Genomic DNA, 111675 nt, shown 5'->3' with positions numbered 1-111675 from the left:
CCGGCAGGCCGAGGCGGACGCCGAGATCTATCAGGACTTCCTGGAACGGCCGCACGTCCCGGTCCGGTGCCACGACAGGTTGGCGGATAGAGTCCGCCGCACCGTCCGCATCGCAGATCGGCCGGTCCAGCAGGGAGATGCAGTCCCAGCGCTCCAGGTAGGTGGTGTCCGGCAGGATCAGATCGGCGTAGGCCACCATCTCGGAGGCATAGGCGTCGGAATAGATGATCTTCGGAATACGGTATGCGTCGGTTTCCGGATCCTTGTCCGTCAGCTTCTCCATCGTGCCCTTGGAATTCATCGTCGAATTCCAGCTCATGTTCGCCATGTACATGAACAGGGTGTCGATCGGGTACGGGTCCTGCGCCCAGGCATTGTGGATGACCATGTGCATCATGCCGTGCACGGCCATCGGCGCATCCCAGGAGAAGGCCTTGTCGATCCGGGCCGGGTTGCCGGCATCGTCCACGAGGAGGTCTTCCGGACCCATCGGGAAGCCGAGCGGTGGGCCTGCCATGGGCGTGCCGGGCTTGATCTGTTCAGCGCGGCCCACAGGCTTCAGCGGTGGCGGGGCCGGGCGCGGGAAGGGCGGCTTGTAGCGGAAGCCACCCGGGCAATCGATGCTGCCCAGCAACATCTGCAGCATGTGCAGGGCGCGGCAGGTATGGAATCCGTTGGAATGGGCGGAAATCCCGCGCATGGCATGCATGGCGACGGGACGGCCGATCATCTTCTCGTGCCGGCGCCCGGCCCAGTCGGTCCAGGGCACGTCGAGGGTGATTTCCTGCTCGAAGGCGGCATGGGCGATCTCGGCGGCGAGCCGCTTGATCGTCGCTGCGTCGAGACCGGTCTGTGCGGCAACGGCGTCCGGTGCATAGGACGGATCGAGATAGCGCTCTGCCAGCAGCTTGAAGGACGGCACGGCTTTCCGCCCGTCCGGCAGGACATGCTCTCCGGCGAGATCCGGGGCAATGTCGGCTTCCAGTGCGGAGACCACCTTGCCGCAGCTCTTGTCGAAGGCGAGCGGGCGGCCCTCGGCGTCGCGGGCGAACAGGCCGTGATCGGCCGCGCCCGGATCCTGGATCACCAGCCAGGGCGCGTTCGTGTAGCGTACCAGGTATTGCAGATCGACCTTACCGGCGCGCAGCAGCTCATGCACCAGCGCCAGAATGAACAGTCCGTCCGTGCCGGGCCGGATACCGACCCACTCATCCGCGATGGCGGAATAGCCGGTCTTCACCGGATTGACGGAGACGAACTTGGCGCCACGGGTCTTGATCTGCCCGAGGCCCATCTTGATCGGGTTCGAATCATGATCCTCGGCGACGCCGAACATCATGAAATATTTGGTGTGCTCCCAGTCCGGCTCGCCGAACTCCCAGAAGGAGCCGCCGATGGAATATAGCCCTGCCGCCGCCATGTTGACGGAACAGAACCCGCCATGCGCCGCGTGGTTCGGCGTGCCGAACTGGCTCGCCCACCAGCCGGTCAGCGACTGGGACTGGTCGCGGCCGGTGAAGAAAGCGAGCTTCTTGGGATCGCTCTTGCGGATGTCGCCGAGCCATTCGGCGGCAGTCGCAAGGGCTTCTTCCCACTCGATTTCCTTGAACTCGCCACTGCCGCGCTCTCCGACCCGTTTCATCGGCTTGGTCAGCCGCGCCGGGGAGTAATGCTGCATGATCCCGGCGGAACCCTTGGCACACAGCACACCCTTGTTCACCGGGTGATTCTTGTTGCCCTCGATGTAACGGATAGTGCCGTCTCGCAAGTGCACTTTGATGCCGCAGCGGCAGGCACACATGTAACAGGTCGTGAACTTGGTCTCGTCGGAAATGGTTGGCGACGTATCGACTGTTTCAACCACCGTCTCGAACGGGTTGATGTTCATTATCTCTCCGGGGCGGGCAGGCCTGAACGGCTCAAAGGCTTATTAATTGCCGAGACAATAGCAGGGCCTGTCCGAAAAAGTCAGGATCGTAACAAGACTTTTTCTTCGATCCGGAATTAGTGGTCGATTTAACTCTGTCCGGGCGAACTCAGGTGACGGCGTCGATCTGCTCGTCGGAGAGGTTGCCGGGGACAATGGTGATCGGAACGCGCATCCGTCCGGCACCCTTGCCGGCCATGTATGTGACCAGCGGTCCCGGGCTCTCTCCCTGGGTATTCGCGCCCAGAACCAGCACGGAAATGCTCGGCTCCTCGTCGATCAGGTTGAGCAGCTCATCCCTGGTCGAGCCTTCCCGGACATAGATGATCGGGATCTGGCCGGAGATTTCGACCACTTGCTCGGAGAGTGTGCCGAGAAGGGCTTCCGCATCCTCCCGGGCTTCCTCGCGCATGATTTCACCGACACCCATCCAGTGCTGGAATTCCTGCGGTTCTATCGCGCGGAACAGGGCCACATGACCGCCGCTGTGGCGGGCACGGCGACAGGCAAAGCGCAAGGCGATCTGCATCTCCTCGCTGTCATCGACAACGACAAGGAAAACCCGGGGCTTCGATCCGTCCGTCAATTGGCTCATGCGCGTTCTGTCCGTTCTGCCAACACTGGTTCAGACTTTACGGAAAACCGCGGCGGCAAGCCAGCCCGCGGCGACAGCGATCAGGATTGCCGCCAATCCGTAAGTCGCCGAACTCTTGTGGGCGAAGTCATAGACCTCGGCACCGATACCGACTTTTTCGACCAGCAACGGTGTTGTCTGGGCATGTACGACACGGCCGTCTCGGATCAGATAGACGACGGCTGTATAGGTGCCGGTGGCAAGATTGGCCGGGAAATGCACCTGTGTCCGAAACAGCTTGCCGGCGATCACGGTAACGCGGCCCGGCTCGCTGGCATAAAGGCCCTGCACCTGTTTGCGCCGGATCAGAGCTTTCCGGAAGGTGGCCTCGTCTTCGGGCGGCACGCTTTGCTCGCCTCTCGCAGCGAGCAGTCTGAGATTGTCCGCGCCGATCTGTTGCCGTGCCAGAACTTCCGGCGCGGCTATTTTCTCCAGCGGCCGGTTGGAGGCGACGGTGTAGAAATTCGGAGCGCTTTTGAATTCCACGCTGCGGGTATTCATCCAGATCCCGGCAACGCGCTGCTTGCGCCGTACAGTGATCGACTCGCGCGGGCCGGAAACCGTGATGACAATGTCGCCATCATCGTCGACGGAGCCGAACAGAAGCAGATCGGCGCCTGTGAAGCCGGTGGTGATATCGACCCGGTGGCTGGATAGATCCGCGATCAGGTCCTGCGCATTTACCTTTTCTCCCGCGAGAAAGAGCAGGGCGATGATAACCGGCGCCAGCAGGCGGTGGGATGGGAAGAGCTGCATCGGACTAACCATTGTGCGACACGACAATGGAGTAGATGTCGTCCGGTGTTATGACCAGATCGAACGCAAGTTTCAGGCAAACAGCGACAACCATCAGGGCAAGCAGCCCCCGGAGTTGCTCGCCCTTGAGCTTGACCGCGAACTGGCTGCCGAACTGGGCACCGACAACAGCACCGATCAGCAGCAGGATGGCGAGCACGACATCGACGGTTTGCGTCGAGATGGATTGCAGGAACGTCACGTTGGCGGTCACGAAGATGATCTGCAGCAGCGATGTGCCGACCACCATGGAGGTTCGCATCCCCAGCATGTAGATCATCGCCGGCACCATGATGAAGCCGCCGCCGACACCCATGATGGCGGAGAGCACGCCGACAAAGAACCCGATCCCGAGCGGCAGCAGGGCACTGATATAGAGCTTCGATTTGCGAAACCGCATCTTCAGCGGCAGGCCATGCATCCAGGTATGCTGGTGCAATTTCCGGCGGCGTGCGCCGCTCTGCCGGACCTGCAGGATCGTGCGGACGCTTTCCAGCAGCATCAGGCTGCCGATCACACCAAGGAAAACGACATAGCAGAGCTTAATAACCAGATCGATCTGGCCGAGGCTTTCCAGAAACTTGAACAGCAGAACGCCGAGGCTGGAGCCAATAATGCCGCCACCGAGCAGGACGAGGCCCATCGTGAAGTCGAGATTTCCGCGCCGCCAGTGGGCGATGACCCCGGAAACCGAGCTGGCGACGATCTGATTGGCGCCGGTGCTGACGGCAACAGGGGCCGGAACACCGATGAAAATCAGGATGGGAGTCATAAGGAACCCGCCGCCGACACCAAAGAGGCCGGACAGGAAGCCGACGGCACCGCCCATCGCCAGAATGGTCAGGACGTTTACCGACATCTCTGCAATGGGCAGGTAGATGTACATGGGCCCCGCAGGGAGGATCAGGAATGAACCAGGTACCGGACAGCCACAATAGCAGCCAACCGAACGATTCCCTCTTTGATAACAGAAAAGTATGTAACGGGGCCACGACTTGTTTGTAGCGGTTCTAACTATCCTGCCGGCGGGGCCCTGTGATCGTTAAATCTTCCGTCAGGTCCCGAGGATTGCCCCGATCTCGGCTTTCAGGGCAACAAACCCGGGAGCGGTTCTGATACCGGCTGCGCGCGGCCGGGGGAGGTCAATGTCGATTTCCCGGAGAATGCGGCCCGGGCGGCCGCTCATCACCAGAACCCGGTCGGAAAGAAACACCGCTTCCTCGATGTCGTGCGTTACCAGAAGCGCCGAGATGCCGCGCTCGGCCAGAAGTCCGGCCAGCCAGACTTGCATCTTTGCCCTGGTCTGCTGGTCGAGAGCCCCAAAGGGTTCGTCCAGCAGCAACAGGTCCGGCCCGCCGGCAAGCGTGCGGGCCAAAGCGGCCCGCTGCTGCATGCCGCCGGAGAGAGCTGAAGGATAGAAGCTCTCAAAGTCTTCCAATCCGACCGCGCTGATCAATTCCGCCGTAAGCGTCGCGGTCTGCTTGCGGGAAAGGGCGCGGAAACGGGCTCCGAATGCGATGTTCCGTTCCACCGTCAGCCAGGGAAACAGCGCGGGTTGCTGGAACACCATGCCGCGCCGGGGGCTGGGGCCGGTCACCGGCTCACCGTCGAATGCAATATGCCCGTCGCGGAGCGGGACAAGCCCGGCGACCAGCCGCAGCAGGGTCGATTTCCCGCAGCCGGAAGGACCGACGATCGCCAGGAAGTCACCATCCGACAAAGAGAACCCGGCCGACCCAACCGCATGAACCGCCGTTGCCTCCGCCGCGCCAAAATGATGCTGGACGTTTTCCAGGTTTAGTTTCGCCACGATACGCAGTCCGTCCTTTTGGATTGGTGCTCGGCGCAAGAATGCTTTATTCGAAGCCTATAGTTAATGGGGCGCTGGAATATATTGTCTCTTGTGTCTGTTCTCGCACAGAGCACGTTTCAAATATGTCATTGAGTGCGTATCATAGGTTGAAGTTTCGGCGATTGTGCCGAAGGAGTCCTGAGCCATGTTAAGCGCTATCCTGCGGGCCATCGGCCTGTTCTCGAAAGACGAAAGACGTCAGTACGAACGCTATCCGGTCACCTCGCCCCTGGAGGTGACGGTGGAAGGCGTGGCGCATAGCTGCATCGTCGATAATGTTTCGGTCGGTGGTCTCCGGCTGGAGCCGCCAGTGGATGCGGTGCCCGGTGCTGAATTGACGATCCGGCATTCGGAATCGGGGCTCAATCTCACCGGACGGCTGATCGGCAACGATGCCACGGGCTCGCGTATCAGCTTCAATTCGGAGGAAGCCGGGGCGGTGGTCTCCGTCTGGGTGCGAATGATGCACGAGCAGCAAAGCGAGGCTCAGGCGCGCGCGGAGTGAACGGTTTGCGCTCCCTGGCGCGGAACAGCTAGTCCGCGGCGAGGTTTGAAAAGACCCTGCCAGCAACCTGATCGGGGCTTATTTCCACCATCCTTTCACTGCCGTACCGTAGTTCTCCGTAGGGAGTGATCGCGTCGATCCTGCTGTCCTCCATCATGGGAGGGGAGCCGCCGAACAGGCCGACTGACTGGACGCCAGTTGCAGCAGCCAGATTGAGAAACCCTGTATCATTGCCGACGGCCAGATCCGTCGCGGCGATGACAGCACCAGTTTCGAAAATCGGCAGGGTCAGAACGGGAACGATCCAGTCCGGCCGCCCGAAGCGTGTCTGCAAGCGGTCCGCAATATCGGATTCTCCGGGGCCGCCGATCAGGAAGATCGTCCCGCCGGTCTCCCGCCGCACCCGGTCGGCAAGCGCGCCGAAATTATCGGCACCCCATTGTTTGAAAGCCTCACTGGCGCCGATGATAAAGCTGAACCATGGCCGGGGCAGGGATGCGTATTGTTGCCGCGTTTCCTCCAGCATTGGTGCGGGAACCTGGATCTGCGGCATGCTCTCAAGCTTTGGTACGGAGTGGTTCAGCAGAAGCTGATTTGCCTTTTCAATCGCGGTAAAATTCTTGGCGTTCCGCGAGAGACTGTGCTGCGAGGTCAGGAAGGCGTCCTGCCAGCCGATGCCATATCCAGCCCTCTCCTTGATTCCCGCACGCCAGGTGGCGAGCCCGTATCGAGGGGAGGTGTGCAGGATCCAGACACTTGTGAAATCGTAGGGCCGGAGCGCGGCACCCAAGAGGAAGCCGCCGAGTGGCCCGCGATCCCGCTTCTCGTCCAGCCACAGCACATCCCGCACGCAATCCATATGCTGGAAGAGCGAGTCCGCCCGCGAGCGTTTCTTGGTCAGCAGTGTGACCGTCTTTTCCTTGGTCTGCGCGGCAATGCTTTTCAGGTGCGGGAGATGCCAGATCGCGTCGCCGATGCCGGGCAGCGGCTGGATGACGAGCGTACCGCCAATGGGGCGTGGGTTGGCTCCGGCGGTTTCAGCTTCCACGTCTCACGGCTCCCGAACTGGCTGCGCTTGCGGTCAGGTCCCGGCTACACCACAATGCGCCTCGTTGTCACAAGCTTTTCCGATATTTGGATGATCAGACTTTATCAAACCATGGCAGGCGCGCGCCACGGCGGCGCCGAAGTGTTTTTCGAACGGCTGACATCCGCCATGGCAAAGCCTGAGCGCGGCACGGCCGTGACACAGCGCGTGGCAATCCGCCGGGATGAGCGCCGGGCGGATATTATGCGCGCGGCGGGAGTCGATTTCACCGAGTACGGTTTTGGCGGGGCGCTTGATTTCCTGACGCCGTGGCGGCTGAAAAAGGATATCCGCTCCTTCGCACCGGATGTCGTGCTGGCCTGGATGAACCGGGCCGCCTCGAAAACCCCTCCGGGCGACTATATCCGGGCGGGCCGGATCGGTGGTTATTACGACATCAAATATTATCGCGGCTTCGATCATCTGATCTGCAACGCGCCGGGTCTGATCGATCATGTGACGGGGCAGGGCTGGCCGGCAGAGCGGGCGCATTACCTGCCGAATTTTGTCGATGCGGCGCCGGGCAAGGTTCTTGACCGCACCGCGCTTGGAACTCCGAAGGACGCGCCTCTGCTTCTCGCTCTCGGCCGGTTGCATAGAAACAAGGCGTTTGATGTCCTGATCCGGGCTCTTTCCAGGGTGCCTGATGCGCATCTCTGGATCGCCGGAACGGGTCCGGAAGAGGCGGCGCTGAAGGCGCTTGCAGCAGAGCTTGGTGTCGGCGCGCGCGTTGTCTTTCTTGGCTGGCGGGACGATACGGCGGACCTCTTGGCCACCGCCGACATTCTGGTCTGTTCCAGTCGGGTCGAAGGACTTGGAAATGTCGTCATCGAAGCCTGGGCGCGGGACCGCCCGGTGGTGGCCGCGCGGAGCGAGGGGCCGGTGCATTTGATCCGCCATGGCGAGACCGGTCTGCTGGCCGATCTTGAAGATGCGGACGGGTTGGCCGCTCAGTTGAGAACGGTGATTGCCGACACGACGCTGGCCGCCTCACTCGTTGCCGCGGGACGCGCCGAATATGAAGCTAAATTCAGCGAAGACACGGTGGTGCGCCAGTATCTGGAATTGCTCTCGTCATTCCGGCGCTAGTACGACTCATTTCAGGTGAATTTGCGGAACAGTTTCGTTCTGTCGAAGAGCTGCTCGAGCGTCTTCATCCGGTCCCGGGTCTCCTCCCAGCGCTCTGTCTGCACGGCGGCGATCAGAGCTTCCAGAATGAACATAATGACGACCGAGCTGTCCCAGGCCGACGGCGCCTCGATCCTGGCGCGGAAGCCGTGGCTGGCATGTTTCGCGGCGGGTGAGCCCCACTGATCCGTGAACAGCACGAGCTGTGCCCCCTGTTCGGTCGCCATTTCGGCGAGCCGGTGGGTGTCGTGCTCGTAGCGCCGGATGTCGAACGCCACCAGCACGTCTCCTTCCGTCATGTTCAGCACATAGTGCGGCCAGGTGTTTGAATTTGGCGGGATCAGCGTCACCCGGTCGCGAATAACCTGCATGTGGGTAAAGAGATAATCCGCCATGGAACGGCTGATGCGGCCGCCGACGACATAGATGTTGCGGGCCGGGTCGGCGAGCAGATCGACGACCGCATCGAAATCCTCGAGATCCAGTTGCTGCAGCGTCTGGCGCAGATTGTCCGTCACCGCGTCGGCAAAGCGGTTCAGGATATGGGTGTCCGGCGCGTTCGCGGCCCAGCTGTCGTGCTTGGTTATGGGGCTGGAGAGCGTTGCTTCCAGTTCGGTCCGGAGGGCGGTCTGCAATTCCGGAAAGCCGCCATATCCCAACTTCCGGGCCATCCGGGCGACGGTGGGAGCGGATACTTCCGCCGTTTCAGCCAGTGCGGTGATCGTGCCGAGGCCGGAGACAGGGTAGTTATCGAGGATCACATTACTCAGTTTGCGCTCCGCATGCGTGAGCGTTTCAAACAGGCGGCTGATGCGCTCCGCGACAGTCCCTGCTGAGATTTCCGACATTTGATCCTCCCGGCTGGCGCTTTGACGCCATTCTTTGCTCTGAAAATAATGCTACATTCTGAATTTCAGAGAAGAAGAATTTTCAGAATTATTCTTGACTGCCTGATCAAAGCTGAAAAGATGCCTGCAAGAGGCAGGGAGAATACGAGTGGCGACGATGGCTCAGCCAATGTCCGGTGCATCCGCTTGGGGTGATCCGGTACGGGTAACCAATGAGAGCGGGCGCGGGCCGGCGATCATTGTCTGCGAGCACGCCTCGAATTTTATTCCCCCCGAATTGAACGATCTCGGTCTTGGCGCGGATGTCTGCGAAAGCCACGTGGCCTGGGATCCCGGCGCTCTGGCGGTGGCATCGATTATTGCGACAACGCTGGATTGCCCGATGGTGGCCGCTTCTATCTCTCGGCTTGTTTATGACTGCAATCGTCCGCCGAGCGCCGCAAGCGCGATGCCGCCGGTCAGCGAAATCTTCCCGATTCCCGGTAATCAGAACCTTTCGGACGATGCACGGTCGGAGCGTGTGGAACGGGTCTATAATCCCTTTCATGCTGCGGTCGGCTCGGTGATCGAGAAACGTGTCGCGGCTGGTGTATCGCCCGCCATCGTCACCATTCATTCCTTTACACCGACCTATCACGGCGCCGGGCGGCCATTCGAAATCGGTATTCTGCACGACGAAGACACCCGGCTTGCCGATGCCATGCTCGACAGAGCCGGGGCTTTCGAAGGCCTGGATGTGCGGCGGAACGAGCCATACGGTCCGGAGGATGGGGTAACCCACACATTGCAGAAGCACGCGCTGCCGCGCGGCCTGCTCAATGTGATGATTGAAATCCGGAACGATGTGATCCGCCAGCCGTCGGAGCAGACGGCGATGGCACGAGTCTTCTCGGACGTGATCCGGGATGCGATCGGCTGCTGTACCGCTCCGGTCTCTCACAAGGCGCAAGAGGTCGGGGATGCCTAAAGCGATACGGCTTTATGTCAGGTATGTGGAGAAGGTGAACCGGGCTATCGGCCGGTGCGCGATGTATCTGATCTTCGCGATGCTGGGCGTGTTGCTCTATTCGTCCTTCTCGAAGACCGTCTTCCTGCCTGCGCACTGGACCCTTGAGACCGCCCAGTTCCTGATGGTGGCCTACTACCTTCTCGGCGGCAGCTATTCCATGCAGCTCGGTGATCATGTCCGGATGGATCTGCTGTACACCACCTGGAAGCCGCGCACCCGGTCCCTGGTCGACTCGGTTACCGTGCTGTTCCTGATCTTCTATCTCTGCCTGCTGCTTTATGGAGGCTATTCCTCGACCTCCTACGCGATTGAATATGGCGAGCAGAGCTATTCCGCCTGGGCGCCCTACATGGCGCCGGTGAAAGTCGTCATGACCTTCGGCGTCTTCATGATGCTGTTGCAGGCAGTGGCGACACTCTTCAAGGATATTGCCGCCGCACGCGGGGAGGAGCTCTGATGAGCTACGAGCTGATCGCCCTCCTGATGTTCTCCTCGATGATGCTGTTGCTCCTGACGGGGCAGCGGGTTTTCGGGGCCATCGGTTTCGTTGCTTCCGCCGCCGCCCTCCTGATGTGGGGCGATGGCGGCTCGGAAATGGCCTTCAGCGCGGCCATGAAGCTGATGAAATGGTATCCGCTGCTGACCCTGCCGCTGTTCGTCTATATGGGCTACATGCTGTCGGAATCGCGGATCGCCGACGATCTCTACCGGATGTTCCATGTCTGGATGGGGCCTTTGAATGGCGGTCTCGCCATCGGCACTATCCTGCTGATGGTCGCGGTCTCCGCCATGAACGGCCTCTCCGTCGCGGGCATGGCCATCGGCGCCAGCATCGCGCTGCCGGAACTGCTCCGGCGCGGCTATGACAAGATCATGGTGACGGGGGTGATCCAGGCGGGGAGTTCGCTTGGTATTCTGGTGCCTCCGAGTGTTGTGCTCGTGCTCTATGGCATGATCGCCCGCCAGCCGGTCAGCCAGCTCTGGCTCGCCGGTGCCCTTCCGGGTCTGATGATGGCCGGCATGTTCATCGCCTATATCGTCATTCGCTGCTGGTTTCAGCCCAACCTCGGTCCGTCCCTCAGCAAGGAAGAGCGCGAGGAGATCACCTGGGCGGAGAAGTTCCGGCTGTTGCAGGCGGGTATCCTGCCGCTGTTCATCTTCTTCTCCATGACCGGCCTGTTCCTGCTGGGCGTGACATCCCTGGTCGAGAGCGCTGCCGTTGGCGCCACCGCTGCCACGCTGGCCGCTTTGGTGAAGCGCCGTCTGACTGCACATGTCATGGAAGAAACCCTGCGCAAGACGCTCGGCATCAGCTGCATGTTCATGTGGATCATCCTGGCCGCACTCTGCTTCGGCTCGGTGTTCGACGGTCTGGGCGCGGTGAAAGCCATCGAGGGCTTCTTTATCGGCAAGCTCGGGCTTACCCCGTGGGAAGTCCTTATCCTGATGCAGCTCTCCTTCATCCTGATGGGTATGTTCCTGGACGACACCGCGATGCTGGTCATCGTCGCGCCGCTCTATGTGCCGCTGGTGAAGGTGCTGGGTTTCGATCTGGTCTGGTACGGCGTGCTCTACACGATCACCTGCCAGATCGCCTATATGACGCCGCCTTTTGGCTACAATCTCTTCCTGATGCGCGCCATGGCGCCGCCGGAGGTCACGCTGTCGGACATCTACCGGTCCATCGGCCCCTTCGTGCTGGTCATGACATTGGCGCTTATCTTGGTCATGATCTTCCCTGAGATCGCGCTTTGGTTGCCGAAGACCTTTTATGGTCGCTAGCAGCCGGGTGGCGATGCAAAAGAAAATAAAGTGGGGAAGGAAGGCGCGACGCGCCACAACAGGGAGATGCGACGGTTGGTTTCAGCCGATGCATCGGGGCAACGGGTTCAAATGAACCCCATCAAAGAGGGAAATTGGTGAGATGAAGAACAGACGCGATTTTCTGAAGACGGCTGCCGTCGCGACGGCGGGGGCCGGCGCCACGACACTGAGTGCGCCTTACGTTCAGGCCGCCACCAACAAGACCATCAAGTGGCGCCTGCAGACCTATGCAGGCCCGGCCCTTGCCGAGCATGTGATCAAGCCGTCCATCGACGCTTTCAACAAGGTCGCCAACGGCGAGATGGAAATCGAACTCTATTTCGCCGACCAGCTGGTCCCGACGGGCGAGCTGTTCCGGGCCATGCAGCGCGGCACCATCGACGCGGTGCAGAGCGATGACGATTCCATCGCGGCTCCGGTCGATATCTCGGTGTTCGGCGGCTATTTCCCGTTCGCCACCCGCTACAGCCTCGACGTGCCGGTGCTGTTCGAGCAGTACGGCCTGAAGGAGATCTGGGAAGAAGCCTATGGTGAGGTCGATGGCGTGACCTGGCTCAGCGCCGGCGCCTGGGACCCCTGCCACTTCAACACGGTCGATCCGATCAACAAGCTGGATGACCTTAAAGGCAAGCGGATCTTCACCTTCCCGACCGCTGGCAAGTTCCTGTCCCGCTTCGGCGTGGTGCCGGTCACCCTGCCGTGGGAAGACATCGAGGTCGCGGTGCAGACCGGTGAGCTCGACGGTATTGCCTGGTCCGGCATTACCGAGGATTACACCGTCGGCTGGGCGGATGTGACCAACTACTTCCTGACCAACAACATCTCTGGCGCCTGGTGTGGTTCCTACTTCGCCAATTCCGAACGCTGGGACGAACTGCCGGAGCATCTGAAAACCCTGTTCCGGCTCTGCATGGACAGCTCGCACTATTATCGCCAGCACTGGTACTGGGGCGGTGAAGCCAAGCTGCGTGTCAACGGCACCAAGCTGAAGCTGACCTCCATCGACGATGCCGAATGGAAGACGGTCGAGGATGAGGCCGAGAAGTTCTGGGAGGAAATCGCCGACCGGACTCCGCGCACGAAGAAGGTGGTCGAGATCTTCAAGCAATATGCGGCGGATATGAAAAAGGCCGGCAAGCCGTATCGCTATAGCTAAGACCTGACTCCCTTTTTGAGGGAGTTATGAATGCCGGCCGCCTGGCACCCTGAAACGGGGATCTGGCGGCCGGATTTCGTCCGGGCCGTTCAGGGCCGGACGCTGATAGATGACAGGCACCGGGATCATCCCCGAACACAGGAATGATGGGTTATCGGCATGGCAGGCAAACTCACCCTTGAGGAGCTGCGCGCGGCGGTCGCGAGCGGCGAAATTGACACAGTGCTCGCGGCGCAGATCGACATGCAGGGCCGGCTGATGGGCAAACGCTTCCATGCCGAGTTCTTCTGCGAAAGCGCCTACAAGGAGACCCACAGCTGCAACTATCTCCAGGCGACCGATATGGAGATGAACACGGTCGAGGGCTTCAAGGCGACGAGCTGGCAGGCGGGTTACGGCGACTACACGATGAAACCGGACCTTTCCACGCTGCGCCGCATTCCCTGGTTGGAAGGCACGGCGCTGGTGCTCTGCGACATGCTCGACCATCACACCCACGAGGAAGTGCCGCATTCCCCGCGCGCGATCCTGAAGAAGCAGGTGGCCCGGCTGGAAGCGATGGGCATGAAAGCCTTCATGGCGACCGAGCTGGAATTCTTCCTGTTCAAGCAGAGCTACGAGGAAGCGCACGCCCAGGGCTACCGCAATCTCGATGTCATCAGCCCCTATAACGAGGATTACCACATCTTCCAGACCACCAAGGAAGAGGGGGTGATGCGGGCCATCCGCAACGGTCTGAACGGCGCAGACATCCCGGTGGAAAATTCCAAGGGTGAGGCCGACGCGGGCCAGGAAGAGATCAATGTCCGTTATGCCGAGGCGCTCACCATGGCGGACCGGCATGTGCTGATCAAAAACGGTTGCAAGGAAATCGCCTGGGCCAAGGGGCATGCGATCAGCTTCCTCGCCAAGTGGCATTACGACTATGCGGGCAATTCCTCGCACGTTCACCAGTCGCTCTGGTCGCTCGACGGCACGCCGCTGTTCTTCGATCCGGATGCCAAATACGGCATGTCGGAGCTGATGCAGAACTATGTCGCCGGGCTGCTTGCCCATGCCGACGAGATCACCGGTTTCCTCGCGCCCTACATCAATTCCTACAAGCGCTTCGTGGCCGGCACCTTCGCGCCGACCAAGTCTGTCTGGTCCATGGATAACCGCACGGCCGGCTTCCGGGTCTGCGGTGATGGCACCAAGGCGGTGCGTGTCGAGTGCCGGATTGGCGGCGCCGATCTCAACCCCTATCTCGCCATGGCGGCCCTGCTTGCGGCGGGCATTGACGGGATCGAGAAGAAGATGGCACTGGAGCCGGAATTCAAGGGCGATGCCTATGGCGGAACGGATGTCCGCGAGATCCCGGCAACGCTGCGGGAAGCAACCACGGCGCTCGATGGATCCACAATGTTGCGGTCGGCCTTCGGCGACGAGGTGATCGACCATTATGTGCATGCTGCCCGGTGGGAGCAGATTGAATATGACCGCCGCGTCACTGACTGGGAAGTCAATCGCGGGTTTGAAAGGGCCTGACACTTCAATGACCAAGATGCTTCAGTGTATTTCGCCGATCGACGGATCCGTTTTCGCGGAACGTCCGGTGATCGAGCCGGCGGCGGCGCGCGAGATCCTCGCGGCGGCGCGGGACGCCCAGCGCGCATGGGCGGCACGGCCGCTGGCCGACCGGGTTGCGGTGGTCCGCGCCGGTGTTGCCCGGCTTGGCGAGATGCAGGCCGAGATGGTGCCGGAACTGGCCCACATGATGGGCCGCCCGGTGCGCTATGGCGGCGAATTCGGCGGCACAAACGAGCGTGCCTCCTATATGGCCGATATTGCCGAGACGGCGCTGGCGCCGATCGTGGTGGAGAACTCCGACAAGTTCGAGCGCCGCATCATGCGGGAGCCGCATGGCCTGGTCTTCGTCATCGCGCCCTGGAATTACCCCTACATGACGGCCATCAACACCGTTGCTCCGGCGCTGATCGCCGGTAACGCGGTGGCGCTGAAGCACGCGACGCAGACCCTGCTGGTCGGTGAGCGCATGGTCCGCGCTTTCGAGGAGGCGGGGTTGCCGAAGGGATTGTTCGTCAATCTCTTCCTCGATCACGGCACGACCGAGGCGCTGATCGGCACCCGCGAGTTCGATTTTATCAATTTCACCGGCTCCGTCGGGGGTGGCCGTGCCATCGAACGGGCGGCGGCGGGGACCTTTACCGGGCTCGGTCTGGAGCTTGGCGGCAAGGATCCGGGTTATGTGATGGAAGACGCCGATCTCGACGCGGCGGCGGATACGCTGATCGACGGCGCCATGTTCAATTCCGGCCAGTGCTGTTGCGGTATTGAGCGGATCTATGTGCATGAGAGCCTCTATGACGCTTTCATCGAGAAGGCCGTTGCCATTGTTTCCGGCTACAAGCTCGGCAACCCGATGGAAGAGGCAACGACGCTTGGACCGATGGCGCACAAGCGCTTCGCTGCTCTGGTGCGTGAGCAGACCAAGGAGGCTGTTGCCCTCGGTGCGACGCCGCTGATTGACCCGAAGCTGTTCCCGGAAGATGACGGCGGCGCCTATCTGATGCCGCAGATCCTGACAGGGGTTAGCCACGAGATGAGGGTGATGCGGGAAGAGAGCTTCGGGCCTGTTGTCGGCATCATGAAGGTCAAGGACGACGCGGAAGCGATCCGCCTGATGAACGACAGCGACTTCGGCCTGACCGCTTCGCTCTGGACGAAAGACACCGACCGGGCGGCGGCCATTGGCGCGCAGCTCGAGACCGGAAGCGTCTTCATGAACCGCGCCGACTATCTCGATCCCGGCCTGTGCTGGACCGGCTGCAAGGATACCGGCCGTGGCGGTGCGCTCTCCGTCATCGGTTTCCAGAACCTGACACGCCCGAAATCATACCATCTTAAGAAAGCCTGAATGCCATGAGCATCAAAGCCAACTGGAGCTACCCGACCGCGATCCGCTTCGGTGTCGGACGTATTGCCGAAATCGGCGAGGCCTGTGCCGCCGCCGGTATCAAGCGCCCGCTGCTGGTCACGGACAAGGGGCTGGCCAGCCTGCCGATCACCACGAAGACGCTCGATCTGATGGAGGCGGCCGGGCTTGGCCGCGCCATGTTCTCGGAAGTCGACCCGAACCCCAATGAGAAAAATCTCGAGGCCGGGATCAAGGTCTTCAAGGACGGCGATCATGACGGCGTCATCGCCTTTGGTGGCGGCTCCGGTCTCGATCTCGGCAAAATGGTCGCCTTCATGGCGGACCAGAAGGGCTCTGTCTGGGACTACGAGGATATCGGCGACTGGTGGACGCGTGCGGACGCCAGCAAGATCTATCCGAACGTCGCCGTGCCGACCACGGCGGGCACCGGCTCCGAAGTTGGCCGCGCCAGCGTGCTGACCAATTCGGAAACCCATGTGAAGAAGATCATCTTCCATCCGAAGGTGCTCCCCAGCGTGGTGATCTGCGATCCGGAACTGACCGTCGGTATGCCGAAACCGATCACGGCCGGCACCGGCATGGATGCTTTTGCCCACTGCCTCGAAGCCTTCTGCAGCCCGCACTATCACCCGATGAGCCAGGGCATCGCGCTCGAGGGCCTGCGGCTGGTGAAGGAGTATCTGCCGCGCGCCTATGCGGACGGCAGCGACCTTGAAGCCCGGGCCCATATGATGAGTGCGGCGGCCATGGGCGCGACCGCTTTCCAGAAGGGCCTCGGCGCCATCCACGCGCTGTCCCACCCGCTGGGCGCCGTCTACAATACCCATCACGGCACCACCAACGCCGTGGTCATGCCTCCGGTGCTGCGCTTCAATCGTCCGGCCATCGAGGACAGGCTGACCCAGGCATCGGCCTATCTTGGTATCTCCGGTGGCTTCGACGGTTTCTTCGACTACGTGCTGAAGCTGCGCGAGGACCTGGCGATCCCCGACAAGATGTCCGCCCTCGGCGTCGGCACCGACCGGATCGACGAGCTGGCAGCCATGGCCATCGATGACCCGAGCTGCGGCGGCAACCCGGTGGAGCTGACGGTCAAGAACCTGACGGAGCTGTTCAAGCAGTCGATCTGACGAATTGAACAAACATCCTTGAGCGTGAAGGCGGGTTTTGACCCGCCTTTTTCGTTTCCGGCGGCTCGTCTGCGAGGGGTTGTCTTTGGAAAATTGCGCGGATATGTAGAGTTCTCTCGATCATTCAGCGGGTAGAGCCAGTTTGCCGAGTTAACTGCCGGTCTCACCAGAACCACAATTTCCAGCGCGGCCCGTACTTGCGGTGCCGCTTATTTCGTCATGGAAGTTTCGTGTGATGGCGGTCGAGACCGGTTTGGCACGGCTGACCCGCGCCGGATTTTCCGGCCACCGCACCATCTTGTCCTAAAACCCGTTCTGTCACCGCGCCTGATCGGCACCTGTCGATACCGCTGCCCGGCGAGCTTCCCAGTGGGAAGAGCGAACCGGCATGTCCACTATTCTCAGGGCCATTTGGACCGTCACCCCGACGGTGGCCCCGCAGCCGCAGCTACATTGCAGGCGCTGCGGCGCGGTCTCGAATTTTGTTAGCAGCGGCAAAATCAGAGTGAACAGTAACGGCAAGAAACTCGATGCCTGGCTGATCTATAAGTGCGCAACGTGCGAGAGCACATGGAATCGGCCACTGCTTGAGCGCCGCCCGGTGAGCCTTCTGGAGCCGGCATATCTTCGGGCTCTGCAAGGCAACGACCAGGAACTGGCAGACAACATTGCGCTCGATATCGCCGATCTGAAACGCTGGGCCCCATGTGTCGCGGTGTTCGGTGGCACTCAGGTCAAAAAGCAAGTTGAAGAGGGTGGAAGTGGAGGCGAGGCGTTCGAGATCAGGCTCGTCGTGCGAAACCCCGTCGCAATGCGGCTCGACAGGTTTCTGGCCGAGGAATTCGGGATTGGACGTGCTCGGATACAGGCTCTCTACGATGCAGGAAAGCTCGTGATCGATCCAGGTGGGCCAAGAGTGCTGCGCCGTCCACTCCGGAATGGCACGCGGATCAGCGGGAGCAATATTCATCCCGGCCGGATAGCGGGCCGGCCGGATAGCGGGTAAGGATCCGAACGCACGACAAGGCCGGATATCAAGAGGAGATGTTGTCAGTAATCCTCGGTCAGCACCGTCAGAGGAACGGCAAGCGCTTTGGCTATCGCCTTGATCGTGCTGAGTGTTCCTTCGCGGGCGCCGCGCTCGATTTCGGAAAGATAGCTTTGGGAAATACCGGCGGCCTCCGCCAGTTCCTTCTGGGTCATGGAGCGGAATTCCCGCAGCACGCGAACGGGGCTTTCACGCGCTTCCAGCCGATCCCAGACCGCTTCCGGCAAGGCAATATCCTCGCCGCGTTCGATGGCGGCCATGGATTCCCGATAGATGCGCAAGGTTTCCGCATCCTCATCGAATTGGTTGGCGGCCATCAGGTCGAATTCTTCCTTGGAGAGGACGACCATTTGCTCGCCGGACGGTGAGGTGATGATTTGAACTTTGCTCATATCGACTAGCCCTACCGATAAATTTCGCGTCGATGCCCGGCACGCAGAATGGAAATTCCGGTGGCGCCATTGCTGAAGACGACACGATAATCACCAACCCTGAGTCGGAATACGGGCTCGCCCTGCATTGCAGTCACGTCGCCTTTTCCTGTCTCGGCATATTCGGAAATCTTGGACCGGAGCCGCTCTCGGATTTCCGGCGCCAGTTTCCTCATCTGCTTCAGCGCGGTGGCAGTGTACTGGACTTTGCTCATAACCGATATCGTTAAATGCGATTGGCGTTGTTGCCTGTATCGCTATTCGGGATATGAGAGGTTTTGAGGTGTTATTGGGAAGCCGGTCCCTGATTCACTTCCGGTGATGCAATATCCGACCGATGAAATTCAGCAGCAATTGCGCGGCCAGTGTCGTAGTGCTGCCGGAATGATCGTAATCCGGGGCGACCTCGACCAGATCCACGCCGACCACTGATCCGCGCCTGGTCAGTCCATCCAGCAGCTCCAACCCTTCGTAATAGGTGAAGCCGCCGTGGCTCGGGGTGCCGGTGCCGGGGGCGATGGAGGGATCGAAGCCGTCGATATCGATGGTGACGTAATAGCGTTTACCGGCCGGGATGCGCTCCAGCACACCCTCAATGCCAATGTTGCGGAGCTGGCGGACCGAAAGGATGTCCGAGCCCATGGCACGGGCATCTTCATAGCCCTCGCGCGCGGTCGAGGAGACGTTTCGGATGCCGATCTGGCTGAGGCCGGTGACGTAGGGGTTCTCTGCCGCCCGCCGCATCGGGTTGCCGTGGCCGCTTCGCACGCCGTGCCGCTCGTCAACGAAATCGAGATGGGCGTCGATCTGCACCAGATGGACTGGTTCCTCCTCGGAGAAGGCGTTGATGCAGGGAATGTTCACCGAGTGATCGCCGCCGAGAACGACCGGGATGGCTCCGGCCTTCAGGATCTTGCGCACGCCGAATTCGATATTGGCGTGGCTCTGTTCCGTATCAGTATGGATGATGTCCGCATCGCCCAGATCGACAATCCGCGTCGTCTCCGCGGGCAGGTAGGTGATGTCGTCCTCATGGTCGTAGGCGCCGCCATGGCCGAAGGAGAACAGGGTGGAAGCCTCCCGGATACCGCGCGGGCCGAAGCGGGCGCCGGGACGGAACTGGGTGCCGAAATCGAACGGTGCGCCGAGCACCGCGACATCCGCCTCGATGGTGTCCCAGTCCGGCTGGTAGGGATATTTGCCGAAGGTTGCGATGCCGACAAAAGGCAGGTTGAGGCGGCCCGTTTCGTATCCGTGCGATGACATGAGAGTATCCCGGCTGGTTGGAGGCGATGAGACGTGACGGTATTGCAGGCGATATTGCCGGGCGGTGCAATGATTACCCGGGGATTACCCGGGCACTGCGGCGTTTCGGGCGCCGTCGCCAAGTGTCTTGCTCATATAGAGTATCGTGCCGCCCATAAACGGCTCCCGCACCGTGGTGACATATCCAATCTTCTCGTAGAGCGTGACGTTTGTTTTGAAATCCGCATTTGTCAGCAGGGAGATTTTCGTCAGACCAGATCGTTCTGCTGTCTCTTCGGCATGCGCGAGAAGCCGGCGGCCCAGCCCCATTCCCTGACGTGCCGGAGAGACGGCGACATTTTCGATCCACAGATGATCGTCTCGCGTCATCGTCTCGATCAGCCCGGCGATCTCCCCAGCGATGCAAAGCAGGGCAAAATCATGCTCCCGTAAGGCTTGCTCATAGTCGACGCTCATCGGTTTTGGCTCGCGGCCTATAATCGGGACCCATTTCGCATAGGCGGCATGGACCAGCGCATAGATTGCCGGTACGTCTTCTGGCCGGGCCTTCCGGAAACTTGTTAAAATGTCTTCGGGCATCAGGTTCTCACAGACACGAAAATCCCGCCGACCGGGTGGCGGGCAGGGTGCAATGGTTTCTGGATAATGAATTGGTGGGGAGTGCCCAATTACCTTCGTCGTCGCGGATTCCACACGGCACACTGCTGGTTTGTGCAGCGTCGGCGTCGGGAGATGTGTGCGGCGAGGGCTGTTCTCATGACCTCATGATTATTGAGGCATTTGGCAATGTCAATTCCGGCACCTGTATTTGAGCGGAAGCGGTTTGGTTTTATGGCGCTATGGTCAGTACCGTCCCCAAGAGAGGACTCTGACCATGGCAAATATTCGGCCGGGCGGAGATGCGGCACATCTTCACCCATTCCGCTTTTCAATTGCCAAGTACGGGTAAAAAAGTCACATTCAGAATGACTTGACTAATATATGGGGACTTTGGTGGCAGCTCGAGCGCTGATACTACTGGTTTGTTTCCTTGTTTCGGCATGTGCCAACCTGCCGTTGGAAACCAGTGCGCGCGCCCAGTCGGAGCCGGCACCTCCGCCTGAACCCCGCTACTGCTACAAGACTATCGGTAAGGTTAATTGCTACAGTCAGCCTTTGGACGGCTCGGAAGCGAACCGTCTTGTCGGGTATGAAGGGCCGGCGCCGCGCCCGAATGCCGGTACCGGACCTCTTTCGCCGTAACGGCGTTCGTATCCCCAGATTAACGGAAAATTCCTTGAAACGGGTACTCCCGCCACTCCTCGCAGCATGCGCGTTCCTCAGTCTGTGTTCCGCTCCCTCTCTTGCAGCGGACAGCAAGCGTCAGACCTATGGCGAAGCCATGGACTGGTATCGCGCGCAGGCGGAAGCAGGCGATGCCAAGGCGCAGTTTTATTACGGACTGGCGCTGGAGCGCGGTGCGCAAGGCACGAAGGGCGAAGCGGACAAGGCACAGGCTGTCGAGCTGTACAAGAAGGCGGCCGAGGGAGGTTTCGCGCTCGCCCAGTATCGCCTCGGCGTGCTTTACCAGATCGGGCAGGGCGTCGACAGATCCCTTCCGCTGGCGCGCAAATGGTTCGGTGCGGCTGCCGAGGCAGGGCTGCGCGAAGCCGAGTTCAATTATGCGGTCATGCTGGAAACCGGCTCGGGCGGCAAGCGCGACCCGAAGGAAGCGGCGCGGCTTTATGAAATTTCCGCGGGCAAGGGCGTGCGTCAGGCTTTCCTGCCGCTCGGCATTCTTTATGCCCGGGGCGAAGGGGTGGATCAGGACCTCGTAGAGGCTCTGAAATGGCTCATTCTGGCCGAGCGCGCGGATGCCGAAGGTGTTGCGCCGGCCATGCGCGCGGTCCGTGGCGCGCTTGATGACAAGGGGCAGGCCGAAGCCCTGAAAGGTGCCGAAGCCTGGCGGATGACACTGCCGGAATAGGCCGCCACTTTCCAGGTTTTGACTTGTTGGCGCGCCCCGTTACGCTGTGGGCTGAATTTGCAGCATCGGGGTCAATTCCAATGATGAAATCCATTGCCGCCGCCTGTGTCGCCGCTGCTCTCGGTTGGGGCGCCGCACTCATCCCGCTGTCTGCGCATGCCGCCGACGAATCCCCTCCGGACAGGTTGACCGTACTGGACATGGTTCTGGGCACGGGCGCGATTGCGGCTGAGAACACTGCCGTAACGGTGCATTACACCGGCTGGCTGCTGGACGGAACCAAGTTCGATTCCAGCCATGACCGGAACCAGCCCTTTACCTTCACGCTCGGAGCCGGTCAGGTGATTCCCGGCTGGGACCAGGGCGTCATCGGCATGAAGGTCGGGGGCAAGCGCGAACTCACCATCCCGCCGCAACTGGCATATGGCACGCGCGGCGCAGGTAATGTGATTCCGCCGAATGCCGCCCTGCGGTTCGAAGTGGAACTGCTCTCGGTCGAGGCGGCAAAATTCCAGTCAATTGGCAATGCGGAGCTGAAGGCCTTGATGGAGCGCGGTGTTATCGTGCTCGATATCCGGCGGCCGGAGGAATGGGCGGAAACCGGAACCGTTCCCGGCGCACAGCGGCTGATGGCCTTCGGCAAGGACGGTCAGTTCGCACAATCATTTCCAAATGCCCTGGAAAAGCTGATCAAGCAGGATGACGAGGTGGTGCTGATCTGCCGTTCCGGCAGACGCTCCCTGGTATTGGCCCGGGCAATGACCGAGCAGGGCGGATATACGAAAGTTTATACCCACGAGACAGGCATGATTGGCTGGATCGAGGCCGGTAATCCGGTGGAGAAATGATGGCGTGATGACTGCGAAGACAATGCCCGGAGGGCCGCGTTTCGCGCCCTATGCCAGCGGTAAGTTCCAGATGGCCATGGGGATGGTAGCGCTCGATCTTAAAGACTGGATCGATGTCGACCATAGCCGCGCAACGGAGCTGACCGAGAAAGAACGGCTGCTTTCGGAGAAGCATGAGGCCGTCTTTGCCGACTTGCCCGGAAGCGAGGCTGCCCAGCGTGAAGTATTGATGCTTCTGCTGGATAATCTGGAACGCTGTCATCCCGGTCTGATTGCCTTCGACGAGGGCGTTGTCCATGTGGCGGAGACCGGAAAATCCTATCGTCTCTCGGACTTTGGCGATCATGCCCTCGACCTCGCCGGCCGGCTGGTGCAGGAGGATCTTTGTCTGATGACACCGGGTGAGGCGGGATACGCGCTGCATGCGGCCTCGCTCTGTTTTCCCGGGCGATGGCTGCTTGGCGAGAAGCTGGGCAAACCGATGATGGGGATTCACGAGCCGGTCTCCGGCTATGCGGAGAAACTCGGAAAACCGGTGGACCGGTTCTTCACCCATCTGAAGGCGGACAAGCCGGTATCGCGTCTCAACTGGTCGATCCTTGACGATCCCGCCCTGTTCCAGACTTCCGGCCACTCTTCGACTGTGCAGCACAGAGAGATCACGGCAGAGAATGCCGGTAAGTGTCTCTGGCTTCGCATCGAGCGGCAGACCTTGCGGCGGTTGCCGCAATCGGGCGATATCCTGTTCACCATTCGCACTTTCGTCGATCCTCTCTGTGCGCTTGAAGGGCGGCCGGATCTTGCGGCAAGTCTGCGCGGCGCGATCGCGGATATGCCCGAGGGTATGCAGCGCTACAAGAGCCTGATCCCGTTCCGCGAGGCGCTGGACGGTTATCTCGGAGCGCTGATGGAACGGGCTGCCTGAGCGGATGGATGTTGAAGCCCTGCTCGGAGAGCTGCGCAAGCCGGAAACGCTGACGATTCTTGGCCGTGCACTGGAGCCGCACCTGAAGGACGGTGCCCGGACGCTGGTCTATCCCATGCCCTATGCGGACGCGATCGGCCATCTGGCGCCGGAGCCGCACTATTTGGCCTCGCTCTACTGCGCGGAATACGACCGGATCGTGCTGCTGACGCCGCCCCGTGCCGTGCCGACGATGAAGCGCCCGCTCTACGATCTGCTGGCCCGGGATTTCGGCATGGCGGAAACCCAGCATGCGCCCTTGCTGCTGCTACGGGATCTCGACCGGGGGATTGTCCGGATGGGGCCGTTCGATCTCTGTCTTGTCCACACTCACAAATTTTACCGCGCCTATACGCAACACCGCGCGGCGCGAAAACCGCTGGTGCATCTCAAGCTCGACGATGAAATGCGTTCGGCGGGGGAGCGCTGGCTCGCGGGCATCGGACTGGAGCCGGGTAGCCCTTACGTGACCCTGCATATGCGGGAGGAAGGGTACGCGCATGATGCCGGTAGCGCGCCTTACGGGAAGCTGCGCACGGTTGACCCCGCCAACTTCCGGCCCGCTGTCGACTGGCTCGTCCAGGCCGGTTACACGGTTTTCCGTTTGGGGGGAGAAAACTCCGAGCCGTTCATCCATCCGTCCGGAAAAGTGATTGATCTGGCCCATGATCCGCGCGCCGAGGATTTCCTCGACATTTATCTGATGGCCACCTGCAGCTTCTCGCTGAACTGCCAGTCCGGTCCGGAAGCCCTGGCCCGCGCGTTCGGGCGCCCGAGCGTCAACACCAACTTGTTGCCGACGGTGATGAGCCATCATCTCGACAGCGATCTTTTCCTCTTCAAACCACTCTATCGCGGAGACAGCGCAACGCCGCTTTCCTATGAGGAACAGTTGTCCTGCATGCTGCCAAACCGGTTGGTGGCGGGGCCGTTACCGGATCAGGACTGGTACGCGGAACATGGCTTCCGGGCCGAGGATTGTTCCGCGGGTGATCTGTTGGCGGCGGTAGAGGAAATGCACGCCCGGCTTGGTGGCGGGCCGGCACCGGATGACGCTGCCAATGCGCGTTTCGTCGCGATGAGCAAGAGCTACGAAGAGCTGATCCGGGACAACGAAATCGCCCGTTTCCAGGGGAATGATGTTTATGCCTACGCCCACAACATGGGCACGCTTTCGGCCGCCTGGGCCGGGCTCAATCCGTGGTTTCTTGCGTGACGGAACCTGCCGGGCCCGGTTAGGCTCGGCCGATGATCGATCATGTCTCCATCGCCGTTTCTGATCTCACGCGCAGTGCGGCCTTCTATGACGCTGTGCTGGCGCGACTCGGCTTCACACGCCTCGCCGAGCGGGAACACACCATCGGTTTCGGCAAAAAATACCCGGAATTCTGGCTCAACCTCCGCCCCGGCATGGAGGCTGTCCTGGAGGGAACGGGCATCCATATCTGTCTGCGTGCCGGCTCCCGGGAAGCCGTCGACGCCTTCCATGCTGCCGCACTAACGCAGGGCGGACGCGACGATGGCGCACCGGGAGAACGACAGGCCCAGATGACCGTCTATTACGGCGCCTTCATCCGCGACCCGGACGGGAACAAGATCGAGGCGGTGACGTTTCCGCGTTAGGTCAGCGCGCGCCGGACGCTTTCATCAGCAGATTCTTCGTTTGGGGCGATTTTTCAAGGCTACGGACGAGGCGCTCGCTCCAACGGGGACCTCGTTCCATTGCGTCCTCGTAGGCCTCAACCAGTTCGCTTGGCCGGTCTTCGGCAAGGACGGCAATCAGGAGTTCGGCTTGAAGCCTGTCCTTTCGGGCCTTCAGGCTTTCGGGGCCGCCAATACGTCGATCGGCTATGATGAGCTTGTGAATGGCGAACCGTTCGGGACTCGGTACCTGCACGAGAATACCGTCGCGATAGACCGCTGCCGAGTGTATGGAATCGGCAATCAGGTAGTTCAGATAATGAAGTGATTGGGCGCTGACGCCGAGTGCGGCGAGCTCACGCAGATCTTCCTTTTCGTCGAAGGACGGCGTCAGGAATTCGACAAGGGTCTGGCTCTTGCTTTGCCGCCAGCGCCATATCTGTCCGGTGTGGAGGCTGGGGACGGGATCGAATTCGAAGTCGGCGAGGACAGTGTTGATCGAGGGCAGGACCTCTTCCCCCAGAGCGAGGGAGAGTTTTTCGAAGCTGGCGATATTGATATCGTTTGTCATCGCCGCCTGATCCAGCGTGAGGCGAAGACCCAGTTCGCCTTCATAGACACGGAAGGCGTTGGTGCCGACAAGGACTCCGCCAAGCCTGAAGGTACCCGCCCGAGCGAGCGCGGCGATCAGGCTTCCCGTTGCGCCGTCCATGCCCGCGAACCGCTCGCTGCGGAGCAGCCGCACCAAGCGTGTGCGTTCCTTGCGCCGGGCATCGCGCTGTTCTTCCAGGCGTTTGTGGTCATTTAGACGCAGCCGCAATGCATCGGTATCTTCGCCGAGATAGCGCTCTTTTATTTCGGCGCCAACCCGATATCGATCGTACCAGTATTGACGTCCGCCTCGCTTGCGCATAGTGGGCGTGCCGCGAATTTCGGATACGGCCTCGTCCATGAGGAGGGCCACGAGATCATGGTAGGCCGCGAGTGCTGTTGGCGAGTGTCTTTGGTAAATTTCAGCCATTTAATCTTGCCACACAAAATAATTCGCGTGTGGCAAATGTAGAATGTTTAACCTTGCCACACAATAATTGTTTTGTGTGGCAAGGTTTGTTCCGTCTTCAGACAGCTTCCCGCAGCAGCGACATCGAGAGGCACCGAGGCCCGCCACCGGCTTGGGTGAACATCGACAGATCCGGGTCGAGCACGGTGATGCCCTCGGCGCGCAGAGCCTCGTTGACCCGCTTCGCGCTTTTCGACGAAATCACCCGGTCATTGCCGAGGGACATGCAATTGCACTGGAGCAGCATCGCTTCCTTGTAGGTCACCGGCACCGGCTTGATGCCGTGTCCGGCGACCCATTCGACGAAATCGTCGTCCAGCACGTCGAGGCACATCAGGGCGAGGCGTTCGTTCACGGTAGCGTAGAGCAGGTCGAGATGCAGGAAATGCTCGGCGAATTTCTGGATCCGGCATTCCCAGCCTTCTGCCTGGAGCCAGGCCTGAAGCTGTTTTGCCGCCGGCTCGCAGGTGCGCTGGCCGGTATAGCCGATAACCGCGACGCCTGGCTTGATCAGGTGGATATCGCCGCCTTCAATCGGCCCGGCCGTGGCCCAGTTCCAGACCGGAATGCCGCGTTTTTCATAGAACCGGTAGGTGGTGGCGATTTCGCCCCGGCGTTGTTGGCGGTACATCTGGCCGAGGAAGACACCCCATGGCGTCATCACGGATGGATCGCGAGTATAGATCTGGTAGCTCAAAGTCGGATCGGTGTCAGCGAAATGGCAGGTGACACCGGCGCCTTCATAGGCGGCGATAAATTCCTGATAGCCGGAGAGGGCGGCAGCCTTGTCGAACGGAACGCCGTCGCGCAGGGTGGCCCGGACCACGGCATTGGCGGTGGTGTCTTCCTTGGCGACGTCGGACCACTGGAAATTATCGGGGCGGCAGAGATAGACGTCCTTGAGGACGCCATACTCGGAGGCAACGGCGAAGGCGTTCGAGCCAGGTGTCATCGAAAAATCCGGAAAAGAGTCGCGAAATGAGCTGGCAGCTTAGCCTTCCGCTTCCGCCGCCAGCAAGTCGCGAAGCTCTGTCTTCAGGATTTTGCCGTAATTGTTCTTGGTCAGGGCGGTGACCAGCCGGTATTCCTTCGGCCGTTTGAAGCGGGCGATATTATCGAGGCAAAGCGTGTCCAGCTCGGCGGTGTCGATCTGCTGTTCCGGCTGCGGCACCACGAAAGCGACGACTTCCTCTCCCCAGTCCGCATGCGGGCGGCCGACCACGGCGCATTCATAGACGCCCGGATGACGCAGCAGCACTTCCTCGATCTCGCGGGGATAGATGTTGGTGCCGCCGGAAATGATCATGTCCTTGGAGCGGTCTTTCAGGGTGACGTAGCCATCCTCGTCCATGGCACCGAGATCGCCTGTCCAGAGCCAACCGTCACGCAGGGTGCTGGCCGTTGCGTCCGGGTTCAGCCAGTAGCCGGCCATGACGATATCGCCCCGGCAGATAATCTCTCCGGTCTCCCCGTAAGGAACATCCTTGCCGTCCGTGTCCACCACGCGGACCTCGACACCGGTGCGGGCGAACCCGGCGGAAGCGAGGCGGGCGAGATAGCGCGGGTGATCCCGGTCAAGGAATGCCGACTTGGGCAGGCCGGTGATGGTCATCGGTGCTTCGCCGAGGCCGTAGATCTGCGTCAGCTTCGGGCCAAGCACATCCAGCGCCTTCAGCGTGTCTTCCAGATACATCGGCCCGCCGCCATAGACGATGGTTTTCAGATTCGCGAGATCGGCGGTGGCGGTGCCCGGGTGGTTCAGCAGACGGCTGACCATGGTCGGCGCGAAGAAGAAGCTGGCGCCGGGCCAGTGCCGGATCAGCTCCAGGCATTCCTCGACATCATAGCCGCCGCTCTGCGGCACCACGTTATTTGCCCCGCGCGCCACATGCGGCATGGCGTAGAGGCCGGAGCCGTGGCTCATCGGCGCCGCATGGATCATGCAGTCGAACTCGCTGATCTGGTCAACGTCGGCGAGATAGTTCGTGGTGGCGAACATCAGGCTGCGATGGGTGATCATCGCGCCCTTCGGTCTGCCGGTGGTGCCGGAGGTGTAGAACAGCCAGCAGAGCGCATCCGGATCGACGGTTGCGGCCGGGATTGGCGCCGCGTCGAACAGCTCCTCGAAATCCGGATCGTCGATGGCGATCAGATGCTCAAGATCGGGGGCTTCCGCCTTCACGCCAGCCAGCGTCCCGGCGACGTCCGGCGTTGCGAAACAGGCCTTGGCGCCGCTGTTATAGAGGATGAAGGCAAGTTCTTTCGGGTGCAGCTTGGCATTGATCGGCACGGCGGCGAGCCCGGCATGCCAGATGGCGTAGAGGATTTCCAGATAGAGCGGGTCGTTCTTCATGGCCAGCGCGACCCGGTCGCCTGGCATCAGGTCAAGCTCGCCCCGCAGGGCTCCTGCAAGGCGGGCGGCCCGGTCACCGAGCTCCGCATAGGTCCGGCAGACCCGCTGCCCGTAGGAAATCGCCGGCCGGTCGCCATGGATCCGCGCGACCTGCGCCAGTAAAGCTGCCTGATTCATTCTGTTCCTCCCCGCCGATCTTGCGTCGGTCGCGGGAAATCTAGCAGCAGGTCAGGCCAACTGACCAGAGCGCGGGGCGTTATCACCATTAAAAGTGGGCCAAAACTGGCACGGCTATTGCTGAGACTGAATTATCAGTTCGGGAGCGAGTGAAACGTACGGCTAACGGTCAAAGCAGGAGTAGATGATGCGTTACATTCCGAAACATGCAGACGATTACGGTTTGAGCAGCAACGACGACGCTTTCGATGCGGCGTTCCTGTTCAATGACGGCAGCGAGATGGTCGAGGTCATGGGCGGTGACTGGTCGCTGACCGAAGATGATGAGCTGTTTGAGCTGGATCTGGTGCTCGTCAACTGAACGCGGGTTACTCGGTTCCGGTAGCCAGAACGCGCCCGTAATAGCGCAGGACGTTCTCTATCTCGGCACGCCAGAGCCGCCAGGTGTGATTGCCGTCCGTCATCCGGAACTCGACCGGTATGTCGGCCTGCTTCAGCGCCTGGTACAGAGCGATATTTCCTTCATAGAGGCCGAACCCGTCATCATCCCCGACGGTGATCCAGATCGCCGGGCGCTCGTCAATTGCCATGAGTGAGGGGATATCCGAGAAAAAATTCTGCCGGTTGAACTCGGCAACGTCGAACGGCTCCCCGAACACTCCCTTGAAAAAGCCGATCTGCTGCCGGGAAACATCTTCTGCAGCTTCCAGATCCGGGAAGATCGCGGCGCTCAGACCGGCGGTCATGGCGAAACGGTCCGGATACCGGAATGCCAGCCTGAAAGCCCCGTACCCTCCCATCGACAGACCGGCAATCGCCCGCCGGGACCGGTCGCCACCAAATCCGTGGGTTCTTTCCGTCTCCGGTATCAGGTCTTCCAGCAGGGCATCTTCATAAAGCCCGTGCTTCTCCGAATTCACATACCAGCTGTTTGCGCCGTCCGGCATGACGATGGCCATGGGCGGGATGGCGTTCTGCCGGATCAGGCGCGTTGCCGTTTGTGCGATATGCCCGAGGGCCTGCCAGTCGCGTTCATGGCCGCCGAGTCCGTGCAGCAGATAGAGAACGGGCAGCCGCGCGCTTTGCGCCTCCGGCAGGAACAGCGAGTATTTCATGGGGCCGTTGAGGGCCGGGCTCTCGACGGAAAGGCTTTCCTTGAGCTCCGCGTCAGCGCTCGCCAGTGTCAGAAAAAGGGCAACAAGCGCAATGGCTGGCCGGATGAGAGTGTGACGGGCCGTCATTCTGCCGGGGACAGGGCCGCACTGGCCGGGTTTGCCGGGCTTTTTCGCTCCACCGATGCGGCGGCGCGGTTCTCAATCGCCTTGCGCCACCATTCCTTCTTGATCGCCGTTACCAGATAGGCGAACAGCACCACGACAGCGAGGCCGGTCAGGTTCACCAGTGCCCAGCTCGCCTGGTTGCGGCCAAGCTGGTCCAGCACCATGCCGCCAAGCTGCGCCAGCCACATGTTCAGCAGAAAGACCGGGAGCGCCTGCTGGCCGACCGTGCGGATCGGATGGCAGGCCTTGTGCAGCAGCAGGTGTTCGCGGCCACGCACAAGATTGACCACAATATAGGCCAGGGCCAGGAAGTGGATGAAACGGAGGATGCCGTAATCGGTCTTGGCCCGCCAGGGCAGGGTGAGCTCCCGCCAGTCGGCCAGGAACGGCAGGCTCTCTTTGTAACCGACGAAGAACCACCAATGGGAGACCGGTGCGGCAGCAACGACGAAGATGATGCAGGACGCCATCAAGGCGCGGTTGAAAGGTGGCGGAGTCAACCAGCCGCGGGAGATGGCGAAGCCGGTGAAGAACACCAGTTGCCAGCCGAACGGATTGAAGAACCACTCTATATCCGGATTGTTCGGATGCGCCGGCAGGCCTCCGTCAAGGACCCAGTTCAGGCAATAGACGGATAGGGAGAATGCGATCGCGAGCAGGGGGTGGATCCGCGCCAGGGCCATGAAGACCGGGATCATCAGCAGGGCACCCATATACATCGGCATGATGTCGAAATAGTTCGGCACATAGGTCAGCGTCAGCAGGCCGAGCAGGGCTTTTGGCGTCTCGTTGAAGAAAAAATGCAGGTTCAGACGATCGATATAGTCCGGCTCTGCGAAGGTGGCATTTCCCGCCAGCATCAGACCCGTGATCAGGAAGAAGATCAGGATGTGCGCGGTGTAGAGCTGCCAGATCCGGTACAGCACGCGGCCGGTTCCGTGCCAGAACCCGGCCTTGATGAAAGTGCCGCCAAAGGCGATGGCGGCGGCGAAGCCGGAGCAGAAGACGAACATTTCGGCCGCGTCGGAAAACCCGAACCGCGCCGGAATGAAGTTCGACCAGTGATTTTGCGGGACATGGGCGATGAAGATGATCAGCATCGCGACTCCGCGAAAGAAGTCGAGCCTCGGGTCGCGCTGCCGTCGCGTCTTGGTCGCTTGCTCTGCCATGGTCCTCACTCATCGGCTGCGGAAATCCGCACGCCGTCATCATCATGCCACAGAGCCTATAAGCGCCGGAATATGCTGGAACTCCAGTCAATTTGGTCTCGCGATCTTGTGATGCTTGTTTTGCTGACGGGCGGGCTGTTCCAGACCAAATCTCTGAAATGTTGCCTGGGAAGAGGAAGCGTGTCCTATCTCCCGCAACCATAAAAAAGACATCGTCCTGGTCCATTGGAGCGGGCGGTATTGCGCGGATAGCGGTACGGCCGCCGCTGGATGCGTATTGCGTGGCTGATGACGCGTGGAGATGGCCGGTGGATTTAGGGACTATGGACGCAGGACGGTACTTTGGGGCGGGTGTTCCGGTTTATAGGCAGAGGATGACCGCACGGCGTGTCTTCTTCGCCTCCCTGGTCTGCGGCAGCATTCTCGCTCTGGTGTCGGCGCTGACATATGTCTTCGCGGCAGACGGTCTGCGGGCCATTGAAATCGCCATGATCACGGTGTTCGCCCTGAACACGCCGTGGATGGTGATCGGGTTCTGGAACGCGGTGATCGGTTTTTCCCTGCTGCATTTCAAGCGCGATTGGCTGCCGTCGGTGACAGGCCTTGCCGGGCTGGAGGACGAGACATCCGCGATCGGCAGCCGGACGGCGATCATCATGCCGGTGCATAACGAGAGCCCCGATCTGGTCGTCGGTAACCTGAAAGCGGTGACGGACAGTCTGGACGCGACAGGGCTCTCCGACACCTTCGATGTTTTTCTTTTGAGCGATACGACCGATCCGGACATCGTGCAGCGCGAGCAGGCCCTGTTCGAGGCATGGCGGGATGGAAACGAGCGCCCGGACCGGCTGCATTACCGTCGCCGGACAGATAACAGCCGTCAGAAGGTTGGCAATATCGAGGATTTCTGTACGCGCTGGGGAGACGGTTTCGATTTCATGATCGTGCTGGATGCGGACAGCGTGATGTCCGGTCCGGCGATCCTGCGCCTGGTCCGGCTGATGCAGCACAATCCCGATCTCGGCATCCTGCAGACCCTGGTGACGGGTATGCCCGCCAGCAGCGCCTTCGCCCGGATGTTCCAGTTCGGCATGCGTCACGGCATGCGCTCCTACACGACGGGGAGCGCCTGGTGGCAAGGCCCTGACGGACCATACTGGGGGCACAATGCCATCCTGCGGCTTGAGGCTTTCCGGCGGAATTGCACCCTTCCGACGCTGCCAGGAACACGTCCGCTCGGCGGCGAGATCCTGAGCCACGACCAGGTCGAGGCGGTATTCATGCGCCGAGGCGGCTACGGGGTCCGGGTGCTGCCGCTGGAAGAGGGCAGCTACGAGGAAAATCCGACCACCCTGCCGGATTTCCTGACCCGCGATCTGCGCTGGTGTCAGGGCAACATGCAATATCTGAAACTGTTCCGGCATCCCTCACTGATCCGGGGCGTCCGCCCGATGGGGCGTCTGCAATTGCTGCTCGCCATCATGATGTATACTGGAGCCCCGCTCTGGTATGCCTTCATGGGATTGGGGCTGGCGGATCTATGTCTGTCGGCGTTCTCCAATGGTGGGACTGGAGCCGCCGTGGGCGCACCCGGTTTCGGTCTGGCGTTGTTCGCCGCCGTTATGGTCATGACCTTTGCGCCGAAGCTGTTCGGTATTCTCGATATCGCGCTGCGCCGCAAGGGGCGCCGATCTTATGGCGGAGGCCTGCGGGTTGCCGCCGGAACCGTGCTGGAGACAGTATTTTCGCTGTTGCTGTCGCCGGTTGTCGCATTGGCGCAGACCGTCTTCGTGTTCGGCCTGTTCTTCGGCAAGCGGATCAGGTGGGATGCGCAGGAGCGGGACGACAGGCGGGTGACGTTGCGGGAAGCGTTGAGTGGCCTCTGGCTGCAAACGGCGCTGGGCGGCACTTTCCTGACGGCACTTCTATTCGTCGCGCCGAATATCCTGCCGTGGGCAACGCCCGTGATCGCCGGCCTTCTGTTCTCTGTGCCGTTCGCTGTCGTGACGGCGTCGCCGTTTCTGGGACGGCTTTTCCGACGGTTCGGGCTCTGCGCCATTCCCGAGGAAAGTCTGGTCCCGGAAGTGCTGCGGGACGTGCGGGGCTCGGTGCCCCAGCCAGCGCCTGTTCTCCGTGCCGCTCCGGCTGTTCGCCCTCTCGCCGATCCGGAGCGCGCCTGAGCGGCTATCGCTCTTTTGTTCTTGCCTGTGCTCGCTTAGGGTTCGCTCGCGTAAAAACGGGAGCGTACGGTGATGACGGAACGGCAGGATCAAGCGGTCTGGCAGGTGGTCGAGGCACGGGATGTTTACGACAATCCGTGGATCCGCGTTGTCGAGCATGATGTGATCGATCCGAACGGGAACCCTGGCCTCTATGGCGTTGTCCGGGTGAAGGGGCTGGCGGTCGGTATCCTGCCGGTAGATGGCGAGGGAATGACCTGGCTGGTTGGCCAGCATCGTTTTCCGCGCGATTATTACAGTTGGGAATTGCCGGAAGGCGGCGGGTCCTTTGACGATCCGCAAGGCTCTGCCGAACGGGAACTGCTTGAGGAAACCGGCCTGAAGGCTGGGGGCTGGCAGGAAATCCTGCGAATGGATCTCTCGAACTCAATCACGGACGAGCAGGCAATCGGTTTCATCGCCTGGGACCTTGAAGAAGGCGTGGCGCAACCGGAAGCGTGCGAGCGGCTTGAGTTGCGCCGCATGCCGGTGCGTGAAGCGGTGGAAATGGCGCTTAGCGGCGTGATCGTGGATGCTATTGCCCAGACCATGCTGCTGAAAGCCGATGCGCTGGCCCGGCGCGGCATGTTGCCAGCCGAACTCGCGAGACACATTATTTAATTAGCGGGCTATCTAGGCTCAATAATAACACTTATAATAACGCTTAAGCCGATCCGGCGAGTGCCATTTCGAGTTGGGGTTGCTAATCTTATCCAGTTTGTGGCGGTAGTGGTTATTGATCAAGGGCAGTTCTTGATCGAAGTAATATCTGGCAACATTAGTATCCGGTAATGTGTGCTTTTTCTGTGGGCGATGCAGCAAGGCCGTCTCGGCCTTGGTGATGGCTGCTTCGAAGTCCCAGGTTCTCATGGCCTCAAGTTCGTCGGAATAGCGGGTGTCGTTCAACTCTATTAACTGACTCCGGCTAAGTCGGGAGACGTCGCGACCGCTATCGTCAAAGACCAAGCGATTGTACTTCGAGAACGGAATGTTGACGTCATAGTCGCGGGATGATCGCTGCTCGGCCTGCTTAATAAGGCACGTGACCTGATTTCGGACTATCCAGGCTGCAATTGCAGCTGGCGAAAGCTTCCGGAGACCACAGATGAATTGCTCCTCGAACTCGATGTATAGATCCTTCAATTCGACGGTATGCTCGACGCGAAAAATCTTTTTGTCAAAGTTGACGATATCAACACATGTTTCAGTGCGGTAATAAATATTTGATAGGTGGCGGTAGCTCAACCCAAGGGAGTCGGTCAGTTTCCGGAAATTTTCCTTAAGGCAATCGGCACTCCCTGTGTTACTCACGCCGAAAAATCCACTGCCAGTGCCGTGTTCCCGCCTGATCAGGCTACTCTTGTATTGGTCGGTTCCAATCTCCGTGTGAAGATTTTTTAAGTACCTCGCTATTACGAACGCTCTTGCAGTGGTCGTAATCATCGACTGTTTTTTGATCATCGCTTATGGGCTCTAGGACGTATAAGACATGGAATACTTCCGGTTTTTGGATAGCCCAATTGGATGACTGTCCATGTTCGCAATCTACATCGCATAGACCGTCATTTTCTGGATCAACCAACGAGCCCTGGGCCTAGTCTCTGGTCATCTAGCCCCGACTAACTCAAGGCTGTGCCCACATGCGGAGCAGGTTGAGCCGACCCTTTTCAAGCATCAGCACGGCGCGCTTGTCCACGTCGGAGCTGGTCAGGATCGCCTGGGTTTCCGCCAGATCGCCGATCACTTCCCGCTTCAGGGGATCGGGCACCATGCTTTCCATCCAGGTGACGATGGCAAGCCGCCGTCCGGATGTCACCGGGTTCACATGATGCAGGTAATGCGTCGGGTAGAGCACCGCGTCGCCCGGGTTTTCCTTGTAGACCTGATCACCGAAATCGGTGCTCAGCACCAGCTCGCCACCCTGATAGGCATCCGGCTTGTTCAGGAAAATGGTGATCGAGAGATCGGTGCGCATGCCGGGATAGGGGCCCATCAGCGCGGCGTCGATATGCTCGCCATATTTGTTCCCGGTGGTGTAGGAGGCGAAGATCGGCGACAGGATGCGCCGGGGAAGAGCCTTGATGGCGACAGTCTCGTTGGCCTTCATCGCGCCCATGACCATATCCGCCATTTCCCGGTATTGCGGGCTGTTCGGCGGTACCTGGGTGTTCTTCTTGATGTCCTTGCCGAGCGGGCCGCCGCTCGAGCTGCCATCAATGAATTGCGCCGAAAACAGCTTCGCCGCGATGGTTTTCACCTGATCCTTGCTCAGTAGCTCACGTATGACCGCAACCATGGCCCCAATTTCCCTTCCCGCATGGTAATTGGCCCGCATGGTAACAGGACCGTTTCCAAATACGAGCCTTGATGTGACAGCCATAGTCGCCAGATTTGAAGCATCGCAATAAACGCGGGAGAACCGGGTATGGGCATGCTGATCGAGGGCGAATGGCAGCCGGACGATGCAACCGCCAAAACTGAAAACGGCCGTTTCAAGCGCCAGGACTCGGCTTTTCGTAATGCCGTCGAGGATATACCGGGTGCCCGGTTTGCTCCGGAGTCCGGCCGCTATCATCTCTATGTGTCCTACGCCTGCCCCTGGGCCCATCGCACATTGATTGCCCGATCCCTGAAAGGGCTGGCGCCGCATATCGATATTTCCGTCGTCGATCCGCATATGGGCGAGGGTGGCTGGTTCTTTGGCGATGATCCGGAGGGCACGGACGATCCGGTCAACGGTGCCGGGTTCCTGCGTGACGTCTATGTGAAGGCGAACCCGTCCTATACGGGCCGCGTCACGGTGCCGGTGCTCTGGGACAAGAAGGAGGGCACGATCGTTTCCAACGAGTCCTCCGAGATTTTGCGCATGTTTAACTCTGCCTTCAACGGACTGGCGGGCGTTGATGCCGATCTGGATCTCTATCCCGCCGGTCTGCGGGCGGAAATCGATGTCGTGAACGAGGGCGTCTATACCGACATCAATAATGGGGTCTACCGGAACGGATTTGCCGGGACGCAGGAGGCTTATGAAGAAGCCTATGATGCATTGTTTGCCCGTCTCGATGAGCTTGAGACGAAGCTTGGCCGGAATCGTTATCTCGTCGGAAACCGGATCACGGAGGCTGACTGGCGGCTCTTCGTCACGCTTGTCCGGTTCGATGCGGTCTATTTCACTCACTTCAAGTGCAATCGCCAGATGATTGCTGATTTTCCAAACCTTTCCAATTATTTGCGGGAATTGTTTCAGGTCGGGAACGTGGCTGAAACGGTGAATCTCCGGCATATCAAGCAGCATTATTTCGGCAGCCATAAGGGGATCAACCCGAAGGGCATCGTGCCCAAGGGACCGTTGCTTGATTTCCATCGTCCGCATGACCGGGGACGCCTTCTGGCGGCGTGATGCAAAACCGGCACGCTCCTTGCTTTATCTCTTTACGAGATGCCGGTGCAGTGCCGGCCATGAATGAGAGGAGCAGCACATGTCCCTGACGTCGGCGTTGAAAGCGGGTCTGGGTTCCCGCCTGAAGGATCTTTCTGGTAACGGAACCGGAGCCGAGTGGGATCCATATCCCGAAGACGGTCAGGGCGGTGGATCCGCTGCATCCAAACTTCCCGCGAAAGCGCCGGCTCAGGCCGTAAAGCAGCCGCTTCGTGCCGAGCGGGCCGATCGCCCCGGAGTGGCCGTTGCCGCTCCTGCGCGGACGCCGCGTCCAGCCAATGCGAATGCCGCTGCCGAACGGGCTGCACAGCAGGCGAAGAAGGTTCAGCAGGCCCGTCCGGCCGCTGCGAAGCAGAATGCACCCTGGCTGCATGACAAGGACAATGCGATGCGGGTCAACCCGCAGCAATATGCGCGTGAGCTGGATCGTTACCGGAACGAGCAGAACCGGCATCTGACCCAGGAAACCGTCATGGAAGTCGCCTCGGGCGAGCTCGAGGGCATTGCCCAGATGGCGGCAAAGGCTCGCGGCCGTTATTTCGCCAAATTGCTTGATGCCGGCGCGCCGCGTCAGGGCTTCCTGCAGGAAGCGGAGATTGCCGAGCTCAAGTTCTATCGTGAGATGTACGAGGAAATGACGCAGGGCTTCGAGGCCATGCGGGATGCTATCGGAGCTGGAGACATCTCTGTCGCCGGCATGTCGAAGCGCCGTTAAAATTGGCGTTTTACAGGTGCGGAAAAAGTACCTCGACGCGTAGCTGAAAGTAAGAGAGTCTGGATTTCCCAAGCCTGCGACCCTTTGCGGTCGCAGGCATAATTTTGTTGTGAATTCAGTATGCGCTTTGAGATCCGGACACGGCCCGATGGACTATTCGTCGAGGGCATCTGCCATGGCGCCGTTACCGGCGCGTCAATGGTGAAGGCCATCGCGGAAATGCGTCTGGTCGATGGCTATGCGGACGGCCTGAACGCGCTCTGGGATTTTCGTGAGGCAGATCTGTCGGCCATATCGGCGGAGGATATGCAGTTAATGCTGGATTATATGGAGCAGACGCCGAAGCGGCGGTCTGTCCGTATTGCCATTCTGGCTCGCAAGGATGCGGACTTCTTGCTGCTCAAGCTCTGGCGTGCGGTTTCCGCAAACCGGTATGGCCAGGAGACGAAGCTGTTCTCGAACCATGAAGAGGCTTGTCAGTGGCTTGAAGAAAGTGGCTCGTCTGACGATTGAGCTTCGGCGGCAGCAGCTCTCGTACATCCGGCATCCGGAAGCAGAAACACCGCCGTCTCGCCCCACTTCCGAAGCAGTAAGCATCAAAAAAAGGGCCGCTTTCGCGGCCCTTAGCGGGGAGAGGCGCCGTTGGGGGGACGGCGCGGGGGAAATCAGTGGATGGTTGCCGTTGGCAGGTTGATCTCGATGAAGAGATCGGCGGCGAACCGGTGTTCGTCATGGACGCTGCGCTTGTAGCAATGGGCCTGATCCAGGCTGGCGATAGGCTGACCGTCATCCAGCTTCTCAAGCAGGCAGGTGTAGCCGATATCGGTCAAGCTCTCGTATTCCTCGTCGCTCAGGGCCGGGTTCAGGGCCACGAACTGGTCCGCAAAGGCCTCGGCAAAGCGGGACAGGGCACGGCGGCGCAGGCGCCAGCTCTGATGCTGGAGATGGGTCGCCCAGTCGCCGACAGCTTCGACGATGACTTCCGGCAGATGATCGGCCAGGGAAAAGGCGGGCGTTCCGATATTCTGGTTCGCGGCCATTGCTTCGCCGTGATGCTGGTCGGCAGACGAAAATCCCTGGTTAAAGCGACCGGCCGGGGTCATCCAGTTCGTGTCGGAATGCTCGATGGTCGAGCCGTGGGCCGGCCAGGTGCGGTAATCGATGTCTGCCATTTTTAGCTCCAGCTGTCGAATGCTGCGTTAATTGTTCCGAACGACAGGAGCAAGAGGCGGGCCAATATGTGCCAATGCCTTCTCGAGTGAATTATCTATTTGATTTATAATGATAAAGTAATGTGGGGGCCGGTTGTTTTGCGGCTGCCAGTGTTTCCCGGCAGGCGATTTCTGCCGGTCAGAACTGACCTATAGGCAAGAAAAAAGGGCCGCTTCACAGCGGCCCGAGTTAAGGGAGGAAACGCCCAAGAAGTAAACAATACGGCTGGGCAGTCCGTATTGCAGTGCACAATATATGCTGCAAATTTTTGTGGTGCAACCCATTCGTCGCATTAAATTGATCTCGATTTGGAATGAGCCGGTTTCCCTTTCGGGGTGTGGCGAACTTGCAACGATTTGAAGTGATTTGAGCCAATTTTGACTGTAATGAATGGGTGTGAGGCGTTTTGACGCACCTTTGATCCTTTCTGAAACCGAATGATCTTTTCCATTCCGGACAGGGGATGTGTGTAAATTTTCGCGCTGCAACATTGGACGGTGACAATTCCCCTGTTGACAGTTCCGGCGAAATCCATAGCGTCTGCGGCGGGCCGCCACTCCCCAACGAGTGGTTACATGTTAAGGATGATACGATGAAGCCGACGGCAACCCCGTGTGCGCCTCAGTTCTCGTCCGGACCTTGCGCTAAGCGACCCGGATGGGGCCCCGCTGCACTTGCTGACGCCGCTTTAGGGCGTTCTCACCGATCCAAGATCGGAAAATCCAAACTCAAGGAAGTCATTGACCGGACCCGTGCCCTTTTGGGTGTGCCGGATGATTACCGCATCGGCATCGTGCCGGCGTCCGATACCGGCGCCTTCGAGATGGCCATGTGGTCCATGCTCGGTGCCCGTGGCGTTGATCTGCTGGCATGGGAAAGCTTTGGTTCCGGCTGGGTAACGGATGTGGTCAAGCAGCTCAAGCTTGAGGATGTCCGGGTGCTTGAGGCCGATTACGGCCAGATCGCGGATCTTTCCGCTGTCGATCCCAAGCGCGATACCGTCTTCACCTTTAACGGCACGACCTCCGGTGTCCGGGTGCCGAACGGCGACTGGATCGCGGACGATCGCGAAGGCCTGACCCTGTGCGACGCGACTTCGGCCGTCTTCGCCATGGATCTGCCGTGGCAGAAGCTCGATGTCACCACCTATTCCTGGCAGAAGGTGCTGGGCGGTGAGGGTGCACACGGCATGCTGATCCTCAGCCCCCGCGCCGTGGAGCGGCTGGAAAGCTATGCTCCGGCCTGGCCGATGCCGAAGATCTTCCGCATGACCAAGGGCGGCAAGCTGATCGAGGGCATTTTCAAGGGCGAGACCATCAACACGCCTTCCATGCTGGCGGTCGAGGACGTTCTCGATGCGCTGAAATGGGCGGAACAGATCGGCGGCCTGAAGGGTATGATTGCCCGCTCCGAAGCCAACCTCGCGGCGGTCTCTGTCTGGGTCGAAAAAAGCGACTGGGCGGGTTTCCTCGCGGCGGACCCAGCGGTGCGTTCCAGTACATCCATCTGCATCTCTGCCTCCGATCCGTGGTTCGACGGCTTGTCCGAAGAGGATCAGCGGGCGGCCATGAAACAGATCGACGCCCTGCTTGAGGCCGAAGGCGTTGCTTTCGACATCAACGGGTATCGCGATGCGCCTGCCGGTCTCCGGCTCTGGGGCGGGGCGACCGTCGAGGCTGCCGACATGGAAGCTCTGCTGCCGTGGCTCGACTGGGCCTATGGCCAGGTGAAGCAGTCCAAGTCAGAGGCTGCCTGATCGAAAAATGCTCCCGGCAACAGGCCGGGAGCGTCTTTCCCGAGAATGCAGAATAAATACGAGCGCTCGAGGAGCATGCCGTGCCCAAAGTCCTTATTTCAGACAAGCTGAGCCCCGCCGCCGTGGAGATTTTCCGCGCGCGTGGCCTGGAGACCGATTTCAAACCCGGCCTGTCGGCTGATGAATTGCTTGAGATCATCGGTGATTATGACGGCCTCGCCATCCGGTCCGCGACCAAGGTGACGAAAGAGGTTCTGGCCAAGGCGCCGAACCTGAAGGTCGTTGGCCGGGCCGGTATCGGTGTCGACAATGTCGATACCGCCGCCGCGACGGCCGCCGGTGTGGTGGTGATGAACACGCCCTTCGGCAATGCCATCACCACGGCGGAACATGCCATTGCCATGATGTTCGCGCTGGCCCGCCAGATCCCCGCCGCCGACCGCTCCACCCAGGAAGGCAAGTGGGAGAAGTCCAAATTCATGGGCGTCGAGCTGACCGGCAAGCGCCTCGGCCTGATCGGCTGCGGCAATATCGGCGCCATCGTCGCCGACCGGGCACGCGGATTGAAAATGCGGGTTGCCGCCTATGATCCCTATCTCAGTGATGAGCGGGCGGCGCAGCTTGGTGTCACCAAGGTGGAGCTCGACCAGCTCTTTGCCGAGGCGGATATCATCACCCTGCACACGCCGATGACGGACGCGACGCGCAACATCATCGATGCGGGCGCGATCCAGAAGATGAAAGCGGGCGTCCGGATCATCAACTGCGCCCGTGGCGGGTTGGTGGACGAAGTAGCCTTGCGCGGTGCTTTGGAAACCGGCCATGTCGCCGGTGCCGCCTTCGATGTTTTCGTCGAGGAACCGGCCAGGGAAAACGTGTTGTTCGGTGCGCCGAACTTCATCGCCACCCCGCATCTCGGCGCGTCCACCAGTGAAGCACAGGAAAAGGTCGCCCTGCAGGTGGCGGAGCAGATGTCCGACTATCTGCTGACGGGAGCAGTGACCAACGCGGTCAACATGCCGTCCGTCACGGCAGAAGAGGCGCCGCTGCTGAAGCCTTATATGAAGCTGGCGGAAAATCTCGGCGCCTTCTCGGGGCAGGTGATCGGCAGCGCTATCAAATCGATCTCCATCGAGTTCGAGGGACTGGCGGCGGAAATCAATCCGGCACCTGTGGTGGCGGCCGCTCTCACGGGCGTGCTCAAGCCGACATTGACTTCGGTCAACATGGTCAGCGCCCCGGCGGAAGCGCAGGCGCGCGGTATCGCCGTGACCACGATCAAGCATGACCGGCCCTGCGACTACCAGACCATGCTGCGGGTGACTGTCGAGACCGGAGAACGCACCCGGACGGTTGCGGGAACACTCTTTGCCGAGAATCTGCCGCGTCTGGTGGATGTGCAGGGGATCGCCATCGAGGCCGAGTTCGGCGCACACATGCTCTATGTCCGCAATTACGACAAGCCGGGCTTCATCGGCTCGCTGGGGTCCGCCCTTGGCGATGCCGGGGTCAATATCGCCACCTTCCATCTCGGCCGCCGGGAAGAGGGCGGCGAGGCGGTGGCCCTTGTCGAAGTGGACAGCGCGGTGGGCGAGGATCTGCTGAACGCGGTGAAGGCATTGCCGAACGTCGCACGGGTGGATGCGCTGAACTTCTAAACATCACCGTCATCCCCTCGTGCGAGGGGATGACGAATTTGGGCGGATATCGCGCGAGTATCTCCAACGCCTCACGAGTATCTCCGATACCTCACATATCGGCGAAAATCTGTTCCCGGATTTTTCGCGAGCCCCCCAGCCGCTGCTCGGCCAGGGCCCTGGCTCCGGCGGGAGCAGTCTCGGGTGTTCCGCTGTTAAAGGGCGGTTGCGGAGCATATTCGATCCCGAGCTGGACGGCCTCGGCTTCTTCCTGTCCGAACAGCTCGGCAATCATCACCAGCCCGAAATCGATGCCTGACGTAATCCCGCCGGCGGTAATCAGATTGCCGTCGCGCACGACACGCCCCGGCGTGTAAATGGCGCCGAACTTTTCCAGAAAATCGACCGCATACCAGTGCGACGTTGCTTTCTTGCCCTTCAGCAGTCCCGCGGCACCGAGCAGCAGGGAGCCGGTGCAGACGGAAGTGATGTAGCGGGCGCCCCCGGCCTGTTCCCGGATGAAGGAAAGGGTGGCTTCGTCGCGTAACAGTGGATTGACGCCGGCGCCGCCCGGCACGCAGATCACGTCGAGCTGCGGGCAGTCATCGAACGAGATCGTGGGCTGGAGGGGAAGGCCGCAGGAGGCGGTAAGGGGCTGCATGTCCGCACCGACAAGAAGTGTCTCCGCCTCGGGCGTGGCTTTGAAGGTTTCATAGGGACCAACGAAGTCCAGTAACTGGACGCCGGGAAACAGAAGAAGACCAATTTTGACTGTCATGTGAGTGCTCCTGGTTGACTGTGGAGAGCTTAGGGCCAATTATTTTGGCCGTACCGCCAAAGATCCAACATATCAGGCCAAAATGACTCGTCATATCGAGATACTGGGATTCCCGGACTGCCAACTGCTCGACATCGCGGGCCCGTTGCAGGTGTTCTCCACGGCCAACGATCAGGCGCGCTCGGATGGCGGCGCGGCGCCTTATGTGCCTGTCGTCGTCGGGCGCGGACCCGATGTGAAAACCAGTGCTGGCCTTTCTCTTTCGGTAAAGCCAATGGGAGCGCCGGATAGGCCTGTAGACACTTTCATCGCGGCTGGTGGCGTGGGCGTCAATGCTGCTTGTGAGGATGCGGAGCTGGTGGCGTGGCTGCGCGACCGGGCCCGGTCGGCGCGTCGGACGGCATCCGTCTGCAGCGGCGCGTTTCTGCTCGCGACGGCCGGATTGCTCGATGGCCGCCGGGCGGTGACGCACTGGCAGCGCTGCGAGGAGTTCACCTTGCGCTTTCCCAAGGTCCGTCTCGAGATGGATCCGATTTTTGTGCGCGACGGCGATATCTGGACTTCGGCCGGTGTGACGGCGGGGATCGATCTGTCTTTGGCCATGGTTGAGGCCGATCTTGGCCGGGAGATGGCATTGAGCGTGGCCCGGCAACTCGTCGTGTTCCTGAAGCGACCGGGAGGTCAGTCGCAATTCAGCACAATTCTCGGGCTGCAGGGCGGAGAGGGACGGTTCGACGAGTTGCACGCGTGGATGCAGCAGAACCTTGCTGGTCGGCTTTCAATCGACGATCTTGCCGCTCGGGCCGGGATGAGCGTCCGGAGCTTTTCCCGGCATTACCGGGGTGCAACGGGCCGGACCCCGGCAAACGCACTGGAGGATATGCGCCTGGAAACCGCCCGGCGCCTGCTTGAGCAGAACGGTTCTGTCTCGCGGGTTGCCCAACGGTGCGGGTTCGGGACGGAGGAAACCATGCGCCGCGTTTTCCGGCGCCGCCTCGGCTCAAGCCCGCAAGAGTATCGCGAGCGGTTCGTCTGATCCTTGTAAGGGGGAACGTTCTCTTAGTAACGCTCCTCCACTACTCCTCCAGGTTTTCCAGATATACCCTGAGCTTACGCGGTGAGGTGAAGCGGTGCATATCGCCTCTGAACGCGGACAAACGCTCAAGATCCCGTTTTCTCTGTCCGCGCCTGTACTTCAACACAAAGCGCAGGAAATCCAAGTCCAGGCGCTCGGGGCATCCCTCGACGAACTCTTCACCGCGTAATTCGCCCAGCCCGGTCCAGCTGCGGCGCAAGGCGCGTATGAAGCAGACGGGCGTGGAGAAATCCAGATGGATAAGTGTATCGGCAGCCGGAAGGCGCAGGTCCAGCGACCCGCCGTAATTGCCGTCCATAATCCATCGCGGTTGCTCGGCCAGATGCTGTACCTTTGCCCGCCATTCGTCGCGATCCGGGCGTACCCATCCGGGTTTCCAGTAATGCCGGTCCAGATGAATAATCGGCAATCCGGTGATTTTTGCGAGGCTTCTTGCCGCAGTTGATTTACCGGCGCCGGGGCAGCCGACGATGAGCACGCGGTTTATCATGCATATTCCCGGTCGTGAAAATTACCGCTCATGCACCGTCCAGCCGCTTTCGCATGATCGGCCGTGTTTCGGAGCGTCGCGCGGCTTCCTCGAAACCGGCGTCGCGGAAAGCGCCGATGAAGCCTGTCCAGGCATAGACGGCCGGATAGCTCTTCTTCGAGCTGTCGACGGGATAGCCTTCCAGAATTGTCGCGCCGCGATCCCGGGCGAAGTCGCATGCGGCCTCAAGCAGCTTTAGCGAGAGGCCTTGCTTGCGGAAGCGTTTGTCGACAAGGAAGCAGGAAATGCTCCAGACGGGCTGTTGGTCCAGAGGCTTCAGCACGCGGGAAGAGGCAAGGCGCGGAAAGGCGTTTCGTTCATCGACCTGAATCCAGCCAACGGCTTCGCCCGCCCGCCAGGCAACGAGGCCCGGTATGTGCCCCGTGTCGAACAGCGCCTTCATGGCCGCGCGATTACCGTCACCCATGCCCGCATCCATTTCTTTCTTTGGCAATCGCCAGAGCATGCACCAGCATCCGCCGCAGCCGCCTTTCTCGCCCATGACAGCTTCAAAGCCATGCCAGTCGGCCGGGCGGATATCGAATTCATTCCCCGTTTCCGGATTGTTGCCGGCCATTGTCTTCCTGCCCCGTTCATCGTTCACGGCGGTGCGGATCGTCGCCAATTACGACCGGAGCGACAAGGCCCGGCCGGACTCCCTTGCTAATCAGGCACTGCTGACAGCGTTGTGTCAGCAGCCTGGCGCATCCGTGTGAAGCGGTCTTGATTAATTAGGACGAATGTCCTAATGATGTTTTGCTCAATCGGGGACAGGAAATGCAAGACGGAAAGACTGCAGAGCGGATTGTCGATTGCGCCGACGATCTGTTCTACCGGCAAGGCTTCGAGGCGACGTCTTTCGCGGACATTGCCGCTGCTGTCGGTATCTCCCGGGGCAATTTCTATTACCATTACAAGGCCAAGGACGATTTGCTGGAGGCCGTGATCGCGCGCCGGATGGCAAACACATCGGCCATGTTGCGGGACTGGGAGAGCGCCGGAGACGATCCGGCGGAGCGTATTCGCAGCTTCATTCACATCCTGATCCGCAACCGGGACAAGATCGAACAATTCGGCTGCCCCGTCGGCTCTCTCAGCACCGAACTCGCCAAGCTCAACCATGAGGCCCAGGACGAGGCGGCCCGGATCTTCACGCTGTTCCGGACCTGGCTCCGCCGGCAGTTCGAACGGCTTGGCCGGGAGGCTGACGCTGATGCGCTCGCCATGCATCTTCTGGTGCGCAGCCAGGGTGTCGCCACACTGTCCGCCGCCTATCGGGACCCAGCCTTTGTCGAGCGCGAAGTCGCGTCCATGTGTGACTGGCTGGCGGACGAGGCCGCAAGGGGCGTCACCGTCTCATCCTCCGCAAAACCCCACTGACCGGGAGAGTGATCCGATGTTTGTCGCCCTGCTAAAATTCTCCAAACACAAAGACCGCGCCGGTGATTTCATGGACGGGCACAAGGCCTGGCTGAAGCGTGGCTTCGAAGATGGCATCTTTCTGTTGGCTGGAAGCCTGCCGCCGGGTGCGGGCGGCGGCATCCTTGCGCACAATCTTGACCGGGAAGCTCTGGAGGCCCGGCTGGCGGAGGATCCGTTCGTCGCCGAAGACGTGGTCCAGCCGGAAATCATCGAGATCGCCCCGGCCATGACCGATCCGCGCCTCGATTTTCTCGCCACCTGAGAGGACTGAAATCATGAGCGACCCCTTCATCGCGCCGGACGGCAAGCCGCGCTGCCGCTGGTGCGGCGGAGCCCCGGAATTTCTGCCCTATCACGACACGGAATGGGGATTCCCGGTGGCCGATGACAGGCGATTGTTCGAGAAACTGTGTCTGGAAAGCTTCCAGTCCGGCCTGAGCTGGCGGACCATCCTGGCGAAGCGGGAGAATTTCCGTGCCGCGTTCCGCAATTTCGAGTTCGCGGAGGTCGCGGCATTCACGGAGAAGGACGTTGAACGGCTGCTCGGAGATGCCGGTATCGTCCGCCATCGGGGCAAGATCGAGGCTGTGATCAATAATGCGGCCCGGGCGGTGGAGATGGTCGAACAGGAAGGCTCCCTCGCGGCTTTCTTCTGGAGCTATGAGCCCAGTACGGCAGGGCTTGCCGCCCCGCAAACCGCCTCCACCTCAGCAGCCTCGATTGCGCTCTCAAAAGAGCTGAAAAAGCGCGGCTGGAAATTCGTCGGCCCGACCACGGTCTATGCCTTCATGCAGGCCATGGGGCTGATCAACGATCATGTGGAAGCGTGCGTGGTGCGGGAACAGGTGACGACAGCGCGAGCGGATTTTGTGCATCCTGCGGCCATACTTATTCCCGCACCTGCATCGTCATCTAGCACCTGATGTGGAGTCCAGGGAAAAAGGTGACGTTCAGCATAGAATAAATGGAGAGATCCGTTAATCTCTTAAGCGATGCCGAGAAACGTAGTATTAATAACGTGCCGCCCTTTATTCGGCTGAACTCTTCTTTTAATTACAGCTTAATCATCGCATTCAAAAAAGCCGTGGGCTGCATATTGTTATGAGAGCTTCCGCTTCCCATAGGCTCTGTATACCCTTGGTATGGTGGCGGCGTTGTGTTGGTTAGGCCAACCGAACCAATTGCCGCCCCGGGCGCCCCGCTGGAGGTAATACCGTACACGAAACAATGGTTGGCTCCATCATCACCCACTCCGTTTAGAAGTTTGTCGGCAGGTAATTCTGTTTTGGTCAATGTATGTGACTCTGCGCCGACAGTTTGACCAAGTGAGCGTGTCGTCAATGACGCGCCCGCACCCGAAACCCCAACTGTCCGACCGAGCATTTTCGTAAGTGTCAGCGGTTTGTTAGCCGCAAAGTCTGCGGCTGCGTCTGCACCACGCCCGCCTGTAACGGGCGCGTATGTATCGGAAACGCTGTTCCAGAATAGTGTGTAGAGCGCCTCAGTATCCGCATCAGCGCGATTTGTCGCTGCAGACGCTGCATTTCCGATGCTTCCATCGTCGCACATTACCCAGCCAGATTCTGGCGTGTTTTTGAAGGTCAACTTGACATCACCTGTGGAAAAGCCGGCGTCGCTTCCGTTTCCGCCGTCACCAGACGGGCAAGGGTCATGGACTGTTGCAACCGGATTTCCGTCACAATCGCCCGAATTAATCACTACAACTGCAACCATCTTCCTTACTCCTCATAAATGTGTGCGCTCAAGCTGCCGATAACTTTGACGGCGCGTACAGATGTTGAGTAAAATATTACTCATATAAATTGATATATACACCTATTAGTTGTGTTTAGTGATAATTTTTATTACTAAAACTAATGCGCCCTCACCGCGAGGCTAGTGGGGCAATGTCGACAGTTCAGACACGATCTGGAGTTTGCATTGGCTAAGGTGTTGCGTGTTTTTAGCGAATGTATGGCGTGCGGCATGTGAGGACGGGAACAGATTCAATATTTCATGTCGCCCTGCTCACGCGGATATGACGCCCCATTCCCCAAGCTCTGCATATATCACTCGGGGCGGTTATGGTCAGGTCACCATGACCAGTTCAGCCTGTATCCAGGCGTCGATTTATAAAAGGGGCAGCCTATGTCGGTCGAGACCAGAAGAGTCAGTTTTCCGGGGGCACAGGGTGACACACTGGCGGCGCGTCTTGATCTGCCGGTCGGCAAGCCGCGCGGATATGCGCTGTTCGCCCATTGCTTCACCTGCTCGAAGGACATTGCGGCCGCGCGCCAGATCGCGGGTGGCCTGGCGGCGCAGGGGCTCGCCGTGCTGCGGTTCGACTTTACGGGGCTCGGGCACAGCGAGGGGGAGTTCGCGAATACGACTTTCGCCTCGAACATTCAGGACCTCGTCGCGGCGGCGGACTGGATGCGTGGTGAAGGAATGGCGCCGACGGCGCTGATCGGGCATTCGCTTGGTGGGGCCGCGGTTCTGTCGGCCGCCGCCCACATCCCGGAGGCCAAGGGTGTTGCGACTATCGGTGCGCCGGCGGACCCGGAGCATGTCGTGCATAATTTCGGCGCGGATCTGGACGTTATCGAGCGGGACGGAGAGGCGGATGTGTCGCTCGCCGGCCGGAATTTCCGGATCCGGAAGTCTTTCATAGATGATCTCAAGACGCATGATCTGGAAGAGCGGATTGCCAACCTGAAGCGAGACCTGCTGATTTTCCATGCCCCCCTGGACATGACCGTCGGTATCGGGAATGCGGCCCGGATCTTTGACGCCGCCAAACACCCGAAGAGCTTTGTCTCGCTCGACAAGGCGGACCATTTGCTCACCCGGCCGGCGGACGCGGCTTATGTGGCCTCGGTCATTGCCGCGTGGGCGGGTCGCCTTGTTCCGGAAGAAGCGCCGCTACAGCTTGCCGCACGCGAGGGAGACGTCGTGGTCGCGCATCTGGGCGAGGGCAAATTCCCGCAAGCCATCCTCGCGGCGGGGCACAGACTACGGGCGGACGAGCCGAAAAGTGTCGGCGGCGATAACAGTGGCCCCGGACCCTATGACTTCCTGCTGGCCGGTCTCGGTGCCTGCACCAACATGACCCTGTCGCTCTATGCCGAACGCAAGGGCTGGCAAATCGACCGCCTCGAGACCCGGCTGCGACACAGTAAAATTCATGCCGATGACTGTACCGACTGTGAGACGCAGGCCGGAAAGATCGACAAGATCAGCCGGGAGATCATGATCGAGGGGCCGCTCGACGCAGAGCATCGGCAAAAGCTCCGGGAGATTGCCGACAAGTGTCCGGTCCACCGGACCTTGCATTCGGAAATCGTGATCGAGACGGAGATGGTCGAGAGCGTGTGACGATGCTTTGCCTTTGCAGGCATCTGCACCGGAGCTTCACTCCGGGCGCGCTTTCCTTTCGAGGATTTCCTCGACCCGCTCGGTGATATCGGCGCGTTCCACGCCAATATCCAGAAGTTGACGGTCGCTCAGGCCCTGAAGCGTCCGGATTCTGCTGCGCCGCAATCGCTCGCGGGAGATTTTTGCAAACTCCTGTCGCACAACTTCCTCCACGGCATGGATGAGCCGTGACAGGCTTTTGAAAACCGGATGCCCGAACGGCTCGGCCCGTGGACACTGGATGGTGTTGGCGAGATTGGGGTGGCAGTGGCGTAGGCGCATCACTTCCTCCAGCGGCTTAAGGGGCTGTTTGCGGTCTTTATGGTGGAGAAATATTTGAACTTAATCTCCGCCTTCCCGGTCAAATGCGGTACAGTGTTTGTTGTCTTATCAATCAAATATTGATTATTATGGTTGCCGACAAACGAGAAGATCTCGGTTTATGTTTTAGAAAAATTCAGGTGTAAGTGATGGGGCGACCGCAACCGCCACTTAATGCCCTCAGGGCCTTCGAGGCGGCCGGGCGGCATCTCAGCTTCACAAAGGCGGCGGCCGAGCTGAACGTCACGCCGGCGGCGATCAGCCATCAGGTCAAGGCGCTGGAAGAACTGCTCGAAGTGCCCTTGTTCCGGCGCCTGACCCGGGCATTGCGTCTTACAGAGGCTGGTCAGGCCGCTTTGCCGATATTGGGGCAGGGCTTCGACAAGCTGGCCCAGGCGGTGGATCAGATACGCAGCCATTGCGAAAGCGGTGTCCTGACCATTAGCGTCAGTCCTTCCTTCGGCGGCATGTGGCTGCTGCCCAGGCTCGAGCGGTTCCGCAGCAAACATCCGGACATCGAAATCCGCATCGACGGAACCGACCGTCTGGTTGATCTGACGCGCGATGATGTTGATGTGGCGGTGCGCTATGGTCCCGGCGGCTATGAGGGCGTTCGGGTCGAACGGTTGTTCGGTCAGCTCAATACACCGGTTTGCAGCCCGGCATTGTTGGAAGGCGTGCACCCCTTACGCAGGCCAGAGGATCTGCGCCACCATACCCTGCTACATATTGACTGGACCGAAGCCGAGGCGAGTTGGCGCATGTGGTTGCTGGCGGCCGGTCTGCACGATATCGACCCGGCCCGGGGGCCGCGCTTCAATATGGAAAGCATGGCCATTCAGTCGGCGGTCGATGGCCACGGCGTAGCTCTGGTTGGGGAATTACTGGTGGCGGATCACCTCGCGGCCGGCCGTCTCGTCCGTCCCTTCGATCCCGGGCTCAGTACGCCGCTGACCTTCTCCTTTTATTTGCTGAGCGCGAAGGATCGGGCGGATACGCCAAAGATCGCCGCGTTCCGCGACTGGTTGATGGAGGAAGGGCGCGCGGTGAGCGGGGAGGTTGCGGGTTAAGGGGACGAGCTCTCGACAGTGCATCGTCATCCCGACGCAGGTCGGGATCCAAGGACGGCAAATGGCACTCCATGATCTTCTAGGTCCCGGCTCTCTGGCCGGGATGACGATAATGAGAAGGCTTCGGTTGGCCTTCAGTCGTCGTAGGAAATTAGTGAGGTGAAGGGGATGTCGAGACGGTCGCGGCCCTTCAGGAAGGTGAGTTCCATGATGCTGGCGGCGCCGGTGACTTCGCCGCCGACCTTGCGGACCAGCTCGATGGCGGCGGCAAGCGTGCCGCCGGTGGCCAGCAGGTCGTCGAGGATGACCACGCGCTGGCCGGGCTCGATGGCACCGTCCTGCACCTCGATCGTGTCGCTGCCATATTCCAGATCATAGGTATAGGGAATGGTCTTGCCGGGCAGCTTGCCCTTCTTGCGGACCATGTGAAAGCCGAGGCCGAGTTCCAGGGCCAGCGGGGCGGCGACAAGGAAGCCTCGGGATTCGATGCCGGCCAGCACGTCTGGTTTGTAGCCGTCGACAACGGTTTTCAATTGCTCCACGGTCGCCTTCCAGGCTGCCGGGTGCGCGAGCAGGGTGGAGATATCGTAGAACAGGATGCCCGGCTTCGGAAAATCGGGCACTTCGCGGATATGTTTCTTCAGGTCCATGCTCGGATTCCCGTGGCATCTGTTAAGCAGCGGCCTTGATAGGTGAGTGTTGCGATGAATTCCAGTATCTTGTGCTTTGTAAGGATTTTCAGGCGCATAAGACGTGCCTGAAGCATCACGCGCCGACCGGCCGCGTGCCGGTGTCCTTGGACTGGGGGGAACAAGACGTGGCGGCTGCAGCCGAGACCTCGCTTTCGATCACGGAAGCCGGCGGTGAACTCAGGGTCGGCATTACAGGGCCTCTGACGGTGGATGCCGTCGGACGGCTGGACCGGGAGTTCCGGCAGGCCGTGAAGGCATCCCCGCGCCAGGTGGTGATCGACGCCGCCGATGTCACCGCGCTGGACAGTGCCGGGGCGTGGGTTTTGCGCCGGACATCCGAAGCATTCTCCGGGCGCGGGATCGAGGTCCGGCTGGACGGCCTGCGGGCGGAATATGCGGCTCTGCTGGAGAAAGCCTTCATTCCCGATCCGGACGTGCCGACCGATGCAAACAGGCCGAACCCGTTGATTGTGATCGCCGCGCGGGCCGGGAAGGCGATGTTCGACATGGCCCATGTCGGGCGTGATCTGTTCGGGTTCTTCGGCCTGACCATTGTCTCGCTGCTTGCGCTGCTTACCGGCCGGGCCCGGCTTCGTTTCGTGGCGCTGGTCAGCCAGCTCGAATATGTCGGCCTCAATGCCGTTGGTATCGTCGCGCTGCTCTGTTTTCTGGTCGGCGTGGTGCTGGCCTATATGGGCTCGCTCCAGCTTGAGCGGTTTGGCGCCGCGATCCTGACGGTGAACCTTGTCGGCGTCTCCGTGCTGCGTGAGATCGGCGTGCTGCTGACGGCGATCATCGTCGCGGGCCGGTCCGGCAGTGCCTTTACGGCCCAGATCGGCACCATGAAGGTGAACCAGGAAGTGGATGCGCTGGAGACGCTGGGTTTGTCGCCGGTCGACGTGCTGGTGATCCCGCGCCTGATCGCGTTGTTCATCGCCCTGCCGATCCTGGTTTTCATCGGCGATATCGCGGGGCTCGCGGGTGGTGCCATGATCGCGGTGCTGACGCTGGACCTGTCGATCCAGCAGTTCCTGACCCAGCTCAAGGGCGCTGTCGATTTCTGGGATTTCGGCACCGGTATCCTGAAGGCGCCGGTCTTTGCCTATGTCATTGCCGTTGTCGGCTGCCATCAGGGCCTCAAGGTTTCCGGCAGTGCCGAGAGTGTCGGCTTCCGCACCACCAAGGCCGTGGTGGAATCCATCTTCATCGTGATCGTGCTGGATGCACTGTTCGCGGTGTTCTTTGCCGAAGTCGGGATCTGAACCATGGCGGCGATGACGGACGAAAGCTTTACAAGCGACGCGGAAAGCCAGCCCGCGATCCGGTTGCGCGGCATTCGGAATGCGTTCGGCACGCAGGTTGTGCATGACAATCTCGATCTCGATGTCCGGCGTGGCGAGGTGCTGGGGGTGGTCGGAGGATCGGGTTCCGGTAAGTCCGTTCTGCTGCGGACCATCATCGGCTTGCAGATCCCGGCGGCGGGCGAGATCGAGCTGCTGGGGGAGACAATCGATGCCGGGCATGGCGAGATGCCGACGCGCAAGCTGCAGGGCCGGTTCGGCATGATGTTCCAGGACGGCGCGCTGTTCAGCTCTCTCACCGTGGCGCAGAACATCATGGCGCCGATGCGGGAGCGCGGCGGTATCCCGAAACTGCTGATGCGGGAGCTGGCGCTGATGAAGATCAACATGGTCGGCCTGCCGCCGAACGCGGCGGACAAGTTTCCCTCCCAGCTATCGGGGGGCATGCGCAAGCGGGCCAGCCTCGCTCGGGCATTGGCGCTCGACCCGCAGGTCGTCTTTCTGGACGAGCCGACGGCGGGGCTGGACCCGATCGGTGCCTCGAATTTCGACATGCTGATCCGGGATTTGCAGGACAGCCTCAACCTGACCGTGGTCATGGTTACCCATGATCTCGACAGTCTGGTGGCAATCTGCGACCGGATCGCGGTGCTGCTCGACAAGCAGGTAACGGTGGGAACCATGACGGAACTGGTTGCCAACCCGCACCCCTGGATACAGGAATATTTTCACGGGCCCCGCGCGCGGGCCGCTTTCGAAACCCCGGGCCTCAAGGGCTAGGGGAGGGAGACGGAACTGCCATGGAAACACGCGCAAGCTATGTCGTCGTCGGAGTGTTCGTCTTCGCGATGTTCGCGGCCGGAATGGGGTTCGTGATCTGGCTCGGCAAGGTCGAACTGGATCGGGATGTCTCGACTTACGTGATCGAGTTCGAGGAGCAGGTGACGGGCCTCTCGGTTGGCAGCCCGGTCCGCTACCGGGGCATTCCGGTCGGGCAGGTGACCGACATCGCCATCGACCCGGATAATATCGAGATCATCCGGGTGCGCGTCGAGCTCGACGGGAAGGTGCCGATCAAGCAGGACGTCTATGCCATCCTGGAGAGCCAGGGGCTGACCGGGGTCGGCTATATCCAGCTTGCCGGTGGCTCGAACGACGCGCCGCTTCTGGCCGCACGTCCGGGGGATGATGTGCCGGTACTGGAATCCCGGTCATCAATTCTGCAGGAAGTGGCCCAGGCCGCGCCGGAGATCGCCTCGCAGCTTGTTGTTCTGGTGAACCGGGCCAATCAGCTGATGAATGACAAAAACCGCGCATCCATCGAGAACACGCTGAAGAATCTTGAAAGCGTCTCCGGTATCCTTGCCAACCGCAGCACGGAGATCGAGGAGATCATCGCGAATGCCCATTCAACCATGCTGGTGCTGGACCAGACGGTGAGCCAGGTCGGCGGTGATATCGCGATGATGAGCGAAGAGATTTCCCAGACCATGGCGACGACGCGGGGCACGGTGACGGCGGTGGATGCGGAGCTCTCGGCTGTCTCGGCGGATTTGCGCAACACGTTGCAGAATATGGGCAAGGCGTCCGGTGAAGCGGCGGCGTTGATTTCGGACAATCGCGAGGCAGTGAACGATTTCGCGGTCACGGGGCTTTACGAGCTGACGGAATTCCTTGTCGAAGGACGGCAGCTGATGAACGACCTTGACCGTCTGGTGCGCCAGGTCGAGGCGGATCCGGCGCGTATTCTCTTCGGCAACAGACACAAAGGTGTGGAGACAGATTAATGAGTGAGCAAAGTGCCCCCTCCCTGAGCCGCCGCCGGTTGCTTGCCCTTGCCGGGGCGGCATTGCCAGCCGCCGCTGTCTCCGCCTGTGGTGTGCTTCCAACGCTGCCGCCGCCCTCGCAACTCTACCGGTTGTCGCCGAAAAGCACTTTCGACAGCGATATCCCGAATGTGCCATTGCAGCTTGGGATCGAACCGCCGCTTGCGCCGGCCGGTCTCAATTCCTCCCAGATCGCCGTCATGCGCGGCGAGTTGACGATGGATTATTTCGCTCGCGCCAAATGGATCGATACGGCGCCGTCCATGGTGTACCGGCTGCTGGTCGAGTCTTTTGAGAACTCGGAGAAAATTGTCGGGGTTGGCCGCAGCGGCGTCGGCCTGCGGAGCGATTATGAATTACAGACGGAACTGCGTGAGTTCCAGGCGGAATATCTCTATGGCGCAACCGTCCCGAAAATCCGTGTCAGGATTAATTGCAAGCTGGTGAAAATCCCGCAGCGGATCATCGTCGCCTCGCACTCTTTCGAGTCGATGCGGGAGGCGCCGGATAACAAGATGGACAACATTGTGAAGTCCTTCGATCTGGCGCTTGGCAACGTGATGAAAAAGATCGTCGGCTGGACGCTGAAGAGTGTTGCCGAACTCTGATCCGGACGGCTTGACCGGATACGGACCGCAGGAGCAGTGTTGGAATAATCCGATCTGAAGCTTCAATCGAAAGTCTCCGGCATGAACCACGTCTTTCATCGCAGTGCTGTCGCCTCCTATCCCGTCGCAGCGAGCGGCGAGGGTGTTTACATCAAGGATACGGACGGCAAGAGCTACCTCGATGCCAGTGGCGGCGCCGCCGTGTCCTGCCTCGGACATAGCGACAAGCGGGTGATTGATGCGATCAAGACGCAGCTGGACGAAATCCCCTTCGCCCATAGCGGCTTCTTCTCGAACGAGCCGATGGAGCGTCTGGCGGATCATCTGATCGCACGGGCGCCGGGCGATCTCGACCGGGTTTATTTCGTCTCTGGTGGCTCCGAAGCTATCGAGGCGGCCCTGAAAATGGCCCGTCAGTACTTCGTGGAAATCGGCCAGCCGGAGCGGCACAAGATCATCGCCCGCAAACAGAGCTATCACGGCAACACGCTCGGCGCGCTGGCGGTTGGCGGCAACGAATGGCGGCGTGAGCAGTTCCGCCCGCTGTTGATCGACGCGACCCACGTCTCTCCGTGCTTCGCCTATCGTGGCCGGCAGGATGACGAGAGCGAGGAAACCTACGGCCAGAGGGTCGCGGACGAGCTTGATGCGGCCATCAGGGAGCATGGTGCTGAAACGGTTGCAGCCTTCGTTTGCGAGCCGGTTGTCGGCGCCACCCTTGGCGCGGTGCCTCCTGTTCCCGGGTATCTGAAGCGGATACGCGAGATTTGCGATCGCCACGGCGTTTTGCTGATCTTTGACGAGGTCATGTGCGGCATGGGGCGCACGGGCTATCTCTTTGCCTGCGAGGAAGACGGCGTTGCGCCGGATCTGCTGACCATCGCCAAGGGCCTAGGTGCCGGATATCAGCCGATTGGGGCGACTTTGGTCTCGAAGAAAATCTTCGGCGCGATTCGCGATGGCAGCGGCTTCTTCCAGCACGGCCATACCTATATGGGCCATCCGGCGGCCTGCGCCGGGGCGCTCGCGGTACAGCAGGTTATCGAGGAAGACGGTCTGCTGGAAAAAGTCCGGATCATGGGAGAGAAACTGAAATCAGCCCTTGAGGAGCGCTTCGGTAATCACCCCCATGTCGGCGATATTCGCGGCCGTGGTCTCTTCATCGGTATCGAGCTGGTTGAGGACAGGGCGAGCAAGCAATCCTTCGACCCGAGTCTGAAGCTCCACGCGAAGGTAAAGGCTAATGCCATGGCGAGCGGGCTGATGTGTTACCCGATGGGCGGCACCATCGACGGCCGTGTCGGCGATCATATCCTGCTGGCCCCGCCCTTTATTATCGACGACAGCCACGTGGCGGAGATTGTCGAGAAGCTGGGGGCGGCGGTGGAAAGCGCCCTGGAATCCCGTTAGGAAATCCTGCGGGCAATAGCGTTTAGGGCGAATCGGAATAGCGTTCAGGCCATGCGGGATGACCGCACTGCAGCATTCAATATGCCTTCGCTTAAATTGCCTATTGTATACAAAATTCCTTGAGTAAATTGTTGTTTTTCAGTGCCTTAGACTTGATTGACCTTTGTCTCTCTTGCAGGGCATAGTTCATGGGGTAGGTCTGTGACCCAATGGCTTTGATACGAGATACGCATGGGAGCGCATCCGGATCCTGTTCAGGCTCTGATTGTCTGACAAAACGAAGCTGTAGAACGCAGGTAAATTTAAACCACGAATTCTCTTGGAGGAGGCTTCATGAAACGGGCTTTCACGTTTGGCTTTGCAGCGGCCCTGGTGGCTGGCGCATCGCTCGTCGGAGCAACGCAGGGCGTCAGCGCTGCGGAACAGCAATTCATCACCATCGGTACCGGCGGTGTGACGGGTGTTTACTACCCGACGGGTGGCGCCATTTGCCGCCTTGTGAACAAGGGCCGCAAGGAGCACGGCATCCGTTGCTCCGTCGAATCGACCGGTGGCTCGATCTACAACATCAACACCATCCGTGCCGGCGAGCTGGACATGGGCGTTGCCCAGTCCGACTGGCAGTACCATGCCTATAACGGCACCTCGAAGTTCGCGGATGCCGGTCCGTTCAAGGATCTGCGCGCTGTGTTCTCCGTCCATGCCGAGCCGGTCACGATTCTTGCCCGCGCAGATGGCGGCATCAAGAATGTCACGGATCTCAAGGGCAAGCGGGTCAATATCGGCAATGCCGGTTCCGGTACCCGTGGTACCTGGGAAGTGATGGAAGAAGCTCTCGGTTGGGATCGCAGCGATCTCAAGCTTGCTGCTGAGCTGAAGTCTGCCGAAACCGGGCAGGCGCTGTGCGACAACAAGATCGACGCCTATTTCTGGCTCGTCGGCCATCCGTCTGCCTTGACCAAGGAATCAGTGGCCTCCTGTGGCGCGGTTCTGGTCAATGCAACCGGTCCGGCCATCGACAAGCTGGTTGCTGACAATTCCTACTATCGCAAGGCGACCATTCCGGGCGGCATGTATTCCAGCAATCCGGAAGACGTGCACACCTTCGGTGTCGGCGCGACCTTCGTCAGCTCGACCGCCGTTTCCGACGACGTGGTCTATGAAGTCGTGAAAGCGGTCTTCGAAAACTTCGACGACTTCAAGAAGCTGCACCCGGCCTTCGGTCATCTGAAGGAATCCGAAATGGTGAAGGACGGCCTGTCCGCTCCGATCCATGGCGGTGCCGCGAAGTACTACAAAGAAAAAGGCTGGATGTAATTCAGCCGGAAGAAGGGAGAGGGCGACCTCTCCCTTCTTGCTTGTGAGTGACTGAAAAAAATTACCGGCGGCCCTGTTCAATGGGTTTGCCAGATGAACCGGGAACGGCGCGTTATGCGCGCGGCTATGTGATGAGGGCGGACGCATCCCACCCGAGGATGCGCGAGGAGGGGGCTATATGAGCAACGATACGGCAGAGTCGAAATCCGCGCGCCAGGCGGCTGAAGATCTGGTTGCAGCCGTTGACACGGGCGCACGTACCGTGCCGGGAATGGTCGGGCTGGGGATCGCACTCGGTGCGTTGGCCTGGTCCCTGTTTCAACTCTGGATCGCGTCGCCGCTGCCCTACTTGCTGGCTGACTTTATCCCTTTGATGAACAACACGCAGACCCGGCCAATTCACCTTTGTTTCGCCGTGGTTCTGGCCTTTCTGTCCTACCCTGCATTTAAGAATTCACCGCGCCGCAGCGTGCCGGTCACGGACTGGCTGTTCGCGATCGTCTCCTCGGTCTGCATTCTTTATCTGGTGGCTGAAGCCGATGATCTCGCCGGCCGCATGGGAATCCCGACGACCGCGGACATTGTGACGGCGGGTATTGGTCTTGTGTTGCTGCTGGAGGCTACCCGGCGCTCTCTTGGCGTGCCGTTGATGGCCGTCGCGATGGTCTTCCTCGTCTACATCTTCTTCGGCCAGTACGGGCCGGACATCATTGCGTGGAAGGGGGCATCCTTCCAGAAGGCGATGTCCCACCTCTGGATCACCCAGGAAGGCGTGTTCGGGATCGGGGTTGGTGTATCGACCTCCTTCATCTTCCTGTTCGTGCTGTTCGGTGCCCTGATGGACAAGTCCGGCGCCGGCATCTACCTGACCAAGCTTTCGATCGCACTGGTTGGCCATATGCGGGGCGGCCCGGCCAAGGCGTCGGTTGTTTCCTCGGCCATGACAGGCCTGATTTCCGGCTCCTCCCTTGCCAACGTCGTGACCACGGGTGCCTTCACCATTCCGCTGATGAAGCGCACGGGCTTTCCGGCAGAGAAGGCGGGCGCCGTTGAGGTTGCTTCCTCGACCAACGGCCAGCTGACGCCGCCGGTGATGGGCGCTGCCGCTTTCATCATGATCGAGCGGGTTGGTATCGACCTTGTCGAGATCATGAAGCACGCCTTCCTGCCGGCGATCATCTCCTACATTGCGCTGGTTTACATTGTGCACCTTGAGGCCGTGAAGGCCGGCATGGTCGGTCTGCCGCGCTCTTCGAAGGGGCGGGGGCGGACGGTCCTGGCCAAGATTTTCAGCACGGCGACCGCACTGGTCGGGTTCCTTGTCCTGATGGCTGTCACCTATTTCGGCTTTGCCTGGACAAAGGACGTGTTCGGCGATGCCACGATCTACATCGCATCGATCGTGCTGCTGGTTGCCTATGTCTTTTTGTTGAAACTGGGTGCCTCCTATGAGGACGGCCGTCCGGAAGATCTTGAGGAGATGACCGAGTGCCCTGAAATGCGGCCGACCCTGATGTCCGGTCTGTATTTCCTGTTGCCGATCGGCGTGCTGGTCTGGTGCCTGATCGTGGAGCGTTTCTCTCCGGGGCTTGCGGCCTTCTGGACTTCGGTCGTCATGCTATTCGTCGCGCTGACCCACCGGGCGGGCAAGGCGTTCTTCCGGGGTGAGGGGATAGACATGGCCGCGCTTGGCATGGGGCGGAGCGAGCTCTATGACGGACTGGTCTCCGGTGCGCGGAACATGGTGCCGATCGGGGTCGCGGTCGCGGTTGCGGGCATCGTCGTCGGGGCTGTGACCCTGACAGGCCTTGGCCAGAAAATGACCGAATTCGTTGAGTTCGTTTCGGCCGGTAACCTGATGCTGATGCTGTTGTTCACGGCCTTTATCTGCCTGGTGCTGGGCCTTGGCCTGCCGACGACGGCGAACTACATCGTCGTGTCTTCGTTGATGGCACCGGTGATCGTGACGCTTTCGGCTCAATCCGGGGTGATCCTGCCGCTGATCGCGGTGCATCTGTTCGTGTTCTATTTCGGGATATTGGCGGACGATACGCCACCAGTGGGGCTGGCGGCCTATGCCGCCGCCGCCCTGTCGGGCGGCGATCCGATCAAGACCGGTCTGCAGGGCTTCGCCTACGATATTCGGACCGCGATACTGCCGTTCCTGTTCATCTTCAACACACAGCTTCTGATGATCGGGATCGACGGGGTGGTGCATTTCATCATCACGGTGGTCACGGCAATCCTGGCGATGCTGATGTTCGCCTCGGCGACGCAGATGTTCCTGATTGTGAAGAACCGGCTTTGGGAATCCGCGGCCCTGCTGCTGGTTGCCTTTACCCTGTTCCGGCCTGGTTTCTGGCTCGATTACATAGATCCGCCCTTTGTTCAGCATGATCCGACAAGGATCTATGAGGTTGCCGAAACCATCCCTGCCGGTGCCGATATCCGGTTGATGGTGCAGGGCGAGACTATTGACGGGGATATTGTCTCCAAGGCCGTTTTGCTGCCGCTCGGTGATGCCGGGCCGGGTGCGGACAGGCTGGCGAATGTGGCCGGGCTGGAGATGCGGTTCGAAGACGGCAAGGCTCTGGTCGATAATCTCGGCTTCAGCAGCCCTGCTGAAAAGGCCGGGATCGATTTCGACTGGCAGGTGACGGAAGTCATGACGCCTGCGGACCGCCCGCCGAAGGAGCTGTTCTTCATTCCGGCACTCGGCCTGATGGTTCTGGTTATCGTCCTGCAACGGTCGCGCCGCCGCCGGGCTGAAGCTGTTTAGGGGAGAGGCAGATGTACAAACATATCCTTTTGACTGTCGACCTGGACGACAAGGATTCCTGGAACAAGGCACTGCCGCTGGCGATCTCCAATGCCGAGACGCACGAGGCAAGTCTTTCCGTCATGACTGTGGTGCCGGACTTCGGAATGAGCCTCGTTGGGCAGTATTTCCCGAAGGATCACGTGGAAAAGGTCATGAAGGAGGCGAACAAGCGCCTGCACGAGCTGGTGGCCGCGCGCGTTCCATCAGGCATGCACGTGCAGCATATTGTTCGCCAGGGCACGGTCTATGAGATGGTGCTGCTGACCGCGAAGGAGATCGATGCGGACCTCATCATCATCGCCTCGCACCGTCCGGAGCTGAAAGATTACCTGCTGGGGCCGAATGCGGCCCGGGTGGTACGGCACGCCAACTGTTCGGTTCTGGTGGTCCGCTAAACGAAAAAAAAGCCCCGCCGACAGCTGATCGGCGGGGTTTTTTATATCTGCTGCCAGATACCTGGCGTGAAGCCGTTAGGAGCGGAACAGGCCGAGGAGAGCCTGCGGGCTGCGATTGGCGATGCCGAGCGAGAGCGCGCTCAATTGCCCGCGGGCCTGATCTGCCGCAAGCCGCGCGGCTTCCCGTCCGAGATTGGCATCGACGATGTTTCCGAGGCCTTCCTCAGTCGCATCCGCAATACCCTGTAGCTGATCGTTCTGCGCCGTGATGCGGCGGCCACTTGCCCCGAGTTCGCCAAGGGAATTGTTCAGGGCTGACTGGAAGGCCGTGAATTCATTTTCCAGAACCGAAGCGGGATCGCTGAAATCGGCAGCAGCCAGCGCTGCGAGACTGTCCGCGACGGAGCCTTGGCCCGAAACCGTCAGCACTTCGCCTTCACCGTTCTGAAGTGTGTTCAGATCCCCGGCGCCGGACTCCAGCAAATTGGTTCCGTTGAAAGTGCTGTTGTCGACAAAGCCCTGGGCCTGCCCCAGAAGCGCATCCAGATCGTTCTGCAGAATGCCCTGCTGCTCCGCCGTGTTCGCTGGGTTGGAAAGTTCGACCAGCTTGCCCTGAATATCGGAGGTCAGGTTTGATATCGCCGTCGCGCCGGCAGTGGCGACTTTCACCGCGCCTGACGTCTGGTTCAGACCCTGCTGCAGAGCCGCATTGGCGCTGAGCTCGCCCCGGATGCTTTGGGCGATGGCAAACAGGGAGGCCTGATCCAGCGCGCCTGACACTTTCTGGCCGGTGGAAATCCGGTTCAGGGTGCGGCTCTGGTCGCTCTGCGCGGAATTCAGGTTCCGGAGCGCCGAAAAGGCACCGACATTCGTATTGATCGAGTTGTTGATAGCCATGGCTACACGCTCTCGTTGATGGTGCCGCAAGCAATCTGATCCGGCACGGTCGTCTATCTCACCTTACAATATAGCATTTTTCCGGCTGTTTGTAAGGTGTGATCGTTTTGAGGTCCGGCGGGGCGGCAGGGGTGATCGGGTAATGCTGTCGCTGTTTTTTACCGCCGGCATTAGGCACGCCGCTGCTGATCTTTCGGATGATCGGGTTAATCACGTATTGACCGGGAATTAACGCGGAAGTCGCCACCTTATCCACGGAAAGCTGATGCATAGGTGGAAGAGTTGGGGCCGCCTGATGATACTTTCATGTCTCTAAAGACACCAAATTTGCGTCATCATGACGCGGTTTATATGTATTGAGTGTTGCTAAAAAGTTGATTTCAGGCGGCTGGGTGCTGGGTTCCTCCACTTAAGAGTTGGGCCGATTTTGCGGTGTATCGCTTAGCTTTTGTTAATAAAATTCTGCAAGAACTTTAAAATATAACTGTCGATGTGCTTGATCGCATTGTTTTGTATGAGGTGCTCAGAGTGTCGACGGTTATAGAAAATTGTGTAATTTGCGGTACTTGCGGCAATGTGTTGCGACATAGCATTGAGAATTCCATTTCTCTCTGCTATTGTTGAGTTCACTTGTTGATTGTGGGGAGGCCTTGCAACTGCTTCGCAGGGCCCATCTCAGGGTGGGGTTTGACCATTGGCCATTTGGGAACAGACAGAAGACAGTGTCGCGGAAGCGCTTTTCCGGTCGGTTATGCGCGTGGTCGCACTTGTCTCCTTGACTGTTGTTCTGGTCGGCCCGGTGGTGGCCGGCGGATGGATGGCAAACGCCTATATCGTCTACCGCACAAGCGCCGATGAATTGCAGCTTCCCGTTGTGGAAAAACAGATCCCTTCACCGGCTGAGCTGATCAACGCGGCAATCGACGACAGATCTCTCTCCCACCACTAATCGGCCTGCCGCTAGGTCTTTGGGGCTTGGGCGGCCAATTCCAGAAACTTTACCGCGGCGCTAATCGTTGCCGCCATGTTTGACGCAGCCGTGTGGCCGGAGGCTTTCCGGGGCGACAGGTCATGATTGCCATCCGGAAGCCATTCGATGGTTATTGCCGCTGATAAAGGGTAATTTTCGACTTCCGGCCTGGTGCCGAAAGGATCGCGCTCTCCCTGCAGGATCAGCGTCGGGCAGGTGATGCTTTCCAGATGTTCCGTGCGCAATTTGTCGGGTTTTCCAGGCGGATGGAACGGGTAGCCGAGGCAGATCAGCCCATCGGCACCGCTCTCGTCAGCAACAAGGCTGGCCATGCGGCCACCCATGGATTTACCGCCGATCACAAGGGCTCCATTTCCCGCCGCCGTCTCGATGACGCTTCTCCAGGTATCGAGGAGAACGGGCTGCCGGTCCGGAGGCCGCTTGCTGCCACCAGTGCGCCGGCCAGCCATATAGGGGAATTCAAAACGCAAGACCCGGAAGCCCGCCGAGGCAATGCCTTCGGCGACCTGGTTCATGAAGGGCGTGTCCATCGGCGCACCGGCGCCGTGGGCCAGAACGAAAGAGGCCGGCGCACCCGCCGGCCCATTCACGAGAAAATTGGGCGCTGCCATGCGCGCCTGATCGTCAGATGTTGGAAAAGAAGTCATTGCCCTTGTCGTCGGTGACGATAAAGGCGGGGAAATCCTCGACCTCGATCCGCCAGACTGCTTCCATGCCAAGTTCCGGATATTCCTGAACCTCGACCTTCTTGATGCTGTTCAGGGCCAGCTTTGCCGCCGCCCCGCCGACGGAGCCGAGATAGAAGCCGCCGTATTTCTTGCAGGCTTCACGCACCTGGGGAGAGCGGTTGCCCTTGGCGAGCATCACGAAGCTGCCACCGGCCGCCATGAAGGGATCGACGTAGGAATCCATGCGTCCCGCCGTGGTCGGACCGAACGAGCCGGAGGCATAGCCTTCCGGGGTCTTGGCCGGGCCGGCGTAATAGATCGGATGGTTCTTGACGTAATCCGGCAGGCCTTCGCCGCTGTCGATCCGCTCTTTCAGCTTCGCATGCGCGATATCGCGGGCAACGATGATCGTGCCACTCAGCGAAACCGGGGTCTTGATCGGGTATTGGCTGAGGGTCTTGCGGATCTCGTCCATCGGCTGGCCAAGATCGATCTTGACGACATCGCCCTCGAATTCGCTCGGATCGATATCCGGCATGTATTTGGACGGATCGGTCTCCAGACGCTCGACGAAAACGCCATCCTTGGTGATCTTGGCAAAGCACTGACGGTCGGCGGAGCAGGAAACCCCGAGCCCGACGGGCAGGGAGGCGCCATGGCGCGGCAGGCGGATGATCCGGACGTCGTGGCAATAGTATTTGCCGCCGAACTGGGCGCCAATGCCCATGTCCTGGGTCATCTTCAGGACCTGCTGTTCCATCTCCACATCGCGGAAGGCATGGCCGGACTCGCTGCCCTTGGTGGGCAGACCGTCGAGATACTTGGTCGAGGCCAGCTTCACCGTCTTCATGTTGAACTCGGCCGAGGGGCCGCCGATCACGATGGCGAGGTGATAGGGCGGGCAGGCTGCGGTGCCGAGTGTACGGATCTTGGTGTCCAGGAACTTCATCAGGGCGTCCGGATTGAGGATCGCCTTGGTTTCCTGGAACAGGAAGCTCTTGTTCGCCGAGCCGCCGCCCTTCTGGCAGAACATGAACTTGTAGGCATCGCCTTCGGTCGCATAAAGCTCGATCTGCGCGGGCAGATTGTTCGACGTGTTCTTCTCGTTGAACATGTCGAGCGGTGCCATCTGGCTGTAGCGCAGATTGTGGTTTGTGTAGACGTCGTAAACGCCCTTGGCGATGGCTTCCTCTTCATTGAAGCCGGTGAAGACGTTCTGGCCCTTCTTGCCCATCACGATGGCGGTGCCGGTATCTTGGCACATCGGCAGCACGCCGCCGGCGGAAATGCCCGCATTCTTCAGTAGCTCGTAGGCGACGAACTTGTCGTTGTTGGTCGCCTCATCGTCTTCGAGGATGTTGCGGAGCTGTTGCAGGTGCGCGGGGCGGAGCAGGTGGGAGATGTCCCGGAATGCCTGTTCCGTCAGCATCGTGAAGGCTTCGGGTTCAATGGTCAGGATGTCCTGGCCGCGAAATTTTTCCACACCGACATAATCGCCGGTAAGCTTGCGGTACTCCGTCGTGTCCTCCGCAAGCGGGAACATCTCGGTGAAATTAAAGTCGGCCATTGGGGCAACTCTCCAGCATAAATCTCTCTTACGGAAGCGAGGCTGCTTCCGCCGAAATGTGTCAGGTCTTTACCGCTGGGCGGCCGCCGGACTTATTTCTTCTTCCGAAAATTATCGAGGGAGACGACCTGGCCCATGGCCGCGCCGTCATCATCACCCTCCGGCATTGGATCTTCCGTCTCGTCGTCGGATGCGTCGAGAAGTTCCGTCTCGTTGAGCTCGTTGTCATCAAGCGTCTGGAACTGCAGACCGAACTTCACGGACGGATCGGCGAACCCGGTGATTGCGGCAAGGGGAATGACCAGCCTCTCGCGAACATCGTTGAAGCTGAGCGCGACGCTGAAGAACTCTTCCTCGATTTCCAGGTCCCAGAACTGGAACTGGAGCACGATGGTCATCTCGTCGGCGTATTTTTCAAGCAGATAGGGAGGGATCGAAACACCTTCTCCCCGGGTCTTGAAGGTGATGTAAAAATGGTGGTTTCCGGGGAGGCCGTGCTGAGCGACCTGCTTCAGCGCGCGCCGGACAACGCCGCGCAGCGCCTCATCCACCATCATGTCGTACTGGAAAGGTTCTTCCAAAATTTCCCCCGGTATTCGTCCGTCAGCATACTCAAATCTAGCGGGACGCTTCTGTTGCCAGGTGCGCCCCAAACCCCGCCTAAAGGTGCGAACCCTTAGGACTTAAATCGAAGACATCAGACTGCTTACGCAGCGAGACGTGCTTCCGCATAGTTGTTGTCATTTGCAACTACTATAATGGCCCGATATCGGTGGTACCATGCCGAGCGAAAGTTCTGTCTTTACTACACGCGTCGATCCTATTTCGCCCCCAAGGATCCGGTCGGGAGACCGGAGGTCTTTGGTGGAGGCGCCGGGTACCGCCCCCGGGTCCGCAATGCCTATTCCACAGGCCGTTTATCGCCATAGTCGGTTTCCCGACAGGCTGAATATAGGCGCTTGTTGCCTCAGGAAAAAGAGGAGAGTTCGCAAGATCGCGGGTGGTTACCGTTTCTGGAGATGCGTTAACGCAAGCTCTCTTGCCCGCTCGACCGGATATGTCCAGTCACCGAGACGCCGTTGCGCGAGCCGGGTGGTCGCTCCGAGAAAACAATCCCGCTCTTCCCGAAGCGGGACCCAGCCTGGAGAAGACAGTAATTCCAAGGTCTTCGTTCCTACCGCTGCTGCGAGAGCTGCCGTGGCGTTTCCAACCGACAGGACCAGATCAAGCGATGCTTCGAGCGCGGCCAGCGCTTCCAGATCGTCCCGCAGATCAAGATCCTGAAGCTGTAATATTTTGCGGCCGGTCGCTTCCTCCATCTCTTTCACGGCGCTGGAGGCTGCGCCATAGTGCAGCGAAACGAGGCAGGTATCCGGTAAGTCCAGCAGGAGCCGCCATGATTCGGCCGGTGGATAGTTGGTTGCCCGCCCGAATTTCCGGGCATTGCTCGCCCAGGACACACCGACAAGGGAGCGATCACCGGCTGCATCCCTGAGACGCTGGCCCAGAAGCTCCGCCACCTTTGCCAAAGGAGAAAGAAAGCCATTTTCGTTTTCCGGGGGGCTCAGCGCGCGACCAAGAAACAGGGGCAAGCTGCCGCTTTCGATATAGCAATCCGGACCGCCATCGCGCGGCAGCCAGCCATAGGCATAATGGCCACGACCACTTTTCTTGATCCTGGAAAACGCGTGAAACGTCACATCCGGCATGGAGCGTTCGAAAAGGGAAATCAGGCGCGGGTCGCACTCAACGGTCAGGGTTCGTGCCAGGCCGGCGAGTTCCGGCAAGAGAGCGGCAAGCCTGATTTCATCGCCGAGCCCCTGTTCGCTGACCACCAGAATATGCCTGTTTTCAGGTGTGCTGCCGTTCCAGCGGGGCAGGGAGAGAGTCCGGACAGGGGAATCGGCGACATCGGGATCAAGGCGGGCTTCGAAATGTTTCCAGCCATCTCCGGTCTTGCCCTGCGTGAGTAAATGTACCGCATAATTCAGCCGCAATTTGGCTGAGCCGGGTGCTTTTGCGAGCGCCAGTTGATATTGCTGCTCGGCAGCCGTGAAACTGCGTTCGAGACTAAGGGATTCGGCGAGATTGCCAATATTATCCGCTGTGGGCGCGAGAGTGGCTGCCTCTTTGAAGGTTCGTGTCACCGGTTTGAAAATACCGGATTTCAGCCAAATTTCCGCAAGCACTCCATAAGCTGAAGCCTGCTCCGGATGCCGCACAAGATAGTGTCGCAAGACAGTTGCCGCCTCGTCCGTCGTGCCGGCTTCGGCCAGGCAGTGCGCCAGGCCGATTGCCGCTTCGGCCATGTCTGGCAAGGCGGAGTGGATGGCCTGGAAAAGTTGCGTTGCGCGTTCTGTCATGCCGGAAAGCCGGCAGGCCGTCGCGAGGGTGAAGGCGATCAGGATATCGGCCGGAGCCGCTGCGAATGCATTTTCCAGTCGGGAGCGTGCCTCGTTCCACTTTCCCGCGGCCATGAGCTGCTGGCAGTCGGCCAAAAGGGAGTCGCGGCTTTCCGGCATGGTGGCTGTCCCGGTCCGGTTTCGGTGCGAACGGATCTTGCGACAAAAGTGCGAGCGGATTCAGCACTCTGTCAATCGTCATTGCCGTGCCTGTCTGCAATGACTTGCGTTAGCGTGGCCCCGGTTCACACTATATGCTGTTTCTCAATGAGGATGACGGGACTGTCTATCCATGCGGCAATATCTCGATCTGATGGCGAAAGTGCTGGAAGAAGGTGCGGACAAAACCGACCGGACGGGGACCGGCACGCGGTCGATTTTCGGCCATCAGATGCGCTTCGATCTGTCCCGGGGATTCCCGGTTCTGACCACCAAAAAACTGCATCTGAAATCGATTATTCATGAGCTGCTCTGGTTTCTCGCCGGCGATACCAATATTGCGTATCTGCAGGAAAACGGCGTCCGTATCTGGAACGAGTGGGCGGACGAGAATGGCGATCTCGGGCCGGTTTATGGCCATCAGTGGCGATCCTGGCCGGACAAGGATGGCGGTACCATCGACCAGATCAGGAACCTGCTTGATGACATTCGCGAGCGGCCGGATTCTCGGCGTCTGATCGTTACCGCCTGGAACCCGGCGGACGTGCCGAAAATGGCCTTGCCGCCCTGCCATTGCCTGTTCCAGTTCTATGTCGCGGACGGCAAGCTCTCCTGTCAGCTCTACCAGCGCAGCGCGGATATCTTTCTCGGTGTGCCGTTCAATATCGCGTCTTACGCGTTGCTGACCCTGATGGTCGCTCAGGTCACGGGTCTGGAGCCTGGAGAGTTCGTGCATTCCTTCGGGGACACCCATCTCTACCGGAACCATTTCGATCAGGCCCGCGAGCAGTTACAGCGTGTGCCGGGGCGCCTGCCCACAATGCGTATCAATCCGGAGGTCACCGATCTGTTCGCATTCCGCTATGACGATTTCGAGCTTGTTGGCTATGAGGCCGCCCCGCATATCGCCGCGCCGGTCGCGGTCTAGAGATGGGCATGGACGATAAGGTTGTGCAGTTTCCGGTGCCGGTCATCGTTGTTGCGATGTCCGATAACGGAGTGATCGGGGACGGCGAGAAGATGCCCTGGCATCTGCCCGCCGATCTCAAGCGGATGAAGCGCATCACCATGGGCAAGCCGCTGGTGATGGGGCGCAAGACGTATCAGTCAATCGGCAGAGCCTTGCCCGGCCGCACCAATATCGTGGTGACCAGGGATCGGGGGTTCAAAGCCGAAGACATTGAGATTGTGCATAATCTTGACGAGGGGCTGGACCTTGCCCGCCGCGTGGCGCTGACGGATGGCGTTGACGAGATTGTCGTCTTCGGCGGTGCCGAGATCTATCGCCAGGCCTTCGACAAGGTACAGCGCCTGCATGTGACGGAAATCCATGTCGACGCCGAGGGGCAGACCCGGTTCCCCGACTTTGATCGCACCGAGTGGCACGAGACGGACCGGGAGAATCATCCGGCAGACGGAGACGCGCCCGCGCACAGTTTCGTCACGCTGGAGCGGAGCTGAGAAATGAAGAACGGGACGGTAAGCCTGCGCGCCATGGAGCCGGGCGACGCGGAGCAGGTGCTTGCGATCTATCAGGCCGGGATCGATACTGGTCACGCGACTTTCGAGGTAGCTGCGCCGGACTGGCCCGCGTTCGATGAGAAATACCTGCCCGACTGCCGGCTGGTCGCGCTTGCCGATGATGCTGTGGCGGGCTGGGTCGGCCTGACGCCGGTCTCGAGCCGCGCGGTCTATCGCGGGGTGGCTGAGCACAGCATCTATATCGCGCCCGACGCGCGCGGCACGGGTGTTGGCCGAAAGCTGCTCACAGCCTTGATCGAACAATCGGAGCAGGCCGGGTTCTGGACCCTGCAGACAAGCATCTTCCCGGAAAACGAAGCCAGTATCCGTCTGCATGTCGATCTGGGCTTCAGGGTAATCGGCACGCGGGAACGGATTGCGAAAATGACCTATGGCCCGTTGGAAGGGCAATGGCGCGACACCACCATCATGGAGCGGCGCAGCGCCATTGCCGGTCTCTAGCCAGGGGCTTAATTGAAGACGATATTCGGAGCTGCCCGGCTCCCCGTTTCGCCGCTGCCGACCTTGCTCCAGACCTTGTCCGCAATGCCTTTATAGGCAACCGAATGCGGGCTGTCCGGGGCCGAAACCACGATCGGGTTCCCGGCGTCCGAGGTCTCCCGGATATCCATATGCAGCGGCACCTCGCCAAGGAAATCGACGCCGATCCGCTCGGCTTCGTCACGGGCACCGCCATGCCCGAAGATGTCGGACCGCTCGCCGCAACTCGGGCAGAGGAAGTAGCTCATGTTCTCGATGATGCCGAGCACCGGCACATCGACCTTGCGGAACATGTTGAGACCCTTGCGGGCATCCAGCAGGGCAATGTCCTGCGGTGTGGAGACGATGACGGCACCGGCCAGCGGCACGCGCTGTGACATGGTGAGCTGGGCGTCGCCCGTGCCCGGCGGCATGTCGACGACGAGCACATCGAGTTCGCCCCAGAGAACATCGCGCAGCATCTGTTCCAGTGCACTCATCACCATCGGGCCGCGCCAGATGGTCGGGCTGTCCTCGGGCACCAGGAAGCCGATGGACATGCATTTGATGCCGAACCGTTCCAGCGGTTTCAGGGTCTTGCCGTCTTCCGTTGTCGGACGGCCGGAAATACCCATCATGCGAGGCAGGGACGGGCCATAGATATCCGCATCGAGAATGCCGACGGTGAGGCCGGAGGCCTTCAGCGCGAGGGCGAGGTTAATGGCGGTGGTGGATTTGCCGACGCCGCCTTTGCCGGAAGCAACGGCAATGATCGATTTGATGCCGGGGACCAGGGTTTTCTGAGTGTTCTGTGCCGGGCGCGCTTGCGGACCACCTGCGGCGGCCTGTGCCCGGGGCTGTGCGGTTTGCGGTGCCGGCTGTGCCTGGCCGCTCCCGCCCTGGCCGCCGGGGCGGTGTGCGGTGAGCACCGCCGTGACCGAGAGAACACCCGGTAATGCGTCCACGGCTTTCTCCGCCGCCTGGCGCAGCGGCTCAAGCTGCGGGCCGCGTTTCGGGTCGACCTCGATGGCGAAGCCGACATTGCCGTCTTTCACGACAAGACCACTCACCATGCCGAGAGAAACGATGTCCTGCCCCTTGTCAGGGTCTTCCACAACCTTGAGGGCTGCCAGGATCTGATCTTCGGTTACCCGTGCCATGCTTGATTTCTCCGGCTTTTGGCCAATATGCGAATTCAACGTAATGTTTCGCGCAAGCAGATATACGCTTCCCCTATTCCTTTGCAACAGGGGGGGCATCTGCTAAGAGCGACGAGCGCTTTATGATGAGGGGAAACATATATGCCTTGGAGTAATCAAGGTGGCGGCGGCGGTCCATGGGGCGGCGGCGGTGGTAACGGGTCTGGCGGCGGCGGTGGCGGTAAGTCTCCGTGGGGTGGCCGGGGACCAAGCGGCGGCGGTCAGCAACCGCCTGATATCGATGAGGTTATCCGCCAGGGACAGGCACGCCTGAAGCGTTTGCTGCCAAGCGGCATGGGCGGACCCACGGGCATCACGCTGATCGTTATAGGCCTTCTTGCTCTCTGGCTGTTTTCCGGTCTCTATCGGGTACAGCCGAACCAGCAGGGCATCGAACTCGTTTTTGGCCGTTTCACCGGTGTTCCGACCGAACCTGGCCTGCATTGGAATTATCCGTCTCCGATCGGCTCGGTGATCAAGCCCGACGTGACCCGGGAAAACAGGGTCGAAGTCGGTTATCGCAGTTCCGGGGACGGATCCGGCCGGAGTTCGGTGACGCGCGACGTTCCCGAAGAGAGCCAGATGATCACCGGCGATGAAAATATCGTCGATATCGATTTCGTCGTGTTCTGGCGGATCGCTGATGCCGGCGACTTCCTGTTCAATCTTCAGGATCCCGCCGAAACCGTGAAAATGGCGGCGGAATCAGCGATGCGTGATGCCATCGGCAAGCGACCGATCCAGGTTGCCCTGACCGAAGGCCGTCAGTTGATCGAAAGCACTGTGCAGGAAGATCTGCAGAGTTTGCTGACCGAATACGGTGCCGGTGTTTCCGTACGGCAGGTTCAGTTGCTGGCGGTGGATCCGCCGAAGCAGGTGATCGATGCCTTCAACGAAGTGCAGCGTGCGCGTCAGGATAAAGACCGGTTGAAGAACGAAGCCGAGACTTTCCGGAATGACGTGGTGCCGCGGGCTCGTGGTGAAGCGGCACAGATGATCGAAGAGGCGGATGCTTTCCGTCAGGAAGTCACCAACCGCGCCATCGGTGACGCGGATCGTTTCGAGTCGGTCTACAAGGCCTATTCGGCTGCCAAGGAGGTCACCCAGAAGCGTATCTATCTGGAGACCATGGAAGAGGTTCTCGGGAACGTGAACAAGATCATCATCGACAGTGGGTCGGGTGATGGAAACGGCGTGATCCCGTATCTGCCGTTGCCGGAAGTTCAGAAACAGATCCAGAAGAACCGCACCTCGACGGGAGCCACACAATGAACAGGGGACTCGCCGTTTTGGGCGTCCTGGTGCTGATCGCCGGGTTCGTCGCCTACTCCATGCTCTTCGTGGTGCCGCAGGTTCAGCAGGCGATTGTCCTGCAGTTCGGTGCCCCGATGGAAGCGGTCAAGGATCCTGGCCTGAAGTTCAAGTTGCCCTGGCAGAACGTGGTCTATTACGACAAGCGCGTACTGGATCTCGATCCGCCGAAGCAGCAGGTCATTCTGTCTGACCAGAAGCGTCTCGACGTGGATTCCTATGCACGCTTCAAGATCGTCGACCCGTTGCTGTTCTTCCAGACGGTGAAGGATGAGATGGGCGCCCGTTCGCGTTTGAGCCCGATCATCAACTCCGCACTGCGCCGTGTGCTCGGTAACGAAACGCTGCTGAGCATTCTCTCGGACCAGCGTATTTCGATCATGGCCAGCATTCGCCAGCAGGCGAATGACGGTGCCCGCCCGCTCGGCATGGAGCTGGTCGAGGTGCGTATTCGCCGTGCGGATTATCCGGAAGAAACCAGTCTCAACATTTACAACCGGATGAAATCCGAGCGTGAACGAGAGGCCAAGGAATTCCGGGCACAGGGTCAGGAAGAAGCGCAGAAGATCCGCGCCGATGCCGACAAGCAGCGTGTGGTGATTGTCGCCGAGGCCAAGAAACAGTCTGAAATGCTGCGTGGTCAGGGCGATGCGGAAGCCATCCGGATTTATGCGGAAGCTTTCGGCAAGGACCCCGAGTTCTTTGCTTTCTATCGCTCCATGCAGGCTTACCGGAACGCAATGAAAGGTGGCGACACGACGATGGTGTTGTCTCCGGATAGCGATTTCTTCAAGTACTTCAAAAACATCGAAGGCGCACCGGCTCCGCAATAGCGGGGCCGATGCGGCTCGGAAACAGACGAGGGCAGTGCCGTGACGGATTTACTGACGGCGCTCGCCCTCGTTTTTTTTATCGAGGGTTGTCTTTACGCACTGATGCCGGGCCGAATGAAGGCAATGATGCGGGCGGCGCTCGAACTGGATGAGAGCGTGCTAAGGCGCGCAGGCTTTATCGCCATGGTTCTGGGATTTGCGCTGGCCTGGATTTTGCGCGCCACCTGAGGCGTTTATGCCCTCCGACGCGGCCGGAACCAGAAAATGCCGCAATTCAGACACAGTTGCTCGATCAGCACCACATTGCCGCCACACCTTATCGTTATATCTGACATTATCGAGGGGCCGCGTTGAAAGCCGTTCGATCGTCCCTACCTTGATGGCTTATAGATGGGGCGAAAAGACTCACCTCTGTCGACGGGCCGCCGGTCCGCCGCTTCCGGGCCGGGATAGGGTCCCGATACCCGAAAAGGATAAAAGCTTTGCCAAGGAGCGTTGAAATCATGACAGGCGTCCCCACAGAAAACTCACACTCAGCCGTAAGAGGCCTGAGAAACGGTTTTGTGGCTGGTTTTATGGCTATCGCGGTAGCCATTCCGGTGTTTATGCCGGTGACACCCGCGATCGCCAGGGCCGCGCCGGAGAGTTTTGCCGATCTTGCCGAGAAGTTGCTTCCGGCGGTGGTCAATATCTCCACGACCCAGACCATTACCGCATCAAGCGACGAGCGCGCATTGCCGCCTGGCACGCCCTTCGAGGAATTCTTCAAGGAATTTGAAGATCGGATGCGTCCGAACGGTGAGCCGCGCTCCCGGCGGGCACAGTCCCTCGGCTCCGGCTTCATTGTCGATAAGGCCGGGTACGTCATTACGAACAACCACGTCATCCGGGACGCTGACGAGATCGTGATCCGCATGCAGGATGATACGGAATTCGAGGCGACGCTGGTTGGCACCGACCCGAAAACCGATATCGCCGTGCTGAAATTCGATCCCCGTGATGTCGATCTGCCGGTCGTGAAATTCGGAGATTCCGACAAGATGCGCGTCGGTGACTGGGTTGTCGCGATCGGTAACCCGTTCGGTCTTGGCGGTACGGTTACGGCCGGTATCGTTTCGGCCCGGGGCCGCGATATCGGACAGGGCCCGTATGATGATTTCATCCAGACGGATGCCGCCATCAACAAGGGCAATTCCGGTGGACCGCTGTTCAATATCGATGGCGAGGTGATCGGCGTGAACACCGTGATCTTCTCCCAGTCCGGCGGCTCCGTCGGTATTGGCTTCGCGGTTTCCTCCGCCCTGGCCGATCCGGTGGTCAAGCAGCTGCGTGAATTCGGCCGGACCCGCCGTGGCTGGCTCGGTGTGCGGATTCAGGAAGTGACCGACGAAGTTGCCGAGAGCCTGTCTCTTGACGGTGCGCGCGGCGCTCTGGTTGCCCATGTCAATGACAAGGGCCCTGCCAAGTCTGCCGGTATCCGTGCCGGTGACGTGATCCTGAAATTCAACAGCCGTGAAGTCGGCTCCATGCGCGAGCTGCCGAAGATCGTCGCCCAGACACCGATCGGCAAGGATGTGCCGGTGGAGCTGTGGCGCGGCGGCAAGCTGGTCAAGGTTACCGCGAATATCGGTGAGCTTGAGGAAGCCGAGAAAAAGGCCCTGCTTACCAGTGGTGGCCCGCAGCCGATGCAGGCCAAACCAGACCGGGTTGAGTCGCTTGGCCTTGAATTGTCGGCAATCAGCGACGACATGCGGGGTAAGTACTCTCTTGGAGACGATGCCAAGGGGGTCGTGGTCACGGAGGTTGATCCGAATGGCCCGGCCGCCCGTGACTTGCGGGCAGGCGATGTGATTGTCGAGGTGCAGCAGACACCCGTGACATCACCGTCCAGCGTTCAGAAGGGCATCGCGACGGCCAAGGATGCCGGCAAGAAGTCGGTTCTGCTTACCGTTAACCGCGGTGGTGAAATGAGGTTTGTCGCACTCCGCATTACTGAGGGCTAATTCTCCCCCGCCCCCCCAGGCAGCCCCAGCGGGTGCGACGCGCGGCGCCGGTCGAAAGACCGGCGCCGTTGTTTTTAGCGCAAGCCATATCAGACGAAAGTGAGATCAGACGCGGGCGTGATCAGCCGGCGAATTCTGACTGTTTGTATCCCTGCAGATAAAGCAGACCGGTGAGGTCCCCGTGATCGATCCGGAAGGCGGCCGCCTCGCGTACGGCCGGTTTGCCCCGGAAGGCGACGCCCATGCCGGCCGCCTGCAGCATGGCTAGATCGTTCGCGCCGTCGCCGACCGTCACGGCGTTCGCCGGATCAATGCCGAGTTCGGCACAGAAACCGTTGAGAGCAACGAGTTTCGCATCCCGCCCCAGGATCGGCTCTCCAACGGTGCCGGTAAAACAGCCATCGGCGACGTTGAGCGTGTTGGCGCGGTCGGTATGGAAGCCGAGCCGTTCCCGGACCGGGCCGGTCAGCGATGTAAAGCCGCCGGAGACCAGGGCGGTATAGGCTCCGTCGCGCCGCATGGTGGCAACAAGCGCCTGGGCGCCCGGGGTCACTTCGACTTCGGCCAGAAGACGGTCCAGCAGGCTGGACGGATGCCCTACCAGCATCGCGACCCGTTCCTTCAGTGCTGCCTCGAAATCAAGCTCGCCCCGCATGGCCCGCGCAGTGATCGGCGCGATCTTGTCGCCGATCCCGGCATAGCTGGCGAGATCGTCGAGGGATTCGGACGTGATGATCGTTGAATCCATATCCGCGATCAGCAGTTTCTTCCGGCGTCCGGCTGAAGGCTGGAGATTGACGTCTGCCACGAGGCCGGAGAGCGCGGAGCGCAGAATGTCCGCAAGTCCTTCGGCGACGGAGCCGTCAAAGGGCAGGTCGACGGCAATCGCCGGGGCGAGCCAGTCGGCGGTGCCGGCAGTGAGACCATTATCGCGCAGGGCTTTTTCGGCTTCGGTCACGGCGGCGGCGTCTAGGGACGGAGCCGCTGGATTCGCTGTAAGCGTGAGGACATATTGCATGGGCCCGGCTTATCGCGTAATCGCCATGGCTATGTCCAGCGAAGTTTCAGATACGGAAGACGGCTCCGGCACGGCCCGGGACGGTACGATCAGGGCCATCGTCATTGGCGGGCCGACCGCGAGCGGCAAATCTGCGCTTGCCGTCGATCTTGCCGAGGAGATGGGCGGGACCGTCATCAATGCGGACTCGATGCAGGTTTACCGCGAGCTGGACATCATCACCGCCAGACCCGATCCGGCTGATCTGGAGCGGGCGCCGCACCGGCTATACGGCTTTCTCGGCGCGGCGGAGGTTTGCTCGGCGGCGCTGTGGCGTGAACATGCCCTTGGCGAAATTCACAAAGCCGCGCAGGCGGGCAGGGTGCCGATCCTCTGCGGCGGCACTGGTCTCTATCTGCGCGCCCTGACACATGGGCTATCCGAGATGCCCGAAGTCTCGCCCGATGTGCGGGCCGCGGCGCGGGCGCTGCATGCGGAGATCGGCGGAGCCGCGCTCCGGCAAAGGCTGGCGGAGGGGGACCCGGTCCTGGCGGCCCGTCTGCACGACGGAGACAGCCAACGGCTGATCCGCGCCTGGGAGGTCTTGCAGGATACGGGACAGCCGCTTTCCACCTGGCAGGATCGTCCGGCGGAACCTCCTGAAGGCATCGACTTCTTCACCATCACAGTCTTGCCGGAACGTGCGTCTCTGTATCGCAACTGCGATGGACGCTTTGAAAAAATGCTGGAGCGCGGCGCCTTGCAGGAGGTTGAAGCCCTGATGGCCCTTGATCTTGATCCCGCATTACCTGCGATGAAGGCCTTGGGCGTGCCTCAACTGATTGAATTTATTAATGGAAATATGCCGCGCGAGGAGTGCGTCCGGATCGCGCAAAGGGACACGAGACGCTATGCAAAACGGCAAATGACATGGTTCCGTAATCAGGTCCATGCAAATTTGACCCTCTCTGAGCAACATTCGGAAAGATTGGATGAAAAAATCTTTAATAATATTCGTCAGTTTCTGTTGACCGGTTATAGCTGACGGTCTAGGTTCCGGCCCGTCGCGACGCCTTTGGTGTCGCGATATTTGTCTGAGTTTCTGTTGATCTAATTGATTTAACAGGGTTTTATCTGATCAATCCCGCCCGGTGGCGGGGCGGCTCTTGCCGCAACTGCGAATATGACTTGAGAGAGGAACGGTAAAATGGCTACCCCGCGCACGCCGCATACCCGAAAACCCGACGCCCAGATGAATGGGGCGGCGATCATTCTCAAAGCGTTGCAGGATCAGGGCGTAGAAGTAGTATTCGGCTATCCCGGCGGGGCGGTATTGCCGATCTATGACGAGATCTTCAAGTCCAACCGTATCCGCCACATCCTTGTGCGCCATGAGCAGGCGGCCGTGCATGCGGCGGAAGGGTATGCCCGTTCGACCGGTAAGGTCGGCTGCGTTCTGGTGACATCCGGTCCGGGCGCGACCAATGCCGTGACCGGCCTGACCGACGCGCTGATGGACTCCATTCCGATTGTCTGTCTGACCGGGCAGGTGCCGACGCATCTGATCGGCAATGATGCCTTCCAGGAAGCGGACACGACCGGTATCACCCGGCCCTGCACCAAGCATAATTATCTGGTGAAGGACGTCACGCGCCTTGCCGATACTATTCACGAGGCGGTTTACGTCGCCAAAACCGGCCGTCCGGGCCCGGTTGTGGTCGATCTGCCGAAGGACGTGCTGTTTGCCGAAGGCCCTTATTATGCCCCGAACGGTAATGAGCATCCGAGCTACAAGCCGCAGGTGAAGGGTGACGAGAGCGCCATCGAGCGCGCCGTCGATCTGCTGGCGAAAGCCAAGCGGCCAATTTTCTATGGCGGCGGTGGCCTGATCAATGCCGGCCCGAAAGCATCGAAGCTCTATGCCGAGCTGGTCCGTCTGACCCAGGCGCCGACAACCCTGACGCTGATGGGCCTCGGCGCCTATCCGTCCCAGGATCGCCAGTTCCTCGGCATGCTCGGCATGCACGGCACCTACGAAGCCAATCTCGCGATGTATAATTGCGATGTGATGATCAATATCGGGGCGCGGTTCGATGACCGGGTGACAGGTCGCATCTCGGACTTCTCGCCGAATTCTACCAAGGTGCATGTCGATATCGACCCCAGCTCGATCAACAAGAACGTTGTCGTGGACCTGCCGATCATCGGCGATGCGGCGACCATTCTGGAGCAGATGCTCAAGGTCTGGAAAGCCAAGGGTTACAAGGCCAACAGCAAGCCGCTGGAGAAGTGGTGGGCGCAGATCGAGAAATGGCGTGAGCGCAAGTGCCTGGCCTTCACGGAAGACTCCTCGATCATCAAGCCGCAGCATGCGATCAAGCGCTTGTACGAGCTGACCCGTGACCGTGACACCTACATCACCACCGAAGTCGGCCAGCACCAGATGTGGGCAGCCCAGTATTTCGGCTTCGAGGAGCCGAACCGCTGGATGACCTCCGGTGGCCTCGGCACAATGGGCTATGGCCTGCCGGCCGCGATGGGCGTGCAGATTGCGCACCCGGACTCAACGGTGATCGATATCGCCGGCGAGGCCTCCTACCTGATGAATATTCAGGAGCTGTCGACGCTCGCCCAGTACCGGTTGCCGGTGAAGTCCTTCATCGTCAATAACCAGTGGATGGGTATGGTCCGGCAGTGGCAGGAACTGAACCATGGTGGCCGCTATTCCGAGAGTTATTCGGAAAGCCTGCCGGACTTCATCAAGGTCGCGGAAGCATTCGGTGGCGTTGGCTTGCGTGCCGAGACGGTCGACCAGCTTGATGACGTGATCATGGAGATGCTGGAGACGGATCGTTTCGTGCTGGCCGATATCATGGTCAAGAAGGACGAGAACTGCTTCCCGATGATCCCCTCCGGCGCGGCGCATTACGAAATGCTGCTTGGGCCGGACGACAAGGCGGAGCTGGAGACGTCGGAGAACGGGATGGTTCTGGTCTAGGAGCTAACGGAGCCCGTTTGCCCTGAAAAAGGCGCGGGCGCCGTCCACCCCTTCGCTCTATAAAGGTATCGGTGGCCGACAGGCTGCCCAGAATTTGGAATATTCACGTGAACGCAACCACTGAAATAGCAGAAGCGGCCCACACACTTGCCGTTCTGGTGGATGACGAGCCGGGCGTGCTGGCCCGGGTCATCGGTCTGTTCTCCGGCCGGGGCTACAATATTGAAAGCCTGACGGTCTCGTCCGTCGACACGGCTGCCCATCTTTCCCGGATCACCATCGTGACGACGGGGACGCCGCAGATCATTGCCCAGATCAAGGCGCAGCTTGGCCGTCTGGTGCCGGTTCATTCCGTGCACGACCTGACGCTTGAGGGCCCGCATCTGGAACGCGAGCTGGCGCTGATCAAGATCCGCAATGTTGGCGAGCATCGCATCGAGGCGCTTCGCATTGCCGACATGTTTCGTGCCCGCGCCATTGACAGCACGCTGGAAAGCTTTGTTTTCGAGCTGACCGGCAGCCCGTCCAAGATCACGGCGTTTGTCGAGCTTATGAGTGCGCTTGGCGCGATCGAGGTGTCCCGCACCGGCGTGGTCGCGATCGCCCGGGGCAGCAATCTGGATATGCCTGTCTTCAGCACGCTGGAGGTCAACCGCAAGAAGGCCAAGCAGCCGGCGGCGGGGAAGAAGGCACAGAAAAAGGCCTGAACGGGCCTAAGGCAGCGGGCGCTATCGGAGCCCGACCCGTTGCCCGATTAATTCTGCCCGGCGGCTTTCGCCGGGTGGGAGCCACAGGGCTCCATTAAAGTGTTGAGTTACAGGAACGGAAACGAGAGGGCCTAGAAATGCGCGTCTATTACGATCGGGATGCCGACGTCAATCTGATCAAGAACAAGAAGGTTGCGATTGTCGGTTACGGCAGCCAGGGCCATGCCCACGCCAATAATCTGAAAGACAGTGGCGTGAAGGACATCGTCGTCGCGCTGCGTGAAGACTCGTCCAGCCGTGCCAAGGTCGAAGCCGCCGGTCTGAAATGCATGACTGCAGCGGAAGCCGCCAAGTGGGCCGATGTCGTCATGATGCTGACCCCGGATGAAGGCCAGTCCGACATCTATGATCAGGATCTGAAGGACAACATGCGCGAAGGCACCGCCATCGCATTCGCGCACGGCTTCAACATCCATTTCAGCTTCATCGATCCGCGCCCGGACCTCGATGTCTTCATGATCGCACCGAAGGGCCCGGGTCACACCGTGCGCTCCGAATATGTGCGTGGTGGCGGCGTGCCGTGCCTGGTTGCCGTGCATCAGAACGGCTCCGGCAATGCCCTCGAGATCGCGCTGTCCTATTCCTCCGCCATCGGCGGTGGCCGGGCAGGCACCATCGAGACCAGCTTCAAGGAAGAGTGCGAAACCGATCTGTTCGGCGAGCAGGCTGTCCTCTGTGGCGGTCTCTGCGAGATGATCAAGGCCGGTTACGAAACGCTGGTCGAAGCCGGTTATGCGCCGGAAATGGCCTATTTCGAGTGCCTGCATGAAGTGAAGCTGATCGTCGACCTGATCTTCGAAGGCGGCATCGCCAACATGAACTACTCCATCTCCAACACGGCCGAGTATGGCGAATATGTCACCGGCCCGCGCATCATCACCGATGCGGTGAAGGCGGAGATGAAGAAGGTTCTCGAAGACATCCAGTCCGGCGATTTCGCCCGCCGCTGGATGCTGGAAAACCAGGTCAAGCAGGCCGGCTTCAAGACCATGCGCCGTCGTGCCGCCGAGCATGACATCGAAGTGGTCGGCGAGAAGCTGCGCGCCATGATGCCGTGGATTTCCCAGAACGCTCTCGTCGACAAGGCGAAGAACTAATCTGGCGGCTCCACCTGCCGGTCTGGCAGAACTAACCTGAAGGTAGCGCGGCGGCGATTCTCTCGCCGCCGCGCCGCCACTTTCGCGCGTTAGAAAATTTTTGCTAAAGCGGCGCGACAATTAAATTTCATAGTAAGCTGATTCTTTGATATGATTCCCTCGTGGCGTCACCGAATTCGGGTGGAGTACGTGGGGCAAATGCATCGGGTGACTGTTTTCCGTTGCAAGGCCAATCCGAACTTTGGTCTATTCCGGCGGCGGCACTGTATGTGAACCGATTCCGAAGCGCGCGACCGGGCTGAACCTATATGTTTTTTGCAAACCTACTTGGCATGCTCTCCGCCGACATGGCGATTGACCTTGGGACAGCGAACACGCTGGTCTACGTGAAAGGTCGCGGCATCGTCCTCAATGAACCGTCGGTTGTCGCTATCGCCACTGTGCGCGGCAAGAAACAGGTTCTCGCCGTTGGTGATGAAGCGAAACAGATGCTGGGCCGAACGCCCGGCAATATTCAGGCGATCCGGCCGCTGCGCGATGGCGTGATCGCGGACTTCGAAGTCGCCGAGGAAATGATCAAGCACTTCATCCGCAAGGTGCATAACCGGCGCAGCTTCGCCAGCCCGCAGGTCATCGTCTGCGTGCCGTCCGGCTCGACAGCGGTTGAGCGCCGGGCCATCCAGGAGAGCGCGGAAAGTGCCGGCGCCCGCCGGGTGTTCCTGATCGAGGAGCCGATGGCCGCCGCGATCGGCGCCAACCTGCCCGTGACGGAGCCGACCGGCTCCATGGTCGTCGATATTGGCGGCGGTACCACCGAGGTCGCCGTGCTGTCTCTCGGCGGCATCGTTTATTCCCGCTCTGTCCGGGTCGGTGGCGACAAGATGGACGAAGCCATCATCGCCTATATCCGCCGGAACCATAACCTGCTGGTGGGTGAGGGCAGTGCGGAACGGATCAAGAAAGAAATCGGCTCTGCCTTCCCGCCGGAAGACGGCGTTGGCAAGACCCTCGAGATCAAGGGCCGGGATCTGATGAACGGCGTGCCGAAGGAACTGGTCATCGACCAGAGCCAGGTCGCCGAAAGCCTGGCCGAGCCGGTCAGCCAGATCATCGAGGCGGTCAAGGTCGCCCTGGAGCAGACCCCGCCGGAGCTTGCGGCCGATATCGTCGACAAGGGCATCGTGCTCACCGGCGGCGGCGCATTGCTCGGCAATCTCGATTACGTGCTGCGGCACTCGACCGGCCTGCCGGTTTCCATCGCCGACGACCCGCTTTCCTGTGTGGCCCTCGGTACGGGGCGCTGCCTCGAGGAAATGAAGGTTCTTCGCAACGTTCTCATCGGTGCTTACTGATCGGTGATGCTGCGGTAATGGCTCGGTAGGAAGGTAAGGCAAGGAATGGGGCGTAGACCGGCATCATTTTCCCGTGTCGCCCAACCTGTGCGAACCCTTTGGCAGCGCTTTGCCTTTACCGCGCTCGTTCTCGCGGCTTTCGGGCTCATGTTGCTTGGCAAAGCGGACATCGTTGTCGTCAAGCGGCTGCAGATCGCTGCCGTCGATGCCGTCACGCCTATCCTCGATGCCTTGTCTCACCCCGCCGCGGCCGTGTCTCAAGGTGTGGAAACCGTGCTCTCTCTTCGGGATCTTCACGCAGAGAATGAGCGTCTGCGTGAAGAAAACAGCCGCCTGAAACAATGGCAGCATGTTGCCCACTTGCTGGAATCCGAAAACAAGACCCTGAAGCGTCTGACCCATCATGTTGGGCCGCCGCCTGTCAGCTATATTTCCGCCCGTGTGATCGCCGAGGCGGGCGGTCCGTTCGTGCGCAGCGCCCTGTTGAACGCGGGCCGCCGCAGCGGTGTTCGACGGGGGCAGGGCGTGGTCTCGGAAGACGGCCTCGTCGGGTCTGTCGTCGAGGTTGGCGAGCTGCATTCGCGCGTGCTTCTGGTAACGGACCTCAATGCCCAGATCCCGGTTCTGATCGGTGCGGCGCGGGAGCCGGGTATTCTGGTCGGGGACAACACCAACCATCCGCGCATCCTTTACCTGCCGCAGAACAACCGGGTTTCTCCCGGCGATCTGGTGATCAGCTCCGGCCATGGCGGCATGCTGCCGTCCGGCCTGCCCGTGGGCACTGTTTCCTCCGTCTCTGAGACCGGTATCCGTGTTACGCCGGTGGTTGACTGGACCCATCTCGAGTTCGTCCGGATCGTCGATTACCGGATGCAGGGGGTGATCCCCGGTCCGATGGACCCGCCGCCCTTTACCGTTCTGGCGCCGGACCCGGAGCCGACCCTGGTTGAGCGGCTGGGCGTGACCCGCGGAAAGACCGATAGATGAAGACGAGTTTCGTCCAAAGAATGGATCTTTGGGCGCGCCATCTGATGCCTGCCGTGACGACGTTGCTGCTGGTGCTGGTGAGCGCGGTGCCGCTCGGCATTCCGGGATATGCGCAGGTTTCGCCCGCCTTCACGCTGATGGCTGTCTTTTACTGGGCTGTCTACCGGCCCGATCTGACGCCCCCCTCCGTGGTCTTCCTGACCGGGCTGGCCGAGGATCTGGTGCATGGCTACCCGCTCGGCCTGACCGCCATTATCTTTCTTGCTGTTTATGGTGTGACGACGACCCAGCGTCAGACTTTCCTGACCAAACCCTTCTTCATTGCCTGGGGAGGCTTCGTCATTATTTCCTTCGGCGCGTTCCTGCTGGACTGGACGCTCATGTCGCTGTTTTCGCTGGCATGGATCATGCCGGACACGGTGCTGGTCCGTTTTGGTCTGACAGTGGCGCTTTTCCCGGCCATGGCATGGCTCTTCGTTCGCGTTCACCGCTATCTGGTGCGATAATATGCGGATGAAGAACCCAAAGGATCAGGATACCAAGCGGGCCTTCACGCGGCGCTCGCTGATACTCGGCGCAGGCCAGCTCGGCCTGGTCGGCGCTCTTGGCGCGCGACTCTACTATCTTCAGGTGGTGGAAGCGGACCGGTACAGGACGCTCTCCGAGGAAAACCAGTTCAATCTGGAACTGCTGCCGCCGACCCGCGGTGTGATCCTGGACCGCAACGGTATTCAGGTTGCCTCGAACGAGGATAATTTCCGCGTTGATCTTGTCCCCGAGCAGACCAGCGATGTCCGCGCGACAATCGATGCATTGCGCCAGGTCGTTCCGGTCGATGACTGGAATGTGAAGCGGGTTCTGAAGGAAATCGCCCGCAAGCGCAGTTTCGTGCCGGTGACCGTGGTCGAGAATCTGACCCGGGAGGATATCAGCCGGGTCGCGGTCAATGCGCCTTATCTGCCCGGTATCCGGATCGAGGAGGGACGCTCCCGGGTTTATCCGTTCGGCTCCAAGGCGGTGAATATCACCGGTTATGTCGCGGCGGTCTCGGACACTGAACTGACCGGCGATCCCGTGCTGGAGTTGCCGGACTTCCGCATCGGCAAGAGCGGCATCGAAAAACTCTACGATCAGGAAATGCGCGGCTCCGCCGGCCGCCGTCAGGTGGAGGTGAACGCGCTTGGCCGGATCATCCGGAAGCTTCCGGGGGATGAGGGCCAGCCGGGCAAGAACATCCGCCTGACCCTGGATATGAACCTGCAGGTCTTCGCCCATGAGCGGCTTGAGCGTGGCCACGCGGAACGGGTTCCCATCGCGGATATCCGGGTGCAGGAAGCTCTTGCGCGATCGGGTGTGCCGAAGCGCTATCTGGAAAATGACGACGGGACGGTGTTCCTCGACGAGGGCGGCAACATCGTGCAGGGCGAGAGCGGTGCCGCGATTGTCATGGATGTGCATACGGGCGAGATCCTGACCATCGCCTCGACGCCCGGTTTCGATCCGAACAATTTCAACAAGGGGCTGAGCGCCCGGGATTGGGAAAATCTGCTTTCCAATCCTCGCCATCCGCTGACCAACAAGGCGATTGCCGGAACCTATCCGCCCGGCTCGACCTTCAAGATGATCGTGGCGCTTGCCGCGCTTGAAGCGGGTGTGGTAGGGCCGGAAACCCAGGTCTACTGCAACGGTCACACGGATCTCGGCAATGCCCGCTTCCACTGCTGGAAGCGCTGGGGCCATGGCAAGATGGATGTCATGGATGCCCTTGAGCAGAGCTGCGATGTCTATTTCTACGAGGCTGCGAAACGTGTCGGTATCGACCGGATCGCGGAAATGGCGCGCCGTTTCGGTCTCGGCGAGACGCTGGAGATCGAGCTGCCGGGTGAGCGGAACGGCCTGATCCCGACGCGGGAATGGAAGCTCGCGGTCCGTGGCGAGCGCTGGCAGAAGGGGGAAACCCTGATCACCGGTATCGGACAGGGATTCGTCCTGGTGACGCCGCTGCAGCTCGCGGTCATGACCGCGCGGCTGGTCAATGGCGGATATGCGGTGAAACCCTCGCTGATCCGCCGGGAGGAAGGCGACGCGCCTGTTCCGAAGATGAATATTTCGCGCGGCCACCTTGCCCATGTGCTTGAAGGCATGCGGCGGGTGGTCAATGGCGCACATGGCTCGGCGCGGAGCGCCAAGATCCCGGATTCCGGCTTTGAGGTCGGCGGCAAGACTGGAACGGCGCAGGTCCGGCGGATCACCAAGGCAGAGCGGGCGACCGGCGTGATCAAGAACGAGGATCTGCCCTGGCGTGAGCGGGATCACGGATTGTTTGTCGGCTACGCTCCGGCGGATGCGCCGCGCTATGCGGTTGCGGTCGTGCTGGAGCATGGCGGCGGCAGTAAGTACGCGGTGCCGATAGCCCGGGACATTCTTGCCCGGGCGATGGAAGCTGACGGGTTCGAGGCTTCGGAAGCCGAGCCGGTGGAAATCCTGCCGCAAGCTCAACCTGAAACGGATCAGGGCTAGGCCATGGCGACCGGCATGCACTCCAACTCACTCAATCCGCCGGAGCTGACGCTTGGCATCAAGCTGCAGCAGATCAACTGGGGGCTCATCCTGCTCCTGACGCTGATCGCTTCCGTCGGCTTTGCCATGCTCTATTCGGCCGCCAACGGCAGCTGGACGCCTTGGGCCATGCGCCAGGCCATCCGGTTCGGTATCGGCCTGGTGATCACGCTTGGCATTGCGCTGATCGACCTGCGGTTCCTGATGCGCTGGTCCTACGCCTTCTATTTCCTGTCTCTGGGACTGTTGGGGGTTGTGGAAATCGCGGGTGAAATCGGTATGGGCGCGCAGCGCTGGATCGATCTCGGTGTCTTCCGTCTGCAACCGTCCGAGCTGATGAAACTGGCATTGGTGCTGGCGCTGGCGCGCTATTTCCATCGCCAGACTTTCGAGGAAGTCGGTCGTATTCGCAGTCTGTTCGTGCCGCTGGTTCTGGTCTTTTCGCCGGCGATCCTGGTGCTGCGTCAGCCGGATCTGGGCACGGCCGGCATGATTATTCTTGGTGGCGGGGCGATATTTTTTCTTGCCGGTGTGCGGATCTGGAAATTCGTCACGGTTCTGGTGCTTGGCCTGTCTGCGATCCCGATCGGCTGGCAGTTCCTGCATAATTACCAGAAGAACCGGATCCTGACATTCCTCAACCCGGAGAACGATCCTCTTGGCGCGGGGTATCACATCCTGCAATCCAAGATCGCGCTCGGCTCCGGAGGTCTATTCGGCAAGGGGTTCCTGCAAGGCTCTCAGAGCCATCTGAATTTCCTGCCGGAAAAGCAGACTGACTTCATTTTCACCATGCTTGCCGAAGAGCTCGGGCTGGCGGGGGCACTGTTCCTGCTGCTGCTGTATGTCCTGGCGCTTGGATATGGCTTTGCCATCGCGTTGCGTTGTTCCAGCCAGTTCGGCCGCCTGCTTGCGCTGGGGACAACGACGACGCTGTTTCTCTACATGTTCATCAACATTGCCATGGTGATGGGGCTTATCCCGGTTGTCGGCGTTCCGTTGCCTCTGATCTCCTATGGTGGAACAGCCATGCTGACGGCAATGATCGGCTTTGGCCTGATCATCAATTGCTATGTTCATCGTGATATCGAGATTGGCCGGCAAAGCTTCGAGGATGAGGATTGAGACTGTTTCTCCTCACTGCGCCAGCTCCGAAATGTCTTATGGTTGAGTTTTTCTTAAACAGAAAAGCACTTTAATAGACTTTTAAATGGTTTTTACGGTAAACTGACGTCAACAAGCGTTTTATTATGTAAAACTGCCTGCTGGTTTCAGCGCAGTGCCGAACGGGGTGGTGATCCTTGGATAATATTGAACGCAAAAGCCTGAAAATTCTCGCTGACTCCACGCGTGAGAGCCAGGGTGAGAACGACCTTACACGCAATCTCGATGCAGCAGCCGAAACCGGCGATCGGGAAGAATACGACCGGGCCAGGGACAGCTTTGATTCCCTGCCGCCGGAAGAACGGCGCAGTATCGGTAGCGGCGCTATCGAGCATGCGGAAACCGTCCGGATAGAAGCCAAGCTTTCCAAAGCGACCAGTGGTCGGCCGATACCGCCAGATCAACAGGCCGAGGAAGAGCGCGATATGCTCGGGTTGGATTGGGTGCTGGGAAAGCCTGAGGGCACTCCGGTGCCAAGAAGCAAGAAGAAGACCCAGATGCGCGCCCCGAAATCTCCCCGCCCAACGGCCCAGGCGCCCTTGCCGGACGACGGGGAAGGGAACTGGAATTGGCAGGCGCTGCCGGACGACCCAACCCTGCGAAGCGGTAAGAAAACGAAGGACCCCTTGCAGGAGCTGCGCGAGCAGATGCTTGGACCGGACTCAGGCCACACCTGGCGGCGATCCTCGCCTTCCGGCGAATAATTCAAAACCCGCTTGCAATAGGATCACGCCTTTAGTATCAATCCGCTCCTTCGACGGGCGGGCGCATAGCTCAGTTGGTAGAGCAGCTGACTCTTAATCAGCGGGTCGTAGGTTCGAGTCCTACTGCGCCCACCACTCTCCGCCTTGAAATCAATAGCTTGCTCAACGGACGTGGCGATGCCCGACCGTGCAGCTTACATGCTTCGAACTCTCTCGAAATCCAGAAACGCGATAAGCTTGTCGACGATTACGCGATCATCCGACAGGGGGAAAATCGCGCGCTCAATCGTGTGGTGATAGTTGTTGAGTTTCCGGAATTCGTGGTCTGAAAAAACCGGGCGTTTTTCCAGAACGGGCAGGCGGTATTCAGTCAGGACTTTCTCTCTGACATCACCAAAATCGATCTCGTCCATATACATCCCGGTATAGTCACTGCCATACATTTCGACGATTTTGGTGCCCACGAGACGAATTCGTAGCCTTGCACCACCATCCTCGACATCGACCAGGATGATGGATGAGAGAAGCCGGGGCATTTCCACCGGATCGAAATCTTCCCGCCGTGGCATGAGATGGGTGCCGCGTTTACCATCCCAGAGCGCGAATGCCTTGCGGAGAAGCGGGGACTTCACGCGTGCGAACGGTTTTTCATCGATATTCAACTGCGGCATCGCATTCGTTTTGGAGCGTGATTTTCCTATCTGTTTTTCAACATACCAATCATGGCTCGTAAATGTGAGTGCTGATTGCGCTATCGGGGATCATTCCTGAGGGGAGCGTGAGCATAATGCCGGATTATCCAGATACCCCGGATAACCGGGCCACCGCCGTCCTGTTCAGCTGTACGCACCGGCGGAGTAGGTAAGCTCGTAGGAGTGAGAATAGAGCTCGAAAACAATACCGAACGGATCTTCGACATAGACCATCCGGTAGGGTTTCTCGCCCGGGAAGTACTCGCGCACAGGCATGCGCTGCTTTCCGCCCGCGGCCACGATCCTGGCGGCAAGTGCCTCGATATCCGGATCCTGGATGGCGAAATGGAACATGCCGGTCCGGCGGAACGGCAGATTGTCTTCGGGGGCATGATTGCCTTCGAACTCAAACAGCTCGAATCCGATCCGGTCGGCGGTGGCAAGATGCGCGATGCGGAACCTGCCCCAGCCTTCGCCGAAAACATCGTTACACATCACACCGATGTCGGTGTCGTCATCCGTGATCAGGGTCGGTGGCATGATGACGTAGAAGCCGAGCACGTCGCGGTAGAATTCGACGGCCCTGTCCAGGTCAGGGACGGACAGGCCTATATGGGAGAAGGTGCGGGGTGTGGTCTGGGGCATGAAAATCTCCTGAAACTGCGTTCAGGTGAGATTTAGGATTTCTGATGCATGTTTTGAAATTATCGTTTGAACGAAAATAGATTACGTTTTGTAATGATGCATGTTGAATGCACGATGGCTCGAGACATTCGTAACCCTTTGCGAGACGGGGCACTTCACGCGTGCCGCCGAGCAGCTGCACATGACCCAGCCGGGCGTCTCGCAACATTTGAAGAAGCTTGAGGCACAAATCGGGCAACCGCTGATTTCCCGTGACGGCAAGAGTTTTACCCGAACTCCCGCAGGTGAGGCGGTACTGGCTCTCGGGCGCGAACGCCGCGCCGGAGAGCGCGCCCTGCATGAGGCGCTGGGCGCGGACGATCCGGATGTGGGCAAGGTTACGCTGGCCTGCTCCGGCAGTCTCGCCATGCTGGTCTATCCGCATTTTCTTGGCTTGATGGAGCGTGCGCCCAGGCTGATGATCAGCCTGGAAGCAACGCCGCAGGCGCGGATCGTGGATGGCGTTTTGTCTGGCGATTTCGATATCGGCATTGTCGATCACGCACCGGGCCATGCGCGACTGTCCAGTGAAAGGCTTGGGGCCGATGAATTGACCCTGGTACTGCCGGCGGGCGCGGAGCGCAGGGTCGATTTCGATGATCTGCAAACGCGCGGCTTTATCGCCCATCCGGACGGGTTCGGGTATGCGGAGGAGCTGTTCTCGGCAAATTTTCCGGAGGCGTTCCACGGGGTGGAGCAATTACGCCTGCGGAGTTTCATAAACCAGATCGGCCAGATACCGGAGCCTGTCGCGCGGGGGCTGGGATACACGATTTTGCCGCGCAGCGGGATTGATGCTTATCCGGGGCGGGCTCTTCTGACGTGTGCCGAGCTGCAGCACCCGGTGCGTCATGAGCTTTGGCTGATCCAGCGCCGCGGCAAAGTGCTCGCGGCCAGAACGCGGCGTGTACGGGATTTGCTGGGCGGGCTTTTGCTGCCTCTTTAGGAGGCGGGGCTTTATTGCCCGGATTTCATGACACCGGCCCGCAGCCCTGGAGCTGTGCCGTGGCCCTCCCGTCCGGCAGAAAGACCGCAGTCGCCGGGTCTTGTCCTACGGTCGTGATGACAATCATCGCGCCGGCAATCTCCGATGAGTCGATGACTGTCTGCCCGTATAGGCCCTCGGGTAATGTGTCGTCGACATCCACGGTGAAGATAACGCGTCCGCGCCCTTCAAGCCTGTCAAACAGGATAGATGCGACGCGGTCGCCGTCCGTGACGGGGGCGAAGCTCCGGACCGAATCCCGGCCCTCGGCAATCCCGAATGGCTCGTAGACGCTCGCGCCCGCGCCGCCTTCGGAAATATCGAACAACAGACCGCCTGCCGAGCTGCGGAGGTCTATCTGCAGGCCGAAATCGTAATATTCGCAGTCGTTCAGGTTCTCGACGATGAACAGGTCTGAGGGGGAAGCCTCAATGAATGTCACGGCCAGATCCGCCAGTGCCGCCGAGGGCAACAGGGACAGGAGAGCGGTGAGGAACGTGCGACCGGTCATATGGAGGATATAGGTCTGCGTGCGAGGGGGGACAGTCCCGATGACCTTTTAGTGAATATACAGAAATTTTTGCTGTTGTAGCCTACATGCAGACAAGCATGTCTGTAGTGGGAGATCCAATATGCAAAAAATCAAAAAAATACTGACATCCTTCGGTTTTGCTGCCGCTCTTCTGACGGCGGCGCCGGCATTTGCGGATGGTCATCTGGAAAAAGCCATCGCTGCCCGCCAGGCTGTGATGTCCCTTTATTCCTTCAATCTCGGCCAGCTCGGGGCGATGGCGAAAGGTGACGTGGCATATGACGCTGCGGCGGCCAGCGCGGCTGCGGGCAACCTCGCGGCGCTGGCCGCGCTGGATCAGGGCGCAATGTGGCCGCAAGGCTCGGACGCGACCGCGATGCCGGACAAGACCCGCGCCAAGGCGGAAATCTGGTCGACCTATCCGGAGGTCTCGGAAAAGAGCAAGGCGCTCGCCGATGCATCCGCGGCGCTGGCCATGGTTGCCGGTGACGGCCTGCCTGCATTGCAGGGCGGGATCGGTGATGTCGGAAAATCGTGTGGTGGCTGTCACAAACCTTTCCGGGCTCCCAAGTAATCCAGATCCGGTTTTGCCGGAGTCCGGTTTCGGCCGGGCTCCGGAGGACGTACGGGAGAATATGTGATGACAGGTGGTCTGCGCCGGGCTTTGCCCTGGGTGATCGTTGTTGCCGTGGTGGGCGCGGCGGCCGGGTGGTTTCTGACGGAACCCGGGACGGAATCGGAAGGGGCTTTGCCGAACGTGGCCGGGGATGCCGAACGCGGCCGGGCGATATTCACGATCGGGGGCTGTGTTTCCTGTCACGCCGCTCCTGATGCCAAGGGGGAGCAGAAACTGGTTCTCACGGGCGGCCGTTCTTTCGTTACCGAATTCGGGACCTTCTATGCTCCGAATATTTCTCCCGACCCGGAAGCCGGGATCGGAACGTGGCGGGCCGTGGATTTCGTCAATGCCATGAAGCACGGCGTATCACCGGATGGGAGGCACTATTACCCGGCATTTCCCTATACATCATACGCCCGGATAAAAATCGAGGATCTGCTGGACCTCTGGGCCTATATGAAATCACTGCCTGCGAGCCCGCAGGCGAACACGCCACATGCGGTCGGCTTCCCGTTTTCGATCCGGCGCGGTCTCGGGCTCTGGAAACGACTTTATCTCGATCCCGCTCCGGTGATGCAGGTCGGCGCGGATCTGGAACGCGGACGTTATCTGGTTGAAGGGCCGGGCCATTGCGGGGAATGCCATACGCCGCGTTCCGCGATCGGCGGGCCTGATCTTTCGCGCTGGCTCTCGGGGGCCCCGAACCCGGACGGGGAGGGCACCATTCCAAACCTGACACCGGCTGGTGGCGATATCGGTTCCTGGTCGGAGGCCGATATCGCGGAATATCTGAAATCCGGTTTCACTCCCGATTTCGATACGGCGGGTGGCTCCATGGCGGAAGTAGTGGAGAATACGGGCTTGCTGAGTGACGAGGACCGCCGCGCCATTGCCCGCTACCTCAAGGCCATTCCGCCGGTCGGTGCGGCGGAATAACTGGCCTCGAGAAGGCGCTGTTCGGTCAGGCGGCGAGTGAGCCGCCGTCCCAGGCGCGGATCGTGTTCCGGATGGTTCCATCGAGCTCGATGAACTCGGCACCGAATCCCTTGACGCGTTTGCGTTGCCGGACAACCCGGGCCTGAACCAGGCCGAGGCCGGTCAGGTCGACATCAACGATGGAGCCTTCTGAGACATCCATATCGGTTCCGATTTCGAGGCCGGTTTCCGAGATGTTGTGGATGATGCAGTCATACCAGTCATCGCCGAGGCGGAATTTAGAGGCTTCCATCATCGTCTTGCGTTCCGCTTCCCGCCGGTTACCCGCCGCGGATGCCCGGACAATGGTGGTCAGTCTGCCCTGCAACTCATGCATCTTGTTCGTGATGACGGTCGCGGAAGTGCTTATCTCCTGGGATATGACGCCGTTTTCTTCCGCGGATGTGGCGACACCGGTGATCTTTCCGGAGACCTCCTGGGTGCCCATGGCCGCTTCCTGGACGTTCTGTGTGATTTCATTGGTCGTATCGCTCTGCTGTTCGATGGCGACCGTGATCTGCTCCGATATCTCGTTGATCCGCAACACGGTCTCACCGATGCCGCGCATGGCCTGAACGGCGTCCCGGGCGATGCTCTGAATGCTCTGGACCTGCTCTGAAATGTCTTCCGTCGCGCTGCCTGTCTGGTTGGCGAGGGATTTCACTTCCGAGGCAACAACCGCGAACCCTTTTCCGGCTTCCCCGGCGCGGGCCGCCTCGATGGTCGCATTGAGAGCCAGAAGATTGGTTTGCTCCGCGATATCCGTGATCATGCTGACAACCGCGCCGATTTTCTCGGCGGCGCTCGCAAGGCCTTCGACCGTTGCATTGGTTTTCTCGATCTCGCTCGTCGCATCCCTGGCAATATTGGTCGATGCACCCACCTGCCGGCTGATTTCCTGAATGGATTGCGACATCTCCTGGGATGCCGCTGCCACGGTATTGACGTTGACTGTGGCTTCTTCCGAGGCGGCGGCCACAGCGATGCTTTCCTGCCGCACATGCTCCGCCGAGCGGTTCATGTTCTCCGACCGCTGGCGCATTTGATCCATTTCCTCGGCGATGGAGGCAACGGCGGTTTTCAGCTCTTCTTCCAGTTTATTGCTGAGCGAGAGCATTTCTTCCTGCAGGCGGCGTTGTTGCTCTTCCTGCTCCCGTTGCCGGGATTCGGTCATCTGCTCAAGCTCGATACTGGCTTCCTTGAATACGGAAACGGCCTCGGCCATGCTTCCGATCTCGTCTCTGCGACCTCGCGCAGGCACATCCACGCTGTAGTCTCCGATGGAAAGCCGGGCCATGGCGGATGTCAGATTCACAATAGGCCGCGCCACCGCGTTGCCTATAAGCGTGCCGCTCAAAAGCCCGCCAATCAGACCGAGGCAGGCAAGAATCACGATAATATGGAAGCTCTGCTGCTCGTGTTCTTCTGCGGCATAGAGCGAGCCCTGCGTGAATTCCCCGATTCTGGTCAGGACCTCTTCCATTTTCTGGTCAAGGGAGATCTCCAGGGCTTCTGCCTTTTCGGCAAAGCTGGTCGCGACCTCAATGTCGCCCGCTCTCTGGGCCTTGAATGCGGATTTGGCCTGCACTTCATAATCAGCATGCAGCAGTTTGGCTTCCTGGATGTTTTCCGAAACGGCGCTGAACTCCTTTACCGTTTCGGTCGAGCCGTGTGACGAACTTACCTCGATCGCATGCTTCAATCTGCTCTCAAGCTCCAGAAACAGCGTGTCTGCTGCTTTACTCTGTTCCTCGAATTTCTCGATTTCCTTGGTGACGGCGGCGTCAAGATCGACATTTTTTTTCTGAATGCCGGAGAACCGCATGGCCTTTTCGAAATGAATGGCCTGCTCAAGCTGCAAGACAGTCACTTCGGTCAATCGCCGGGTGATCGGCATGTCTTCTTCCGCGATCTCCTTGAGCTCAATGCCGATCAGATTCATGGAGAAGACGGCATAGATCAGCGCAACAATAGGCAGAGGGAGAGTGATAAGGCATACGCCAATGATTTTTTTGCGGATCGATAAACTGGAAAACATATAAAGCAGCCCCTTGTGTGATCACCCAATGGGTTGTTGCGTTAAAAACTGTACAGCCAAAGCGTGCCCCTGCCTTCATCTGATTTTATGAAATTTCCGCATTTTTCGTGTAGTTTTTAGGGAAAATTCAATATTTCAGAGTGCTGTCGTCATCTGACTGTATGGGGTTTACTATCCTGAGTTTATAAAGGAAAAAATTAATAACCCATTAATGTAAATGCTTGTTAAGGCTTATCCGACGTATTTTGATATGCGGAATTCAAGCTTTCGTTCCCCCTGACATCAAGCTGGTTTTTTGCATCACGTTGATTTTGATTTGGAAAAACCTTCTTGCTTCCCGATACCGGTTTGGGTGCAGTAAGGTGGGCTTTCATTTCAGGCTGCAATTTGCGCGGCCGTAAGGTCGTTATGCGGCCTTTTCCGGATTATTCAGATACGCCGACACCAACACGTCCGGTCAGTGCGGCCGCACCATGGCTCCCTCTACAGCCCTACCGCCGTGGCAGGACATTGAAAGGAACAGGTAGAAATGCCGATCAAGAACCGTATCGCCGAATTCGAAGGCGAGATGCGCGAGTGGCGCCACGATTTCCACATGCATCCGGAGCTTTGCTACGAGGAAACCCGGACGGCGGGGATCGTTGCCGAGAAGCTGCGCTCCTGGGGCATCGAAACCCATGAAGGCGTCGGCAGGACCGGCGTGGTCGGTGTGATCAAGGGCAATGGTTTAGGAACGCGCGCCATCGGCATTCGGGCGGATATGGACGCCTTGCCGATGCAGGAAGTCTCGAACCCGGAATACAAGTCGACAATTCCCGGCAAGATGCATGCCTGCGGTCATGACGGTCATACCTCCACGCTGCTTGGCGCGGCGAAATATCTGGCTGAAACCCGGAATTTCGATGGCACTGTGAACCTGTATTTCCAGCCCGCAGAAGAAGGCGGCGCCGGCGCCAGAACGATGATCGAGGACGGCCTGTTCGAGCGTTTCCCGTGCGACGCGGTCTATGGTCTGCACAACATGCCGCAGCTTCCGAAAAACACGTTCGGCATCCGCAAGGGGCCGCTGATGGCTGGCGCCGATAGTGTCACGATCACCATCAAGGCCCGTGGCGGTCATGCCGCGATGCCGCACATGGCGATCGATCCGATTGCCATCGGCACGCAGATCTATCAGGCGGCGCAAACCTTCGTCTCCCGTTCGATCAACCCGTTCGATACCGCCGTGGTCAGCATTACCCAGTTCCATGCCGGCACGGCGAACAATGTCATTCCGGGCGAAGCCGTCCTGAACGCCTCGGTCCGCACCATGACCAAAGAGGTGCAGGCGCTGATCAGGGAGAAGTTCCAGAAGCTTTGCGAAGGTCTGGCGCTGGCCAACGGGATCGAGATCGAATGCGAGTATCGTGAAGGCTACCCCGTCACCTCGAACCATGACGAACAGGTCGAGCGGATCATCTCCGCCGCGGCCAGTGTCGTTGGCATGGAAGCGGTCGATCCGGAAACCGAGGCGCTGATGGGCAGTGAAGACTTCTCCTTCATGCTGGAAGAGCGTCCGGGCGCCTATATTTTCCTCGGCGGCGGTGACGAGACCCACACCCACTCGGTCCACCATCCGGAATATGACTTCAACGACGAGACCCTGACCACGGGCGCGAGCCTCTGGGCGGCCCTTGTCGAGGCGGAGCTGCCGCGCGCCGGTTGATCCGGGAAAAAAGCACGCATGCGGACACGGCGCCTCTGGTAACAGGGGCGCCGTATGTCTGTCTGGCTAAGGCTTTCTGTTGCCGGGCGGGGCAGGAGATGCGAGCCTCGGTACGCGATCCGGTAACGCTCTTCTGGTGGGAAAATGAGTGCTGAACGACCGTCTCTGGCGGAATTGCTCGACATAGAGGTGACAATCGATGTCGTCGATATCGGCGCCAATCCCATCGCGACCGATGGGCGCCCGCCTTATCAGGACCTTCTTGAAAGCGGGCGGGCACGTCTTGTCGGGTTTGAGCCTAACAAGGAGGCGCTGGCCGAGCTTCAGGCCCGGAAAGGCGCGCATGAAACCTATCTCCCCTATGCCGTTTATGACGGAACAGAACAAAACCTGAGGATCTGCAAGGCGCCGGGGATGACCTCTCTGCTGGAGCCGAACCCGGCTGTACTGAGCTGCTTTCACGGCTTCGACGAGTGGGCGCAGGTTATCGGCCGGGAGACGATCCCGACTGTTCGCCTGGATGACGTTGACGAGATCGGCAATCTCGACTTTCTGAAGATCGACATTCAGGGCGCGGAGCTGGAAGTCTTCCGGAACGGCACCGACAAGCTCGCAAACTGTCTGGTTATCCAGTCGGAAGTCGAGTTCATGCCGATGTACGAGAACCAGCCGTTATTCTCCGACGTCGACCAGTTCTTGCGAAAGCAGGGCTTCATGCTGCACCGCTTTGTTGAGCAGGTCAGCCGGGTGGTGAAGCCGCTCACCGTCGATAACAATCCCTATGCCGGTCTCAGTCAGCTCGTGTGGTCGGATGCTATATTCATTCGCGATATCACCCGGCTGGATCTGCTGACTCCGGTACAATTGCTGAAAATCGCGCTGATCCTGCATGACGCCTATCGTTCCTATGATGTCGTGCTCCGGGCACTGTTGACCCGCGATGCCATGCTCGGGACCCGGCTCGGCGAGGCCTATCTGCGGAAACTGGAACGTCACTAGTTCATCCGAATGGGGCAGCCCGGGCTTGTCCCGCCAGAGGATACCGGCCACGCTTCCCCCCAAGGATTAAATCCAGTTGGGGGTAGCGAATGACATCGCAGGGATTCGATTTTGAAACAGTCATGCGGCCGGATCTGCCTGCGCCTGCGGGGCGCTGGGGCGGGTTTCCGGATTTCAATTTTGTTGGTGGACATAATGCGCCGGAAAACATCCCGACCGATGCGCTGATCGAGTCGGCGACACGTGTGCTGAAGCGCGAGGGACTAACGCTCGCCACCTACAGTCTGGAAAGCGGCCCGCAGGGATATCGTCCGCTGCGTGAATTTTTGGCGACCAAACTGGGACGCGATGCGGGCATGACCTGTTCGGCGGACGATATTCTGCTGACGTCGGGCTCCCTGCAGGGGCTCGATCTGATCAATGAAGTCATGCTGGCGCCGGGCGATACCGTGCTCATTGAAGAGGCGACCTATGGCGGTTGCCTGACCCGGTTTCAGCGGCTTGGGGTGACGGCTGTCGGCATCAAACTGGATGAGCAGGGCATGCGGACGGATCATCTGGCCGAGACTCTGGAAAAGCTGGCGGCCGAGGGGACGAAGCCAAAATTCATCTACATCATCCCGACCGTGCAAAACCCGACGGCGTCCATCATGCCGCTGGAAAGGCGCAAGGAATTGCTGCGGCTGGCAGAACAGTACGACGTCGCGGTGATCGAGGATGAATGTTACTCGGATCTGATATGGGACGGTCAGCGTCCGCCTGCGCTGCATGCGCTGGACACAACGGGAAGGGTGGTTTTCGTCGGCTCCTTCTCCAAGTCCATCGCCCCGGCGCTGCGCGTCGGTTTCATCGTCTCCCCATGGCCGATCATGGCCCGCTTGCTGTCATGCAAGACGGACGCCGGGTCGGGCTCGCTTGAACAGATGGTGCTGGCGGAATTCTGCAATACGCATTTCGAGTCTCATGTCGTTGAGCTGAACAAGACCCTGAAGCAGAAATGCGACGTGCTGATCGAGGCGATGGAGAAGAATTTCGGCACCGTGGCCGAATTCGAAACCCCGCCGGGTGGCATCTTCCTCTGGGTCAAGCTGCCTGCGGAGATCGATACGTCGCGGCTTGCCACGGAAGCGGCAAAGCACGGCATCCAGGTCAATCCGGGAGCCGAATGGTCCATCGAGGGGCCGGGCGCGAAACGGGCGATCCGGATCTGTTATGCCAACCCGCCGCTTGAGACGATCCGCGAAGGGATCGCCGCGCTGGCGGAAGTGTGCCGGAAGGAATTCGGCCTGCCGAAGACTATCGCGAACGCCTGACGAATTACGCATTGAATGCTCAGAGAGCGCTGGAGAGGAAACTTTCCAGCGCTTTCAGGCTTTCTGGAAAGTTCCGCCGGCACATGCCGAAACGGACATGATCGTCACCCGCATCGAAACACAGGCTTGGGGCCAGCGCGATGGAGGCCTCCCGGACCAGCCGGTCACTCAATGCCTGTGTGCCGCCGGGACCGTGCCAGCGCGGAAAGGCGACGGTGCCCGCGCTGGGTGGGATCCAGGAGAAGAGATTGCCGTGCCGGGAGATGAAATCCTCGGCGGCCGCGATGCTGGTCTCCAGGATATCGCTGTTGCGCCGGATCAGCTTTGCTTCGTTCCGCAAGGCGACACCTGCCAGAAAAGAGACGGGGGCGGGGACGTAGCAATTGAACAGATCCTTCACCCGCTTCACCGCATCCATCGTCTCCATATCCCGGCTGGCGAGCCAGCCGAACCGAAGGCCGGGCAACCCGCAGGTCTTGGAGAGACCGTGCAGGGAGATCGCTTTTTCGTAGCGGTCGGCGAGGTTCGGTACTGCGGTGCCAGCAGGCAGGCCCGCGTAAATTTCATCGGAGAGCAGCACTGTGCCGGAACGCTCCAGCAGTGCAAGGAAGGCGGAAAGATACGCCTCGTCCGGCATGAAGCCGGTCGGATTTTGCGGGAAGGTGGTGATGACGGCCCTTGCCGGCTTTGACAGCAGGCCGGCAAGCTCATCCAGATCAGGCACCCAGTTATTCTCCGGGCGTGCCGGCCAGTGTACGATCTCCGCACCGCGCCATTCGGGCAGAAGCAGGTGCGGCGGATAGCAGGGCGTCAGCACGATCACCCGGTCTCCGGGCTCGATCAGGGCAGCTGCCAGGAGGGCAAGGCCTTCATCAAGGCCGGTACTGATCAGCACGCCGTCAAATGGAACCGATGTGTACTTGTTCGCAATGGCTGCCCGAAGCTCGGCCGGGCCGAAGCGCTCCGGATAGTCGAGCCCGAGCGTGATGAACCGTTCCTCCGCACCCGGCTCAAGGCTGAGCAGTTCGGCCTGACCAACCGGCTCTGATGCTGACGCGCTCATCTTGTGGCGGGTGGCGATGGTCGCCGGATCGTCGAAAAATTCCTGAAGGCCCCGCTGTTCCGTCATCACCATGTCCCGCCGTCATCCGGAAACCAATGCAGTGTCTCTAGCATTGGTAACGAATAGCGGCGAGAGGGAGATGGTCAGGGGACATCTATCAGGCGGTGGCTGCCGTGGCGGCCGGAGCCTCGCCTTGCAATATCCGGTCGAGATCGCCGAAACAGTCGTCCCAGCCACCACAGATATTGAGCCGGGCGCTTTCGGTTCCCACCAGCGAATGGATCAATCGGACATGGGTGCCATCCTTTACTGCCGTGAAAGAGACGGCAACCTCGGACGCCGGTGAGACCTCGCCCTTGCCCTCTGCTGTTTCCTTATGGTGGCGCCAGGTGAAGACCAGGGTCCGGCCCGGATCAATCTCCCCATATTGTCCATGCAGGATATCGCGTTCACCGTCTTTCTCGGCGAAAGTGAAAACCCAGCTCCCGCCGACCCTGAGATCGACTTCCGCTTTTTCCAGCGCGTGGTTGCCGAACCATTGAACCAGATCCTCCGGCGCAGTGAAGGCCCGGAAGATACGTTCGGGAGAGGCGGGGAAGGTGCCTTCGACAATGATCGGGTCGGCACCGCGCGGAGATTTCAGATAGGCGAATGTCATTTCTCTTCCTCCAGAAAACGGGCGAGGCTTTTGAAGCCATCCTCCCAGAACTGCTTGTAGGTATTGAGCCAATCGACCGCGCTTTTCATCGGCGCTGCATTGAGGCTGCAGTAGCGGGTACGGCCGCGCTTGCGGACGGTGACGAGCCCCGCGTCGGAAAGCACACGGACATGTTTCGAGACGGCGGTCTGGGACATGTCGAACGGTTGTGCGATGTCCGAAAGGGCAACCTCTCCCTCATGCAGACGCGCCAGAATGGCCCGGCGAGTCCCATCCGAAAGGGCGGCGAAAGTCTGGTCGAGTGCTGGCATTGCTTGTGCTCATTGGTGAACTGATTGGTTGATCATGATGGATATGCTTTCATTAGTCAACTAAATGGTTCACTTAATTTTGACAGAGAGCGGAATAGCGCCAGCACCCTTGAAAAGCGCTTGTCGAAAGTGAAGCAGACCCTGGTTTTGCAAGGGCAAACCTGTGGGGACGGCATTTCGGTGCGTGAAAACCGGTGTCCTTTCGACCTTCAGGAATGGTTGAATGGTTCGCGTGCGGTTTCGCGCCGAGGGCATGAAACACAGCGCGGGTTCAGATCTTTCCGAGGAGGTAACGGTGCTTGTGAAATTCATGGGACTGGCAATTGCTCTATATGGAATTGGAGCCATCTCCACGGGGGCGGCCGAGGCACAGACCGTAAATGTGACGCCGCTTGGCAGTCACGACGGCGAATTCTGCCGGTTCGACCGGGCGATGATGTTCGAGGATCCGGACGGTACGCGCATTCTTTATGATGCGGGGCGCACGGTGGCCGGGGCAGGTGATCCGCGTCTCGGCAAGGTGGATGCCCTGCTGGTCAGTCACATGCATGGCGATCATGTCGGGGATCGCCATATCGATGCGGTCAATGCCGGTGAATGTGGTGCGCCGGCCATGACGAAAATGGATGCGCCGAACACCAACAGTGTGAACATCGCACTCGGCAAGTCCGCGCTGATTGTCACCGGCAGCGAGATGCCGAGATTTTTCGCCACCAAGCTGAAGGCGCTTGGCGGCGATCCTAAAAAATCCCAGCTCGTCCGATTTGGTGCTTCCCGCCAGGTCGGCGGTGTGACGATCACGACAGTGCCGGCGACACACTCCAACGGTGTGGCGGGAGCCTTTATCGGTGGCGAACTGGGCAAACTGCTGAATACGGCGGGGCTGACGGCCTATGCCGGCCCGCCGACGGGCTATGTGCTGACCTTCAGTAATGGCCTGGTCGCCTACCTTTCCGGCGACACGGGCGTGACGGCGGAGCAGCGCACCGTGGTCGGTGAACAATATGGTGCCGAGCTTGTGGTCATGAATATCGGTGACACCTTTACCACCGGCCCGGCCGAGGCTGCTTTTGTCGTGAATGAGCTGATCAAGCCGGCCTCCGTGATCCCCTCGCATGCGAACGAGGTTGGCACCAAGGGAGGCAAGGTCATCGCAGGCAGCAAGACGGAGCAGTTCATGAAAGCGCTGAACGTTCCCGCGCACCTGCCGCTGAGTGGCAGGACCATGGCCTTCGATGGTGCCGGGAAATGCGCATCCGGCTGCTAGAAGGCTGATAAAGAAGCCCGGCTCCCGGCCTTGATCTTCCCGAGAGAGGCCGGTGACCGGTGCTGTCCCGGTGCCCAGCACTGAGTAATCATGCTCAGTGCTGCAGCATCGCTGCCTGTGGCCGGGGGTCGGAAAGGCTCTCGGGCGTATGATAGGTGAACTGGAACACAACGACGACGCGTTCGATATGCCCGGGAGCTCCAAACGGCAGCATAAGTGACGTGTAGAATTTTTGCCGTCCGCCAGCCCATGTCGCAGGGCCGCAGGTATAGAAAATAGCTGCCTGAGCGTGGCATAGGCGCAGGTTTTCGAGGGCTTCGCCCGCGCCATCGATATGGCTGACTTGCTGTCCCGTAACATCCCGCCCAACTGCCGCGCGAACGCCGGTACCGATAATCCTGACCCGGAAGTCATTATCGTCGACAGGCTCCACGACGGCGAGCGACGATAATGCCTGGCGCGGCAGGGCTACAGGGTCGAGCGCTGATTTTAGCGGCAGAGGGGCGTTCCCTTTCGCGCTCAGCCAGTATCCGAGCATGGCGCGCTGTGCATCGCTGACAAGATCCTCAACCGAGAAGTTCGAGGCGCAATTTGATAAATTCATGGTTTATCCTTTGCCTGTCTTGATGCCGGATTTTATGTGTTTGTCTAATATATGAACCTGTTTTGCCAATCTTTGATGAGTATGAATCAGTTTTGACGGTAATTCGAGCCTGGAGCGCAAAATGATATTCAAAGGCTCAGGCCGGGGAGCATTACCTGTCGCGGCAATGTGATCGGGGTTTGAAGTCAACCTGACTGTTACTCGTGGCAAAACCAAAGACATTGCAAACCTTGTTCTGGAGGTCCTTATGTCATTACGTCTCGCTCTGCGGTTCGGATTAATCGCCGCCGGGATTGTGTCTGGCTCTCTGTTTCTGGCTACGGCCCCGGCGCCGGCTCTGGCGGGAGAAAACCGGATCTATACGGGCTTCCTCTCGAACCTCGCCGTGAATGGTTACGATCCCGTTGCATATTTCGCGGAAGGCCGTCCGGTCGAGGGTTCGGCCGACTATGCGTTTGATTACAAGGGGGCGGAATGGCGCTTTACGTCAGCGGAAAATCGCGAAGCGTTCCGGCAAAACCCCGAACGCTATGCGCCGCAATATGGAGGATATTGTGCCTGGGCCGTTGCCCAGGGCAGTACGGCGAAGGGCGATCCGCTGAACTGGAAGATCGTCAAGGGCAAGCTCTACCTGAATTACAACACCGACATTCAGATGCGGTGGGAGAGGAATATTCCCGGAAATATCCAGTCGGCGGACAGAAACTGGCCACGTGTGATCGACTGAATTTCTGTCGTGCTGAAAACCGGCCTTGGGCCGTCTCGCTATTGTCCGGTTGCTCGATTACCCTCGTCCGGAAAATGCGACGGAGGGGGAAACAATGTCGGAAGCAATTACGGTAATCGGACTTGGTAATGCAGGGCTGTCGGTGGCGACGGCGCTGCTGAAACATGGCCCGGTCCTGGGCTATGACCGCTCGGAGGAGCGCTGCAAGCTCGCCCGGGATGCAGGTGTCGAGGTAGCGGATTCGCTTGAGGGGCTCGACGGGCGTGCTCCCGTGGTACTGTTGTCTTTGCCAAAACCGGAGGCTTCTCTTGCCGTGGCGGGGGCTCTCGCTTCCTGGAAGAACCTTCCGGAACTTGTCATAGAGACCAGCACGGTGACCCCGGATACCGCGCAGAAATCAGCCGCTCTTCTGGATGCGGCCGGTGTGGGGTTTGTCGATGCTGCGATCGCCGGTGGCGTTGCCAGCATGGCGGCTGGGGAGATCACGTTTTTCCTTGGTGGAACAGATGCAAACAAGGCGGCTGCAAAGCCGATCCTCGACCGGATCGCCGCGAAAATTCACGATCTCGGCCCGGTGGGGGCGGGGATGGGAACGAAGGTCGTCAATAACGGCGTCATGCACGCGGTCATGGTGGTCCTGATCGAAGCTTTCGCCATGTTGCGCAAACTCGACATTCCGACGGATACGCTGGTTGAAATCCTGAACCGGGAGGAAGGCCTGTTGCGCCCCTTGATCCACCGGGTCGGAGAACGCATGCAGGACGGCAATTACGAAGGCGGGATGTCTGCCAGCAACGCGCGGAAGGATTCCGTGCTGGCACTGGAAACCGCGCAACAGCTCGGGGTGCCAATATTCGCCACCCTCGCATCGCATACCCCCTATGAGATCGCCTGCTCGAAGGGAATGGGTAATGAGGACTACGCGGCTTTGGCGAAATTGTGGGAGGATTGGTGTGATATTGATTTCAAACGCTGAGTGTACTTTCCTTTTGGTCCCGGAAAGTCTGCATGCCGTGTGAACTATGCGTTTGAATACGTGCTCTTTCTGGTGTGTCCGGGTTGGTTTGTGTTACGACCGGCTAGATAATATTGCGATGAAAGCTGCAGCACCGGATCTGGGTTCTGTCGCTTTATCGTTCCAGACGAGGCGGTCGCAACATGACCTTTGGGGACACAGGATCGCCTGTTGGCGAGGCGCTTGATCAGATCGCGGGCAGGCTGCGTACGGAGAGCACGCGCCTCCTGCTGCAGCACTGGCGCTCGATAATGGAAGAAAACCGGTTACCCAGCCGGAATAAAATAGATCCGTCTCAATTGGCTCCGGTTCTGCCGAGCATCTGGCTTTGTGATTTCATGCGGGAAGAGAACCGGTTCCGCTACAGGCTGACCGGTGAGAAGGTGGCCAAGCGGTTCGGCCATAAACTCTCGAAGCACTATCTGGATGACCTTACGGACCCGAGTTATTATCCGCGGGTCCATCGTTATTACCGTAATGCGGTCGATTTTCCGGCGGTATTGTACATTTACGGGCGGCTCTACGCAGAGACCGCGAACCCCATTCATGGTGAGCGTATTTTACTGCCCCTGTCGGACGATGGTCTGGGTGTTCACGGGTTAATCGGTGCAACGGCGGAAATCATTCCGCGGCAGAACAGGGAAGCGCCTTATCTGCCGGAATTTCAGAAGCATGTTTATGTCACTTTGGAAACCGGCGCTATTGTTGAGGAATCCCTGCCCGTCTGAGTCTGCTATCGGCCCAATCGTGGTTAAGCGTTAATCTTTACGCGAATTTTTGCTAATCTTCACCCATAGTTTGTTTCATGGTGACCTGCGTTAAGGCGTTCGGGGGGAGGATAAAATGTCCGCAATACTTGTCGTGGACGATGACAAGCCTCTGAGGGATCTTCTGTCCAGTGTCTTGCGGGAGCAGGGCCACGAGGTGGCAACCGCAGGAGAGGGAAACGCGGCGCTGGAACTGATGGCGCACACGCGTTTCGAAATGGTGATCTCGGATATCATCATGCCGGGCAAGGAAGGCATGGAGACCATCCGCGAAATCCGGGGGCTTTATCCGGATGTACAGATCATCGCCATGTCGGCCGGTGGTTCGATGGGCAATGTGCAAGTCCTGGAATATGCCCGGATGATCGGGGCGCATGAATCGATCCGGAAGCCGGTAGAGCTGCCGGCCCTGATTTCCACGGTTGAGCGAATGCTGTCCTAGAGTATCTCGCTCTCGGCCTTACGTCCGGCTGTCATGGGCTCCGGATTTCCGAAGCTGAAAGAGATCCGCATAGTGTCCGGCAAGGGATGTGGAGGAAACGGCCATGTTTCCGTCCGCCTTCTTCCGTTCCACCCAGAGCCGGATCCCGGGCCGATGTTCGACATGGAACCAGGCGAGCCAGACGAACAGCAGCCGCCGGAACCAGCCGGGCATGCCGCGCTGATCCCCGAAATCGACGATATGCAGCGTGCCGCCGGGGCGGAGCAGGGTGACGGCCCGTTCCAGAGACTCCTGCCAGGGCGGGATCATGGAGAGGGAATAGGAAAACACGATGTGATCGAAACCGTTCGTCTCGTCGAAACTCGCCTCCGGATCGAACCGTTCCGCATAAGCCAGTCCGAGGCGGACTCTCGCCTCCATACCGGCACGGCTTAACGAGGCTTCCGCCGTTTCCAGCATCTCCGCCGAAGCGTCGATACCGAAATACCGGCAGTCCGGATAGCGTCTGGCCATTTTGATCAGATTACGGGCAGTGCCGCAGCCTATCTCGCAGACGGTCTGACCCGGCGCCGGTGCCAGCTCCCGGATCAGCCGATCCCGGCCCAGCAGATAGTATTTCCGGGTCAGATCGTAGAAATGCCGCTGGACCCGGTAGATCCGGTCCATCTTCTCTCCGGCATCCTCGACGCCATCGTCCCCGGATTTATCAATCTCTGCGGATGTAGAGATGGAAGCCTCCATAGATCGACGAGCGGTCGCGCCGGCCGAGATCGAGTGACTGTTCGGCCTGGTAATCCCAGCGGTCGAGAATCTCTGCGGGGACACGTCCAGGAAGCGGGCTTTCCTCGCCGGCGGTACGGAATATGACCCGGGCGCCCGGTGCGGAAGTGCGCAGAATCTCGATCCAGAGCGCGGTCATCTGCTCCGCATTCATCCAGTCCTGGGCATCCAGCAGGATGTAACGGTCCCGGCTTTCGGCGTCGCAGCCCGCCAGGAAATCGGTCATCGAGGCCTGCACGACATCGACCTTCGAGGCATTGTTCCGCAGGGTCTGGTGATTGCTGTCCCGGAGATAGCGCGGGATGGCCTGCCGGTGTTGCCGGTCGTATCCGCGCCCGAATGCCTGCCAGGCGAAGTAGTTATCGTCGATGGAGAAATCGCAGGCCAGCCGCTCCAGGCGGGAGCGCATCAGCCCGGCCATGTCTCCGCCGGCAGAGGCGGAGAGCGCCTCGAACTGTGCAGGCGGAATACCAAGCCCGTAGAAGGAGACCGGCATCCGGCAGAGTGCCTTGACGACGCGGCTGTCGAAGACCGGGCCGATCACGTCCTCGAACAGGGTGCGCTGCTCCTCCATGGTCTCTGCCCGCAGGATATGACGCGGGTTCTTTCCATGCAGCCGGGCCACGAAATGCAGCAGACCGATGAAGCGACCGAGCAGGCCGAATTCGTAGACATTGCGGGTGAACATGTCGATCCGCCGGCCGCGCAGCCCGCGCTTGCTCCAGTAGGCGCGTGTCTCCGGATCGAGATGCGGGGCGAGGTCGCGAAAATAGACCCGTTTGTTTTCCCGTTCATCCGCATGGCCGAAAAAGCGGAAGAAAGTCTCGTGGTCGGGCAACTGTTCCAGCGCCGTCAGTTTCAGCCGGGTGAGGGCAACATGGGCCGGATTGAGATCCACCGCCTGGATATGCGCCGGCTGCTCCGTCAGGTAGTTCAGGATGTTGCAGCCGCCCGATGCGATGGTGAAGATCCGGCTGTTCCCGTCGAGCTGCAGTGCCTCCAGATCGACTTCGGGATCTTCCCAGATCTGCGGATAGACGAAGCCCTTGAAGGCCATCGTGAACATCCGCTCGAGGATGCCGCGCTTCGACAATTGCTTGTTCTTGATGACTGCGTCGGTGAGGAGGACGTTGGATGACATGGGGGCGAACTCTCCCGGATGGCGCGGTTCCGCGCGCGTGCCGCCGGACCGGTCCATATCTCGCTCTCCCTCATACGGGAATCATGTTGCAGCTTTGTTGCGGCCATGCGGGCAGATGCGGATTTTGCTGTCATGAAAACGCGCTTGAGAAATGGTGTTTTGTGTTATTAAATTAGATTAATAAAACTAAATATTATATTGATAATAATAAATATTATTGAATTTATGAGTGATGTTTTTTTGATGCGAAACCATCAAAAAGAAAATCTGTAATCGCATGGTCACGCGGCAGTCCGCCCTATGCCGGAATACGCGCGGAAGGTCCATATTCTGGCAACTCGAATCGGAGGTCAGACGCGTTCGGGGGCTGGCAATAACATCCCTGCCGCTCTGGTTTGCCTCGATGATGACACGGGACCATGAGGCCCTGGCCGACGGCTTCCTCCCTGACAGTGAGACGGGTGTCTGCAATTCAAGTTTCGGGGATGAGAAATTAGTTTCGAACGATGACGCGAGAGATAGAGAGAGGCGCGGTGGCGTACTCTGCTACACTCGTGAAAACCATCAGCGGGGGCGTGCGGGATGAATGACATTGGCCGAATAATCGCCGCGGCATGTCTCGTGGCTGCGCTTCTGTTCCCGGCGGCGGATGCCCGGGCGCAGACCGATGCGCGTCAGGCCTGGTCCGCCGCATCCGGATCTATCTTTGAAGTCGAGCCGACCTGGCCCGGTTATCAGAAACCGGGCTTCGGGGCGCCGGCGGGGACTGCACCGGAAGGCACGGGGATCGCAATTCTGCGCCCGGGGCTGCTGGTCACGGCGGCGCATGTGGTCTCGAAGGCGACTGAAGTCCATGTCCGCACGCCGGACGGCACACGGCTGGTGGCGACCGTTCTGGCAATCGATCAGAAGACGGACGTGGCTTTCTTGACGGTCGGCATCGAGACCACTCCCATTGCACTGGCGCAAGAGCGGCCGGAGACCGGGGCGCCGGTCTGCGCGCTTTCGAACGCGTTCGGTCTGGGCATCGGCATTACCTGCGGTGTGGTTTCCGCCAGCAGGCGGACGGGTGTCGGCTTCAATCACACGGAGGATTTCATCCAGACCGACGCCTCGGTCAATCCGGGCTCGTCCGGCGGTGCGCTGATTGATCTGGAGGGCAGGCTGGTCGGGCTGTTGTCGGCGATCTTCACCAAGGACTCGGATTCCGATATCGGGGTGAATTTCGCGGTCTCGACGGAGTTGATGCTGGAGAGCCTGCCCCAGAATTTTCGGTGAGCCCTTTTATTTTCGCTCAGGCGTCCTTTGCGCACGCACAAGACAGGGTGAGATGCCGGGAGCGAGCTTGTTCCCGGGCGGCCGTGACGGGATTATGCCGCCGACGCCGGTCATACGGTCGGCTGGAAGAAAATCATGCCAGAAGAAAGTCATGGAGGAATACCAATGCCCGCCACCCTTCCGGGTCCGTTCGAGACCCTGAGCCTTGAGACGCCGTCCGAGCATGTTCTGTTGCTCACCCTGGACCGGCCGGAGCGCGGCAATGCCCTCAACACCCAGATGGGCTTCGATCTCCGTGATCTTTTCACCGCGCTCTATCATGACCAGCGCGATCTCCGCTGCATTGTCGTCACTGGGCGGGGCGAGAAGATTTTCTGCGCGGGCGGGGATCTGAAAGAACGCAACAACATGACAGACGAGGCCTGGCAGACGCAGCATGCGCTGTTCGAGCAGGCCGTCCGGGCGATGATGGATTGCCCGATCCCGATGATCGGGGCCGTGAACGGTGCGGCCTTCGCGGGCGGGCTGGAGATCGCGCTGTGCTGCGATTTCGTCTATTGCGCCCCGAATGCCCGCTTTGCCCTGACCGAAGTCACCCTTGGTATCATGCCGGGCGCAGGCGGCACCCAGAACCTGCCGCGCGCGGTCGGCGTCCGCCGGGCCAAGGAAATCATCCTGACCGGTACTCCTTTCAGCGCCAGCGATGCGATGGACTGGGGCCTCGCCAACAAGCTGTGCGAGGACGGCAAGCTGCTGGAAGACGCGCTGGCAACGGCGGAAAAGATCGCCGGCAACGCCCCGATCTCCACCCGCCAGGTGAAGAAGGCCATCGACATGTCGACCCAGCTCGACCTCAAGAGCGGCTATGCTTTCGAGATCGAAGCCTACAACCGCATGGTCCCGACCGAGGACAGGCTGGAGGGCGTACGGGCTTTCAACGAGAAGCGGAAAGCCCAGTTCAAGGGGAAGTAGTTCTTCCCGATCTTTCCAACATCGTCATTCCGCACGTGATGCGGGATGATGATTGGGGGATTGGCAGGGGGCGTCCCATCACGGATCTTTGCTTCCAAAACCACACGTGCTAGCCAACGGTATTCAGATATTCGGCAGACAACAGGAAGCCCCGATGAGCGACACCATTCTGGTCCCGGTTGCGCCCGGCGAGATGCTGGACAAGATCACCATTCTGGAAATCAAGCTGGAGCGGATCGAGGACGCGGCGAAGCGGGCCAATGTCGAGCTTGAATATACGATGCTGCAAAAAGTGCGTGGCGAGAAGATTCCGGAAAGCCCGGCGCTGGCCGATGCCTATGGCCGGCTGAAAGCTGTCAACGAGGCGCTCTGGGTGATCGAGGACGATATTCGCGATTGCGAGCGGGGCGGTGATTTCGGGCCTAAATTCATCGAGCTGGCGCGCAGCGTCTATCGCGTCAACGACCAGCGGGCGGCGATCAAGAAGGAGATCAATCTCCTGCTCGGCTCGGCTCTGGTCGAGGAGAAATCCTACAAGGACTATATGGCGCCCGATAGCGCCGGTCAGTGAGGCGGGTATGAACGTGTCCGGCGCGGCCGTTCCCGCCCCCCGCTTCGCCCGGTTCCGGTTCTGGTTGCTGGCCGTCGTGCTGCTGCTGTTCGTACCGGTCGGTGTGCTGGCCAAGCAGGCGATGGCAACGCTGTTCATCGCGCTGGCCATTCTGCTGCTCGGCGCCGTCTGGCTTGAGCGCCGCCGGATCGCATGGCCTGAAAAGCCTGTCCTGATTGCTTTCGCTGCTGTAGTCGGCTTGTCTTTGCTCGGGGCCTGGTTTGGCGGGCAGGGGCTGCATCTTGCCGGGATGCTGCAGAAGCTGGGCTTGCTCGCCCTGTTGCTGGTCTGTGTCTCCGCTGTACGGGAGATCCGGGCGGGGCTCTTCAGGGAGCCATTGGTGCTGTGTCTCGCCGCCGGGATCTTTCTTGGCGCGGTGATTTTCGCAATCGAGCTGACTTTCGATGCACCGCTCTACCGGTTTTTCTCCGGCAAGGGCTGGGAGGTGGACATCGCACCGTCCCGCTTCAACCGGGGCAGTACCGCACTTGTTCTGCTGTCCTGGCCCGCCGCGGCGGGGCTGTGGCTCGGCGGGCGCCGGGTGGCGGCTCTGCTGCTCGTCCTGGCCGGACTGGCGGCGGCGTCTATCGGGGAGTCCGCCTCGGCGGCTCTGTCGGCAATGGTCGCTGTTCTGATCCTGCCTCTGGCTGTTCTGAATGGCCGCATTGCCTCGCGGCTTGTGTTGCTTCTGACCGTGCCCCTGATGGTCGCGGCCCCCTGGATCCTCGGCAATCTTCTGGTCTGGATCCCCGACTATGTAACGGTGTTCCCGCCGTCTTTCGCGGACCGGCTGGAGATCTGGCACAGCGCCTCCCTGGCGGCGGTGGAGCAGCCATTGATCGGTCTTGGTCTGGGGGCGATGCGTAGCCTTGAGGTGCCGGAGGCGGTGAAGGCGACATACAGTTTCTTCAAGCACGGCACGATCCATCCGCATAACGCGGCGATCCAGATCTGGCTGGAGCTTGGTATCGGCGGCATTCTGGCGGCATTGTTCCTGCTCTGGCGTCTGGTGCTGGCCTCGGACCCGCTGCCGCGCCCGGCCCGGGCCGCCGCGATTTCGGCGCTGTGCTGCGGGCTGGTGATTGCTGCTGTCTCCTATGGCCTGTGGCAGGAAACATGGCTCGGCATCATCGGTCTCACCGTGCTTGCCTTCGGCGTGCTCTGCGGCAACGAAAGCTCTTCCGACTGATCTCTTTTCCGCCGCCTCTCCCTGGTGTTTAGTTGTTCCAAGAACAGTAAAAACAGGGAGGCCCAAAGTGGCTCAGTATCCGGCGGTCGGCGCGGTCCGCAAAATTGGCATTCTCGGTGGCGGGACGATCGGCGCGAGCTGGTCCGCCTTCTTTCTTTCCAGAGGCTATGACGTCGTGGCCTGGGATCCCGGGCCGGACGCGGAGGCCAAGCTGCGCGCCTTTGTCGATAATGCCTGGCCGCAACTGACGGAACTCGGGCTTTCCGCCGGTGCTGCCGTGGCCCGACTCAGATTCGTGGCGACGCCGGAAGAGGCCGTCGAGGGCTGTGATTTCATCCAAGAAAGCGCACCGGAACGGCTTGATATCAAGCAGGAGCTTTATGCTCGCGTCGATGCGGTGATCGGGGAGCGGACGATCTTTGCCTCCAGCACCTCGGGGCTGGTGATGAGCGATCTGCAGCAGGGCCTGAAGAATGCCGCCCAATTCGTCGTCGGCCACCCGTTCAACCCGCCGCATCTGATCCCGCTGGTGGAGGTGGTCGCCGGGAAAGACTCCGATCCGGCGGCGGCGGACTGGGCGATGGATTTCTACCGGCATGTCGGCAAGCACCCGATCCGGCTGAAGAAGGAGCTGAAGGG

Annotated in this window: 113 protein-coding genes, 1 tRNA gene and 1 other RNA gene (1 of these 115 only partly in view); 72 read left to right on the top strand and 43 right to left on the bottom strand. The window is 60.0% G+C overall.

Annotated elements, in window-relative coordinates; genetic code table 11:
• The 5 genes from AAC126_RS00575 to AAC126_RS00555 all read right to left on the bottom strand — a co-directional run.
• A protein-coding gene (locus tag AAC126_RS00575; RefSeq protein ID WP_339848786.1) for a molybdopterin oxidoreductase family protein crosses the window boundary here: on the bottom strand, positions 1 to 1888 show its 5' portion. It extends 992 nt beyond the left edge of the window; the window shows 1888 of its 2880 coding nt (coding positions 1–1888); its start codon is at positions 1886 to 1888; its stop codon lies off the left edge, out of view.
• A gap of 148 nt (positions 1889 to 2036) precedes the next feature.
• Positions 2037 to 2522, bottom strand: a complete 486-nt coding sequence (locus AAC126_RS00570; RefSeq protein ID WP_339848785.1) for a universal stress protein — start codon at positions 2520 to 2522, stop codon at positions 2037 to 2039.
• A gap of 30 nt (positions 2523 to 2552) precedes the next feature.
• Positions 2553 to 3317 carry a TIGR02186 family protein gene (locus AAC126_RS00565; RefSeq protein WP_339848783.1) on the bottom strand — a complete coding sequence of 255 codons (765 nt, stop codon included), beginning with the start codon at positions 3315 to 3317 and terminating at the stop codon, positions 2553 to 2555.
• Positions 3318 to 3321: 4 nt separating this feature from the next.
• The gene (locus tag AAC126_RS00560; protein ID WP_339848781.1) at positions 3322 to 4242 is read right to left on the bottom strand and encodes a sulfite exporter TauE/SafE family protein; all 921 of its coding nucleotides are present in this window, start codon (positions 4240 to 4242) and stop codon (positions 3322 to 3324) included.
• A gap of 168 nt (positions 4243 to 4410) precedes the next feature.
• On the bottom strand, positions 4411 to 5166 hold the full coding sequence (locus tag AAC126_RS00555; protein ID WP_339848779.1) for an ABC transporter ATP-binding protein: 756 nt from the start codon (positions 5164 to 5166) through the stop codon (positions 4411 to 4413).
• Between the two features lie 187 nt (positions 5167 to 5353).
• Here AAC126_RS00555 and AAC126_RS00550 point away from each other — a divergent pair, with 187 nt between their 5' ends.
• Positions 5354 to 5713, top strand: coding sequence for a PilZ domain-containing protein (locus tag AAC126_RS00550; protein ID WP_339848778.1), 360 nt, complete (start codon positions 5354 to 5356; stop codon positions 5711 to 5713).
• Positions 5714 to 5741: 28 nt separating this feature from the next.
• On the opposite strand, the gene AAC126_RS00545 is transcribed toward AAC126_RS00550, so the two are convergent.
• Positions 5742 to 6761, bottom strand: coding sequence for a glycosyltransferase family 9 protein (locus tag AAC126_RS00545; RefSeq protein WP_339848776.1), 1020 nt, complete (start codon positions 6759 to 6761; stop codon positions 5742 to 5744).
• 90 nt (positions 6762 to 6851) lie between these two features.
• Here AAC126_RS00545 and AAC126_RS00540 point away from each other — a divergent pair, with 90 nt between their 5' ends.
• Entirely contained in the window at positions 6852 to 7889 is a 1038-nt protein-coding gene (locus AAC126_RS00540) for a glycosyltransferase (protein WP_339848773.1), read from the top strand.
• 11 nt (positions 7890 to 7900) lie between these two features.
• On the opposite strand, the gene AAC126_RS00535 is transcribed toward AAC126_RS00540, so the two are convergent.
• Positions 7901 to 8776 (bottom strand): MurR/RpiR family transcriptional regulator, encoded by an 876-nt coding sequence (locus AAC126_RS00535; protein ID WP_339848771.1) that lies wholly within the window; start codon positions 8774 to 8776, stop codon positions 7901 to 7903.
• 157 nt (positions 8777 to 8933) lie between these two features.
• Between AAC126_RS00535 and AAC126_RS00530 the strand changes: the two genes are divergently transcribed.
• The 8 genes from AAC126_RS00530 (at position 8934) to AAC126_RS00495 (ending at position 17839) form a co-directional block, all read left to right on the top strand.
• Positions 8934 to 9743 (top strand): N-formylglutamate amidohydrolase, encoded by an 810-nt coding sequence (locus AAC126_RS00530; protein WP_339848818.1) that lies wholly within the window; start codon positions 8934 to 8936, stop codon positions 9741 to 9743.
• A complete protein-coding gene (locus AAC126_RS00525; protein ID WP_339848769.1) occupies positions 9736 to 10242 on the top strand; it encodes a TRAP transporter small permease subunit in 507 nt (168 codons plus the stop codon). Before AAC126_RS00530 ends, AAC126_RS00525 begins: the two co-directional genes overlap by 8 nt.
• Positions 10242 to 11567, top strand: coding sequence for a TRAP transporter large permease subunit (locus AAC126_RS00520; protein ID WP_339848767.1), 1326 nt, complete (start codon positions 10242 to 10244; stop codon positions 11565 to 11567). The genes AAC126_RS00525 and AAC126_RS00520 overlap by 1 nt, the downstream gene beginning before the upstream one ends.
• Positions 11568 to 11709: 142 nt before the next feature.
• Entirely contained in the window at positions 11710 to 12765 is a 1056-nt protein-coding gene (locus tag AAC126_RS00515) for a TRAP transporter substrate-binding protein (protein WP_339848765.1), read from the top strand.
• A gap of 159 nt (positions 12766 to 12924) precedes the next feature.
• The gene (locus AAC126_RS00510) at positions 12925 to 14292 is read left to right on the top strand and encodes a glutamine synthetase family protein (protein ID WP_339848763.1); all 1368 of its coding nucleotides are present in this window, start codon (positions 12925 to 12927) and stop codon (positions 14290 to 14292) included.
• A 7-nt stretch (positions 14293 to 14299) separates the two neighbouring features.
• Positions 14300 to 15682, top strand: coding sequence for an aldehyde dehydrogenase family protein (locus tag AAC126_RS00505; protein WP_339848761.1), 1383 nt, complete (start codon positions 14300 to 14302; stop codon positions 15680 to 15682).
• A 5-nt stretch (positions 15683 to 15687) separates the two neighbouring features.
• On the top strand, positions 15688 to 16833 hold the full coding sequence (locus AAC126_RS00500) for an iron-containing alcohol dehydrogenase (protein WP_339848758.1): 1146 nt from the start codon (positions 15688 to 15690) through the stop codon (positions 16831 to 16833).
• A 505-nt stretch (positions 16834 to 17338) separates the two neighbouring features.
• Positions 17339 to 17839, top strand: coding sequence for a DUF1062 domain-containing protein (locus tag AAC126_RS00495; protein ID WP_339848755.1), 501 nt, complete (start codon positions 17339 to 17341; stop codon positions 17837 to 17839).
• A gap of 44 nt (positions 17840 to 17883) precedes the next feature.
• Here the strand turns inward: AAC126_RS00495 and AAC126_RS00490 are convergent, their stop codons facing one another.
• The 4 genes from AAC126_RS00490 to AAC126_RS00475 all read right to left on the bottom strand — a co-directional run bounded on the left by AAC126_RS00490 (position 17884) and on the right by AAC126_RS00475 (position 20157).
• Positions 17884 to 18273 (bottom strand): helix-turn-helix domain-containing protein, encoded by a 390-nt coding sequence (locus AAC126_RS00490; RefSeq protein WP_339848752.1) that lies wholly within the window; start codon positions 18271 to 18273, stop codon positions 17884 to 17886.
• 11 nt (positions 18274 to 18284) lie between these two features.
• A complete protein-coding gene (locus AAC126_RS00485) occupies positions 18285 to 18527 on the bottom strand; it encodes a type II toxin-antitoxin system RelE/ParE family toxin (protein ID WP_339848749.1) in 243 nt (80 codons plus the stop codon).
• Positions 18528 to 18621: 94 nt separating this feature from the next.
• Positions 18622 to 19578 (bottom strand): agmatinase, encoded by a 957-nt coding sequence (speB, locus tag AAC126_RS00480; protein ID WP_339848746.1) that lies wholly within the window; start codon positions 19576 to 19578, stop codon positions 18622 to 18624.
• Between the two features lie 84 nt (positions 19579 to 19662).
• The gene (locus AAC126_RS00475; protein WP_339848743.1) at positions 19663 to 20157 is read right to left on the bottom strand and encodes a GNAT family N-acetyltransferase; all 495 of its coding nucleotides are present in this window, start codon (positions 20155 to 20157) and stop codon (positions 19663 to 19665) included.
• A gap of 697 nt (positions 20158 to 20854) precedes the next feature.
• Here AAC126_RS00475 and AAC126_RS00470 point away from each other — a divergent pair.
• From AAC126_RS00470 to AAC126_RS00450, 5 genes are all read left to right on the top strand, one after another.
• Positions 20855 to 21544 carry a tetratricopeptide repeat protein gene (locus AAC126_RS00470; RefSeq protein WP_339848741.1) on the top strand — a complete coding sequence of 230 codons (690 nt, stop codon included), beginning with the start codon at positions 20855 to 20857 and terminating at the stop codon, positions 21542 to 21544.
• 80 nt (positions 21545 to 21624) lie between these two features.
• Positions 21625 to 22392 carry an FKBP-type peptidyl-prolyl cis-trans isomerase gene (locus AAC126_RS00465; protein WP_339848738.1) on the top strand — a complete coding sequence of 256 codons (768 nt, stop codon included), beginning with the start codon at positions 21625 to 21627 and terminating at the stop codon, positions 22390 to 22392.
• Between the two features lie 7 nt (positions 22393 to 22399).
• A complete protein-coding gene (locus AAC126_RS00460; protein WP_339848736.1) occupies positions 22400 to 23317 on the top strand; it encodes a DUF3445 domain-containing protein in 918 nt (305 codons plus the stop codon).
• A 4-nt stretch (positions 23318 to 23321) separates the two neighbouring features.
• A complete protein-coding gene (locus AAC126_RS00455) occupies positions 23322 to 24572 on the top strand; it encodes a TIGR04372 family glycosyltransferase (RefSeq protein ID WP_339848734.1) in 1251 nt (416 codons plus the stop codon).
• A 32-nt stretch (positions 24573 to 24604) separates the two neighbouring features.
• The gene (locus tag AAC126_RS00450; RefSeq protein ID WP_339848732.1) at positions 24605 to 24979 is read left to right on the top strand and encodes a VOC family protein; all 375 of its coding nucleotides are present in this window, start codon (positions 24605 to 24607) and stop codon (positions 24977 to 24979) included.
• 1 nt (position 24980) lies between these two features.
• On the opposite strand, the gene AAC126_RS00445 is transcribed toward AAC126_RS00450, so the two are convergent.
• The 3 genes from AAC126_RS00445 to AAC126_RS00435 form a co-directional block, all read right to left on the bottom strand.
• Positions 24981 to 26018: a GSU2403 family nucleotidyltransferase fold protein gene (locus tag AAC126_RS00445; protein ID WP_339848730.1), complete on the bottom strand. Its 1038-nt coding sequence runs from the start codon at positions 26016 to 26018 to the stop codon at positions 24981 to 24983.
• Positions 26019 to 26115: 97 nt separating this feature from the next.
• Positions 26116 to 27009: an arginine deiminase family protein gene (locus AAC126_RS00440; RefSeq protein ID WP_339848727.1), complete on the bottom strand. Its 894-nt coding sequence runs from the start codon at positions 27007 to 27009 to the stop codon at positions 26116 to 26118.
• Between the two features lie 39 nt (positions 27010 to 27048).
• Entirely contained in the window at positions 27049 to 28587 is a 1539-nt protein-coding gene (locus AAC126_RS00435; RefSeq protein WP_339848725.1) for a long-chain fatty acid--CoA ligase, read from the bottom strand.
• A 184-nt stretch (positions 28588 to 28771) separates the two neighbouring features.
• Here AAC126_RS00435 and AAC126_RS00430 point away from each other — a divergent pair, with 184 nt between their 5' ends.
• Entirely contained in the window at positions 28772 to 28948 is a 177-nt protein-coding gene (locus AAC126_RS00430; protein WP_339848723.1) for a hypothetical protein, read from the top strand.
• Between the two features lie 7 nt (positions 28949 to 28955).
• On the opposite strand, the gene AAC126_RS00425 is transcribed toward AAC126_RS00430, so the two are convergent.
• Positions 28956 to 29828: an alpha/beta hydrolase family protein gene (locus AAC126_RS00425; RefSeq protein WP_339848721.1), complete on the bottom strand. Its 873-nt coding sequence runs from the start codon at positions 29826 to 29828 to the stop codon at positions 28956 to 28958.
• Positions 29825 to 31036: an OpgC domain-containing protein gene (locus AAC126_RS00420; protein WP_339848718.1), complete on the bottom strand. Its 1212-nt coding sequence runs from the start codon at positions 31034 to 31036 to the stop codon at positions 29825 to 29827. Before AAC126_RS00420 ends, AAC126_RS00425 begins: the two co-directional genes overlap by 4 nt.
• A 374-nt stretch (positions 31037 to 31410) precedes the next feature.
• Here AAC126_RS00420 and mdoH point away from each other — a divergent pair, with 374 nt between their 5' ends.
• On the top strand, positions 31411 to 33216 hold the full coding sequence (gene mdoH / locus AAC126_RS00415; protein ID WP_339848716.1) for a glucans biosynthesis glucosyltransferase MdoH: 1806 nt from the start codon (positions 31411 to 31413) through the stop codon (positions 33214 to 33216).
• A 72-nt stretch (positions 33217 to 33288) separates the two neighbouring features.
• Positions 33289 to 33876 carry an NUDIX hydrolase gene (locus tag AAC126_RS00410; protein WP_339848714.1) on the top strand — a complete coding sequence of 196 codons (588 nt, stop codon included), beginning with the start codon at positions 33289 to 33291 and terminating at the stop codon, positions 33874 to 33876.
• A gap of 18 nt (positions 33877 to 33894) precedes the next feature.
• Here AAC126_RS00410 and AAC126_RS00405 read toward each other — a convergent pair whose 3' ends face one another.
• Both AAC126_RS00405 and AAC126_RS00400 read right to left on the bottom strand, forming a co-directional pair.
• Positions 33895 to 34716, bottom strand: coding sequence for a hypothetical protein (locus tag AAC126_RS00405; RefSeq protein ID WP_339848712.1), 822 nt, complete (start codon positions 34714 to 34716; stop codon positions 33895 to 33897).
• A 163-nt stretch (positions 34717 to 34879) separates the two neighbouring features.
• Positions 34880 to 35551 carry a Fe2+-dependent dioxygenase gene (locus tag AAC126_RS00400; RefSeq protein WP_339848710.1) on the bottom strand — a complete coding sequence of 224 codons (672 nt, stop codon included), beginning with the start codon at positions 35549 to 35551 and terminating at the stop codon, positions 34880 to 34882.
• A gap of 129 nt (positions 35552 to 35680) precedes the next feature.
• Between AAC126_RS00400 and AAC126_RS00395 the strand changes: the two genes are divergently transcribed.
• The 3 genes from AAC126_RS00395 (at position 35681) to AAC126_RS00385 (ending at position 37922) form a co-directional block, all read left to right on the top strand.
• Complete coding sequence (locus tag AAC126_RS00395) at positions 35681 to 36655, top strand: glutathione S-transferase family protein (protein ID WP_339848708.1); 975 nt, start codon at positions 35681 to 35683, stop codon at positions 36653 to 36655.
• 79 nt (positions 36656 to 36734) lie between these two features.
• On the top strand, positions 36735 to 37409 hold the full coding sequence (locus tag AAC126_RS00390) for a hypothetical protein (protein WP_339848706.1): 675 nt from the start codon (positions 36735 to 36737) through the stop codon (positions 37407 to 37409).
• Between the two features lie 120 nt (positions 37410 to 37529).
• Positions 37530 to 37922 carry a hypothetical protein gene (locus tag AAC126_RS00385; RefSeq protein ID WP_339848705.1) on the top strand — a complete coding sequence of 131 codons (393 nt, stop codon included), beginning with the start codon at positions 37530 to 37532 and terminating at the stop codon, positions 37920 to 37922.
• 152 nt (positions 37923 to 38074) lie between these two features.
• Here AAC126_RS00385 and AAC126_RS00380 read toward each other — a convergent pair whose 3' ends face one another.
• Positions 38075 to 38581, bottom strand: coding sequence for a hypothetical protein (locus AAC126_RS00380; protein ID WP_339848703.1), 507 nt, complete (start codon positions 38579 to 38581; stop codon positions 38075 to 38077).
• Positions 38582 to 39213: 632 nt separating this feature from the next.
• On the opposite strand from AAC126_RS00380, the gene AAC126_RS00375 reads away from it, so the two are divergent.
• Both AAC126_RS00375 and serA read left to right on the top strand, forming a co-directional pair.
• Positions 39214 to 40377, top strand: a complete 1164-nt coding sequence (locus AAC126_RS00375) for a phosphoserine transaminase (protein WP_339848702.1) — start codon at positions 39214 to 39216, stop codon at positions 40375 to 40377.
• 80 nt (positions 40378 to 40457) lie between these two features.
• On the top strand, positions 40458 to 42035 hold the full coding sequence (gene serA / locus AAC126_RS00370) for a phosphoglycerate dehydrogenase (protein ID WP_339848700.1): 1578 nt from the start codon (positions 40458 to 40460) through the stop codon (positions 42033 to 42035).
• Positions 42036 to 42126: 91 nt separating this feature from the next.
• Here the strand turns inward: serA and AAC126_RS00365 are convergent, their stop codons facing one another.
• Positions 42127 to 42792, bottom strand: a complete 666-nt coding sequence (locus tag AAC126_RS00365; RefSeq protein WP_339848698.1) for a DJ-1/PfpI family protein — start codon at positions 42790 to 42792, stop codon at positions 42127 to 42129.
• A gap of 82 nt (positions 42793 to 42874) precedes the next feature.
• Between AAC126_RS00365 and AAC126_RS00360 the strand changes: the two genes are divergently transcribed.
• Positions 42875 to 43828 carry a GlxA family transcriptional regulator gene (locus AAC126_RS00360; RefSeq protein ID WP_339848695.1) on the top strand — a complete coding sequence of 318 codons (954 nt, stop codon included), beginning with the start codon at positions 42875 to 42877 and terminating at the stop codon, positions 43826 to 43828.
• Between the two features lie 40 nt (positions 43829 to 43868).
• Here the strand turns inward: AAC126_RS00360 and AAC126_RS00355 are convergent, their stop codons facing one another.
• Both AAC126_RS00355 and AAC126_RS00350 read right to left on the bottom strand, forming a co-directional pair.
• The gene (locus tag AAC126_RS00355) at positions 43869 to 44378 is read right to left on the bottom strand and encodes an isopentenyl transferase family protein (RefSeq protein WP_339848693.1); all 510 of its coding nucleotides are present in this window, start codon (positions 44376 to 44378) and stop codon (positions 43869 to 43871) included.
• Between the two features lie 28 nt (positions 44379 to 44406).
• Positions 44407 to 44994, bottom strand: coding sequence for a GNAT family N-acetyltransferase (locus tag AAC126_RS00350; protein ID WP_339848690.1), 588 nt, complete (start codon positions 44992 to 44994; stop codon positions 44407 to 44409).
• Between the two features lie 200 nt (positions 44995 to 45194).
• On the opposite strand from AAC126_RS00350, the gene AAC126_RS00345 reads away from it, so the two are divergent.
• Genes AAC126_RS00345 through AAC126_RS00335 form a run of 3 tightly spaced genes read left to right on the top strand, consistent with a single transcriptional unit; the run spans position 45195 to position 46762 of the window.
• Positions 45195 to 45797, top strand: coding sequence for a TetR/AcrR family transcriptional regulator (locus AAC126_RS00345; RefSeq protein ID WP_339848689.1), 603 nt, complete (start codon positions 45195 to 45197; stop codon positions 45795 to 45797).
• Positions 45798 to 45813: 16 nt separating this feature from the next.
• Complete coding sequence (locus AAC126_RS00340) at positions 45814 to 46101, top strand: hypothetical protein (protein ID WP_339848688.1); 288 nt, start codon at positions 45814 to 45816, stop codon at positions 46099 to 46101.
• A gap of 13 nt (positions 46102 to 46114) precedes the next feature.
• A complete protein-coding gene (locus AAC126_RS00335) occupies positions 46115 to 46762 on the top strand; it encodes a DNA-3-methyladenine glycosylase I (protein ID WP_339848684.1) in 648 nt (215 codons plus the stop codon).
• A gap of 130 nt (positions 46763 to 46892) precedes the next feature.
• Here AAC126_RS00335 and AAC126_RS00330 read toward each other — a convergent pair whose 3' ends face one another.
• Entirely contained in the window at positions 46893 to 47573 is a 681-nt protein-coding gene (locus tag AAC126_RS00330; protein WP_339848682.1) for a hypothetical protein, read from the bottom strand.
• A 414-nt stretch (positions 47574 to 47987) separates the two neighbouring features.
• On the opposite strand from AAC126_RS00330, the gene AAC126_RS00325 reads away from it, so the two are divergent.
• Positions 47988 to 49214 carry a bifunctional alpha/beta hydrolase/OsmC family protein gene (locus AAC126_RS00325; RefSeq protein WP_339848681.1) on the top strand — a complete coding sequence of 409 codons (1227 nt, stop codon included), beginning with the start codon at positions 47988 to 47990 and terminating at the stop codon, positions 49212 to 49214.
• 36 nt (positions 49215 to 49250) lie between these two features.
• On the opposite strand, the gene AAC126_RS00320 is transcribed toward AAC126_RS00325, so the two are convergent.
• Positions 49251 to 49535: a DUF1127 domain-containing protein gene (locus AAC126_RS00320; protein ID WP_339848679.1), complete on the bottom strand. Its 285-nt coding sequence runs from the start codon at positions 49533 to 49535 to the stop codon at positions 49251 to 49253.
• A gap of 188 nt (positions 49536 to 49723) precedes the next feature.
• Between AAC126_RS00320 and AAC126_RS00315 the strand changes: the two genes are divergently transcribed.
• Positions 49724 to 50644, top strand: a complete 921-nt coding sequence (locus AAC126_RS00315) for a transcriptional regulator GcvA (RefSeq protein ID WP_339848676.1) — start codon at positions 49724 to 49726, stop codon at positions 50642 to 50644.
• Between the two features lie 134 nt (positions 50645 to 50778).
• Here AAC126_RS00315 and AAC126_RS00310 read toward each other — a convergent pair whose 3' ends face one another.
• Positions 50779 to 51294, bottom strand: coding sequence for an adenine phosphoribosyltransferase (locus AAC126_RS00310; protein WP_339848675.1), 516 nt, complete (start codon positions 51292 to 51294; stop codon positions 50779 to 50781).
• Between the two features lie 167 nt (positions 51295 to 51461).
• On the opposite strand from AAC126_RS00310, the gene AAC126_RS00305 reads away from it, so the two are divergent.
• The 8 genes from AAC126_RS00305 to AAC126_RS00270 all read left to right on the top strand — a co-directional run bounded on the left by AAC126_RS00305 (position 51462) and on the right by AAC126_RS00270 (position 61014).
• Positions 51462 to 52598, top strand: coding sequence for an MlaE family lipid ABC transporter permease subunit (locus tag AAC126_RS00305; protein WP_339848673.1), 1137 nt, complete (start codon positions 51462 to 51464; stop codon positions 52596 to 52598).
• 12 nt (positions 52599 to 52610) lie between these two features.
• Positions 52611 to 53417 (top strand): ATP-binding cassette domain-containing protein, encoded by an 807-nt coding sequence (locus AAC126_RS00300; RefSeq protein ID WP_339848816.1) that lies wholly within the window; start codon positions 52611 to 52613, stop codon positions 53415 to 53417.
• 20 nt (positions 53418 to 53437) lie between these two features.
• A complete protein-coding gene (locus tag AAC126_RS00295) occupies positions 53438 to 54424 on the top strand; it encodes an MlaD family protein (protein ID WP_339848670.1) in 987 nt (328 codons plus the stop codon).
• Positions 54424 to 55071: an ABC-type transport auxiliary lipoprotein family protein gene (locus AAC126_RS00290; RefSeq protein WP_339848667.1), complete on the top strand. Its 648-nt coding sequence runs from the start codon at positions 54424 to 54426 to the stop codon at positions 55069 to 55071. The genes AAC126_RS00295 and AAC126_RS00290 overlap by 1 nt, the downstream gene beginning before the upstream one ends.
• Before the next feature lie 81 nt (positions 55072 to 55152).
• On the top strand, positions 55153 to 56481 hold the full coding sequence (locus AAC126_RS00285) for an aspartate aminotransferase family protein (protein ID WP_339848665.1): 1329 nt from the start codon (positions 55153 to 55155) through the stop codon (positions 56479 to 56481).
• A gap of 333 nt (positions 56482 to 56814) precedes the next feature.
• Positions 56815 to 57798 carry a TAXI family TRAP transporter solute-binding subunit gene (locus AAC126_RS00280; RefSeq protein ID WP_339848663.1) on the top strand — a complete coding sequence of 328 codons (984 nt, stop codon included), beginning with the start codon at positions 56815 to 56817 and terminating at the stop codon, positions 57796 to 57798.
• A 178-nt stretch (positions 57799 to 57976) separates the two neighbouring features.
• Complete coding sequence (locus AAC126_RS00275; protein WP_339848661.1) at positions 57977 to 60577, top strand: TRAP transporter permease; 2601 nt, start codon at positions 57977 to 57979, stop codon at positions 60575 to 60577.
• An 11-nt stretch (positions 60578 to 60588) separates the two neighbouring features.
• Positions 60589 to 61014, top strand: a complete 426-nt coding sequence (locus AAC126_RS00270; RefSeq protein WP_339848658.1) for a universal stress protein — start codon at positions 60589 to 60591, stop codon at positions 61012 to 61014.
• Between the two features lie 75 nt (positions 61015 to 61089).
• On the opposite strand, the gene AAC126_RS00265 is transcribed toward AAC126_RS00270, so the two are convergent.
• Positions 61090 to 61911, bottom strand: coding sequence for a flagellin (locus AAC126_RS00265; protein ID WP_339848655.1), 822 nt, complete (start codon positions 61909 to 61911; stop codon positions 61090 to 61092).
• Between the two features lie 694 nt (positions 61912 to 62605).
• Between AAC126_RS00265 and AAC126_RS00260 the strand changes: the two genes are divergently transcribed.
• A complete protein-coding gene (locus tag AAC126_RS00260) occupies positions 62606 to 62860 on the top strand; it encodes a hypothetical protein (protein ID WP_339848653.1) in 255 nt (84 codons plus the stop codon).
• An 11-nt stretch (positions 62861 to 62871) separates the two neighbouring features.
• Here AAC126_RS00260 and AAC126_RS00255 read toward each other — a convergent pair whose 3' ends face one another.
• The 5 genes from AAC126_RS00255 to AAC126_RS00235 all read right to left on the bottom strand — a co-directional run bounded on the left by AAC126_RS00255 (position 62872) and on the right by AAC126_RS00235 (position 67659).
• Positions 62872 to 63513, bottom strand: a complete 642-nt coding sequence (locus AAC126_RS00255; RefSeq protein ID WP_339848650.1) for an alpha/beta family hydrolase — start codon at positions 63511 to 63513, stop codon at positions 62872 to 62874.
• A 13-nt stretch (positions 63514 to 63526) separates the two neighbouring features.
• On the bottom strand, positions 63527 to 65137 hold the full coding sequence (locus tag AAC126_RS00250; protein ID WP_339848647.1) for a fumarate hydratase: 1611 nt from the start codon (positions 65135 to 65137) through the stop codon (positions 63527 to 63529).
• Positions 65138 to 65229: 92 nt separating this feature from the next.
• Complete coding sequence (locus AAC126_RS00245; RefSeq protein ID WP_339848645.1) at positions 65230 to 65718, bottom strand: ClpXP protease specificity-enhancing factor SspB; 489 nt, start codon at positions 65716 to 65718, stop codon at positions 65230 to 65232.
• A 39-nt stretch (positions 65719 to 65757) separates the two neighbouring features.
• Positions 65758 to 66118: a transfer-messenger RNA gene (gene ssrA / locus AAC126_RS00240) on the bottom strand.
• Positions 66119 to 66141: 23 nt separating this feature from the next.
• A complete protein-coding gene (locus tag AAC126_RS00235; RefSeq protein WP_339848642.1) occupies positions 66142 to 67659 on the bottom strand; it encodes a tetratricopeptide repeat protein in 1518 nt (505 codons plus the stop codon).
• A 172-nt stretch (positions 67660 to 67831) separates the two neighbouring features.
• Here AAC126_RS00235 and AAC126_RS00230 point away from each other — a divergent pair, with 172 nt between their 5' ends.
• The 3 genes from AAC126_RS00230 to AAC126_RS00220 are packed head-to-tail and all read left to right on the top strand — an operon-like array spanning position 67832 to position 69681.
• Positions 67832 to 68626, top strand: a complete 795-nt coding sequence (locus tag AAC126_RS00230) for a thymidylate synthase (protein WP_339848639.1) — start codon at positions 67832 to 67834, stop codon at positions 68624 to 68626.
• Between the two features lie 8 nt (positions 68627 to 68634).
• The gene (locus AAC126_RS00225; RefSeq protein ID WP_339848637.1) at positions 68635 to 69159 is read left to right on the top strand and encodes a dihydrofolate reductase; all 525 of its coding nucleotides are present in this window, start codon (positions 68635 to 68637) and stop codon (positions 69157 to 69159) included.
• 3 nt (positions 69160 to 69162) lie between these two features.
• Positions 69163 to 69681, top strand: coding sequence for an N-acetyltransferase family protein (locus AAC126_RS00220; RefSeq protein ID WP_339848635.1), 519 nt, complete (start codon positions 69163 to 69165; stop codon positions 69679 to 69681).
• An 8-nt stretch (positions 69682 to 69689) separates the two neighbouring features.
• Here AAC126_RS00220 and apbC read toward each other — a convergent pair whose 3' ends face one another.
• Positions 69690 to 70859 (bottom strand): iron-sulfur cluster carrier protein ApbC, encoded by a 1170-nt coding sequence (apbC, locus tag AAC126_RS00215; protein ID WP_339848633.1) that lies wholly within the window; start codon positions 70857 to 70859, stop codon positions 69690 to 69692.
• 141 nt (positions 70860 to 71000) lie between these two features.
• On the opposite strand from apbC, the gene hflK reads away from it, so the two are divergent.
• The 4 genes from hflK (at position 71001) to AAC126_RS00195 (ending at position 75045) form a co-directional block, all read left to right on the top strand.
• Entirely contained in the window at positions 71001 to 72170 is a 1170-nt protein-coding gene (gene hflK / locus AAC126_RS00210; protein ID WP_339848630.1) for an FtsH protease activity modulator HflK, read from the top strand.
• A complete protein-coding gene (gene hflC, locus AAC126_RS00205) occupies positions 72167 to 73042 on the top strand; it encodes a protease modulator HflC (protein WP_339848628.1) in 876 nt (291 codons plus the stop codon). Before hflK ends, hflC begins: the two co-directional genes overlap by 4 nt.
• Before the next feature lie 39 nt (positions 73043 to 73081).
• Entirely contained in the window at positions 73082 to 73270 is a 189-nt protein-coding gene (locus AAC126_RS00200; protein WP_339848626.1) for a DUF2065 domain-containing protein, read from the top strand.
• A 347-nt stretch (positions 73271 to 73617) separates the two neighbouring features.
• Positions 73618 to 75045 carry a DegQ family serine endoprotease gene (locus AAC126_RS00195; RefSeq protein ID WP_339848623.1) on the top strand — a complete coding sequence of 476 codons (1428 nt, stop codon included), beginning with the start codon at positions 73618 to 73620 and terminating at the stop codon, positions 75043 to 75045.
• A gap of 121 nt (positions 75046 to 75166) precedes the next feature.
• Here AAC126_RS00195 and serB read toward each other — a convergent pair whose 3' ends face one another.
• Positions 75167 to 76003, bottom strand: coding sequence for a phosphoserine phosphatase SerB (gene serB / locus AAC126_RS00190; RefSeq protein WP_339848621.1), 837 nt, complete (start codon positions 76001 to 76003; stop codon positions 75167 to 75169).
• Between the two features lie 85 nt (positions 76004 to 76088).
• On the opposite strand from serB, the gene miaA reads away from it, so the two are divergent.
• The 11 genes from miaA (at position 76089) to AAC126_RS00135 (ending at position 87805) form a co-directional block, all read left to right on the top strand.
• Positions 76089 to 77087, top strand: a complete 999-nt coding sequence (gene miaA, locus AAC126_RS00185) for a tRNA (adenosine(37)-N6)-dimethylallyltransferase MiaA (protein ID WP_339848814.1) — start codon at positions 76089 to 76091, stop codon at positions 77085 to 77087.
• A gap of 162 nt (positions 77088 to 77249) precedes the next feature.
• Positions 77250 to 79040: an acetolactate synthase 3 large subunit gene (locus AAC126_RS00180; RefSeq protein ID WP_339848619.1), complete on the top strand. Its 1791-nt coding sequence runs from the start codon at positions 77250 to 77252 to the stop codon at positions 79038 to 79040.
• A 107-nt stretch (positions 79041 to 79147) separates the two neighbouring features.
• Complete coding sequence (gene ilvN / locus AAC126_RS00175) at positions 79148 to 79747, top strand: acetolactate synthase small subunit (protein WP_339848616.1); 600 nt, start codon at positions 79148 to 79150, stop codon at positions 79745 to 79747.
• A 137-nt stretch (positions 79748 to 79884) separates the two neighbouring features.
• Positions 79885 to 80904, top strand: coding sequence for a ketol-acid reductoisomerase (gene ilvC / locus AAC126_RS00170; RefSeq protein ID WP_339848613.1), 1020 nt, complete (start codon positions 79885 to 79887; stop codon positions 80902 to 80904).
• Between the two features lie 308 nt (positions 80905 to 81212).
• The gene (locus tag AAC126_RS00165; protein WP_193171299.1) at positions 81213 to 82256 is read left to right on the top strand and encodes a rod shape-determining protein; all 1044 of its coding nucleotides are present in this window, start codon (positions 81213 to 81215) and stop codon (positions 82254 to 82256) included.
• Positions 82257 to 82301: 45 nt separating this feature from the next.
• On the top strand, positions 82302 to 83243 hold the full coding sequence (gene mreC, locus AAC126_RS00160) for a rod shape-determining protein MreC (RefSeq protein ID WP_339848606.1): 942 nt from the start codon (positions 82302 to 82304) through the stop codon (positions 83241 to 83243).
• On the top strand, positions 83240 to 83749 hold the full coding sequence (gene mreD, locus AAC126_RS00155) for a rod shape-determining protein MreD (RefSeq protein WP_339848604.1): 510 nt from the start codon (positions 83240 to 83242) through the stop codon (positions 83747 to 83749). The genes mreC and mreD overlap by 4 nt, the downstream gene beginning before the upstream one ends.
• Before the next feature lie 7 nt (positions 83750 to 83756).
• On the top strand, positions 83757 to 85763 hold the full coding sequence (gene mrdA, locus AAC126_RS00150; RefSeq protein WP_339848602.1) for a penicillin-binding protein 2: 2007 nt from the start codon (positions 83757 to 83759) through the stop codon (positions 85761 to 85763).
• 3 nt (positions 85764 to 85766) lie between these two features.
• Positions 85767 to 86927, top strand: coding sequence for a rod shape-determining protein RodA (gene rodA / locus AAC126_RS00145; RefSeq protein WP_339848599.1), 1161 nt, complete (start codon positions 85767 to 85769; stop codon positions 86925 to 86927).
• Positions 86928 to 87103: 176 nt separating this feature from the next.
• Positions 87104 to 87670 (top strand): hypothetical protein, encoded by a 567-nt coding sequence (locus AAC126_RS00140; RefSeq protein ID WP_339848597.1) that lies wholly within the window; start codon positions 87104 to 87106, stop codon positions 87668 to 87670.
• 59 nt (positions 87671 to 87729) lie between these two features.
• Positions 87730 to 87805, top strand: a tRNA-Lys gene (locus tag AAC126_RS00135).
• Positions 87806 to 87864: 59 nt separating this feature from the next.
• Here the strand turns inward: AAC126_RS00135 and AAC126_RS00130 are convergent.
• Both AAC126_RS00130 and AAC126_RS00125 read right to left on the bottom strand, forming a co-directional pair.
• Positions 87865 to 88332 carry a PAS domain-containing protein gene (locus tag AAC126_RS00130; protein ID WP_339848594.1) on the bottom strand — a complete coding sequence of 156 codons (468 nt, stop codon included), beginning with the start codon at positions 88330 to 88332 and terminating at the stop codon, positions 87865 to 87867.
• Between the two features lie 174 nt (positions 88333 to 88506).
• Positions 88507 to 89007, bottom strand: coding sequence for a lactoylglutathione lyase family protein (locus tag AAC126_RS00125; RefSeq protein ID WP_339848592.1), 501 nt, complete (start codon positions 89005 to 89007; stop codon positions 88507 to 88509).
• A 100-nt stretch (positions 89008 to 89107) separates the two neighbouring features.
• Between AAC126_RS00125 and AAC126_RS00120 the strand changes: the two genes are divergently transcribed.
• On the top strand, positions 89108 to 89992 hold the full coding sequence (locus AAC126_RS00120; RefSeq protein ID WP_339848590.1) for a LysR family transcriptional regulator: 885 nt from the start codon (positions 89108 to 89110) through the stop codon (positions 89990 to 89992).
• Positions 89993 to 90017: 25 nt separating this feature from the next.
• Here AAC126_RS00120 and AAC126_RS00115 read toward each other — a convergent pair whose 3' ends face one another.
• The gene (locus AAC126_RS00115) at positions 90018 to 90542 is read right to left on the bottom strand and encodes a hypothetical protein (protein ID WP_339848587.1); all 525 of its coding nucleotides are present in this window, start codon (positions 90540 to 90542) and stop codon (positions 90018 to 90020) included.
• A 121-nt stretch (positions 90543 to 90663) separates the two neighbouring features.
• Here AAC126_RS00115 and AAC126_RS00110 point away from each other — a divergent pair, with 121 nt between their 5' ends.
• Together AAC126_RS00110 and AAC126_RS00105 are read left to right on the top strand one after the other, a co-directional pair.
• Positions 90664 to 91137: a cytochrome c gene (locus AAC126_RS00110; RefSeq protein ID WP_339848585.1), complete on the top strand. Its 474-nt coding sequence runs from the start codon at positions 90664 to 90666 to the stop codon at positions 91135 to 91137.
• A gap of 66 nt (positions 91138 to 91203) precedes the next feature.
• Positions 91204 to 92118, top strand: coding sequence for a cytochrome c (locus AAC126_RS00105; RefSeq protein ID WP_339848583.1), 915 nt, complete (start codon positions 91204 to 91206; stop codon positions 92116 to 92118).
• Positions 92119 to 92143: 25 nt separating this feature from the next.
• Here AAC126_RS00105 and AAC126_RS00100 read toward each other — a convergent pair whose 3' ends face one another.
• Complete coding sequence (locus AAC126_RS00100) at positions 92144 to 94195, bottom strand: methyl-accepting chemotaxis protein (RefSeq protein ID WP_339848581.1); 2052 nt, start codon at positions 94193 to 94195, stop codon at positions 92144 to 92146.
• Between the two features lie 529 nt (positions 94196 to 94724).
• Between AAC126_RS00100 and AAC126_RS00095 the strand changes: the two genes are divergently transcribed.
• The 3 genes from AAC126_RS00095 (at position 94725) to AAC126_RS00085 (ending at position 98212) form a co-directional block, all read left to right on the top strand.
• On the top strand, positions 94725 to 95900 hold the full coding sequence (locus AAC126_RS00095; protein ID WP_339848578.1) for a M20 aminoacylase family protein: 1176 nt from the start codon (positions 94725 to 94727) through the stop codon (positions 95898 to 95900).
• Positions 95901 to 96044: 144 nt separating this feature from the next.
• Positions 96045 to 96899, top strand: a complete 855-nt coding sequence (locus tag AAC126_RS00090) for an FkbM family methyltransferase (protein WP_339848576.1) — start codon at positions 96045 to 96047, stop codon at positions 96897 to 96899.
• A gap of 89 nt (positions 96900 to 96988) precedes the next feature.
• Entirely contained in the window at positions 96989 to 98212 is a 1224-nt protein-coding gene (locus tag AAC126_RS00085) for a PLP-dependent aminotransferase family protein (RefSeq protein ID WP_339848574.1), read from the top strand.
• A gap of 19 nt (positions 98213 to 98231) precedes the next feature.
• On the opposite strand, the gene AAC126_RS00080 is transcribed toward AAC126_RS00085, so the two are convergent.
• The 3 genes from AAC126_RS00080 to AAC126_RS00070 all read right to left on the bottom strand — a co-directional run bounded on the left by AAC126_RS00080 (position 98232) and on the right by AAC126_RS00070 (position 100244).
• Entirely contained in the window at positions 98232 to 99341 is a 1110-nt protein-coding gene (locus AAC126_RS00080) for an aminotransferase class I/II-fold pyridoxal phosphate-dependent enzyme (protein WP_339848572.1), read from the bottom strand.
• A gap of 91 nt (positions 99342 to 99432) precedes the next feature.
• A complete protein-coding gene (locus AAC126_RS00075; RefSeq protein WP_339848570.1) occupies positions 99433 to 99933 on the bottom strand; it encodes an SRPBCC domain-containing protein in 501 nt (166 codons plus the stop codon).
• Entirely contained in the window at positions 99930 to 100244 is a 315-nt protein-coding gene (locus AAC126_RS00070) for a metalloregulator ArsR/SmtB family transcription factor (RefSeq protein WP_339848568.1), read from the bottom strand. The genes AAC126_RS00075 and AAC126_RS00070 overlap by 4 nt, the downstream gene beginning before the upstream one ends.
• Positions 100245 to 100467: 223 nt before the next feature.
• Here AAC126_RS00070 and AAC126_RS00065 point away from each other — a divergent pair, with 223 nt between their 5' ends.
• Positions 100468 to 101511 carry an MBL fold metallo-hydrolase gene (locus AAC126_RS00065; RefSeq protein WP_339848566.1) on the top strand — a complete coding sequence of 348 codons (1044 nt, stop codon included), beginning with the start codon at positions 100468 to 100470 and terminating at the stop codon, positions 101509 to 101511.
• A 94-nt stretch (positions 101512 to 101605) separates the two neighbouring features.
• Here the strand turns inward: AAC126_RS00065 and AAC126_RS00060 are convergent, their stop codons facing one another.
• Positions 101606 to 102115 carry a PAS domain-containing protein gene (locus tag AAC126_RS00060; RefSeq protein ID WP_339848564.1) on the bottom strand — a complete coding sequence of 170 codons (510 nt, stop codon included), beginning with the start codon at positions 102113 to 102115 and terminating at the stop codon, positions 101606 to 101608.
• A gap of 247 nt (positions 102116 to 102362) precedes the next feature.
• On the opposite strand from AAC126_RS00060, the gene AAC126_RS00055 reads away from it, so the two are divergent.
• The 4 genes from AAC126_RS00055 (at position 102363) to AAC126_RS00040 (ending at position 105066) form a co-directional block, all read left to right on the top strand.
• A complete protein-coding gene (locus AAC126_RS00055) occupies positions 102363 to 102842 on the top strand; it encodes a YHS domain-containing (seleno)protein (RefSeq protein ID WP_339848562.1) in 480 nt (159 codons plus the stop codon).
• Positions 102843 to 102936: 94 nt separating this feature from the next.
• Positions 102937 to 103818, top strand: a complete 882-nt coding sequence (locus tag AAC126_RS00050) for an NAD(P)-dependent oxidoreductase (protein ID WP_339848559.1) — start codon at positions 102937 to 102939, stop codon at positions 103816 to 103818.
• Between the two features lie 182 nt (positions 103819 to 104000).
• A complete protein-coding gene (locus tag AAC126_RS00045; RefSeq protein WP_339848557.1) occupies positions 104001 to 104585 on the top strand; it encodes a PAS domain-containing protein in 585 nt (194 codons plus the stop codon).
• A 115-nt stretch (positions 104586 to 104700) separates the two neighbouring features.
• Positions 104701 to 105066, top strand: a complete 366-nt coding sequence (locus tag AAC126_RS00040) for a response regulator (RefSeq protein ID WP_339848555.1) — start codon at positions 104701 to 104703, stop codon at positions 105064 to 105066.
• Between the two features lie 18 nt (positions 105067 to 105084).
• On the opposite strand, the gene AAC126_RS00035 is transcribed toward AAC126_RS00040, so the two are convergent.
• Both AAC126_RS00035 and AAC126_RS00030 read right to left on the bottom strand, forming a co-directional pair.
• A complete protein-coding gene (locus AAC126_RS00035) occupies positions 105085 to 105732 on the bottom strand; it encodes a class I SAM-dependent methyltransferase (RefSeq protein ID WP_339848553.1) in 648 nt (215 codons plus the stop codon).
• Positions 105733 to 105772: 40 nt separating this feature from the next.
• A complete protein-coding gene (locus tag AAC126_RS00030; RefSeq protein WP_339848551.1) occupies positions 105773 to 106987 on the bottom strand; it encodes a DUF3419 family protein in 1215 nt (404 codons plus the stop codon).
• A 621-nt stretch (positions 106988 to 107608) separates the two neighbouring features.
• Between AAC126_RS00030 and AAC126_RS00025 the strand changes: the two genes are divergently transcribed.
• From AAC126_RS00025 to AAC126_RS00005, 5 genes are all read left to right on the top strand, one after another.
• Positions 107609 to 108265 (top strand): trypsin-like peptidase domain-containing protein, encoded by a 657-nt coding sequence (locus AAC126_RS00025; RefSeq protein ID WP_339848549.1) that lies wholly within the window; start codon positions 107609 to 107611, stop codon positions 108263 to 108265.
• A 165-nt stretch (positions 108266 to 108430) separates the two neighbouring features.
• Positions 108431 to 109237, top strand: coding sequence for an enoyl-CoA hydratase-related protein (locus AAC126_RS00020; RefSeq protein WP_339848547.1), 807 nt, complete (start codon positions 108431 to 108433; stop codon positions 109235 to 109237).
• A gap of 154 nt (positions 109238 to 109391) precedes the next feature.
• Complete coding sequence (locus AAC126_RS00015) at positions 109392 to 109808, top strand: DUF6165 family protein (protein ID WP_339848545.1); 417 nt, start codon at positions 109392 to 109394, stop codon at positions 109806 to 109808.
• A gap of 7 nt (positions 109809 to 109815) precedes the next feature.
• Entirely contained in the window at positions 109816 to 111036 is a 1221-nt protein-coding gene (locus AAC126_RS00010) for an O-antigen ligase family protein (protein WP_339848543.1), read from the top strand.
• A 67-nt stretch (positions 111037 to 111103) separates the two neighbouring features.
• On the top strand, positions 111104 to 111675 hold a 572-nt coding region (locus tag AAC126_RS00005), incomplete at its 3' end, for a 3-hydroxyacyl-CoA dehydrogenase NAD-binding domain-containing protein (RefSeq protein ID WP_339848540.1).

Origin of the sequence: uncultured Nisaea sp. (assembly GCF_963974195.1) — a bacterium.
In the GTDB taxonomy this organism is placed as follows: Bacteria; Pseudomonadota; Alphaproteobacteria; order Thalassobaculales; family Thalassobaculaceae; genus Nisaea.
The sequence above is the reverse complement of the archived record's forward strand: the minus strand, read 5'-3'. Positions and strand labels throughout refer to the sequence as shown.

Coding starts and splice junctions, on each gene's coding strand:
- AAC126_RS00445 (WP_339848730.1), bottom strand. CDS start 26,018: ATGGCTGAAATTTACCAAAGACACTCGCCAACAGCACTCGCGGCCTAC.
- AAC126_RS00085 (WP_339848574.1), top strand. CDS start 96,989: ATGACATCGCAGGGATTCGATTTTGAAACAGTCATGCGGCCGGATCTG.
- AAC126_RS00570 (WP_339848785.1), bottom strand. CDS start 2,522: ATGAGCCAATTGACGGACGGATCGAAGCCCCGGGTTTTCCTTGTCGTT.
- AAC126_RS00250 (WP_339848647.1), bottom strand. CDS start 65,137: ATGGCCGACTTTAATTTCACCGAGATGTTCCCGCTTGCGGAGGACACG.
- AAC126_RS00315 (WP_339848676.1), top strand. CDS start 49,724: ATGGGGCGACCGCAACCGCCACTTAATGCCCTCAGGGCCTTCGAGGCG.
- AAC126_RS00475 (WP_339848743.1), bottom strand. CDS start 20,157: ATGCCCGAAGACATTTTAACAAGTTTCCGGAAGGCCCGGCCAGAAGAC.
- AAC126_RS00520 (WP_339848767.1), top strand. CDS start 10,242: ATGAGCTACGAGCTGATCGCCCTCCTGATGTTCTCCTCGATGATGCTG.
- hflK (WP_339848630.1), top strand. CDS start 71,001: ATGCCTTGGAGTAATCAAGGTGGCGGCGGCGGTCCATGGGGCGGCGGC.
- AAC126_RS00550 (WP_339848778.1), top strand. CDS start 5,354: ATGTTAAGCGCTATCCTGCGGGCCATCGGCCTGTTCTCGAAAGACGAA.
- speB (WP_339848746.1), bottom strand. CDS start 19,578: ATGTCATCGCACGGATACGAAACGGGCCGCCTCAACCTGCCTTTTGTC.
- mrdA (WP_339848602.1), top strand. CDS start 83,757: ATGAAGAACCCAAAGGATCAGGATACCAAGCGGGCCTTCACGCGGCGC.
- AAC126_RS00405 (WP_339848712.1), bottom strand. CDS start 34,716: ATGATCAAAAAACAGTCGATGATTACGACCACTGCAAGAGCGTTCGTA.
- AAC126_RS00500 (WP_339848758.1), top strand. CDS start 15,688: ATGAGCATCAAAGCCAACTGGAGCTACCCGACCGCGATCCGCTTCGGT.
- AAC126_RS00435 (WP_339848725.1), bottom strand. CDS start 28,587: ATGAATCAGGCAGCTTTACTGGCGCAGGTCGCGCGGATCCATGGCGAC.
- AAC126_RS00410 (WP_339848714.1), top strand. CDS start 33,289: ATGACGGAACGGCAGGATCAAGCGGTCTGGCAGGTGGTCGAGGCACGG.
- AAC126_RS00050 (WP_339848559.1), top strand. CDS start 102,937: ATGTCGGAAGCAATTACGGTAATCGGACTTGGTAATGCAGGGCTGTCG.
- AAC126_RS00295 (WP_339848670.1), top strand. CDS start 53,438: ATGGAAACACGCGCAAGCTATGTCGTCGTCGGAGTGTTCGTCTTCGCG.
- AAC126_RS00535 (WP_339848771.1), bottom strand. CDS start 8,776: ATGTCGGAAATCTCAGCAGGGACTGTCGCGGAGCGCATCAGCCGCCTG.
- AAC126_RS00045 (WP_339848557.1), top strand. CDS start 104,001: ATGACCTTTGGGGACACAGGATCGCCTGTTGGCGAGGCGCTTGATCAG.
- AAC126_RS00280 (WP_339848663.1), top strand. CDS start 56,815: ATGAAACGGGCTTTCACGTTTGGCTTTGCAGCGGCCCTGGTGGCTGGC.
- AAC126_RS00450 (WP_339848732.1), top strand. CDS start 24,605: ATGATCGATCATGTCTCCATCGCCGTTTCTGATCTCACGCGCAGTGCG.
- AAC126_RS00515 (WP_339848765.1), top strand. CDS start 11,710: ATGAAGAACAGACGCGATTTTCTGAAGACGGCTGCCGTCGCGACGGCG.
- AAC126_RS00165 (WP_193171299.1), top strand. CDS start 81,213: ATGTTTTTTGCAAACCTACTTGGCATGCTCTCCGCCGACATGGCGATT.
- mreC (WP_339848606.1), top strand. CDS start 82,302: ATGGGGCGTAGACCGGCATCATTTTCCCGTGTCGCCCAACCTGTGCGA.
- AAC126_RS00345 (WP_339848689.1), top strand. CDS start 45,195: ATGCAAGACGGAAAGACTGCAGAGCGGATTGTCGATTGCGCCGACGAT.
- rodA (WP_339848599.1), top strand. CDS start 85,767: ATGGCGACCGGCATGCACTCCAACTCACTCAATCCGCCGGAGCTGACG.
- AAC126_RS00510 (WP_339848763.1), top strand. CDS start 12,925: ATGGCAGGCAAACTCACCCTTGAGGAGCTGCGCGCGGCGGTCGCGAGC.
- AAC126_RS00100 (WP_339848581.1), bottom strand. CDS start 94,195: ATGTTTTCCAGTTTATCGATCCGCAAAAAAATCATTGGCGTATGCCTT.
- AAC126_RS00080 (WP_339848572.1), bottom strand. CDS start 99,341: ATGACGGAACAGCGGGGCCTTCAGGAATTTTTCGACGATCCGGCGACC.
- AAC126_RS00090 (WP_339848576.1), top strand. CDS start 96,045: ATGAGTGCTGAACGACCGTCTCTGGCGGAATTGCTCGACATAGAGGTG.
- AAC126_RS00395 (WP_339848708.1), top strand. CDS start 35,681: ATGGGCATGCTGATCGAGGGCGAATGGCAGCCGGACGATGCAACCGCC.
- AAC126_RS00035 (WP_339848553.1), bottom strand. CDS start 105,732: ATGGACCGGATCTACCGGGTCCAGCGGCATTTCTACGATCTGACCCGG.
- AAC126_RS00330 (WP_339848682.1), bottom strand. CDS start 47,573: ATGGTTGCAGTTGTAGTGATTAATTCGGGCGATTGTGACGGAAATCCG.
- AAC126_RS00325 (WP_339848681.1), top strand. CDS start 47,988: ATGTCGGTCGAGACCAGAAGAGTCAGTTTTCCGGGGGCACAGGGTGAC.
- AAC126_RS00195 (WP_339848623.1), top strand. CDS start 73,618: ATGGCTATCGCGGTAGCCATTCCGGTGTTTATGCCGGTGACACCCGCG.
- AAC126_RS00525 (WP_339848769.1), top strand. CDS start 9,736: ATGCCTAAAGCGATACGGCTTTATGTCAGGTATGTGGAGAAGGTGAAC.
- AAC126_RS00455 (WP_339848734.1), top strand. CDS start 23,322: ATGGATGTTGAAGCCCTGCTCGGAGAGCTGCGCAAGCCGGAAACGCTG.
- AAC126_RS00350 (WP_339848690.1), bottom strand. CDS start 44,994: ATGGCCGGCAACAATCCGGAAACGGGGAATGAATTCGATATCCGCCCG.
- AAC126_RS00065 (WP_339848566.1), top strand. CDS start 100,468: ATGGTTCGCGTGCGGTTTCGCGCCGAGGGCATGAAACACAGCGCGGGT.
- AAC126_RS00255 (WP_339848650.1), bottom strand. CDS start 63,513: ATGGCAGCGCCCAATTTTCTCGTGAATGGGCCGGCGGGTGCGCCGGCC.
- AAC126_RS00030 (WP_339848551.1), bottom strand. CDS start 106,987: ATGTCATCCAACGTCCTCCTCACCGACGCAGTCATCAAGAACAAGCAA.
- AAC126_RS00070 (WP_339848568.1), bottom strand. CDS start 100,244: ATGCCAGCACTCGACCAGACTTTCGCCGCCCTTTCGGATGGGACTCGC.
- AAC126_RS00430 (WP_339848723.1), top strand. CDS start 28,772: ATGATGCGTTACATTCCGAAACATGCAGACGATTACGGTTTGAGCAGC.
- AAC126_RS00425 (WP_339848721.1), bottom strand. CDS start 29,828: ATGACGGCCCGTCACACTCTCATCCGGCCAGCCATTGCGCTTGTTGCC.
- AAC126_RS00380 (WP_339848703.1), bottom strand. CDS start 38,581: ATGGCAGACATCGATTACCGCACCTGGCCGGCCCACGGCTCGACCATC.
- AAC126_RS00565 (WP_339848783.1), bottom strand. CDS start 3,317: ATGCAGCTCTTCCCATCCCACCGCCTGCTGGCGCCGGTTATCATCGCC.
- AAC126_RS00485 (WP_339848749.1), bottom strand. CDS start 18,527: ATGAGCAAAGTCCAGTACACTGCCACCGCGCTGAAGCAGATGAGGAAA.
- AAC126_RS00530 (WP_339848818.1), top strand. CDS start 8,934: ATGGCTCAGCCAATGTCCGGTGCATCCGCTTGGGGTGATCCGGTACGG.
- AAC126_RS00340 (WP_339848688.1), top strand. CDS start 45,814: ATGTTTGTCGCCCTGCTAAAATTCTCCAAACACAAAGACCGCGCCGGT.
- AAC126_RS00460 (WP_339848736.1), top strand. CDS start 22,400: ATGACTGCGAAGACAATGCCCGGAGGGCCGCGTTTCGCGCCCTATGCC.
- AAC126_RS00285 (WP_339848665.1), top strand. CDS start 55,153: ATGAACCACGTCTTTCATCGCAGTGCTGTCGCCTCCTATCCCGTCGCA.
- AAC126_RS00265 (WP_339848655.1), bottom strand. CDS start 61,911: ATGGCTATCAACAACTCGATCAATACGAATGTCGGTGCCTTTTCGGCG.
- AAC126_RS00420 (WP_339848718.1), bottom strand. CDS start 31,036: ATGGCAGAGCAAGCGACCAAGACGCGACGGCAGCGCGACCCGAGGCTC.
- AAC126_RS00010 (WP_339848543.1), top strand. CDS start 109,816: ATGAACGTGTCCGGCGCGGCCGTTCCCGCCCCCCGCTTCGCCCGGTTC.
- AAC126_RS00040 (WP_339848555.1), top strand. CDS start 104,701: ATGTCCGCAATACTTGTCGTGGACGATGACAAGCCTCTGAGGGATCTT.
- AAC126_RS00465 (WP_339848738.1), top strand. CDS start 21,625: ATGATGAAATCCATTGCCGCCGCCTGTGTCGCCGCTGCTCTCGGTTGG.
- AAC126_RS00560 (WP_339848781.1), bottom strand. CDS start 4,242: ATGTACATCTACCTGCCCATTGCAGAGATGTCGGTAAACGTCCTGACC.
- AAC126_RS00230 (WP_339848639.1), top strand. CDS start 67,832: ATGCGGCAATATCTCGATCTGATGGCGAAAGTGCTGGAAGAAGGTGCG.
- AAC126_RS00095 (WP_339848578.1), top strand. CDS start 94,725: ATGCCGATCAAGAACCGTATCGCCGAATTCGAAGGCGAGATGCGCGAG.
- AAC126_RS00440 (WP_339848727.1), bottom strand. CDS start 27,009: ATGACACCTGGCTCGAACGCCTTCGCCGTTGCCTCCGAGTATGGCGTC.
- AAC126_RS00335 (WP_339848684.1), top strand. CDS start 46,115: ATGAGCGACCCCTTCATCGCGCCGGACGGCAAGCCGCGCTGCCGCTGG.
- ilvC (WP_339848613.1), top strand. CDS start 79,885: ATGCGCGTCTATTACGATCGGGATGCCGACGTCAATCTGATCAAGAAC.
- AAC126_RS00365 (WP_339848698.1), bottom strand. CDS start 42,792: ATGACAGTCAAAATTGGTCTTCTTCTGTTTCCCGGCGTCCAGTTACTG.
- AAC126_RS00020 (WP_339848547.1), top strand. CDS start 108,431: ATGCCCGCCACCCTTCCGGGTCCGTTCGAGACCCTGAGCCTTGAGACG.
- AAC126_RS00125 (WP_339848592.1), bottom strand. CDS start 89,007: ATGCCCCAGACCACACCCCGCACCTTCTCCCATATAGGCCTGTCCGTC.
- AAC126_RS00375 (WP_339848702.1), top strand. CDS start 39,214: ATGAAGCCGACGGCAACCCCGTGTGCGCCTCAGTTCTCGTCCGGACCT.
- AAC126_RS00390 (WP_339848706.1), top strand. CDS start 36,735: ATGTCCCTGACGTCGGCGTTGAAAGCGGGTCTGGGTTCCCGCCTGAAG.
- AAC126_RS00105 (WP_339848583.1), top strand. CDS start 91,204: ATGACAGGTGGTCTGCGCCGGGCTTTGCCCTGGGTGATCGTTGTTGCC.
- AAC126_RS00225 (WP_339848637.1), top strand. CDS start 68,635: ATGGACGATAAGGTTGTGCAGTTTCCGGTGCCGGTCATCGTTGTTGCG.
- AAC126_RS00360 (WP_339848695.1), top strand. CDS start 42,875: ATGACTCGTCATATCGAGATACTGGGATTCCCGGACTGCCAACTGCTC.
- mdoH (WP_339848716.1), top strand. CDS start 31,411: ATGACCGCACGGCGTGTCTTCTTCGCCTCCCTGGTCTGCGGCAGCATT.
- AAC126_RS00490 (WP_339848752.1), bottom strand. CDS start 18,273: ATGAGCAAAGTTCAAATCATCACCTCACCGTCCGGCGAGCAAATGGTC.
- AAC126_RS00290 (WP_339848667.1), top strand. CDS start 54,424: ATGAGTGAGCAAAGTGCCCCCTCCCTGAGCCGCCGCCGGTTGCTTGCC.
- AAC126_RS00115 (WP_339848587.1), bottom strand. CDS start 90,542: ATGACCGGTCGCACGTTCCTCACCGCTCTCCTGTCCCTGTTGCCCTCG.
- AAC126_RS00235 (WP_339848642.1), bottom strand. CDS start 67,659: ATGCCGGAAAGCCGCGACTCCCTTTTGGCCGACTGCCAGCAGCTCATG.
- AAC126_RS00505 (WP_339848761.1), top strand. CDS start 14,300: ATGACCAAGATGCTTCAGTGTATTTCGCCGATCGACGGATCCGTTTTC.
- AAC126_RS00400 (WP_339848710.1), bottom strand. CDS start 35,551: ATGGTTGCGGTCATACGTGAGCTACTGAGCAAGGATCAGGTGAAAACC.
- AAC126_RS00220 (WP_339848635.1), top strand. CDS start 69,163: ATGAAGAACGGGACGGTAAGCCTGCGCGCCATGGAGCCGGGCGACGCG.
- hflC (WP_339848628.1), top strand. CDS start 72,167: ATGAACAGGGGACTCGCCGTTTTGGGCGTCCTGGTGCTGATCGCCGGG.
- AAC126_RS00320 (WP_339848679.1), bottom strand. CDS start 49,535: ATGCGCCTACGCCACTGCCACCCCAATCTCGCCAACACCATCCAGTGT.
- AAC126_RS00180 (WP_339848619.1), top strand. CDS start 77,250: ATGGCTACCCCGCGCACGCCGCATACCCGAAAACCCGACGCCCAGATG.
- AAC126_RS00355 (WP_339848693.1), bottom strand. CDS start 44,378: ATGATAAACCGCGTGCTCATCGTCGGCTGCCCCGGCGCCGGTAAATCA.
- apbC (WP_339848633.1), bottom strand. CDS start 70,859: ATGGCACGGGTAACCGAAGATCAGATCCTGGCAGCCCTCAAGGTTGTG.
- AAC126_RS00055 (WP_339848562.1), top strand. CDS start 102,363: ATGTCATTACGTCTCGCTCTGCGGTTCGGATTAATCGCCGCCGGGATT.
- AAC126_RS00075 (WP_339848570.1), bottom strand. CDS start 99,933: ATGACATTCGCCTATCTGAAATCTCCGCGCGGTGCCGACCCGATCATT.
- AAC126_RS00060 (WP_339848564.1), bottom strand. CDS start 102,115: ATGAATTTATCAAATTGCGCCTCGAACTTCTCGGTTGAGGATCTTGTC.
- AAC126_RS00310 (WP_339848675.1), bottom strand. CDS start 51,294: ATGGACCTGAAGAAACATATCCGCGAAGTGCCCGATTTTCCGAAGCCG.
- AAC126_RS00385 (WP_339848705.1), top strand. CDS start 37,530: ATGCGCTTTGAGATCCGGACACGGCCCGATGGACTATTCGTCGAGGGC.
- AAC126_RS00275 (WP_339848661.1), top strand. CDS start 57,977: ATGAGCAACGATACGGCAGAGTCGAAATCCGCGCGCCAGGCGGCTGAA.
- AAC126_RS00110 (WP_339848585.1), top strand. CDS start 90,664: ATGCAAAAAATCAAAAAAATACTGACATCCTTCGGTTTTGCTGCCGCT.
- mreD (WP_339848604.1), top strand. CDS start 83,240: ATGAAGACGAGTTTCGTCCAAAGAATGGATCTTTGGGCGCGCCATCTG.
- miaA (WP_339848814.1), top strand. CDS start 76,089: ATGGCTATGTCCAGCGAAGTTTCAGATACGGAAGACGGCTCCGGCACG.
- AAC126_RS00540 (WP_339848773.1), top strand. CDS start 6,852: ATGATCAGACTTTATCAAACCATGGCAGGCGCGCGCCACGGCGGCGCC.
- AAC126_RS00015 (WP_339848545.1), top strand. CDS start 109,392: ATGAGCGACACCATTCTGGTCCCGGTTGCGCCCGGCGAGATGCTGGAC.
- AAC126_RS00270 (WP_339848658.1), top strand. CDS start 60,589: ATGTACAAACATATCCTTTTGACTGTCGACCTGGACGACAAGGATTCC.
- AAC126_RS00120 (WP_339848590.1), top strand. CDS start 89,108: ATGTTGAATGCACGATGGCTCGAGACATTCGTAACCCTTTGCGAGACG.
- AAC126_RS00300 (WP_339848816.1), top strand. CDS start 52,611: ATGACGGACGAAAGCTTTACAAGCGACGCGGAAAGCCAGCCCGCGATC.